Raw genomic sequence first — 115,343 nt, 5'->3', positions numbered from 1 at the left:
AAACTGATTGCTTCGGAACTTCGAGATATCCCTAATAAAACGAGAGTCAAGGTTGAGGACCAGTGGAAGCACATCTACTCGTTCCAGATTCCTGAATGGGATGAGCTGGAGGCGAAGGACCATCTGCGCAAGCATCTGGAATGGATTTTGGCCGAACTGGAGAAGGGTCATTATCGCGATGACAGCGGGCAGGAAGTGAAATCCACGGTTCGGAAAGAGATCGAGAAATGGCTGGATACGAAGCAGCTTTTGCATATTGTTTTGCAAGATCGCCCGATGAAAGTATCGTGCCGCAAAGTAACCAATGAGAATAACGTAACGAAAGCTTCGTTCTCCTGGGAACAGTCTAATAACTGGTCAGGCGGAGAGAAATGGAGCAAGAATATGACCTTATTCTTGGGTCTGCTCAATTATGTCGCAGAAAAACGTCAGCATATTCAAGCGAATATGAAGCGACATCGCACCGTTATCTTGGATAATCCGTTCGGGAAAGCTTCCAGTGATCATGTCCTCAGTCCTGTCTTTTTTATTGCTGAGCAGCTTGGCTTCCAAATCATCGCTCTTACCGCCCATGCGGAAGGAAAGTTCTTGAAAGATTATTTCCCTGTTGTCTTTAGCTGCAGGCTTAGACAAGCTGCCAATGGCAGCAAGCTGGTCATGACCAAGGAAAAGGAAATTAATCAGGCGTATTTCCGCGATCACGCGCCGATTGCTTTGGAACGGCTAGGGAACCTGAAACAGATGGAATTGTTCATTTAATAGTTGCTGGCAACAAGGCGAAACAGGCTTTGTTGTCAGCAATTTTTTTATATTATAAAATAGTAATGATAATCATTATCACCTATGCTATAATGTCAAAGGAATTAACGCATAGCGGAAGGAGATTTTGTTCATGAGTTTACCAACGGGAGTAACCGATACTCCACGTCCCAAGCTGCGAAGTCGGCCGCTTGTAGCTACGATTATTTTGTTTGGCGGCTTAGCGGCTTTGCTGCTTGGACTTGCTGTATCTGTATCGGTAGGAGCTGCAGATATCAAGCTGTCTACAGTGTGGAATGCCGTGTTTCATTTTAATCCTGAATTAACGCAACATCAGATTATTCAGGAGTTGCGCATGCCGCGTGCCTTGGCTGGAGCGCTGGTTGGCATTGGTTTTGCCATTTCCGGGGCGATTATGCAAGGAATGACGCGCAATCCGCTCGCAGATCCTGGCTTGTTGGGGATCAATGCGGGATCTGGTTTTGTTCTCGCCTTCTGCTTTGCCTTTTACCCAGGATTACCTTTTCACTACTTAATCTTATTCTCCTTTATTGGCGCTGCCGTCGGTACAGGACTTGTATATGGAATCAGCTCTATTTCCAAAGGTGGCCTGACTCCGGTACGCTTGGCATTAGCCGGCGCCGCAGTTAGCGCGCTGCTGCTTGCGCTGAGCGAAGGTATAGCGATCTATTTTCATATCTCGCAGGATTTGGCGTTCTGGTATGCCGGAGGCGTAGCAGGAACGAAGTGGATGCAAATCAATATTATCTGGCCATGGATTCTCGGAGGTGTGATCGGGGCTATTGTGATTGCGCGTTCGATAACCGTGTTAAGCCTTGGTGATGAAATTGCTGCTAGTCTAGGGCAGCGTACGAAATGGGTGAAATTAGCGGGCATGCTGCTATCGCTTGTGCTTGCTGGTGCATCTGTTTCCGCAGTAGGGGCTATCGGTTTCGTTGGCTTGGTAATTCCGCATATGGCACGCGCGCTAGTAGGTGTTGATTATCGCTGGATTATCCCCTGCTCAGCTGTGCTCGGGGCGCTGCTCATGGTGCTAGCCGATATTGGTGCCCGAATGATCAATCCACCATTTGAAACTCCGATCGGCGCTTTGATTGCGTTGATTGGCGTGCCATTCTTCCTTTATTTGGCACGCAAGGAAAGGAGGGAGCTATAATGTCCTCTCTTGTCAGTGTCTCCACCCGCAAACGCGCGGTTAGGGCGTATACGATGATCAGTCTTTTGTCAGCAGCGATTATCGTTGCTTTTATTCTTAGTATGAATACAGGATATATTCGGTTATCGCCAAGCGATGTTATTCATACCTTATTTGGTCAGGGTACGAATAAGCAAGAGCTGATTCTCTTCGAATTCCGCTTGCCGCGCATTATTATTTCCGTGCTGGTAGGTGCCGGCCTGGCTTTGTCCGGAGCCATTCTCCAGGGGCTTTCACGCAACGCGTTGGCTGACCCCGGGATTCTGGGAATCAATGCCGGAGCAGGACTTGCTGTTGTGTTGTTTATTTCGTTCTATCCTACGAATATGGCTGCACCCGTTTTTATGATGCCATTGCTTGCAATGTTGGGAGCAGGAATTGCTGCAGCCATTATTTATAGTCTCTCCTATAAAAAAGGCGTTGGCATATCGCCAACCCGGCTAATTCTCGTCGGTATCGCCGTTGCCGCAGGCATCAGCGCGGCGATGATTGTTCTTACGATTCGGATGAATCCGCAAAACTACCAGTTCGTAGCTGTATGGCTAGCTGGAAGTATATGGGGGACGAACTGGAAGTTTGTGATGGCCTTGCTGCCATGGCTGATCCTCTTTATCCCATTCGTCATGTATAAGGCCAAAACGCTGAACGTGCTTCAGTTGGGGGATCAAGTTGCAAGTGGACTCGGTACGCCAATCGAAAAAGAGAGATTAAGCTTGCTTGTTGCCGCTGTTGCTCTTGCGGGAGCTTGTGTGGCGGTGGGGGGAGGCATCGGCTTCGTCGGCTTGATCGGTCCTCACCTTGCCAAACAGTTGGTTGGCCCCAAGAATCAATTCTTGCTGCCGGCCTCGATGCTGGCAGGAGGACTACTGCTCATCGTAGCAGATACCCTTGCGCGTTGGATTCTGCAGCCGACGGAGATTCCGACAGGTATCGTTGTTGCTGTTATTGGTGCTCCTTATTTCTTATACTTACTTGCGAAATCCAAAGCATAATAGAAAGCAGCTTCGAACTTAACCTAGATAGGAGGTTTGAAAATGAGTACAGATATACAGTCAATCATAGCTGAACAGTTTGGTGTTACGACAGAACTTCATCCTAAGCCGCTGTTTACCATCGCGGGCAATCTCCTTGCAACGGAGATTGGCATGCAGGAATTGCTGCGTGCGTATACCCCGCTGATGAAGGCGCTAGAACCAGCGGCTGCCGGAGCTTATTTTATCGGCAGACTTGGCGCTTTGAATGGCGCTATGCAGTACATGGTGTCTCATGATACGCTGCTCGATTTGTCACCGGAGCTATGGACTCTGCAAATCTTCCAACATGACAAGGGTTATATTGAATTTAGATTTGTGCTAAGTGAAATTCGACTGCTTGCAGGACCATCGGAGGGACAGCGCGGCGCATGGCGTGAGGAAAGGTTGACCCATTGGTACGATATGCATATCAGGCCCATTATTGAAGCGACCTCGGTTGCTGCGGCGATCGATATTACACACCTGTGGAAATTATTTCCTACGCGACTGCGTTACCAGATTGATCATTGGAAGGAAGAGACCGCTTCGGAGGCGCTATTACAGCGCTATGAGGAGGACTGGACGTTCGTTTCCAAGGAACTGAGCGGTCAAGCTTTCCGGAGAAACCGTAATCCCTTCGATGTGAAGTTCATTATGATTGATTATCCGGGAACACCTGGGGAACCTGATAAGCAGATACGAATGAAGTCTGCATGTTGTATGTATTACCGCACGGAAGGCGGCAATTATTGCTATACATGCCCGCGAATGAAGCCGGTAGAGCGCGATGAACGCAAGGAACTGCTGCGGGAGAAATTCGCGAAAGAAGCAGCAGTGAAAGCAGCTGCGAATTAGCTGCCCGGTGCTTGATGCATAACTCAAAAAATCTGCCTAACGTCTCTGAATCCTTCAGAACGGTAGGCAGATTTTTTGAGTTTCAGTTTTTCTTAGAGCGAGCTATTCGGTGGATTCGTATCTGGCCAGAGCCCTTTGCGCCGAATCCAGCATACGACGCTGCAGATGTTCGCTTTCTACAACGCGAACCCGTATACCCAAGAAACGAAGCTTGCTCAGCACATATTCGGCTTCATTGTTCATAAAAGTGAGCCGAATTGTATACGTTTCTCGTTGTTCATCATAATCAACTTGCTTCTCGAAGCAAGAAAAAGCATAGAGAATCCGCGATAGCTCGCGATTATAAGTCTGGACAACTTCGATCTTGGCGTGGGTCTGACGTTTTTGCAGCAGCCGTTCGATGTCCGCTCCAATTTGTCGAACGCGTTCAGGCGAGATGACCAAAGCATGAATGGCATCAATCTTATTAAGCTTCGTGCTCATCATAGCGCGATGCCTCATATGGAACCAGAGCAAGTACCATTCTCTTTTCACAAGCGAGTATTCAAGCTTATAGGGAAAAGCCATTTCATTATGGAAAATGCGCTCATCTTTGACTTTGTAGCTAAGTTGAATGGCGCTTTGCTTGGCGATGAATCGACGCAAAGCCCTGAGCTGGGGATGATACACGTGTTTCTCCCGACTGCGGGCTTTCTCAAGGAAGGCTTCTGACAAGTCCAATGTCTGCTCCCCGCTCAAAGCAGATTGCAGCTTATCAAGGGTTACCGGAGTGAACGCAAGGGACGCCGAAGGATGGTTCAGCATCGTTTTCAACCAGATTCTTTCTTGAGAGGTTATCATGAAGGTGCCGGAATTCTCCAGCCGCATCATCATTTGATAGTTAAATATTTTCTCGAACAGATTCATAATACGCGCTAAGCTCCTTCCATTCGGCCATCATTTCTTTGCGAAAAAGAGAAGGCTCCAGCACTTCACAGCTCGATCCAAAACTTCGAATCCAAGGCTTGATTTCCAGTGTTCCATTGACCATGATTTCGAAAATAAACCAATCCTCGGTCTCTTCCGTAATCACTCCCCATTGTCCTTGAAGAAGAACGCGATCCTTAATGAAATCTGCCGGACCTTGGTTCGGCTTGAAAAACTTTGCTTTTACGCGAACCGCGCGTCCGGTATCGATGACCCAACTATGGGCGATGAGACCTTCCAATTCGCTGCGCTTTTGCTCAAAAAAATCGGCATCTACCGCCTCGCCCAGTTCGAGTTGTGTCATGCCTTCCATCCTGAACTTCTTGATGCCTTGACGAGAGTCATGGGTGAGCAGGTACCATCTGCCGTACTGGTGATCATAGACAATCTTAATCGGCAGGGTCATCTGAGACTTGCCTTCCATTTCGCGTTCAAATAAGGGGTTCGTATTTTTGGAGGAATAAGATTGCCCGTTTTTGGGTGAAAAATAGAAGAAAGAAACTTTACGCCGCTGATGAATGGCCGACAGCAGCATCGCAAGATGCGCTTCATCCAAAATACGTGAATGATAATGATATTTATAGAGAAAAGGCTCGATTGACGTTAACTCCGCTGAAGTTCGATTCATTTGCTTTTTTAAGCCGTCGCGCAGCAAATAGCCTTGGACGGAGGGCACTTGCGTATTGGACATAACATCCACGTAATCGTAGAGATCGACAAGTTCATCGAAGGTTAAACCCTGGGTGACATCATTATCGATCCGATAACGGGAAGGGCGTGGTCCAGGAACTTTTTTAATAACACCAACGTCCTCCAAATACTTCAAATCGTTGCGAATGGTTTTCTCATCAGGAAGCGAAGAATCGGCGTGCGTATCTTGGCAGCAGGCATCCAAAAGCTCCATGGCCGTGAGCGGGTCACTTGTCAGAGCAGCGAGCAGGGTGGATATACGCTGACTTTCCGACTCTTTCAATGACTTTGCTCGAAACAAGAACAACAGCATCGGGTCTGTGGAATCAAAATAACTGTAGCGCAGCATCTCGGTGAATTCTTTGCGCTCTTCATCGGGGAGATGCTGGTGCATGGCAGCTACGACTTCTTTCAGGCGACGCAATGTTTTATCAAAGGTATGGACGGAAATGCCCAGCCGCTCAGCGAATTGTTGACGATTATACGCGCCGCTCGTGAGTACCAGCATGCGCAGAAACTGAATTTCTTTATCAAAGCTTTCCTTAGCCAATGTAATCCCTCGCTCTTCCTAACAACCTTATCCTATTGTAACAGCGGGATGTTCGGGAGAAAATGGAAACTTTGTGCGGGTCGTCATACATTCACCATGTTCGTAACGTGCAAAATAAGCGAAGATAGGGTCATAAGAACAATGGAGGTAACCTAATGGACATGAAAACAATAACGCATGGCAACAATCACTACGAAATGAATCTGGAACATGGCGACTTGCATGTATTTGCGAATACGGAAGTGTTTCAATCTTTTGAACAGAAAGTATTCGAGATGGCGGATAACAATCTGCGAATCCCGCGTAATAAACATATGAGCTACACGCCTGACGCCCACGTTGGGATTGGGACATGTATTGGAACAACGGCTGTTTGGAGCATGAAAGATGGTTTCGTCTCCCCCTCCATAGTTGGTGTGGATATTGGCTGCGGCATGCGTGTGCATACAACACCTTTGCACAAAACAGACATCCAAGACAAAGGAGTCCGCAGGGCCCTGATTAGAGCTATTGAACAATATGTGCCAACGAATGAACGGACTAATACGAACTACTCAGATATTGATATCATGCAAGTCGTTCAACTTGGCTTGAAAGGGCTCCCCGATAAATATGTCCCTAACGAACAATGGTTGACGCATGTGGAGGAATCTACCTTCAAATTTGATCACGCGTATTTGGAAAATCTGCCTCCCAAAATTAGAAAGTATGCCCATGGTCAGCTTGGCACGCTGGGTGGCGGGAATCATTTTATTGAAATTCAATATTTGGAAATTGCGGAAAAGCAGCAAGAATTGGCTGCGAAATGGGGGTTGTTCGACGGTCAAGTCGTGGTGATGATCCATTCTGGATCCCGCGCATGGGGGGCTAACCTGGGGCAAGAATTCACGAAGGTATTCCGGGAAGTTATGCAAAGCTGGGGCATTGAAAACCCGGATAGAAATCTGTTGTATGCCCCTATCGTGAGTCAGGAAGGGCAAACCTATCTGAATTTGATGTATTCGGCTTTGAATTTTGCAGTAAGCAACCGACATATGATTGCTTATGGTGTTCGTGAAGCGTTCCGGGACGTCTTTGGTGGAGATCTGGAGATGCCAGTCCTCTATGATCTTATGCATAACTATGCGCTAAAAGAGTTTCACCGGAACGAGCCGATGCTTGTTCATCGGAAGGGGGCGACAAGAGCGCTGCCGCCTGGGCATTTCCTGAATACGGCCGTTTACAAAGAAACGGGCCATCCTGCGCTGATCCCAGGTTCGATGGGAACTTCCTCCTATATTATGGTTGGGAGAGACGAGGGAGTGAAGAACTTCTATTCCATTTGTCACGGTGCAGGCCGGGCTAGATCGAGGAAAGCAACGAAGGAGCTTGTTACTGTCGATCAGTTCGCTCAGTCGATGAAAGTAGGGACCGAAGATGAGATTCTAGTGAATCATCGTTCCTTACAGACCATTTTGGATGAATGTCCGCAAGCTTATAAGGATGTCGATCAAATTATTGATAGTGTGGTGGGTGCTGCTTTGGCGGATGTAGTGGCGACTTGCAAACCGATGATTGCGATTAAGGGAGTTTAGACAACAACCCGATAACATTTTTTTATAAGAATGATCACTATAATTAATCTTTCCGCCGCAAGCGGATTGACAGCTGCAAGGTTTGGCTCGTATGATGATTGTAAATGAATGGAAAGGAGGCCGACGATATGATTCGCAATCAAATTTCTATCAATACCCTGACAATTGAAAAGCAATTCTTACCATCGGTCTCAACCGGACGATTGACGAATACGTAGGTGCGCGCAGCGGGTGCCTCGTTTAAATTTTGTGATCTTAAAGCCGTAGACGATTTTGGTCTATGGCTTTTTTGTTTATCAAACAAAAGGAAGGGGTGAGTCCCATGACATTGACTAGAAAACAAATCGATAGTGAGCTTAAACGGATTGAGCTGGAGGAAGGAGTGCGAATCCTCTATGCCTGTGAATCAGGCAGCAGAGCTTGGGGATTTCCCTCCAAGGATAGCGATTACGATGTCAGGTTTATTTATATCAGGCCGACCGACTGGTATTTATCTATATTTGAAAAACGAGATGTGATCGAGTACCCGATCAGCGATATGCTCGATATCAACGGGTGGGATTTGAAAAAAGCGCTCAATTTGTTTCGCAAATCGAACCCGCCGCTAATGGAATGGCTGCAGTCGCCAATCCCCTATCTTGAGCAGTACGGTGTGACAGAGCGAATTCGCCAACTGCTGCCCCTAACGTTCTCCCCAAGATCCAGTATGTACCATTACTTGCATATGGCCAAAGGGAACTTTCGCGAATATTTGCAAGGTGAGTATGTGAAAATCAAAAAGTACTTTTATGTGCTTCGCCCTGTGTTAGCCTGCGGGTGGATTGAGGAGCGCGGCAGCATGCCGCCGATGGCATTTGAACAATTAGTTCAGGACATGGTGCCAGACTCGCTTTTAAAACAAGAAATAATGACACTGCTGACGCGCAAAAAGGCTGGGATCGAACTTGATCTGGAGCCGAAGATCACGGTGATCAACGAATTTTTAGAACGACAAATTGCTTATTACGAAGAAACTGCCAAACAGATCGCAGTCGCTGGAGAACAACAGGATGCTGCTTTAGATATCTTATTCCGAGACGCGTTGAAGGAGGTTTGGGGTTCATAGAGAGGGTTAAATATATGAAAGAATATATGCAGAAAGTCCAGCTCCCATCAGGTGTTGTGCATGTTTATGCAGGGCCGGAGTTATTTGGAGCATTGGATTATCAAGTATTTCAAATGGCCAACAATAATTTGCAGATTCCGAATCAAGTCTATATGAGTTATACGCCTGATGTGCATGTGGGTGTCGGTACTTGCATTGGCACGACAGCCGTGTGGCGATCAGAAGATGGGTATGTGTCGCCATCGATTGTGGGCAGCGATATTGGCTGCGGGATGCGGGTTCATCTGACGAATCTGCACAAGGATGAATTGAAAGATGTGAAGCTGCGCCGCAAACTGGTCAAAACGATTGAGAAATATTTGCCTGTGGACGATCAGGCGCGCGGACATTTCTCGGATATTCGTGTGGAACATATTGTGACGAAGGGGCTGCATGGATTGCCTAAGAAATACATCCCTGATAGCTACACGCCACGTAAATCGACATCTCTGACACATGTAGAGAGCAGCAGGTTTCACATAGATGAGAATGTATTGAATCGTTTTCCGGACGCTGTCTGGCATCGTTCGCACCGGCAGCTGGGGACATTGGGCGGCGGCAACCATTTCGCCGAGATTCAAGCGATTGAGATTGCCGAGGAGAACCGGGAGGTGGCGGAAGCGTGGGGATTGTTTGACGGCCAAGTGGTCGTCATGATTCACTCAGGTTCTCGCGCCTGGGGCGGTTCAGTGAATCAAACCTGCAGCAGCGATATGCAAAGAGTGATGCGCCAGAACGAGCTCGGGACGGCGGACCCTAAACTGCTGTTTGCGCCGTTGGAGCATCCTGCTGCTCAAAACTATGTGAATCTCATGTATTCAGCGCTGAATTATGCGGTAGTCAATCGTCATCTGATTGCCTATGCGATTCGGGAGGCGGGCAAAGATCTGTTTGGCTCCAAGTTTGAAATGACGACACTGTACGACCTGATGCATAACTATGCATGGGAAGAGGAGCATGGCGGTCAGTCGTATTTTGTCCATCGCAAAGGGGCGACGAGAGCGCTCCCGGCGGGGCACCCGGACAACCCGCAGCCCTATATGGCGACAGGCCATCCTGCGCTGATTCCCGGTTCCATGGGAACGGCTTCCTACCTGATGGTAGGGGCGCAAGGCGGGCAAGCAAACTTCCACTCCATTTGCCACGGAGCCGGACGCATCCGTTCGCGCAGCGCGACGAAGAGGGTGGTCACGTTGAATGAATTTGCCTCGTCCATGCGAGTGGGAACCGATGAGGAGATTGTCGTGAATCAGAAGTCATTGGAAGCCATTCTCGATGAATCTCCGCAAGCTTATAAGGATGTAGATCAAATTATAGAGAGTGTTGTTGGGGCTGGCCTGGCCGAAGTGGTGGCGAAGTGCAAGCCGATGGCGACGGTAAAAGGTGCAAAATGAGTCCAAAACAGCATATAAGAATTATCGACAAAAATGAGGCGGCGGTTGCCGCTCCTTCCACAACCGCAAACGGTTCATTAACAGCTTACAGGGACTACGCTTACGTGTTGGAACGAATCCAATTTGTCCTGGGAGATCGATATGGGAAGCACTTTGAGCCCTATATTAGCGATGATGGCAAAGAAGAATACTGGGAAATACTGGAGCAGGATGTGAGGTCAGGCAGCCAAGACGTACAGGTAGTGACCAAAATTTTCGATCACATGGAGTCACGCGCATTCGGGATGAATGGGGAATATGAAAGCTCAACTTATCGGATGTTTCCGACACTGCGAAATAACGTTTTTGCGTATCCGGCATGGGGAATCGCGTTGGCAAGAGTGCCTATCTTTCGTCCGCATGGCATCGGTATCGAGGATTTCGTTTTTGCTGTGAATGATGACAGTTTGCAGTTGTTTCTGGAGCATTCACGGCAGCGTCGAAGAGATTTGGATGGCAGACAAGTCACTGTATTCACGGATGGAGACAATGGCATGGAGAAAGAATTGATGCCGATTACCCGTATGGTGGATCGGGTGGACGTTATCATGAAGGACGAAGTGAAAACGGATATTTTTCGCTCTATTGATCAGTTTTTTATGGAGGATCGCGCTTTTTTCAAAGAATATGACCTTCCTTACAAAAGAGGGATCTTATTATATGGCAAGCCGGGAAATGGGAAAACGACGCTGGTCAAGTCGATCGCGGGCAGCGTGAAAGCGCCGGTTGCCTACTGGCAAATTACAGAACACACCTGCAGTGAATCGATTCAGGCCGTGTTTCAAGCGGCTGCTGGTATGGCGCCTATGATTCTCGTTATTGAAGATATTGATGCAATGCCGCAGCGAGTTAGATCGCATTTCTTGAACATTTTGGATGGCGCGACCTCCAAGGAAGGGATCTTTCTTATTGGGACGACGAATTATCCGGAACAAATCGATCCAGCTTTGATGAATAGAGCAGGACGTTTCGACCGTGCGTATGAAATAAAGCTTCCTGACGAATCGCTAAGACACATATACCTGGAGAAAAAAGGGATAGGCAAGCTTCTGAATGAGGAGTTGATTCGCTTGACGGCGAAGCAGACAGAAGGGTTTACATTTGCTCAGTTGAATGAATTGTATGTCTCTGCTGCTCTTCAGTACCATTATGAACAAAGTGTAAATATCGAGAAGCTGGTAAAAACAATGAAGTCTGATCTTCATAAAGGGCAAGCGATGTCCTGGATGCAGACGGATTCTGAGATTCGAGTTGGGTTCTTGGTAGATGAAATATAATAATTTAGGAAGTGTTAACCTTGTTGGATGAGAAAAAATATACAAAATTAAGTAAATTTATGAGTAAAATATTACGGCATGCACCGGAGGAATTCGGGCTTAGTCTCGATCCTGTTGATGGTTCTTGTGCGACGGACGATTTATTGAACGTGCTTCGTATACAAACGAAATGGTCGGAGATTACGCGAACTGATGTGGAAGAGGTTGTAGCGCGATGTGAAAAGCAGCGCTTTGAGATTCGTGGTGATCGTATACGAGCCCGATACGGGCATAGCCACGACAAAGTCAGCTATCCCGCTGCTGTGCCTCCTAAGGTTCTTTACCATGGCACGAATGTGAAGGCGGCGCCTCTCATTCTAAATCAAGGACTGCGCCCCATGCAGCGGCAATATGTTCATTTGTCGGAAGGGCTTCATTTTGCAACGCTTGCGGGAGAACGACGGGGGGAACTAGTCATCCTGGCCATTGATACAGAGGCGGCTTCCCGCTCGGGGGTTGAATTCTATTACGCGGGCAACGAAGTTTGGCTTGCAGATCACGTTCCTGCGAAATTTTGTCGGCAGGATGAATTTGCGAAAGAGGTGAAAGCAGATGAATGAACCGCTTATTGATATTGGCGTTAATCTAATGCACCGCTCATTTGATCAGGATCGGGATACCGTAGTCGCAAGCGCGATTGAAGCGGGAGTATCACCGCTGATTCTCACGGGAACGAGTGTAAGAAACAGTGAGAGCGCCTCGCGCTATGCCGAACAATTTCCGGGGAAATTATTTGCAACGGCCGGTATCCATCCTCACGACACTCGCCACTGCACGGACGCAGGCCTGCATAAGCTGCGGGGGCTGGCGAAGCTGCCGCATGTTGTTGCGATTGGGGAATGCGGTTTGGATTATAACCGGGATTTCTCGCCGCGTGATGTGCAGCGCAAATGGTTTGAAGAGCAGATTAAACTTGCTTGCGAGCTGCAGATGCCGCTGTTTCTGCATGAGCGAGAGGCACATGTGGATTTTGTTCGTCTTTTGAAGCCGTATATAGGGTCTATGAACAAGGCGGTTGTCCATTGTTTCACAGGTACGATGCAAGAGCTTCAGACGTATGTGCAGCTGGGATTTTATATCGGAATTACCGGCTGGATCTGTGATGAGCGCAGAGGCAAACATCTGCGGGAGTTAGTTAAGCGAGTTCCGCTGGATCGGCTCATGTTGGAGACAGATGCGCCCTTTCTGACACCGCGTGATCTCAAGGTGAAGCCGCAAGATGGACGCAATGAGCCGCGCTTCCTGCCCCACATTGCAGCTGCGGTGGCTGCATGCTTGGGCAAATCGGTCCAGGAAGTGGCGGAAGGGACGACTCAGACAACGAAAGATTTTTTTGGAATTTCTAATTAATCATATCCCTATGGATTTCAATCTCCTACATAATGAGTAGGTATTTGAAGTCAATAGGGATTTTATTTTGCGCTTCTAATTGAAGCAGAATTGCCATATCCTTGAAAAGGAAATTCATGGACTGCGTGGAAACTAAATGTATGACCGAATGTTTAGCCAAATCAATAACTAAATGTATAACCAAATGATGAGGAGTACAAGATGGATCACTTAACGGAATCGTATGTCGATAGTTTGGCGCTTAATAGCAGTGCAATTAAGAATGGCAAGGATTTGGTGAAGAAAAACAGCTTCCCGCTGCTTTGTCAGTCGGAGGACAAGTCCCTTATTTTTGGAGCGTGCAAAGGTAGTGGAAAAGAGCCCTATCAATGCTCTGTGGATATATCCAAAGAAGCAAATCCGGTTTTCCGCTGCACGTGTCCCAGCAGGCAGTTTCCGTGTAAGCATAATTTAGGCTTGATGTACGCTTTTACGTCAGGCAAGACATTTGTGACCGCGCCTGTTCCGCAGGATATTGTTGATAAAAGAGAAAAGGCGGAGAAGCGCGAAGAGAAGAAAAAGGAGTCTCCCGACCCTGCTGCGCCAGCGGTTAAGCGCAAAACGAATAAATCAGCACTATTGAAGAAAATAACCGCTCAGCTTGAAGGTATCAGTATCGCCGAAAAGCTCATCCTGCAAATGGTTCAGTCCGGAATTGGAAGTCTGGACAATAAGGCTTTGCAGACGGCGCAAGAACAAGCCAAACAACTCGGGAATTATTATATTCCGGGCATTCAGACGGCGATTCGCTTGCTGCTTCTGCAGTTCCGTGAAGAGGAAGATCGGGAAGCCATGTACGGAAAAGTCATAGAACAGCTTACTACGCTGCAAGCGTTGCTTAAGAAAAGCAACGAATATCTGACTAGCCGATTGGACAATCCGGATCAGCCGATGGACACGAATTCGACATTGGAGGAATGGATTGGCCATGCCTGGCAAATTGCCGAGTTGAGAGAATACGGCCGCGTACGCAGTGAAGCTGAATTGCTGCAGTTGTCATTCAGATCCTACACGGACAAGGCGAGAGGGGAGTTCGTGGATGAAGGCTATTGGGCGGACCTTGGAAACGGGAAACTGCACCTAACCCGCAACTATCGCCCATTCCGCGCTGCCAAATACATACGTGAAGATGACTCTGTCTTCCGGATTGTTCAGGCAGGGGAGCTGGCTGAATATCCTGGCGAACTGAATACACGGGTGCGTTGGGAGGAATCGGCATTCAGAGAAGTGACGAGCTCAGATTTGCAGCGTATCCGTGAAGCGGCTCAATCCTCATTCCCAGAGGTGATTAAGCAAGTTAAGAATCAAATTAAAAACCCTTTGTCAGACAAACACCCTGTCGTACTTTTGCCTTTTACCGGCATTCAAAGAACAGATACTTCCTACGTTTTGGTGGATGCACAAGGCAAACAGCTTCCTCTGGCTGACATTCCCTATCTTAGTGAGCCTACGACACATTTGCTTTCATTGTTAAACAAAACGTTCCTGAATAATCAGGTTATGCTGGTTATGTTCGAGCAAGATTGGCAGCAAAACAAGCTGGTAGCGCAGCCTTTAAGTGTGATTACAGCAGATGAAATTATACGCTTACTTTATTGAATGATGGAATTAGGAGACGAACCTTATGAGTATAGATCTATTGTTTGAATTGCAGCAAGACGTGCGACGATTGTTTATTGCTGGCAGCGGAATGGCTTCGGGGGATTTGCGCTTGCAAAAAGTGCTCCCGCAATTGCAAAAGCTGGGAGAGTCAGCGCCTGTATTCAATCGAATGGCGCAGGCTGTCAGTCAAGTGCTGGAGGCAGAGACAAGCGGATCAGCGACAAAGCTCCTTGAGCTTGGAACTCTGCTGAGTTCAGTGCTCTACACACAGGGGAAAACAGAAACGAAAGAGACTCTGCTGCCTGTTGAGGGATCGGATACAAAGCTTAAGACGTTGATTCCGTACCGCAAGCTGCAGCCATTCATTGAAGCTTTGACGCAGAAAGGTCAAGGGAGAATGGAACAGCTCCGTCAAGGATACGAGGAGGAATTATTCCGTGATTTCCGCGTGATACCTGCCGTGGTTTCGGCTTTGGATGATAGCTATGCAGAAATCCCTGATTTTCTCCAGATGAAGGTGCTTCCAGCAATAGGCGTAGAGGCTCTGCCGGCACTTCAACAACAGCTTAAGCTGGGTGGAGGGAAAGGGGACGCTCGAAGGTTGGAGCTTATCCATGGTCTGCAGCCTGCTTCTAGCTTAGATCTCTTGCTTCAAGCCGCTGCAAATGGTTCTACAGAAGTCCGTTCTGCAGCGATTGAGCTGCTGGGAGACTATACCGAACAAGAAGAATTTCTATTGGAACAGGCAGAAGACAAGAAGAAAGATATACGCAGAGCCGCTTTGATGGCCTTATCGCGTTTGGGAACAGAGCAGGCTATTGCCCGTTTGTACCAAGCGCTCAGCTCCAAAGATCAAGACATAGCCATTGAGCCTATTCAATTATGCAAGGCGAATGCGCTGACGATCAGCATTATAGCACATGCTGAAGGTTTGCTGGAGCAAATCAAGATGTACCACCAAGTCGAGCCAAATACCCAACAACTGATGGCTGATATCAGGAGCCTACAGGGGAAACGGGTGCCAGAGGTTGTTGAGTTCCTGGAGAAATTGCTGAGTACTCCTGAGTTTATTATTGCTGAAACAGAACGCGTGCAGGAAGCCGCTGTGCAGTTATTGCTTGATTTGGATTTGCCGGAAGCTGATCACTTCGCGGTTACCCTTCATGAGGCTTACAATCGTAAATTTATTGCTTACAGCTTTCGGGCAGCTGTCAAGATTTCACCTCCGGAAGATGTGTATGAACGCTTCTGCCATGATCTTAAGGATAAAAAGCAGTTACCGGCTAAGGAGCTTCTGCGTGTACTGGATGAGTTGACACCTTCGATGTATCATTTCATTCATTATTCTTCGACTGATTTGACGGATTCTGTTCAATGGGATCCAAGGTGGGGGCATCTGCTCGTAAAGTTAGATGAAGAGGAGCTTGTCTGCCGGTTTGCGCAAGAGCCTGATCCAAAAATAATCGATTATTTGGTCAAAAAATGCCAAGATCGTCAAAATTTCAATCTCAATAAAACGACGCATACCCTCTTGGTCCTCTTTAACCATCGTTATCCGGATGCGCCAGAGCTGTTGATGACTATTTTGGAAAAAGGCGGAACTAAGCAGTTCTATTATCTGGACCGTGTTCAGCTTGCGCTGCTCCATATGCTGCCTAGGCCTTATGCCGGCAGATTGCGGCAATTTGCAGAGGGATTATCGTATCAAGGCATGAAGACGCAGCTGCTTGAAATTGCAGAATCGATTGAAGCAAAGCCCGAGCAGCAAGAAATATCAGATCAGGAAGAGAAAGGACAGGGATTATGGGGATGGATCAAAAGCAAGATGTTGTAAGATTGCCTGCGGAGCGGTTGTATGCGGAGGAACTTGAAGCTTTGAAGAAATTAGATCAGGATGCTAAGCCGGCGGGATGGCAGCTGTCTCCTAAGGCAGTGCTGACGTTCTTAACGGGTGGACAAATCAAAGGAGTAACCATTACACCTAAATATATAGGTAATAAGCGCTTGGTCGAAATGGCAATAGCGACTTTGTTGACAGACAGAGCCCTGATGCTAATCGGGGAACCGGGGACAGCGAAATCGTGGCTCTCTGAGAATTTAACGGCAGCTATCCATGGGGATTCAGGCAAAGTTATTCAAGGAACCGCAGGCACCAGTGAGGAGCAAATTCGTTACTCATGGAACTATGCGATGCTGCTCGCGCAAGGGCCTTCTGATCAAGCTATTATCAAAAGCCCGATTTTCCGTGCTATGGAAACCGGCGGCATTGCTCGGTTCGAAGAAATCTCTCGTTGTGCATCTGAGGTTCAAGATGCGTTAATTTCGATTCTCTCGGAGAAAACGATCTCGATTCCAGAGCTGGCCAGAGAAGTATCCGCAGTCCGCGGTTTCTCCATTATTGCCACGGCCAACACGCGAGATCGCGGTGTGAACGATATGTCGGCTGCCTTGAAGCGGCGCTTCAATATCATTGTATTGCCTTCGCCTTCGGATATCGAGACGGAAGTGGAGATTGTACGCAAGCGTGTCAGCGAGATTTCGGCGAGCTATCAGCTGCGGGCTTCGCTTCCTGAAGAGGATGCTGTACGCAAAGTGGTCACGATCTTCCGCGAATTGCGAAGCGGGATGACGCTTGACGGCAAAGAGAAGGTGAAGGGAACGAGCGGTGTCATATCGACGGCTGAAGCGATCTCTTTACTGACGGGCAGCATGGCACTTGCCGGCAGTTTTGGCAGCGGCCAGATCAGTGACGAAGATATTGCAGCCGGTTTGCAGGGAGCGATTGTGAAAGATGAAGAGAAAGATCGCCTTGTGTGGAAGGAATATTTGGAAAATGTGATGAAAAAGCGGGGATCGACATGGAGAAATCTGTATTTCGCGTGCTCGGAGATGAACAAGTAGGAGCTTCCCCAGGCGTTCATGTTTTTGGAATACGACATTTGTCTCCAACAGGCGCCTATCAACTGCTTGCTTTCTTGGATGAAGTGAAGCCTACAGCAGTTCTGGTAGAAGGTCCGAGCGATGCGTCGGCGTTTATCGCGGATTTAACCTCGTCAGGCGTTGTGCCGCCTATTGCCATTCTGGCCTACACAGACCAGCTGCCAGTTCGGACGCTGCTGTATCCCTATGCGGAATATTCGCCGGAATATCAGGCGTTTCAGTGGGCTAGTCGCCATGGCGCCCAAGCTCTTTTCATCGATTTGCCTACCGACCATGCGCTGGCTTTATATGAGAAGCGCAAGCGAATCCCGCTATCGGAAGAAGACGGCAATACGGATGATGATTTTCAAGCTTATATCCGTGGACAGAACACGATCTATCAGCAGCTTGCTGACTATGCGGATGAACCCGACTATGAGGCCTATTGGGAAAGACATTTTGAACATAATTTGCAAAAAGGGGCTTATCGCTCTAGTATTTATCAATTCTCGCTTCAAATGAGGGAACTTTCCGCACGGCAAGAATGGGAATATGCGCCGCAGGAAGCTGCTTATAATGAGATTCGAGAAGCTTATATGCGGCGGAAAATTCAAGAAACAATACAGGCAGGCCATTCGCCTGAACAGATTGTTGTCGTCACTGGCGCGCATCATGCCTCTGCGCTGGATATGCGATTGCCGATGCTGACCGATCAAGAGCTTAAAGGGCTGCCCAAAACAACAACCAAGCTCACATTGATGCCCTATTCGTACTACAAGCTATCCTCGCATTCCGGCTACGGCGCTGGGAATCAGGCGCCTGCTTATTATGAGATGTTCTGGCAATGCTTGCGGCAAGGTGATCTGGACAGACTGCCTTCCTTGTACTTTTCTCAACTAGCCGTACATTTGCGGGAACATGGTACTTTTCGTTCTACGGCGTCGCTCATTGAAGGCGTAAGGCTGGCCCAGGCGCTTGCAGCTATGCACGACGGCAATCAGCCAACGTGGAGAGATCTGCGGGACGCGGCTGCGGTTTGCCTTGGCCATGGGGAGTTATCGACCATAGCGGAAGCACTGGCTAGAACGGATATCGGCACGGCTATCGGCCGATTGCCGGAAGGCGTCAGTCAGACGCCGATCCAGGATGATTTGAACAGGGAGCTTAAACGGCTCAAGCTGGAGAAATATAAGTCAACGGTTGCTGCAACCCTTGAATTGGATTTACGTGAAAACCGGAGGGTCAAATCGGAGGAAGCGGCCTTTGTTGATTTAAAAAGATCCGTCCTCTTGCATCGCCTGGAGCTGCTGGGTATCCCATTTGCGAAGAAGCAAAGAGTCAGCCAGGATTCCGCATCTTGGGCGGAGCATTGGGTGTTAAGATGGACGCCGGAAGCGGAGATTCAGGTTGTGGAAACGACCTTGAAGGGAGAGACCATCGAACTGGCTGCCGCTTTCGTTTTGAAGGAGCAGCTTGACGCTTGTGCCGATATTGCCGGGGCTTCGCGCATCATTCGAAATGCTTGCGACTGTGCGCTGCTGGACCTGATGGAGCAGGCTAAAGCCGTGCTGCAAGGGCTTGCTGTGGAAACGGGCAACTTCGAGCAAGTCGCTGCGTCGGCTTATGAGCTGGGGGTGTTGATCCGATATGGGTCTATTCGCAGAATGGAGACGGATACGTTAATCCCGCTTCTTCAGCAATTGTTTCTGCGAGGAACGCTGCTGCTTATTCAGGCAGCAGGCTGCAACGATGATGCCGCACAGGGGATGGTGAAAGCTATTCAATCGCTGCATACCATTGCGCAGGATCATTTCGAGGTTGTTGATGATGAACTGTGGATGAAGAAATTGCAAGAACTGGCATCACGGGATGATCGGAATGCGAAGCTGTCTGGATTTGCCTTTGCTATTATGCTAGAGCGCAATGAAATCGCCAATGATCAGATTGCCCAGGAGGTCTCTCGCCGTCTATCTCCGGGGATACCTGCCGATCTGGGAGCGGGCTGGTTCGAGGGCATCTCGATGCGCAATCGATATGGACTTCTCTCGCGCGTATCGTTGTGGCAGCATCTGGATACCTATATCAGTTCATTGGAGCCGGAGGCCTTTCATCGCTCGCTCGTGTTTCTGCGCCGTGCTTTTGGGCTGTTCGAACCCCGGGAAAAGGCCGCTGTTGCGGAAATGATGGGGGATATTTGGGGCATGGGGGCGGATACGATCGGCGCTGCGCTGCAGCAGCCGCTAAGTGAAGAAGAGAAGGAGAAGTTGGATGAACTCAACGACTTTGATTTTGGGGATTTGTAGCCTATGACAACAATAGATCAGGAGCAGTTGAAACGTTGGCGCTTAATCCTTGGGGCAGCTTCTGAAGAGAAGCTGCAGTCTTATGGTGCTGGAGGCAGCATGCTGGACCCGGAATCTGTGCTCATGGATGAGGCCCTCGCCGCAATCTATGATGGTACCGCTAGTGGCTATATCGATGACGGAGCGCCTAGCTCCGGCAATTCCCGCAAAGCGGGTTTGGGGCCTTCTGCCCCCAAGCTGGCGAAGTGGTTGGGCGATATTCGAAGCTTTTTCCCGCCGGATGTGGTTTCTGTCATTCAGTCCGACGCCATTGAGCGCAAAGGCTTGACGCAGCTGCTCTTCGAACCGGAGCTGCTCGCTCAAGTGAAGCCCGATATTCAGATGGTAGCCACGCTGATGGCGCTCAAAGGCAAGATACCAGAGAAGACGAAGGAAACGGCTAGACAATTGGTCAAAGCAGTGGTGGATGAGATTGTAAAGCGGCTTTCTGAAGATTTGCGACGTGCCGTAACGGGCGCCTTGAACCGCAGACAGCACTCGCCACTGCCATCGGCTACCGGATTAGACTGGAACACAACCATTCGCAAGAACCTCAAGCACTATGACAAACAGCGGAACCTGTTGCTGCCGGAGAAGGTTTATTTCTTTGATCGGGCGCGGCGCAGCAAGGAGTGGACAGTAATCTTGGATATCGACCAAAGTGGCTCGATGGCGGGCTCTGTCATCTACGCCTCGATCATTGGCTCTATTTTTGCCAGTATGCCATCTTTGGAAACGCGCGTAGTTGCTTTTGACACGGAGGTAGTAGATTTAAGCGAGCAGTGCGCCAATGACCCCGTCGATATGCTGTTTGGGATACAGCTTGGCGGTGGAACGGATATTAACAAGTCCATTGCGTACTGTGAGACTTTTGTGACGGAGCCCAAGAAAACTTTGTTCATACTGGTTTCCGATTTATATGAAGGCGGCAACCGGACAGAAATGATTCAGCGATTAGTGGATATGCATGAAGCAGGTGTGAAAACTCTTTGTTTACTGGCCTTGTCCGACCAAGGCGTACCTTCCTATGATGATGCGGTTGCCAAAAAGCTGGCCCAATACGGCATTCCATGCTTCGGCTGCTCGCCGGATAGACTTCCGGAATTGATGGAGGGCGCTTTGAAAGGGCTTGATCTTGCAGCGCTTGCGGAGAAAGTAAAGCATACAGGTAATTAGATTAGTTGGGAGGCTTGATTTCGTAGTATAATGTTCCTAATGACAAGTGGAGGAACTCAAATGACTTTAATTAAACAAATGCAAGCACCTGACGAATTTGTCGGTTTTTATCTGATCAAAGAGCTGGAAGTAAAGCAAACGAACACGACCCCCGCCAAGGATTTCATGGATATCGTACTCTGTGATGCGAGCGGGCAAATTTCTGCGAAAATGTGGGATGTCAGCGCGGCCGACAAAGAAACCTTTTTCCCTATGACACTGGTGAAGGTGCAAGGCATTATTCAGACCTACCGCGATAAGCTGCAGGTGAAAATTGGCCGGTTGCGCAAGGCGCTGCCCGAAGATGGCATCCAGATGACGGATTTCATCCGTTCAGCGCCGATTAGCCCCGTTGATCTTATTCATACGATAAATCAAGTGTTGGAAAGCATTGCGAATCCGGCGATCAAGTCGATCGTTTCGTTCTGCGTGACCAAGGTGGCGGACAAATTAAATCATTATCCGGCTGCCAAGACGCATCATCATGCTTATTTCGCGGGACTTGCTTATCATATTGTTCGCATGCTCGAAATTGGCGAGTTTATTTGCAAGCAGCGTCCTTTCCTCAATGCGGATCTGATTAAAGCGGGCATCATTCTGCATGATATTGCTAAGCCGGAAGAAATGATTGCACAGCTCGGTATCGTCAGTGATTACTCTTTGCAAGGGAAGCTGCTTGGTCACATCTCGATGGCCTCGAACTGGATTACTGAAGCGGCGATACACGAAGGCATCGATCTTCAATCTGATGTGGTCATCGGTCTTCAGCATATTGTGTTGTCCCACCATAATTTGCCGGAGTGGGGAAGCCCGGTACTGCCGCAACTTCCGGAAGCCGTTGCTCTGCACTACATTGATTCTATGGACGCGAAGCTGCAAATGGTAGAAGATACGCTGCTAACGACACCGGAAACGGAAGCATGGACGCCGATGATTCGCGGACTTGAGAATAAGGCGATATATCGCTTGAACTTATAATTAGACTATTGAAAAAACTGCGTGAGCCAGTAGGCTTGCGCAGTTTTTTTGAGTTTATATGTTTGGGAGTGAACGCGGAGTTATTCCAGCTGCTTCGAGCGAAGAAAAGGGAACTACAGTCCGCTATTTTGGCGAAAAATGGAATTATCGCGGGGGTGAGCATTCCTGTAGATGCTAATATTTTGGTTTTGCAAAAAACAAGCACCCTCTGTACATTAAGATCATGTCACCGGCCAGTGACTAACATGATCTAATAACAGGAGAGTGCTCACTATGAAGTTTAAACAAAGACATTCGGAAAATCAACGGATCGAACGAATTACCACGAATCATCTTATCGTTGGTGTAGATATTGCCAAAGAAAAACACGTTGCTCGGGCTGTCAACTTCCGTGGGATCGAAATCGGACGACCTATTTCGTTTGAAAACGGAAGAGAGGGTTTCGAAAAATTATTTCGCTGGATTCAAAATTTACTAGCCCAAAAAAATCTCACTTCGTTCCTCATTGGACTCGAACCAACGGGGCACTACTGGTTTAATCTTACTGACTGGCTAACGCAAAACAACCATGAAGTCGTTCTGGTCAATCCCTTAACCACGTATAGAAACAAAGAGAATCGAGACAACAGTCAGTCCAAAAACGACTTCAAAGATGCTTTGGTTATCGCAGATGCGGTCTGTCGGGGATTTTACTTTCCTTATTATCAGCATGGGGACGTTTACCAGCGCATACGTATGGTCATGAATGACCGGGAATACTGGGTGAACCAGCAAACAAGCCTAAAAAACCGCATCTTCCGCTTACTTGACATCCACTTTCCCGAGTACTGCCGTGTTTTTGAGGACTGGACAACCGTCCGTTCCCTGGCCTCACTCAAGATCTTTCCGTTGCCGGCAGACGTAAGACTATTAACGCCGCTGGAGATGGTATCTTTATGGAGAGAAAAAGGCGGAATGAAGCGAGCTGGAGATGGTATCTTTATGGAGAGAAAAAGGCGGAATGAAGCGAGCTGGGGGTAGAACCGGCATGGAGATTGCTACCAGACTCATCGCAGCAGCCCGCAATTCCGTCGGCAGTAAAGTAGGGTACGTGGAAGCGCGAAATGATCTGAAAAGGCTTCTTGAGGACTATGAGCGCTTGGCTGAACGACTGCGAGAGTTCGAACAAGAGCTGGAAGGGCTGCTTGAACCACTACCGGAGGTCCCCTTACTACGGAGTCTGAAGGGTTTGAGCACGTTGATGATCTCGGCATTGTTGGCAGGGTGCGGGGACCTAAGCAAGTATGCGCACGGTCAACAAATCCTCTCGCAAGCCGGGATGAACCTCGTGAATCAGAGTTCAGGCAAGCATCAAGGTAAAGTGACCCTTTCAAAACGTGGAAGGCCCCAATTGCGAAAATATTTGTATTTAGCGGTACTCACACTTGTCAACAATCATCCGAGTTTTCAGCAGTGGCATATCCACAATGTACAGGTCATGAAGATGAAAAAGCACCGCTCTATTTTTAAATTAATCGGTAAATTAGCACGTATAATCATCGGTATGGTAAAACGGCAAGAAGAATTCAAATCGGACATGGAGCAGCAGCAAGCTGCTTAGTTTATCCTGGTCATTGTTTATTGTGCTCCGCTGGAGTGTCAGAAAGTTGAAGGAAGCAACGCTTTTTAACTAGGGGCGTATGTTGGCCCATTCGTAGGATCACGCATGACGAAAAGCACGGAAGTACCGAGTAGTAGTTCCCAAAGGGCACAGACCCGTTACTAGAGCATCTCGGCCTCCACCTCTTGGACAGGTATAACGAAGGAATGTAAGGGCTGCGACCCGTTGAGTCATGGGAGGGTAAACCACCAAGAGACCGTGGAATCAAACGTGCATATATGGGAAAATGAGGAATTAATAGCACATCCTCTATTCCCGTATGCCCTCTTGATGATTTTAGAGAAACAGCTCCCTTATCTTCTAGAGAACCCTGCTTCAAGAATGTTGTATTCCTACGAATGGGCGAGTATATGTAAGAAAAACGCTAAGAACAGAGGGAGGGAACTACAGTCCGCTATTTTGCTGTTTGATGGGAAAATCAGCGTTTTTCGAGGAAATAAGACCCTGTAGTTCCGCTAGGACCCTCGCATCCCTGCTATTTGCCTAAATAGCGTACTCTAGTTCCCTTAATCGGTTTTGCCGCTAAGAAGAGGCTCATCTCTCTGGGCGGCGAAGCCGTTTTTTTTGTTCTGTTCTGTTATCCACCAACCCCGGTCCAAATGTCAAAGTTCCAACCCGGTTCCTTGTTTAAAGCGTTTAATTACGACTTGTGTGTTGACGCGTACAACCCCTTTTAATTTATAGATGTTTTGATAGAGAAAATCTTCCAGAGCAGCATCATCTTTCAGTAAAGCGTGCATGTGCAAGGAGCTGGAGCCTGTCATTTGATAGATACTGATGACATTGGCATCCTCCGAAAGTGCATTTCCAACTTCTTCGGCAAACCGCGGCTCCACTTCCACTTCGAAGAAGGCGCTGACCACTTTTCCTAATTTTGTCGCGTTCAAGCGAATCGTAAAGTTCTCGATCACATCCTGTTCGATCAGGTTTTCAACTCTCTTTTGGATGGCGACGCGGGATAAATTAAGGGTTTCCCCAATTTTGGCATAAGACATTCGCCCATTTTCATGCAGTAGTCTAATGATTTCTTGATCGACTTGATCGAGGTGAGGGAGGTCTAACATGGGCATGACTCCTTTGTATGTGAAAAATATATACAGTTGCAAGCAATATCCTTGATTTAGATAAAAAAAAGTATTTCAACGCTGAGAATGAAAGAATTGTTAACCAAAACATCTATTTTCTGTTAAAACGGATACTTATTCTTGGATTTCAATTTACAGATAGAGTTGACTGAAAATTCGAACAGACCTATAATCGTGTAAATAAACATAACATAATAAAACGTATTTTTAAACTGTGTTACGTTTTATGACATTTATGTATTGGGGGAATGGTTGTATGGCGGGCAAACTCATATATAACGGGACGATATTAACCATGAATGCCACCAATCAGATTTTCAAACCCGGTTACGTGTATATGGAACATGACATGATTATGGAAGTCGGGGAATGGCAGGCAGACGGAAGTCTGGATCATCTGATAGCGAAGTCCTCTTTCACCTACAATGCGGCTGGCAAAGTGGTTATTCCGGGTATCATCAATGGTCACACGCATTTGTTTCAAACGTTCATGAGAGGCGTCTCGGATCACTCTCCGCTGGCACAGTGGCTGAAAGAGATAATTTGGCCGATGAGCTTGGCAATGGAACCGGAGGATTTCTATTTAGCCGCCTTAATCGGATGCATTGAAAATTTAAAATCAGGCGCTACCTATATGATGGACCATCATTATATTCATACGTATCCAGAGAATGACGCAAGTGTCCTGCGGGCGATGGTCGATTCGGGTATTCGAGGGCATTTGGCGCGCGGAGGCTCTGATCTTGCCGGCGAAGTACGATTGCGCGAAACGGAAGAGCAAATTTTCGCCAGCACGGATCGCTTGTTGGATGAGTGGGATGGCGCAGCTTCCGGCCGGATCCGGATTGCCCTCGGACCGCTGAATTTATACGGATGTTCACGAGGGTATCTGGAGAAGGCGGCGGTTTTTAGCCGAGAGCGGAATTTGATTTCACACGTGCATGTTGCCGAGACAAGCGAACAGATTGACACGACGTTGGCCCGCTATGGGCTGCGTAATCTGGAGCTGCTCAATGAGGTTGGCTTGCTTGGCAACCAAACGCAAGTTGTACATGGAGTTTGGCTGGATGATCGCGAACTGGCCTTGATTCGTGACCGTCAAGCATCGGTTATTCATTGCCCGGTTTCAAATATGTACTTGGCCTCCGGTGTGGCAAGGGTGCCTGAAATGCTGGAAATGGGCATTAATGTGGCCTTGGGCACGGATGGCCCTGGCAGCAACAATTGCCAAGACAATCTGGAGGTGCTCAAGTTCACAGCCTGCTTGCACAAAGTCAATGAACTGGATGCTACGCTGCTGCCGCCGATGGATGTTCTGCGGATGGCGACAGTGAATGGCGCCAAGGCTGTAGGGCGGAGCGATGATTTGGGCAGTCTGGAGCCTGGCAAGAAAGCGGATCTCGTGACGGTTGATATGATGAAGGCGCACATTAGCCCTGTGCATCGTGCCTCTTCGGCTCTTGTTTATAATGCCAATGGCAATGATGTTGACTTGGTCGTCGTCGGCGGGCAAGTTGTCGTAGAACATGGGAAAAGCACTTGGATCGATGAGCAGGAGATTTTACAGCGAGCACAAGCAAGGGTAGATCATCTGCGCAGCAAGCTGGCAGGGCAGTATCCTATTTTCGCCAATACCCAATAATATAATTGATACATGGAGGATGATTCGTATGGCATTAGAGCGTCTGCATGATCCGGTTCTTGAAAATGATTGGCACGCCGTATATTTGGCATCTGAACTGAAAGAACAACCTGTGGGAGTTATTATTCTCGGTGAACGAGTTGCGATCTACCGGTCCAGCCAAGGTGTTCATGCGATGCAAGATCTCTGCGTTCACCGTGGGGCTATGCTCTCGAAGGGATGGGTCAAGGATGACACGCTGGTCTGTCCTTATCACGGGTGGCAGTATGATTCATCGGGTCAATGTGTTTGTATTCCTGCACAGCCCAAGGGGGAGAAAATTCCGGCCAGAGCCAAAGCGCAAGTGTTTGCCTGCGAGGAGAAGTACGGCTTCGTTTGGGTATGTATAGGTGAGCCAGCGGCACCTTTGCCTCATTTCGAAGAGTTTGCTAATCCTCTCTATCGTCCATTGCCCTGTGGTCCTTACAAAGTGGCTGCTGCAGGAACGAGAGTGATCGAAAATTTCACCGATTTCGCTCATTTAATGTTCGTGCATCAGAATCTGCTTGGACACCCGGATTATGCAGAGCTGCCTGATTTTGAAGTCGTGAAAGAGAAAGAACGGATCTATATCGAGCAAATTCCTATCTTTCAGCCTGTTGCGCATTCGGGCTCGGACAAAAGTGAGGGTACGACTTATGTATATAGGAAGGAAGTTTATCGTCCCTTATCGGCTCGCTTGTCCAAAGCGGATCCAAGCAATGGTCAAACGTTGTGGATTATGCTGACAGTACTGCCTGTGGCTGCTGAGGAATGCGTGGTGTTCATGATGGTATCCCGCAACTATGCCTATGAGGTAGATGATGCGAATTTCATTCATTTCCAGGATATTGTTTTCGATCAAGATGCCAAAGTTATTGAGACGCAGAAGCCGGAATTGCTTCCTCTTGATCTTCAGGTTGAGCTTAATCATAAAGTGGATCGTTTCTCCATTGCGTATCGACGTTGGTTGAGAGAACTTGGCGTTAAAGTAGGAACTATATGAGTAATGTTCGTTTTTTGTGTAAATATAATGTAAATAAATTCTATTGACCTTGGAAATGTAATGAAAAGACGTACTATTTATTGTGAGAAAATACAAAACGTAAGTATTCGCGTTGACGCATAGGCATTGTAAATTCTATATTTGTCTAAAGGTTGGTAAGAGCTTTTGTATAGAAAACCAAATATGGAGGGGAAGTTTAAAATGAAACCATTCAAACTTACGAGTCAGCTTGTCGCGAAACGCCCGGTCGTAATGTCTCTCAGCTTAATTATGATGACAAGTATGCTAGCCGCATGCGGCAGCACAAGTACACCGGTTTCAACGTCATCCCAAGCTCCCGCTTCACCATCAGGAGCGACGACTTCCGCATCTCCGGCAGCAACAACGGCTGCATCAACAGCGCCCAAAGCTGCAGTGCCGGCTACTGTTGTCCTAAACTGGTTCGCAGAACCGGAACACGGCGGAAACTTTGCAGCTTCGGCCAAAGGGTATTACAAAGAAGCCGGCTTCGACATGACGCTTATGCCAGGTGGTCCATCGGTTTCATCTACACAAATTGTTGCATCCGGCAAGGCGCAATTCGGTATGGCAAATGGCGATGATATCTTGGTTGCCAGACAAGAGGGTATTCCGATTGTCGCAATCGCAACGTCGATGCAGAAGAGCCCGCAAGCATTGTTTTACCATAAAGATTCTGGGATCAAAGATTTCTCCGATCTGAATGGACACAAGGTCTATGTCGCCTCGACAGCCAGCTTCTGGCAGTTCATGAAGAAGAAATATAAATTAGACAGCGCCCAAGAAATGAAATATACAGGTCAATTAGTCAATTTCGTCAGTGATAAAAATGCCCTCACACAAGGATATGTAACAAGCGAGCCATTCACGTTGGAACAACAAAAAGTCGAATTCGGCACGCTGCTTAATGCAGATTCCGGCTATAACATCTATGCGGGTGTGTACTTCACAACCGAGAAAATGATTGCCGAGCACCCAGACCAAGTCAAAGCTTTCGTTGAAGCTACCGTTAAGGGCTGGGATTATTACAAAGATCACTCCGAAGAAATCAATCCCAGCATTAAAGAAAAGAATCCGGACATGGGCTTGGATATGATGAAATACAGCGCGACCAAAGAAATGGACTTCGTATTTGGCGGTGACGCAGCGACCATGGGCACGGGCATTATGACCAAAGAGCGTTGGTCTGAAGTACAGAAACAGCTAGTGGATGTAGGTATACTGAAAAGCGCAGAGAGCATTGATAAAGTGTTCACAACACAATTCCTACCGAAAAAATAAAGGAAACCCAGGAGGTGGCAGCATTGGCTTCTATGAAGAATTTGGATTTGGTAAACGTTCGATTACCTATGGAAGATGAAGGCTGCCTGTATCGCTTAACGATTCGAAATGGCCGCTTTACACAGATTCTGAAGCAAGAAGCTGATGCTGCTCAGCCTGCTAAAGTGTCATTGGAACAATGGAAGACCTTAGAGACCAGGGACCATTTAGACGAATCAGGCATTGTGATCCTGGATCTTGAGGGGAAAATAATGCTGCCTGGTTTTGTGGATGCCCATATGCATCTGGACAAATCGTTTTCCTTAACGACTGTAGAGAATCAAAGCGGCACTTTGGAAGAAGCCGTACGCAATTATTCCATCGCGTCGCCTTCCTTCAGCAAAGAAGTAATAAAATCAAGAATTATGCGTTCCTCCTTGCAGGCTTTGTCTTATGGCACAACCCATATTCGAACGCATCTGGATTTTAATCTGAGGGTTTCTCGCCAAGTGGCTTTGCGAACCATTGAAGCTGCGCTTGAAGCCAAAGAAGCTTTGGCACCTTATGTCACTTTGCAATTATTTCCGATGTGCCCATACAATTTCATGGCTCTGGATGTTGATGCGGTGGAGGAAGCTTTGAGGATGGGTGTGGATGGCATTGGCGGTGCGCCGCATCTGTCCTTATCCCCTAAGGAAGATATTGATTATATGTTCAAATTAGCTCAGAAATACGACGTGCCGATCGATCTACATTGTGATGAAACGGATAATCCGGCGATGCGAACGATTGAACATATTTCTGGCAAAACGAAGTCAGAGGGATACTCCGGAAGAGTGACCGTAGATCATCTATGCGCACTGGCTTCAATGACGGATGTGGACGCACATGGCATTATTGAACGAATGGCGGATGCAGGACTTAAAGCAGTATCCTTGCCAGCGGTGAATCTGTACTTGCAAGGCAGGCACGATAGCTTTCCCGTACGTCGGGGAGTGACCAGATTGAAGGAGATTTGGGAAGCTGGGATACCCATCGCCGTGGCTTCAGACAATATTCATGATCCTTTTCACCCGTTTGGCAGAGGTGATTTGATACAAATAGCTCTGATTGGCTCCTATGCAGCTCATATGGGGAGACCGGCTGATCTGCGCACATTGCTCCGTATGATTACGGATGTTCCCGCCGAGGTGCTGGGGCTCCGAACGTATAAGATTGAGCCTGGCAACGAAGCGAATTTTGTTGTCGTCGACGCCAATACGCCAGAGGAACTTTTCACCATGCAGCCTGAACGCCGCTGGATATACAGTCAAGGAAGTTGGGTACGCATGGCGGCCAGTAAAGCAGAATGGAACCATCCAACATTAGCTCATTTCTGGAAAGAGGCAAGTGAGAACGTCTCGTTCCGCACGCCGGCATTCGCGAAAGGGTGAGGTTTGAAATATGGCGAATCTATTGGTCATTTATTACAGCGCATTCGGCCATGTCTACCAAATGGCACAGGCAGTTGCGGATGGAGCCAGCCAATTCGGGACCCATGAAGTGAAAATCGTTCGAATTCCCGAGATGGTTGCGGAGCAAAATCGGGTGATTCAGCAAGATAAACAGCGTTCACAGGTTGGGGATGAGAAGCAGGCAAGCACGAAGGTGTTATCCCATCAATTCCGATTAACGGATCGTTACAGCAAATATGAAGCTACGCTAGAATTGCAGCAAGATATCCCAATTGCTACGAATGACGATCTACGCTGGGCGGACGGCATTCTGTGGGGGTTTCCAACGTATTATGGAACGATGCCTGCGCAAGTGAAGCTATTTCTTGAAATGGCCGGAGATCTGTGTATCGAAGGTGCTTTGGAAGGAAAACCGACTGGGATATTTAATAGTACAGCTTCGATTCACACAGGCCACGAAGCAGCAATTTTGACATCCATGGTACCGCTGTTTCATTTTGGTATGATTTTCGTTGGACTGCCGTATTCCGAGAATCCAGAGTATTTAACAGCCGATGCCATTGGGTGTTCCCCTTATGGGGCTTCTACATTGGCAGGGCCTGACAGCTCGTTATCACCAGACCCGAGGGAACTATTGATGGCTGCTAGGTTAGGCGAAAGAGTTGCTGATGTAGCTGCTGCTTTACAGATGTTCCAGACGCAGAAATAGGATCGCAAGGAACGTTACTTTGAAAGTTTAAGATCCACCCTTCACTCATGAGGCGGGATCTTTTTTCATACGAAGGATGTGCATACCCTGCACACAGAGGGAGGTAGTCAGCATGGCATACAGTCGTTATACAGGAAAAGCATGGGATCGCCACTTTTTTCCGCGCTTAAGCACAATGGAGGTTGCTGACGTTCCTAAGGAAGATGCGCTTATCGTGCTGCCGGTTGGCGCTGTGGAACAACATGGACCTCATATGCCTGTCTTTACAGATACATTGATTTCCGAAGTGCTCTTAACGGAAGCTTTCGAGCAACTGCCTGATGAAGCGAATATTTGGCTGCTGCCAGCGATACCATATGGGAAAAGCACCGAACATCTTGGCCATGCAGGCACGATCACGCTGTCGGCAACGACTTTAATGGCTGTCGTGATGGACATTGCCAAAAGCCTCAGCAAGAGCGGGTTTCACAAATTAGTGCTTGTAAACACGCACGGAGGCAACACGGATTTATTGAATATGATGGGCAGGGAAATCCGCATTGAAACTGGCTTGGCTGTTTTCCGATTAGATCCAGGCGGACTTGGTGGTGCGGATGAATGGCTGACACCGCTTGAGAAGCAGGCTGGTATACATGCCGGGGACATGGAAACCTCATTGGTGATGTCAGCAATGCCGCATTGGGTGCATATGGAAGCAGCGCCTACGGAATATCCGAATTATCCGGAGTCGCGCTATTTGGCGCTGCGCAGTCGTGCATTTGCATGGGTGATGAATGACCTGTCCGCATCGGGCATTTCGGGCGATGCCACACAGGCAACAATCGCCAAGGGTCAAGCCATGACGAGGAATTATGGGGCAATGATTGCGGAAGCACTGCTGGAATTCCAGACTTTTGAGATGAAAACATTAAGGATTGACCGATAGCAGCAATTACGACCTGTTTCAACCAAATCACTTGATTGGGAGATGAAGCTAATGGCTATGAACTCTTCGCAGCTCCTCATACCAGGCATGGATGCCTCCGATGCCAAATTCGTTACGATGGCCAACCTGTCCAAGACGTATCCGAACGGAACAATAGCTCTGCAAGATGTGAATTTAACGATCAAGGAAGGCGAGTTCCTCTGTTTCGTGGGTCCGTCCGGCTGCGGCAAGTCAACGATTTTCAAAATGATTACAGGCTTGGCTAAGCCGAGCAAAGGGACGTTGGATGTGTTTGGCACAACCCCCAAAGAAGCGCGCAAGCAAAGCGACATTGCCTTCGTTTTCCAAGATCATACCTTGCTGCCGTGGTCAACAGTTGAGGCCAATGTGAAATTGCCGCTAGAATTGCGGGGAGTTGACAAGAAGACGCAGCAGAAGGAAGCGGAGCGTGTGCTGGAGCTTGTCGGTTTGAAAGATTATATGAAGGTACTGCCTCGAGAACTCTCAGGCGGCATGAAAATGCGGGTATCCATCGCCCGGGCGCTAATCTCACGGCCTAAGCTGCTGCTCATGGATGAGCCATTCGGCGCTTTGGATGAGATTACACGACAAACGCTCCAAATGGAGCTGCTGAGCATTTGGCAGCAGGACAAATCCATGACGGTATTGTTCGTTACACATAATGTATTCGAATCTGTCTTTCTATCCACCAGTGTTGTCGTCATGACACCACGCCCGGGCAAAATATCAGCGACAATCGATATCCCCGTCCCTTTTCCAAGAGATGAAAGCTATCGCACAACGACGCAGTTCAGCGATTTGGTGAGAGATGTTAATGCGGCGCTCGAACATTAATGCGTGATACGAGAGGAGGAACAGATTATGGCTATGTCGATAAGTTGGGAGCAAGAGATCCAAGATCAGTTCAGCGAAGAGATCATCCATATGGATCAAGCCACAAGAGAGAAGCTTTCCAAGGATTATTACTGGTATTCCCCTGTTCTTAATCGGCAATTGGGGCATATCAAAGCAGCAGATGCTATTGTGACACCCCGCAATGAGACGGAAGTGGCTGAGATTCTGGCTTTTGGCTATCGGCATGACATTCCCGTCACGGTACGCGGTGCTGGCACAGGCAATTATGGTCAGGCTGTCCCGTTGCAAGGCGGTATTGTCCTTGATTTAAGCCGGATGGACGACATTGTGGAAATTGGACCTGGCTTTGCCCGTTTACAGTGCGGGGTGAGATTAGGTGTCATTGATAAAAAGGCGCGCGAAGCGGGTCAAGAAATTCGCATTTATCCAAGCACCTATGTGAAGGCGACGGTTGGAGGCTTTGTAAGCGGTGGTTCCGGCGGCATCGGATCGATCACGCATGGGAATCTATGGGATGGCAATGTACTGGAAGCCGTCATTTATACGATGGAAGAAACGCCTCAGCGTCTGGTTGTTTCTGGTCCTGACTTGTTTAACTATATTCATAATTATGGAACAACAGGCATTTTGACCGAGGTCACCATTCCGTTATCCCCTCGAACCGAGTGGGCGCAGGCGATTGCGCAATTCGACACCTTGGAGCAAGCGATGCTTTTTGGGGAGGAACTGGCGCAAGAAACAGCTGTGCTGAAAAGGCTTGTGGCCCCAATGGAATGGCCAATCCCATCTTATTTTGTACCTTTCGCGAAAGTGATTCAAACGGGGAAAGCAGCTGTCATGCTGGAGTTTGCGGAGATTAGCTTGCCGCTTGTGGAGCAGTTGGCGAGCCGCTTTGGCGGTCACATTGGCCACTTCATTGCAGCAAATCACTATCGCAAAACGATTGGCGTATCCGATTTCACATGGAACCATACGACATTATGGGCAATGAAAACCGATGCCTCAATGACTTATCTGCAAGCTGGCTTTAAGCTGGAGAGCTATATGGAACAAATCAGAGAACTGAAAGCCAAATTCGGCGATGAAGTGTATCTGCATTTCGAATGGGTGCGAAGTGGTGGCTTGCTTACGCCTACAGCACTTCCGGTCGTTCGCTTCCAGAGTGAAGAGCGATTATATGAGATTATTTCCTATTGCGAATCCATTGGTGTCCGAATATTCGATCCCCATACGTGGGTGCTGGACCATGGCGGACGCGGAGAAGTTAATAGCATGGAGCTTAAGAAACGAGTGAATGATCCTAGAGGTCTGCTCAATCCAGGCAAAATTATCGTTGAAATGTAAGTAAAGGGGGACATGAAAATGGCCGTAGATTCCAAATACCTGCAAATCCTGCCCGATGAAATATTCCCTGCTCGCGAGCGCATAGCTTGGACTAAGCGGCTTGAAGACGGAGTGCCGCCTAGCCTCCGATTGCTGCTGCTTTTCAAACATTTACTGCCGCCACTTGTTGCCTTCGTTGTGTTCATTGGCGGGTGGGAACTTATTGCCTATATAATGAAGGCGCCCGTTTATCTCGTGCCTAAACCGTCCGATATTCTGGCGGCAGCGGTTGAGAATAAATATGCATTATGGGTGTCCGTCAGGACGACCACATTGGAAGCTGTTCTTGGATTCTTCCTGAGTATTATCTTAGGCGTTGCCGGAGCGATTCTTCTGGCCAGCTCCAAATGGATTGAGAAGAGCGTGTACCCCTATGCCATCATTCTACAAACGATTCCGATTGTTGCAATCGCGCCTTTGATCGTCATCTGGTTTGATGCCGGTGTCAATGCGATCGTGATTATTACGTTTTTGATCGGATTTTTCCCGATGCTTTCGAATACCCTAATTGGTCTGAACTCCACGGATCAGAATATGAGCAACTTGTTCTATTTATACAATGCCAATTCGTTTCAAACCATGTGGAAGCTGCGTATTCCAGCTGCTCTGCCATACATTGTTGCGGGGTTGAAAATTTCCTGTACCTTATCTGTTGTCGGAGCTATTGTTGGGGAATATATTGCTGGAATTGGAGGCGGACAAGGCGGCCTTGGCTATGCCATCACGTATGCGGCTGCCCGTTTGAAAACTCCCTATTTATTTGCCTGCGGACTTTCGGCTTCTGCACTTGGGATTTGTTTCTTCTTGCTCGTAAACGGATTTGCCAAATGGATGCTCAGCTCATGGCATGAATCCGAAATGAAGAAGGACAATTAATTAGGCGCGAAGCGAAGGAGGTGAGGGAACTGCTGGATCTTGTTTTTCGTCAAATACGGCTGTTGGATGACTCCGAACATCAAGTGCCGATGGATATTGGAATAAAAGATGGCGCAATTGCCATGATAGGCAAGTTCGACGAGCGAGGAGAGCGGGAAATCGATAGCACCGGGCATCTGGTGCTTCCTCCGTTTGTAGAGTCCCATATTCATCTGGACACGGTCTTAACAGCAGGTGAACCGGCATGGAATGAGAGCGGCACGCTGTTTGAGGGTATTCGGCTTTGGCAGAAGCGCAAAGAGACCTTGACGTATGAGGATGTGATGAGCCGAGCCGAGCAAGTGCTGCAGTTGCAGCTGGCGGCAGGAATCCTTCACGTACGGACGCAAGCGGACATCTCGGATCCGGATCTGACCGCCCTTCATGCTCTTCTTGCCTTGCGCGAGCGCGTCAAGTCCTACATGAATTTGCAGGTTATCGCGTTCCCGCAAGACGGACTTAGGGCCTGCCCGGACAATGTGCAGCGCCTTGAACAAGCGCTCAAGCTTGGCGCCGATGGCATTGGAGCCATTCCGCATCTGGAGCCTACGCGCGAGGAAGGTTTAGCTTCGCTTGAGATTTGCTTTGCCATGGCGCAGAAGTATGGATGTTTCGTTCACGTGTTTTGTGACGAGATCGATGACGCGCACTCTACCTTCCTGGAGAGTACGGCCCATCTAGCGATTCGCACCGGACTTCGTGAACGTGTAACGGTGGCGCATGCGAGTGCTTCAGCTTATTATGGTGAAGCGTATTTTCACAAAGTGCTTGGCTTGCTGGCTCGTTCAGGTGTGAATGTGGTCTGCTGTCCACTTATTAATAGTGCCATGCAGGGCCGGTTTGACGGGTACCCCAAAGGCCGAGGCATTACTCGGATCAAGGAGTTATGGTCAGCAGGCGTTAATGTCAGCATTGCGCATGATGATATCCGGACGCCCTTTTATCCGATGGGGACAGGAAGTGTGCTGCAAGCTGCGCATATGGCGGCTCATCTAGCTCATATGATGGGACGCGATGAGGTCGCTGAGCTGGTCCGCATGATTACTACTCGCGGAGCGAAGACGCTGCAGCTTGAGGATTATGGCCTGCAAGTGGGGAATCGGGCCAATTTCATAGTGCTGCCAGGCAGAGATGCCATGGATTTAGTTAGCAACCAGCCGAGCTGCCGCTATGTGGTTAGCCAAGGCCGCATCGTGGCGGAAACATGGCCTGCGAGGAGTCAACTTTATACACCAATATAATGTAGATTAATGTTTTGGATTTGGGGTGAGCGAAGCTTACCCCGATTTTTTGTTTGAGTGACTCCTTCGCCAAGTTTGTACTGTGGGAACCCCACCATGAAGGCAGGAAATAAGCCTAACCAACGCCAAGCCCAAGCCCAAGCCCAAGCCCAAGCCCAAGTCCAAGCCCAAGCCCAAGCCCAAGCCCAACCCATCCGCATCCCTAGTAACAAATTGTAATGAACACCGCCGCAGGTCGCGAGGTGTCCCAGAAGTCAATGACTCCTGAGTCAGGCCACCTTACGAACTCAACACCCCTTATTTGATCAAAATCGTCCATTTTGAAAATCTAATGAATTCCCGACGCGTTATATCATGAAAATGATCACCATTCCGCCTGTAAGCTACTCGATAACGCCAATTCAGTTCATTAGGTTTTCAAAGTAGCCATTTTCTTGTCAATAAGCATCATCCAGTCCGTTAGAATGATAGATTGATTAGGCCGCGGCTCGGCAGGTCGGCGACTTGGTTTTCGGTTGGCTTTTACGAACTCAACACCCCTTATTTGATCAAAATCGACCATTTTGAAAATCTAACGAATTCCCGACGCGTTATATCATGAAAATGATCACCATCCCACCTGCAAGCTACTCGATAACGCCTATTCAGTTCATTAGGTTTTCAAAGTAGCCATTTTCTTGTCAATAAGCATCATCCAGTTCGTTAGAATGATAGATTGATTAGGCCGCGGCTCGGCAGGTCGGCGACTTGGTTTTCGGTTGGCTTTTACGAACTCAACAACCCTTATTTGATCAAAATCGACCATTTTGAAAATCTAATGAATTCCCGACGCGTTATATCATGAAAATGATCGCCATTCCACCTGAAAGCTACTCGATAACGTCAATTCAGTTCATTAGGTTTTCAAAGTAGCCATTTTCTTGTCAATAAGCATCATCCAGTTCGTTAGAATGACAGATTGATTAGGCTGCGGCTCGGCAGGTCGGCGACTTGGTTTTCGGTTGGCTTTTACGAACTCAACACCCCTTATTTGATCAAAATCGACCATTTTGAAAATCTAACGAATTCCCGACGCGTTATATCATGAAAATGATCACCATCCCACCTGCAAGCTACTCGATAACGCCTATTCAGTTCATTAGGTTTTCAAAGTAGCCATTTTCTTGTCAATAAGCATCATCCAGTTCGTTAGAATGATAGATTGATTAGGCCGCGGCTCGGCAGGTCGGCGACTTGGTTTTCGGTTGGCTTTTACGAACTCAACAACCCTTATTTGATCAAAATCGACCATTTTGAAAATCTAATGAATTCCCGACGCGTTATATCATGAAAATGATCGCCATTCCACCTGAAAGCTACTCGATAACGTCAATTCAGTTCATTAGGTTTTCAAAGTAGCCATTTTCTTGTCAATAAGCATCATCCAGTTCGTTAGAATGACAGATTGATTAGGCTGCGGCTCGGCAGGTCGGCGACTTGGTTTTCGGTTGGCTTTTACGAACTCAACACCCCTTATTTGATCAAAATCGACCATTTTGAAAATCTAACGAATTCCCGACGCGTTATATCATGAAAATGATCGCCATTCCGCCTGAAAGCTACTCGATAACGCCTATTCAGTTCATTAGGTTTTCAAAGTAGCCATTTTCTTGTCAATAAGCATCATCCAGTTCGTTAGGATGATAGATTGATTAGGCTGCGACTCGGCAGATCGGCGGCTTGGCTTTTACGAACTCAACACCCCTTATTTGATCAAAATCGTCCATTTTGAAAATCTAACGAATTCCCGACGCGTTATATCATGAAAATGATCACCATTCCACCTGTAAGCTACTCGATAACGCCTATTCAGTTCATTAGGTTTTCAAAGTAGCCATTTTCTTGTCAATAAGCATCATCCAGTTCGTTAGAATGACAGATTTGATTAGACCGCGGCTCGGCGGCTTGGCTTTCATTCCAATCATCTCACAAATTTATTATTGATATTTAGGCTTGATTTTAAATGTTTACAGGTAGATAAGCAGGAAAGCATCGAACCCCGTCGAAATAATGTTTATGTAAATTACTGTAAGATGTTATCGGGGAAGGTGTTTGAATGAACCACTTGTATCAAATGCTTTGGAAATGGTTGCTGATTGCAATAATCAGTATCGGATTCGCGGCTCCTCATGCTTATGCGGATCAGCCTCAGGAAGCGCTAACGATTCCAGAGTGGAGTATTATGTGGGGTGACCCACCTGGAGGACTGGAAGGTGTAAGTAAGGCTCCCGCCGATGAATGGATTCACGTTAAAAACGGAAAATCATCTCCTGATAGCCCGGAAGCCGTCAATACAACTTGGATTCGATTTAAACTTCCATCCCCAATTCCTCAAGACTATGGCATATATATTGAAGGGATTCATACGCAAGACCTCTGGGTGTATATAGGAGATCGTTTAGTACGAGAAAGCAAGTATAATTTTCCATACGATGCACAAAGAACTTTATTTCCAATTAGCAGTGAAGATGGTGGAAAAACCGTTTATTTAAAGATGGAGACATCGATGTATCGCTTAGGTATCCATTCTGAGATTAAGTTGGATAACTATGTTGCTCTAACACGTTCCTTTGTCCTTCAAGACTTGCAGGATATTATTCTGGGAAGTGCCTTTATTTTAATGGCAATTATTATGCTGATTGGTTCTCTGTTTCTCAAAAAAGTTCAGCTTACAAGCTGGATTAATATCAGTGTACTTAATTTAGCGATGGGCATTATTTTTATTACCTATTCTCCGTTCATCTATGCCAACTTCACAAGGTATGGTGCTGTATCTTCTGCTCTTTTTGATATATCACTCGCAATTTTTTTACCAGCACTTACCTATTATTTTGAAAAAATATTTGATGATGGAAAAAATAGACTAATTCGCGGGTTTAGGAAGTTTCAGGTTTTATACTCAATTTTTTTAATACTGTTTATGTTTATAAATCTAATCAACAGCTACACATTTAACAAAACCTACTTTTTCTTCTCAGTTACGATTTTAGGACTTGTTATGGTCTTCCAATTTATTTTAATTATTGGCTTATCGGTTAAACTTGTCTTAAAAGGAAACAAGGAAGCTGTTATTTTTTCAGTTGGGTTTGCCTTGTTGGCTTTGATGAGCACGCTAGATTTAATTTATTTCTATGCGAGTTCGCAACAGTATCAATTTTCTTTGTGGAAGTGGGGAGTTGTAGGGTTTATTATTGCCCTTATCGTCATATTAGGCAGGCGTTTTGCTATTAATCAAGAACATATGATCAATTATTCCAAAGAACTTGAGTTTTACAATCATCAGCTTCAGCTCTCTGAAAAAATGGAAATCATCAGTGCCTTAGCCGCTTCAGTTGCCCATGAGGTCAGGAATCCGCTTCAGGTAACCAGAGGATTCTTACAGCTCGTTGCAGCCAGAACGGATGATAAAAACAAAGAATACATGGGAATCGCCATAGAAGAATTAGATAGAGCTTCCGTTATCATTACGGATTTCCTGACATTTGCCAAGCCACAACTGGATGAACTTGTCGATTTAAATGTTTTCAAAGAGATTAGCGAGATTGAAGGTATAATTGTGCCACTAGCCACTTTACACGGTGGAAGAATAACCGTAAGTATTCCTAATGATCTGCATATCCGTGGAAACGCTTCGAAATTAAAACAAGTATTGATAAATATTATTAAAAATAGTATTGAAGCCTTTCAGGTTGATGGTCAAATACATATTTGGGCGTATGAGAAGCAGGGAGAGGTTTATATTCATATTAAGGATAACGGAGAGGGGATTGAGCCTGCGCAATTGGTTAAATTAGGTGAGCCATATTATTCAACGAAAACAAAGGGGACAGGACTTGGATTAATGATTACATTTCGAATCATTGAGGCCATGCAGGGACAAATTAAATTTCAAAGTCAAAGGTATATAGGGACAGAGGTCATCATCTGTTTTCCCTCCATCTCCGCAAAATAAAAAGAGGTGCTGCGCTAAACAAAGCGCAGCACCTCTTTTTATTTATTTTACCAGTTACTTTCAATACCATTGGAAGCTACTAATACCTTAGCAGGATTCGTAGGAATGACGAGAACAAATTCCGTTGAAGTTTCTTCGACCGCTTTAATTTTGATATCATCGGGGAGTGTAATGTTAAAGGCTTGTTTCAGAGCGGCTTTGGGGTTCGTGATAAGCTGGTTCTTAAATGCTTCATCTTCCCAAGCTTTTTGAATAATTTGCGCCTTCAGAACTTCATTGGATGACATTGATAACCACTCCTAATCAATTGGGTATTTTTACCTGCAAATTTATTATAGCATGAATATTCTGAATAATCTATCAATTATTTCTGCTTTCCGACAAAAAATAGTAGAATCCCCCTGAAGCTAACTTTTTCCGCTTTTCTTTGATCTCTTGTTCGACAATTTGAATGTTAGTCACTAACGACTTATGAAAACTAATCATTTGGGGTAGGGAGGATTGGAGATTGAATAAGTCCTCATGATGGGCTGCGGCAATTTGTCCATATGTCTCTAAGAAATCTCGGACAAATAGTTGATCCTTAACTGTTTCAGCCGTAATGATGCTATCCGCCGGAAGCTGCATACGCTTTCGCATCGAAGCTAACAAACAATTGTAAGAGCCCTCTTCGATGTCTTCCTCCCAATCAGCCCAATCATCCAACATTTGCAGGGTCACCAATACTTGTTCCACGGCTTCCGTTACAGCAGGAATGAGAGCAGCTTGTTGGCTGAGCAGTAATGCCGCTGTGCTGGCATTTTTGACCGGGCTAGCTTTCTTGGCGATCTTATTCCGATCGGTATGGAAGTAATCGGATGTCTGCTCATTGGAGACAGCTTCCGACCACTCCAGTATGTAGGTTTCATAATATCGCCAGAACGGAGAGCTGGATGGGAACATGTCTCGATAGATTGCTGAGAACTGAGTATGAAATAAATTGGCAAGCGGCAGCTTGTCCTTGTGCTCTCCCTTGGCAGAATCCATGATATCATCCTGAATGAAATAATAAAGCATGATAAACACATTAGCGAGAGAGAGCTTCTGGATCTCAGTCGCAGGCAAGTTACAGGCGTCTTTCATCCAATAGGGGAGCAAGTAGCAGATATAATTCTTGGTTGTGCCTTCTTTGCTGGCATCGAATTTAGCCAAATAGGCCAGTCCCAGTAGGTTGAGAGGTGCTGGAAACGTGCTTACGATTTGATTTGCTTCTGCAAATACGTCATCTAGCTCCTGCTTATGCGCGTTCAACCAGTCCATAGGTCAATTCCCCCTCAAATGGTATATTCTTGAAACTAGACTAGCACGAATTCCCCAAGGATACAATTCCTATTTTTCCTCGCCAGAACCAGACGGATATTCACACTTGTTCATGGAAGTTCAGATTGTTCATATGTCATTCCACAAATTCGTTCACTTATCGCAAGAGGCTTCACTATGCGCTTAGTGTGAGTCCGATTATGATCTTCTCAAGACATATCGCTTGAGGGGGATCGCTTCAACCATGATTAAACGACGAGGTTTTATTTATGGAAAAATCTCGGGTACAGCATGGTCATTTATTTGGCGGCCATTACAGGCATTAGTGAAGAATATTATGAAGCTGCCAAGATTGATGGGGCTAATATATTTCAGCGCGTCTGGCATATCACGGTTCCCATGCTCAAGCCGACCTTTGTCGTTCTGCTCCTCTTTTCACTGGGAAGTATTAATGAAAGGCCAATTCGATTTATTTTACTAATTAATTGGGAATAATGGTATTCTTTTTAACGCGACTAACTATTCAGATTGACAGTACGCGATTTTTTATATACATTTGAAGCAAATCGATTGTTCACAATATGAGTGTGAAAGGAAACGAATGTGATGAGCAGCAGTGAGTTTTTAAAATTGGAAAATCAGCTGTGCTTTAGTTTATATGCCAGCTCTAGAGCGATCACTCGAATGTACCGTCCGTTTCTTGAGGATCTTGGGATTACGTATCCGCAGTACTTGGTACTGCTTGTTCTTTGGGATCAAAAGGAAAGTACAGTGAAAGAGCTGAGCGAGAAGCTGGATCTGGATTCTGGCACGCTAACGCCGATGCTTAAACGGATGGAAGCGCAGCAGTTGGTGCAAAGACAAAGATCGGTCCAGGACGAACGGGTCGTGAATATTCAAATTACGGAAGCGGGTCTTGCGCTGTATGAGAAGGCGCTATGCATCCCGCAAACACTGCTTTCTTCCAGCGGACTGTCACCGGAAGAAATCTTCAATTTCAATGAACAGTTGAAGAACATCATAAACAGCGTAAACGCATTTAAATAAGGAGCGATTCCTCCATGCCGAGACTTATAATCAGAGGCTTGACCGTTGAACAAGTATGCCAGATAAGTGTAAGCCTAGTCGATCAATTAGCCTTGATTTGCGCATGCAGCCGAGAGGATTTTACATTGGAGTGCGTCCAGCACCCAGCCATCTTTGACGGTCAAATCGTGCCAACATATCCCTTCATCGAGGTGGCTTGGTTTGAAAGAGGCGAGCAAGTTCGCGAGCAGGTTGCTGTTGCGTTAACGAGCCATGTGCATGGATTGGGTATTCCAGAAGTTGAGGTAGCTTTCATAACCTATAGCCAAGATGCTTATTTCAACAATGGCATTTCATTTAAGTGAGGACCTGCAATGAATTATTTCTTCTATATCTTGGTGAATAATATCGTTCCCATCAGCATTATGATTGCCATTGGCGCGGCGATGTACCGTGCCTTTCAAATTGACATTAAGACGCTCTCCAAGCTTAACTTTTATGTATTCTCGCCTGCATTAGTGTTTGTGAAGCTATATGAGTCCGAAATGAACCTGCATGTGCTGATGCAGATTCTGTTGTTTTTTGTGCTTTTCTTCAGTCTTCTTTTCGCGTTGATTGAGGTCTACATTCGGCTGAAAAAGATGCACCGCGGCATGCGCATTGCCATGCGCAATAGTGTGATTTTCTACAACAGCGCCAACTACGCCTTACCGCTCAATCAAACCGTTTTCGGCGGGAATGCGTATACGTTATCGATTCAGATCGTCATTATGATTATGCAGACGCTGATCCCCAACACCTATGGCATCTACACCTTAAACGCACATAAATCAACCTGGAAAGCGACACTGCGTACGATTCTGTCCCTACCCGTGATTTATGCTATACCCGTTGCGCTTCTGCTGCGCTATTTTCATTTGCCTGTCCCGCAATCCATTGATATTCCTTTGAATTACATTTCCAATGCCTTCATGGCGACGGCGCTTCTAACTTTAGGGGTTCAACTCGGCGGCATGAAATGGGAATTCCACTTCTCGCATGTGCTTGTTTCCAACATTCTGAGGCTTGCCGCCGGACCGCTGCTTGGTTTTCTTGTGGTTTGGATACTAGGGATCGAAGGTCTTACGGCCAAGGCATTGATTCTCTCCTGTGCGGTGCCTACCTCGCTGAGCAGTGTGCTTCTCGCCATTGAATATGAGAATGAACCTGAATTTTCTTCACAGGCTGTGTTTACCTCCACGTTGTTTAGTATGTTTACCATCCCTGTCGTCATCTATTTGTTAGGTTTTATGTGAACATTCTGGGGAATCCTGAAACTAGCAGGAGTTTCGACATTTTTCGGCGAACACATTACATGATTGTTTTATTACTAAATTAAGGGGGTATTTACAAATGCGTTACCAATTCTGCCAGTATGTGACCATCGTAGACATGAATGAAGAAATTTTGTCCGAAGTATTGTTTGAACATGGGGTATTTGAATCCAATGCGTTGTCTATTGGCTCATCCGTGGTCATCTACCAGCTAGGACTTAAACAATTCGATGTCGTCTATGATAAAAGAGAAGGTAAAACCGTTCGCAGTAAAGTCGTAGATATTGAGATCAATCTAATCACACAGCCAACGGAAACTCGAGTCTACATAGAACCTGTTCGATTGATCGTAGGTCAACATGATATAGGTGAAGTCGAATGAAACTTTTTTTATTGCTGGGCAGCCTGAATGCCTTTCTTTCAGTTGCTCTAGGTGCATTCGGCGCGCATTCGTTGAAACAAAAGCTGACGCCAGACAAGCTGGACGTATTCCAAACCGGTGTTCATTATCACATGATTCATGCGATCGCGCTAATCCTGATTGCTTTACTGTCGGATAAGCTAGTGAACAGCAGCTCTTTGGTCCATGCATCGGGTTGGGCTATTTTTATCGGTATTATCCTGTTCTCGGGCAGCCTGTATGCCTTGAGCATAACAGGTCTCAAAATTTTCGGTCCTATTACCCCGCTTGGCGGCCTAAGCTTTCTGGTAGGCTGGGTCTTACTGGCTGTTGCTGCGTTCAAACAATAAGAGAAGAGTCGGGACTATCCGACTCTTTTTCTTCGATTTGTGCCTTCTTAGCAGGAAAAAGCACGTAACGTGTAGAAAGTACTGAGCGACGGATACTCATTCTTCCTTAATTGAAAGGATGTAGCGCATGGCTAATTTCAAGGGGAACCATTCAGGATCGGGTAAGCCAAGAACTTCGGAATCTAAGCTACTCTCAAGCCATGAGCTATTTCATCATTCATTTGATTGTGCGGAAATGGCAATGTCCATTGTCAATTTGGATGGCAAGCTGCACATGGTAAATTCATCGTTATGCCAGTTATTCGGGTATGCGAAGGAAGCGTTGATCGGAGTAAATGTACAGACATTATTCGATATGGATGATGTGGAAGTCGATGCTCAGTACTGGGAGCAAATCTTTCTTCAAGAGCGCCAATCATTTCAAGTGGAAAAACGTTTTATTCATCAGGACGGTTCAGTCATATGGGGCAGTCTATCGGTTTCCTTGGTTCACGATGATGAAGCTACTCCGATTTGTCTAATGATCCAAATTCAAGATATTTCTGAACGGAAACGTTACGAACGCAAGCTAGAGATGAGCAAATGCTGCTATGAATCCCTCGTTACATATAATCCTGATATGATCTTTATGCTGGATGAGCTGGGAAATCTCGTTGAGGCCAATCCTGCTGTGGAAGCGATCTCTGGGTATTCAGAACGGGAACTCAAGGGAAAATCCATCCATTTTTTGATTGTTCCTGCGTATTTGCCACAGCTCAAGGAACTGTTTGAGCAAGCGAAGCTAGGTGTCACTGGCAGTTCAGAAGCGCAGATTCTTCATAAACATGGTCACACGATGATGATTGAAATTAACTTTGTACCTAGAATGGATCAGGAACATGTGAGTGGCATCTATCTCATTGCCAAGGATGTAACCAAACGCAATCAGAATGAAGCCATGATTGACGAGTTGCATAACAAAAATCAACTCATTCTAAATGCTGTCTCCGATGGGATCTTCGGGATTGACGAGCATTTAGGAACTATTTTCTGGAACCAGGCTGCCGAAAGGTTGACGGGGTACACCTATGAGGATATGTTGGGGAAGAATCCTTATCATATTTTGACGCAATCAAGTGGGGGAGAAGCCTTATATCGCACGATTCGTGAAGGCGTCTATGATTGTGATGCGAATGAGATTTTCTACAAAAAAAATGGCGATTCATTCCCAGTTGAATATATGACTTCACCTATTTATGATGACAATCAAATCATCGGTGTTGTTCTGACCTTCAAAAACATAGCGGAGCGGCAGCATACGGAAGAAATGCTTCGCAGATCCGAGAAGCTCTCAGTTGTGGGACAAATTGCCGCAGGCGTTGCGCATGAAATTCGAAATCCGTTGACCTCGCTCAAGGGTTTCACGCAATTTCTGCAGCAAGGCGCTGCAAACAAAAAAGAATATTATGAGATTATGATGGCTGAATTAAATCGTATTGAATTGATTATTACTGAAATGCTGGTCTTGGCTAAGCCGCAATTGGTGCGTTACCAGCATAAGAGCCTTGAAAGCATTATTCAAAGCGTCATAACCTTGCTCGAAACGCAGGCGATCATGAGCAATATTCAATTCGACGTTGTCATGGAACATCAGCTGCCGCTTATTCATTGTGAAGAGAATCAGTTGAAGCAATCATTTATTAATTTGATCAAAAATGCCATGGAAGCGATGCCTGATGGGGGACAAATTGATATTCACCTGTTTTTGGCGGATGAGAAAGCCATACGAGTCATACTCAAAGACAGAGGAATAGGGATAACGGAAGAAGTACTTGCCAGACTTGGAGAGCCATTCTACACTACCAAAGAAAAAGGGACCGGGCTTGGCATCATGACATCATCCAAAATTATCGAAGATCATCATGGCCAATTCGTCGTGAAGAGTAAAGTGGGAGAAGGAACAGTTGTCAGTGTGACGCTTCCTATCACCTAGAGTGAGCAGTAAGAGGAGGCTAATTTTTGTGAAAAACCGGCTCTATATTGGCGGATATATGTTACTTGTCATATTCGTTAGCCTTTACGTAAAGCCGTATGCTGCGTGGATTTGTGTACTTGCTTCCCTGTTGCTGCTGTTTGTACTGTTGCGAAAAAGGGGAAGTACTCATACATTCATAAATGGAATGCCACAGGATCATGCTTATCTGAATGTTCTCGATTCCTTATTTGAACACAATCCGAATGCGATCGGTATTTTTGATCAAGAGGGTAAATTCATCCGCATTAATTTGGCCGCAGAAACGATTCTCGGATATGCCGTGTCGGAACTGCTGGATCAACCTTTTATCAGCTTTGTCACACAAGAACAGTGTGAGTCCACCTGGATTCAGTTGGAGCGTGTGAAAACAGGTACGCCGGTTACATTTGAAACAGCTGTGCTGCACAAGAGCGGCTATCGTGTTGATTTGAATGTAACAGCAGTTCCTGTCGATTTGAAGCCTAACGCCAAAGGGAATATATTGATTTGCCAGGACATCACAGAACGTAAGCGCGGCGATGAGCAAGTCCGCTATATGGCCTATTATGATGATATGACGGGGCTGCCGAATCGCCGGATGTTCAGAGATCGTCTGAATGAACGGCTAAGCGTCACCAAGCCGCTAGGGCAAAAGGTCGCAGTTTTCTATTTGGACATTGACGGCTTCAAACTCGTGAATGACAGTTTCGGGCACGATTACGGCAACATGCTGCTGCTTCAATTAGCTGAACGTTTCACGCGAGTTGTCACCGAGAATGATTACTTGGCCCGGACGGAAGGCGATGAATTTGCCTTCTTCTACACGAACGTTGCGAATCCGAATGATGCCATTGCTGTAATTGCCGAAATCAACCGGGTACTGGAAAAACCGTTCCTTCTTGAGCAATATGAGCTGCATATTACAGCAAGTATCGGAATCGCCATCTCCTCCGAGGATACCGAGAATGTAGAAGATGCGGATATGCTTATGAAATATGCGGATATCGCCTTAGCCAGAGCGAAGGAGAAAGGCCGCAATGATTTCCAAATCTTCAACACCGATATGAAATCGGTCTCCATCAACCGGCTTAAGCTCGAAAATGAGCTGCGTAAAGCGCTTGCCGGGGATGAGTTTATTTTATTCTACCAACCGCAGGTCGATATTGAAACAGGCCGTATCGTTGGCGTAGAAGCCTTGATTCGTTGGAACCATCCGGAACGAGGCCTCGTTTCACCGAATCAGTTCATTCCTTTTGCTGAAGAATCCGGACTCATCGTACCGATTGGCGAATGGGTGCTGCGAGCTGCCTGCAAGCAAAACAAAGCATGGCAAAAAGAGGGCTATCCGATGATGCCGATATCCGTGAATTTGTCTATGCGGCAGTTTTTTCAACATAATCTCAAAGGGAAAATTCGTCATGTTTTAGAGCAAACGGGGCTGGAACCGCAATATCTGGAGCTTGAGATTACCGAAAGCATGACCATGGATGTTGACCACGCCATTCAATCCTTGCTGGAGCTCAAAGAGCTGGGTGTCAATGTCAGCATCGATGATTTCGGAACAGGCTATAGTTCGCTCTATTACCTCAAAAAATTCCCGATCGATAAACTCAAAATTGATCGCTCCTTCGTGCGGGACATCATGGTAGATCCCAATGATGCGGCAATCGTTGCCACGATCATCGCCATGACGCATCACTTGAACTTAAAAGTGATTGCTGAAGGCGTAGAGACCGAAGAGCAGCTGAACTTCTTGCATCAGAACCGCTGCAATGAAGTGCAAGGCTACTGGTTTAGTCCTCCTGTTAGCGCTGCTGATCTCGAAAACATGCTTAAACATGGCATGACTACCGCATAAAAAGAGGGTGTTCCTTGAACGTTCAAGGACACCCTCTTCTTTATTAAAAAGCGACATAATCGTCGATTTCGTTTAATTTGAACAAATACACCTTTTTTTCATCCACGTGATACACCGTTACATTTTGATTGCTGTTGTCATAATTCAAGATCCGGCAGGGGAGGTTGAGCTTAATCCCTTGTGCTTTGATGACCGTCAAACGAATCAACGTATTATTGGCTTTGTAGCCTTCCAACTGATTGATGATATCTTCAGCAGCTTCGTGGTTGGCCGCTATTTTGGCGGCAGCTGCAGGGGCTGTTTTTGGTGTTTCTACTGCCTTTTTACCTGTATGTGGCGGAGGCTCGCTCTCTTTTTTGGTGTTTAATGCAATCAATTTACCTAGTTCGATGCCTTTAACAATATTGTAATCTTTCACAGTATCGACGTTCAGCAGACGAAGCAGCTTTTCCATGGCAAGGCCATTCGTGGCATCTTCAATCAGAATCTCAACTGTGAACAAGTGTCCATTCGGACTTGTATTTATTTTTCCCTGACTCATATGGCCTCCTTGCGGCAAAAAAATGCTCGTATTCTAACTATATCATGATATTCTACCCAAATATAGCTTGCTTTTCGCAGGGTTTCGGAAAAAATGTTGGAGAGATGGGTGGTTTGGGGTTTGGTTATATGACCAAGGACGACCAACCCAAACCTTTTTTACACCGAACTAGCAGGGGGCGCATATACTACCGTAAGACTGCGAAGAGGAGCTGTGCAGAGCATGATGCGCGTAGAACCCATTCTCCTTGAAGGACATACAGCCATTGCCATAGAGGTAAAGCTGCCCAAAACAACACTGCTGGTTATAACGACGGATAAAGGCTATATCATGTGCGGGGCTCTTGATGTCGGGCTGCTCAATGAACGCTTGCGAGACAGAAACATTGTGGCAGCAAGAGCGACAGGTGTCCGCACGATTGAAGAGCTGCTGGATGCACCGCTGGAATCGGTAACCTATACGGCTGAGGACTTGGGTATTGTAGCCGGTATGACGGGTAGAGAAGCTATTTTGAAAATGATGTAGCGGGTTGGCTTTGCGAATAGGATAGGTTGACGTCGGGATCAGAGATCTCGGCGTTTTTGGTTTTTGGGTGAGCGAATCGGCGGAAATAAGCACTTCTAGTTTGCCTGTTAATCGAAAAGTGCGGTGACCTTAAGCGATTCAGACAAAAGTTTCCTCGCTTTTTGTGCACATTCATAAAAATATGCAGACGGAGCAATTTCCTGTATTTTCCGGCCGAAAATACGGGGGATGGGCGTTGTTATTTTATTGACCAAGTGTTAAAATATGATTCGTCCAATACATAGCATGGGGGGAAGTATGATGAAAAAATTAATGATGATTGTTTTGGCTGTCGGATTAGCCGCAACATTAGCGGGTTGTGGCTCCAAGGATAGTGGCGGCACGAAGTATAAATTTGCGACAGATGCAGCTTACGCGCCGATGGAATATATGGATAAAGACAAGATGACCGGTTTCGATATCGATTTTCTAGCCGAAGTGATGAAGGAAGCTGGCCTTTCCTACGATGTGACGAACACAGGTTGGGACACGATGCTGACAAGTGTGAAACAAGGGAAAGAATATCAAGGCGGAATTTCCAGCGTTTCCATTACAGATGAGCGGAAGCAATCTTATGATTATTCCATTCCTTATTTTGAATCGAAGAATATGATTCTTGTCAAAGAAGGCAGCCCGATCAAAAACGCGACAGACTTGAAAGACAAGAAAGTGGCTGTGCAAATTTCTACAACGGCAGATACGCTGATGACGAAAATCCTGGGTGAAACGAATAAATCGTTGAAACGTCTGGACAATAACACGCTGGCACTGCTTGAGCTTGAGAACAACGGTGTAGACGCGGTAGTTGCGGACATTGCGATCGTTCGTGAATATATCAAAAATAATCCGAATAAGAAATTAGTTTCGATTGCAGATCCTACGAATTTTGAATCCGAATACTACGGTATTCTGCTGCCAAAGGGCAGTGAGCTGAAAGCTAAGATTGATCCGGCGATTAAAAAGGTGATCGAGAACGGTGCCTACACGAAAGTGTACAAAAAATGGTTCGGTCAAGACCCGGACACGAAGAAATTACTTGAACAAAAATAATACGGTCAACAGCATGCGTGACTTCAACCTTACGCATGCTGTTGTTCTGTTACTGGCATAATAACCAAGGAAAGGAAGTGTATAATGGATTTTCGGTTTGATATCATTCTCGATTACTTGCCGTTGTTGATGAAGGGTACGCTTTGGACGATAGGAATTTCCATACTGTCCATTTTAATGGGGTCCGTTTTGGGGCTTGCGGTTGGTTTAGGCAAAATGTCGCCCCGCGGCTATTTGCGCTGGCCAGCGAGCATGTATGTTAACTTTTTCCGTGGTACACCCTTGCTTGTTCAAATCTTGCTTGTTCACTTCGGTGTTGTCCCATTATTTTTAGGCACGACCAATGCAATCATTGCTTCTATTGTTGCTTTATCTTTGAATTCAGCTGGCTATATGGCGGAAATTTTCCGGGCGGGCATTCAGTCGATTGACAAAGGACAGACGGAGGCGGCGCATTCGCTTGGCATGACGCATTTCCAGACGATGAAATCGGTCATTTTACCGCAAGCGATCAAGCGGATGATTCCTCCTTTTGGCAATGAGTTCATCGTGTTGATCAAAGATTCTTCCTTGTTCGCGGTCATTGCCGCACCGGAATTGATGTATTGGTCCAATGCCATGCGCAGCCAATATTTTAAAGTGTGGGAGCCTTATCTCACGGCAGCGCTTATTTATTTCATTCTCACTTACTCGCTAAGCAAGCTGCTTAGTTATATTGAAAGGAGAGTGTAGTGAAATGGCAGCGATGATCGAAGTTAAAAATTTAAAGAAATCTTTCGGCGAAAATGTCGTCCTAAAAGATATTAGTGCTGAAATACAGAACCAAGAGGTTCTTGTAGTAATTGGACCTTCGGGATCAGGGAAATCAACGTTTCTACGATGTTTGAATCTGTTGGAGCCGCCGGATAGCGGTCATATTTTGATCGAAGGCAAAGATATTATGGACCCGCTGAACAAAATCAATGAGATTCGCATGGAGCTCGGCATGGTGTTCCAGCGCTTTCATTTGTTCCCGCATATGAAAGTCATCGATAATATCACATTAGCACCGATGCAAGTGAGAAAATGGCCAGAGGATAAAGCGCGCAAGAAAGCTTTGGAACTGCTGGACAAAGTAGGTTTGGCGGATAAAGCGAATGCGCTGCCAGACTCGCTGTCAGGTGGTCAAGCGCAGCGTGTAGCGATTGCGCGCGCACTCGCGATGGAGCCTAAGATTATGTTGTTCGATGAACCTACATCCGCGCTTGATCCAGAAATGGTCGGCGAAGTGCTCGGCGTGATGAAGCAGCTTGCCAAAGAAGGGATGACCATGGTCGTGGTTACCCATGAAATGGGCTTCGCCCGCGAGGTTGGCGACCGGGTTATGTTTATGGAACAAGGCGTGATTGTCGAGGTGGGCAAACCGGCTCAAATCTTTGAGAATGCCCAGCAGGAGCGAACGAAATCATTTTTGTCTAAAGTATTGTAGGGATTTTCTGAATAACGACTTCTAATCGTTTAGCAAAAGGGCTGTCTCTAAGGTTGCAAGACCTTGAAGACAGCCCTTCGCTGCCTCACAAATAACAGTCTTCAGGGGCTCATATATGCACGAAAGATGCCCCTTTTCCACGAATAGGAGTCTTTGGAGCTTTGGAGACTCTTAGCGTAAGTGAAATACACAAAAACTCCCCCACAGGAAGCAATAAGGGTCTTCAGGAGCTCTTATATGCACGAAAATTGCTCCTTTTACACGAATAGAAGTCTTTGGAGACTCTTATCTGGCGGGAAAAACGAGCCGCACTTCTAAGTTGGTAATAACAGCATAAGGAGCAGCCAAGAGGATCTATCTACTTTTGGTTGTTCCTTTTTTTTGTATCTTTTTAACAAATAATAGCTTTATAATGAGGGTAATGATCATATTACGGATATAGGTGATTCATGCCCTCGCTATTTTCAAATTTGTTTAATCGTTTCCAACTTCGTGTGTTTCTGTACTTGCTGATGGTGATGCTAGTGCCTTTTTTACTTATGATTTATGTCTTGAATCATCAATTTTCTGTCTTTAATGAAAACGCATTCAAGAAGACTGTGGATCAAAAGCACGATCAGATGCTAAAGAACATGACGCAGGAGCTTCGCTTTACGGCAGAAAGCACGCATCGCAGCGCCATTGATTTCGGGATTATCCGCTATGCGAAGCTTGCGAACTCCGCGCTTAATGCTAAGGAAGTCACTGAGCTGAGCGACTATGCGAATAGCTTGCTTTCTCATCAATTGGAGCAAAACCATTTTGCCGAACAGGTCTGTTTAACGATCTATACGACAAACCGAACCGTTTGTGCTCAAAGCTCAGAAGGAAAAGAAGCGCTGGCGACGCTTGTCCAAGGTCAAGGTCCCTACCAACGGTTTGAGCCGCTGGGAACAGGGAGCAATAAGTTTAATGGATATATGCTGACCTATACGGAGCAAGTTCTGGATAAGCCTGGTATGCAGGAGCTTGGGAAAGTAACACTTTGGTTCAATATGAGCAAGCTGTGGCAAGAATTGTTGGTGCAAACACCTGTTCAAGCCTATGTTCTTTTGGATCAACAACAGCGAGTCATATACCGCAATAATGTGGGGAACGGGAACACCGGGGACGAAATTCTTTGGGGGAGGCAGCGCGAGACGGACAACTGGAGTTCCAAGCAGCTAACCGTTCATTCGTTTAAACAGGTTGATTGGCAGGAAGGGAGCAAGTGGGAATCTGATTACGAAGCCCCGATCCCTTCGCAGCTCATTCCCTATTATCACACATGGATTATCGGCGTAGTCGCGTTCCTGATATTGCTATGTTTAAGCAGTTCGCTGCTTTTCAGCAACTATGTAACGAAGCCTTTGCAAATGCTGAAATGGCTGATGAACAGGGCTGAACGTGGCGATCTGAGAGCCTACTGGACAGCCAAAAGCTCAAGTGAATGGACGCAGCTGGGTCAAAGCTACAATCAGATGCTGAATCGTTTGGAAGATTTGATTAAACAGGTGAAACGGGAAGAATCTCTGAAAAAAGAAGCGGAGATGGAAGCTCTGCATTATCAGTTGAACCCGCATTTTCTCTATAATACGCTGAATACGATTAAATGGGTGGCGAAGATTCATAAAACGCCGCAGATTTCCGAAGTCGTCAGCGCACTGGTTCGCTTGCTGCAAGCAAGCTTAGGGAAAAAAGGCGAGTTTATTACACTTCGTGAAGAAATTAGTCTGATGCAGGATTATTTGGAAATCCAGAAATTTCGTTATGGCGACCGAATTCAGGTGGTTACGGATGTGAATGAGTTAACCCGCAATTGTTTGGTTCCAAGGATGCTGCTGCAGCCGCTCGTGGAGAATGCGATTATTCATGGTATTGAACCAGCGAAGCGAGAAGGCATAATTACGATTCGGACTTGGTTGGATCGTGACCTCTTATTTTGCCAAGTCGAAGATAATGGGATTGGGATGCAGGTGGAAGAAGGCGGCTCGGGTTGGGGAGTTATCAGCTCCCAAGAGGAAGCTTCAACGGGCAAAATGCTGAGGGAACGCATGAGTGGCGTAGGGATTACACATATTCGCGAGAAAATTAAGCTCTACTATGGGCCACAGTTCAAAATGCATATAGGCAGCAAGCCGGGAGAGGGAACAACGATACGCATGTCGCTTCCGATCCATCAAGACGAGGAGTGAGAATGAGATGAATGTGCTTATAGTCGATGACGAACCGATCATTCGTCTTGGTTTGCGAACGCTGGTGGATTGGGAAGCCAATGGATTCACTTATGCCGGTGATGCTGAGGATGGTTTGGAAGCTTGTGAGCTTGTCGAGCGATTAGACATCGATATTGTCATTACAGACTTGATCATGCCGCGAATGGATGGATTGGCCTTCATTCGTAAGATCAAAGACAGAGCCAAACCGATTAGTACGGTCGTACTGAGCTGTATGGACGATTTCACCTATGTCAAAGAGGCGATGAAACTCGGGGCCAAGGACTACATTCTGAAGCCGACGATGGAGCCAGAATCTCTGCTTGAGATTCTCACGAGCGTTCGGCTGGAACTGGAGCAGCACCGCCTGGAGCTGAGCGACAGGCAGGAGAGACAGCAGGCGCTGGAATCAAGCAAGCTGATGCAGCTTTCGTTGAGGCTGCGCCAGTATGTGCAGACCGGACAAGGCGGCGAGCCTGCGCTCGAGGCCGCCTTGTTCGAAACCAGCAGCCTGGTCAGTCTGCTGCTGCATACCGGGTCCAGCGAGGCTGACGCCGACTGGCGCTGGACCGGCTGCCTGGCGGCGCTGCCGCTGGCCGCCGGCAGTGTGCTGCTGCTCGTGCCAGCAGCTGCGGAAGTGCCTGACGACGCCGACAGCGTCGTCTATGCGGCGGCCGCGGCGCTCGAGCGCGCCGCGATCGTCCGGCTGCCGCAGGCGCCGGACTGGTTCATCGGAGCCGGCGTCGTCCTTCGCCGGCTCGCGCAAGTGAAGCCCGCCGCGGCGCAGCACGCGCGGCAGCTCCAAGAGCGATTCTACAGCGCGAGCTGGAATCGCATCGTGCAACCTGTGCCGGAGTCCAAGATCCGGCACAACCCTGCGCTGCCGTATGACATCCGCAGCGATCTATTGCGCTGTATCGCGCACGATAACAGCGAAGGGTATGTGCATCAGGCGGAAGCGCTCTGCCGCAGATTAAAGGAGCAGCGCCCGGAGAAGGATAAAGTGGTTTCCTTTATCCAGGAGCTGCTTGCGCTTGCAGCCGGTTACGCGCGCGAGCGCGGCCACGCAGAGATCGAACGTTATGAAGAAACATTCGTATATAGTCAAGCACTCCAAGCTTGCAGCCGATTCGAGCAAGTAAGGGAGCTGCTGCTGCAAGCGATGAGCCGTCTGATGGAGAATCGGCCGCCTTTGGCAAATGAGCCAAGATTACGCTCGCATAACACGTTTATCCGCAAAGTATTGACGTATATGATGGATAATTATGCTTCCCCGATCAGTACTTCAGATATGGCCGATCACGTCCGCCTAAGCCGCAGCTACTTGAGTGATTTATACAGCAAAGAGATGGGGGAATCGCTCAGTGAAACGTTGACGCGGATCCGTATGGAGGAGGCCAAACGCAGGCTGCGCACTGGGGAAATGAAAATCTATGAAGTCGCGGATGCGGTCGGCTTTCCCGATGCCAAAACATTTGCCAAAACGTTTAAACGAATCGTCGGTTGTTCGCCCAAAGAATTTGAAAAACCTATATAGCGATCTAACAAATAGACACCATTTCCAACATGGACTGTCTATTTTTTTGTAAAAAAAAGGGTTACAGTTAGATGGTTACATCAATACGCTGATGAACGAGGTGCTGACTTTGAAAGCGATGGAAGAGCAAGTGCCGATGGTGCAAGCCATTGGGGTTACGCGTGTTTTTGGCAAAGGAACGGGTGCCGTGCATGCCTTGCGAGGAGCTCATTTAAGCATCCCCAGGGGCAGGCTTGTCGCTTTGCGGGGGAGATCCGGATCGGGGAAAACAACGCTTCTCAATATATTGGGAGCCTTAGACCACCCTTCAGAAGGGGCAGTTTATTTGGAAGGGATGGAAATCAGCAGTTTATCGGAGTCCAAGCGGAATGAAGTCAGACGGAAGCAGATCGGACTGATTTTTCAATCCTTTGCTTTGGTTCCCTATATGTCTGCCTACGAAAATGTAGAATTTGGCTTGCGCATATCAGGGGTTCATCCCAATGAATATCGGGCGCTTGCTGAGGAAGCGTTAGATTTCGTTGGTTTGAAACCCCGAATGAAACATCGCCCCTACGAGCTGTCAGGGGGAGAGCAGCAGCGGGTTGCGATTGCCAGGGCTATTGCGCATAAACCGAAGCTGATTTTGGCAGATGAGCCCACAGCGGAACTGGACAGCCGGATGGGTCTGCAGGTTCTTAAATTGTTCAAGGATTTGGTGCAAGAGGGCATGACGATTATCATGACTACCCATGACCTTGCGATTATGGAAATCGTAGATGAAGTATATGCATTGGAGGATGGGACCATTGTCGATGAAGGCTAATAAAGTGATTTCAGGGCTTGTCTTGCTGACAGGTATTGTCAGTATACTTGCGGGCTGTTCCTTGCTGCCAGTAGAGGAGGAGGCGTTGAAGCCGCCTTTGGTCAAGCCGGTCAAAGAGAACTTTGAACTCTATGAGGTGAAGAAAAGTACGATTGTCAAAAAAGCCAGCTTAGTCGGCACCTTCAAATCCAGACAAACAACGAACTATTTTTTCAAAGAGTCTGGTCATCGGATTGCTGCCATGCGCGTTAAACTTGGCGATGCCATTCAACCTGGCGATGTTCTGGTCGAACTGGAAAAAGGAGATTTGGAGACGCGGATTGCTTTGCAACGATTAAATCTGGAGAAAGCGCAGATTGCGAGCTCGCAGATTCAACAGACGGAACCGGACAGAGCTTATGATATTCGGCTAAAAAAGATCGATGTGGAGGCTGCACAGCTGCAATTGAATGCGCTGCAAGATCAACTGGAGAAGACGAAATTAATCGCCTCGTCAGCTGGTATCGTGACTTATATTACGGATGCGCAGCAGGGGAGTGTGGTCGATGCTTTCAGCACGCTAGTAATCCTCTCCGACCCAAGCAAGCTGCAATTAGCTTATGAATCTTCGGACAGCGGATCACTTACAGGGATAGAAGTCGGGATGAATGTAGACGTCAAAATCGGCTCCGAGGAGAAAATGATTCAAGGCAAAGTCTTGCAAACGCCTTCAAGTGCGCCGCTTACAGACAATAAGGCAGCAGCAGAGAGGAATGCCAAGACGCTTATCGTCAGTGTTCCTGAAGGAACGGAAGGGGTTAAGTTTGGCAACTCCGGCGACATGACCATTGTGCTTGAGAAGCGCGAGAATGTAATTGTTATTCCCCGCACAGGCCTTCGCAGTTACTTGGGACGGGATTACGTGCAAGTGCTGGATGGCGAAAGCCGCAAGGAAATCGATGTGGAGAAAGGTCTTGTGACGCCGACAGAGATTGAAATTCGCACAGGCCTCAAAGAAGGTCAGAATGTTATTTTGAACAACTAACACTCTCTAGGAGGATTGCAATGGCTTTATTTCTGATGATTCTCCGCAAAATGGTCAAGAACCGTTGGCTGGAGCTAAGTCTCTTGATCGGACTCATTATTTCTGTCGCGCTCGCGAGTTCCATGCCGATTTATACGCATGCTATTTTGCAGCGCATGTTGATTAAGGATCTGGAAGTTCTCCAGACCGATTCCAATCAGTTCCCGAGCCAATTGTATGCCTACGGGTATTTAACTAGTCCTCCTGAGAAAGAAGAGGGAGATAACCGATTATTGACGGAGATGGATGCTTTTCTGGCTGAGCAGAGCAAGCAATTTGGATTGCCAATTAGGCTTTCCTCTCAGACAAGAAGCACATTGACGTTCGAGTTAACACCAAGTGATCCGAGTAAAATAGATCCCAAGGTAAAGCGTGCAGCAGAGCTCACGGCCATGTCTGATTTGGAAAAACATATCCGCATTGTGGATGGTGTCGCGCCTGCATCTGAGCCCGTTAATGGTGTTTATGAGGCTTGGGTATTCCCTGAGCTTTTGACCCAATTGAAAATTGTGCTCGGCAATGAATTTACGATCGTCAATAAAGATTTGAAACAGACGATCCGCATCAAGCCGGTTGCCGTGATTGATCGCTCGGATTATGCGGATTTGTATTGGACGAATCATTTGAATGATTTGCGTACGAAATTTTTCATTCCGTATTCACTGTTTGAGAAAGATTTCATAACGACCCCTACGTTCAAGAATTTATTTACCTACTGGAACTATGTACTGGATTATCATCAATTGAAATTGGAAGGTTTAGACACTTATATCCAGACGAATGAACGAATAGAGAATGTTTTAAACAGTCATTTCAGCTCCTACACACTCAAGAATCCGGCTATTGCGACGTTGAAATTGTATGGGGAGAAAGAGAAAAAGCTGAGGACTATGCTGTGGTCGCTGAATGTGCCTGTGAGTATCTTATTGGCTTTCTACTTATTCATGGTTGCCAATCTTATTACGGATCGACAGAAAACGGAGATTGCCGTCCTGCGCAGCAGAGGCGCTAGCCGTATTCAAATTTTAATTGGCTATGTGGTGGAAGGGATGCTGTTAGGGGGTATTGCTCTGCTGGTTGGCCCCTTTCTCGGACTTCAATTAACCCAAATATTAGGAGCCTCCAACGGTTTTCTGGAATTTGTCCAACGTGCCTCCATGGAAGTTAAATTGAATAAAGAAGCCTATCAGTACGCAATTTTTGCTGTCATTGCCTCGGTCTGCATGACGCTTGTACCCGCTGTATTAGCCACTCGTGCGACAATTGTCGGCCATAAACAAACGCTGGCAAGGAAGAACAAGCTCTCTTTTGTGCATAAAACGTTTCTAGATGTCATTCTTTTGGCTGTATCCCTCTATTTATTGCAGAGCTTCCATCGCCGCATGAGTGATTTGGTTGCGCTTGGCCTGGATTCCATGGATATGAAAGTAGATCCGCTGTTGTTCCTTGTTCCGGCCTTATTCATTTTTGCTATGGGATTGTTCCTTCTGCGCGTCTATCCGTGGGTCATTCAGTTGATTTACCTGATTGGTCGAAAATGGTGGCCGCCCTATCTCTATTCAACACTGCTGCAGGTGGGCAGATCGACAACGCAATATCAATTCATTATGCTGTTCATCATCATGACGCTGGCAACAGGATTATTCAGTGCCAGTGCAGCCCGCACTATGAATAAGAATGTAGAAGAGAAAATTCGCTACAAAAATGGGGCTGATATTGTGCTCCAATCCCGCTGGGAGAATGATGCTCCGCCACCGCAGTCTGGGTCGTCAAGCGGCTTCGAAGCATCGGAGAAATCGACGCAGCCGCTGGTCAAGAAGCGGGTTCAATTTACCGAGCCGCCGTTTTTGCCATATACCCAATTGGCCGGTGTTGAAGCTGCAGCGCGGGTATTTACGAAGAAAGACGCTTTCTTATCGCTGGGTAAAGTGTCAGACAAAACGGTGATTATGGGCATAGATACGGACGATTTTGGTCGTACGGCTTGGATGCGCGATCAACTGCTGGATCACCATATCAATGAATATTTGAACCTGCTGGCAACCAATTCGAAGGCGGTGCTCATTTCCAAGTCGATTGCCGATGAAATGGGCGCAAAGGTGGGGGATGTGGTGCGAATCGCTTGGGATGGGATGGAGGGTGCAACCTGTATCGTCTATGGCATCATTGATTACTGGCCGAGTTGGAATCCCAATCCCATTCTGACGGCAGAGTCGAGTGCGGGGAGCAGCACGGCTTCCAGTTCGAGCAAGCAAGTCAAAGCGAACGCTCCTAAGCTGGTCATCGGCCACCTCGCCTACATTCAAAATAATATGGCTGTAGAGCCCTATGATGTGTGGATCAAGCTGAAACCGGAGACGACAAGCCAAGCTTTATATGACGACTTGGCGCTCAAGCATATTCCTATTGTGAATCTAGTGGATACCAAACAAGGGCTCGTTCGTTCCAAAAAAGATCCATTTCAGTTGGCTGTCAATGGCGTGATGACGCTCGGCTTTTTGATTGCAATAGGGATTAGTTTTATCGGCTTTCTGTTGTATTGGGTGCTTTCCTTGGCAGGACGCATCTTGCAGTTTGGCGTCCTTCGGGCGATGGGTATTTCGTTCGGCCAACTCATTGGCATGCTGATTGCGGAACAGCTTCTGACCTCAGGCGCTGCGGTCCTCATTGGGATGATTACTGGTACCACGGCAAGCCGCTTATATGTGCCCTTATTCCAATTGACCTTTGACTCGTCGAGTCAAGTGCCGCCTTTCCAAGTAAGCTTTGATCCGAATGATCAATGGCATCTGTATGTCATCGTCTTGGTGATGATCGGCATAGGGTTGCTGCTGCTTGGGACGATGCTGTCCCGAATCAAGATTCATCAAGCTGTTAAGCTTGGGGAGGATTAACTATGATTCACTGCGAGAATTTAGTTAAAATATATAAGGCTGCGGACATTGAAGTTGTTGCTCTGCAAGGACTTGACCTCCATATCGAGGAGGGGGAACTGATGGCGATTATCGGCAACAGCGGCAGCGGCAAATCGACGCTTCTCAATATGCTCGGGGGTCTTGATCGGCCTTCAGCAGGCAATCTGCATGTGGATGGAAAAGATTTATTGAAATTCAAGGAATCCGATCTGGTGACCTATAAAAGAGAAACGGTTGGCTTCGTCTGGCAAAATAATGCGCGAAATCTGATTCCGTATTTAACCGCATTGGAAAATGTGGAATTGCCGATTTTGCTGCAGGGCAGGCGCAAACGCCACCGAGCTATGGATTTGCTGGATGCCGTTGGGCTTGGCCACCGAAGGAATAACAGGCTGAATCAGCTTTCGGGCGGCGAACAGCAGCGCGTCGCTATTGCTATTGCGCTTGCTAATCAGCCAAGGCTGCTGCTTGCCGATGAACCGACGGGCTCCGTGGATACGAAGATGGCGAATCAAATTTTGGATCTCTTCCGGGAATTGAACCGCAGCTTCGGTTTGACGGTGGTCATCGTTACGCACGATCCGCTCCTGGCGAAGAAGGTGGATAGGGTCGTGGCGATCCGTGACGGCAAAACGTCTTCCGAAATTCTGCGGCGTAAAACGTACCAAGAAGAATTGCTCGAAATGGAGATGGGCATCTTCGCCGCCGAAGAGGAATCGCATGTGGAATATGCGGTGGTCGATAAAGCGGGCAGGCTGCAAATTCCGGCCAATTTCCTTGAATCCATCGGGGCTTCCGGCACGAACAAAGTGCGTGTTGCTGTGGAGGATGGGCGAATTGTGCTGTTGCCCCCAGATAAAATGTGATAACACAACGAACCCTTCCGGCATGGTGGGAAGCCCGCAGCGCAAATTTACCGCCTTCTGTCTATATCATTACCAACCTCGCGTGTAAGGGACAGGAGGTTTGAGCTCAGTATGCAATCGACTGGCAGCCGTCCGCACCCAATAAGGCTCTCGCAGCAGCACACGACCGAGGAAGATGAGGTCTGCTCTACCGCTTTGCAAAATCTCCTCAGCTTGCTCTGGCTCGGTGATGAAACCGACGGCTCCAGTGGGAATATTGGCTTTGGTTCGGATTTGTTCAGCGAAGGGTACTTGATAACCCGGGTACGTCTTGGGAACTACGGGGAATGTACCGCCGGAGCTGGCATCAATGAGGTCGACTCCGAGTTCTTTCAGCTTCCCAGCGAAATATACATGATCTTCCGGCGTAAGTCCGCCATCCAAGTATTCATGTGCTGAGATTCGCACAAACAAAGGTCCGTCCCAGCGTTGTTTGACAGCGATAATCACCTCTTGCAAGAAGCGGAAACGTCCGTCTCGCTCTCCGCCGTATTCATCGTTTCTAAGGTTAATGAGCGGTGACAGGAATTCGTTGATCAAATAGCCATGTGCGCCATGGATCTCAATAACATCAAAGCCAGCTTGTTTGGCTCGGTAGGCTGCATCCGCGAAAGCTCTAATCGTTTCTTGGATTTGTGGAAGCGTAGCTTCATCCGGTGTTTTGAAAGTCTCCGAGAAAGGGATCGCAGAGGGGGCGATGATCGGCGTTTCGAGTACGGCTTTTCGGCCTGCATGGGCAAGTTGAATACCGATATGCGAGCCTTGACTGTGAACCGAATCAACGACTCGCTTCAATCCTTCGATATGGTTGTCGTGCCAAATTCCGAGATCCTGTGGAGAGATGCGGCCCTGTGCGGTGACGGCGGTGGCTTCCACGATAATAAGCCCCACCTGCCCGACAGCCCGTGTCGCATAATGGATATGATGCCAATCTTTCACTTCGCCCGTATCATCAGACGCATACATGCACATGGGCGACATGACAATGCGATTTTTGAATGTAACCTGCTTAATGGTGTAAGAATCGAACAGCATGAGAGCACTTCCTATCTAAAAGGATGTAGAAATATAGGTCAATGTGATATATTGACTAGGACTAGATTTTTCCATTAAAATAATTGTATACTATTCCAGTAGGAATTATCAAGTATGGAGAAACTAAACCACTATCTTACTATTTATCCTAGGAGGCATGTTCAATGTCAGGTTCAGAACGCCAGTACTTACCGGAAACACTCGCGATTCATGCAGGTCAAGTGGTTGATCCAACAACTAATTCTAGGGCTGTCCCGATTTATCAAACGACATCCTATGTGTTCAATGACACGGACCATGCGGCAAATTTATTTGCCCTCAAAGAATTTGGCAATATTTATACGCGTATTATGAATCCTACGACAGACGTATTTGAGAAGCGTATCGCTGCACTCGAAGGCGCGCCTGCTGCGCTTGCTGTTGCTTCCGGTCAAGCTGCGATTACTTTTTCCATCTTGAACATTGCTGAAGTTGGTGATGAGATCGTTGCGGCTTCTTCTTTGTACGGCGGTACTTATAACTTATTTTCCAATACATTGCCTAAACTGGGGATTACGGTGAAATTCGTGGATCCAAGCAATCCAGAAAATTTCCGCGGGGCAATTACTGATAAAACGAAAGCAATTTATGCAGAGTCCATCGGTAATCCAAAAGGGGATATTCTTGATATTAAGGCAGTTGCAGCGATTGCCCACGAAAATGCCATACCTTTAATCATTGACAACACGTTCCCAAGTCCCTATTTGCTTAAACCGATTGAGCATGGCGCGGATATAGTTGTTCACTCTGCAACGAAATTCATTGGCGGTCATGGCACTACAATTGGCGGCGTCATCGTGGACGCAGGTAAATTTGATTGGGCTGCAAGCGGTAAATTCCCTGGTTTGACGAAGCCGGATCCAAGCTATAATGGCGTTGTTTATACAGACGCAGTAGGTCCTATTGCTTACATTATCAAAGCGCGCGTGCAATTGCTTCGTGATTTGGGTGCATCTTTGTCTCCGCAAAGCGCATTCTTGTTGCTGCAAGGGTTGGAAACATTGCACCTTCGTATGGAGCGTCACAGCTCGAATGCCCTCAAAGTTGCGCAGTACCTCGAATCTCATGAGAATGTGGAATGGGTTAGCTATGCAGGCCTAGAAAGTCATCCGTCCTATAAGCTTGCAAAGGAGTACTTGCCCAAAGGTCAAGGCGCTATTCTTAGCTTCGGGATCAAAGGCGGCGTTGAAGCAGGCAAGAAGCTGATTCATTCCGTTGAATTGTTCTCTCATCTTGCGAATGTCGGGGATTCCAAGTCTTTGATTATTCATCCTGCCAGCACAACGCATTCCCAGTTGAATGAACAGGAACAAGTGTCTGCCGGTGTTTCACCAGGACTTATTCGTCTATCTGTTGGAACAGAAGCGATTGAAGATATTATTTATGATCTGGGGCAAGCGATTGCGGCAAGCCAAGCGTAAACTTGTAACCGCACATCATAACGCATAAAATATATGAAGGCTGCGATTTAGGCGCAAAACCTATTTCGCAGTCTTTTTGTTTTTTTAAATCAGGGATTTTCGCATCGGTTGCAACTTTTGACCCGGAGTTAAAGTCTATTTCATGAGAAATTTGTTGAACGTTGAGGAGGCTCTTATTTACATGAACACTAAAATGACCTATTCGCTGACCTTATTTGTGGCGTTATCCATAGTAACAGGCTGCAGCAGCAAGTCGGAATCGACGCCAACGCTTAGTCCAGCAGCCAGTCCAACTACACAGGCTACCGCTACAGCAACGTCAAGTAGTCCAAGTCCATCAGCAACGACAGCTGCATCTGCAACACCTAAGGCAACACCCAAAGCAACAGCTGGTGCAGTCGTTCCGCCGACTGCTTCGCCTGCGCCGTCCAAGAACGGGGACATTCAAGTCGTAGCCAAGCCGGAAAGTGTAACCGTACTGGTCAATAAGATGAACTCGCTGCCCTCCAGCTATGAGCCGACGGATTTGGTCTACCCGGATATTCCTTTTATTTTCGCAGAGAAAATAGAAAAACGGAAAATGCGCAGTTCCGCAGCTAAAGCGATTGAGAAGCTTGTGGCAGGTGCCGAGAAAGATGGCATCCATTTGGCTGGTGTGTCTGCTTACCGGTCTTATGCAACGCAGAAGTCGGTCTTTCAGCGTTATGTCTTGAAAGATGGCGAAGAGAAAGCCAAAACTTACAGTGCGGTTCCGGGAACAAGCGAGCATGAAACGGGACTGGCTATTGATGTCACAGGCAGCGATGGCAAGTGTGCGGCTGAAGATTGCTTTGGCGGGACCAAGGAAGCGAACTGGCTGGAGAAGCACGCGGCAGAGTATGGGTTTATTATCCGCTATCCCAAGGGCAAGTCAGCCATTACAGGCTATCAATATGAGCCTTGGCACATTCGCTATGTGGGCGTAGATGTTTCTAAGGACATCGAGGCTAAGAAGGTGACAATGGAAGAATACTATAATGCAGTGCCAGTTTCGAAATAGAGTTTGGGTGTCGTTATTTTGCACCCTGATTTGTCGTTAATTCGAAATTTATCAAGCTGCTTTGTCATGTTACAATATTCCCAAGTCACTTATTTGGAGGGTAACATGATAAAAGTAGCAATGTTAAGTTTTTGGCACGTACACGCAGGGGATTATGCTAAACAGGTTACCGAGCATGCCGATACGGAAATCGTCGCTATTTGGGATGAGTTGCCGGCTAGAGGGCAGCAAGAAGCTGAGAAGCGCGGCGTTGCTTTCTATGCAGATTTAGCTGAATTGCTGGCCAATCCAGAGATTGATGGTGTTGTCGTGGATACGCCAACAAATCTGCATCGCGAAGTTATCGTTGCTGCTGCGAAGGCGGGTAAACATATATTCACAGAGAAAGTGATTGCGCCTACTGTGCAGGAAGTCAATGAAATTTTGGCTGCTGTGGATGAAGCTGGTGTCACCTTAACGGTTTCGCTGCCTCGTTTGAACGCTGCAACTACACTTGCTATTCAAGAAGTTGTGGAGAAAGAATTGCTCGGTACACTTACATTAGTTCGTACACGCTTGTCGCACAATGGCGGGATTTCGACGAATGCGAATCCGCATGGCTGGCTGCCAGAGCATTTCTACAATGCCGAGCAATGCGGCGGCGGAGCGCTGATTGATCTAGGTTGTCATCCGATGTATTTGACACGTTTGCTGCTTGGTTTGCCTGAAGCTGTAAGCGCTTCTTATGGGTATGTAACAGGCCGAGAAGTGGAAGATAACGCGGTTGCAACGCTGCAATATGCGAACGGTGCTTTGGGGATAGTAGAAGCAGGATTTGTTAACGCTTTTTCACCATTTGTAATTGAAGTTCACGGAACCGACGGCAGCCTGCTGTACTCCGAACATGACGGGAAAATTTGGCTGCGTACCAATAAGCTCGAAGAAGCAAGCCAGCAATGGACGGCATATGAGAACTGGCCGCAGGCCCAAGTCTCGGCTTTTGACCAATGGGTAGCCCATATTCAAAGTGGGACCAAAGCTACAACCAATATTCAGCTTGCTGCTGATTTAACGAAATTAATGGAGGCTGCGAACCAATCTGTTGCAACCAAACAGCAGGTTCGTCTTGATTCCTTAACCCAGTAGCAGCTGTCCATTAGGAAGGATGGTCACGGATGAGTCAGCCCTTTTATTTTGAACCCATGCTCGAAAATCCGATGGCTTTGGATCGTTTGGATTTAAGCTTTCGGTGGGGCTCCTATGGTCTTCGAGTTTTGCGCTGCCACCTGACATCCTTCTCTGCGGGCACTATTATCGATTTCCACCAGCACTCCGAATACGAAATTCACTATATCCCTTACGGCAAAGGCAGCGTGATTCTGGATGACGTTACACATGTCTTGCAGGAGGGTATGCTGTACGTGACAGGTCCTGGTGTCATTCATCGTCAAGAAGCCGATAAGGGCGAGGAGATGGGCGAACTCTGCCTGCATGTGGATATTGTTAAGTTGACGGATGGAAATGATCAGGGAACGCGTTCAGATGTCTGGGGAGAAGCTTGGGAAATTGCTGAAGCCGATGCCTGTATCAAGCAGCTCAGCGAGCTGCCCCATATTCCTGCGCTTGACCGTCAGGAAGCGATGAAATGCTTTCTGGTTGCCTATGAAGCCTTGCGCAGTAATCAGCTAGGGCAATACACCATAATTAAGCAATCCATTGTACAAATGCTGCTAAGGACAGTAGGCGCTTATAAAGCGGATCCCCACGGATTAAATCTGCCTGCCCGTGATATGAAAAGCTATCGCTATCAGCTGGCTGTTCAGTTTATAGAGGATAACTATCACCGACCGTTAACGTTGGAAGGAGTTGCCGACCGGGTGCAAATCAGCTCAAGGCAGCTGCAGCGGATCTTCAAGGAGCAGGCAAACCTCTCCTTCAGCGAGTACTTAGAACAAGTGCGTTTGAAACATGTCTGCAATGAGCTGCTCCAAACGTCGCTAACGCTTGAAAAGATAGCCGAGAGCAATGGCTTCGCCTCCAGCAATTATCTGCACTATGTGTTCAAAAAAGCGCATGGCGTAACCCCGAACCGTTATCGGGATCAAGGATTGCACCAGAGATAAGAGAAGGCAGTTCCCCGTAGGATTTACGAGGGGACTGCCTTTTTTGGCAATTTTATTGGCGTCCACCACAGACTTCTTTGCTTTGGAGGCTTTGGGCCTCCAAGGGCATCTAATGAACTGTATGATGCTTATAGACGGGAAAATGGCTGCTTTGGAGATGTAATGAACGGAGTTGGCGCTACCCGGCACTTTTTTGGTCGAATGGTGATCATTTGCTGGGAATAGCGCATCTGGCATTCATTAGATTTTCAGAATGAGCGATTTTAGCCAAATAAAGGGTGTTGAGTTCGTAAGGAGGCTTGTCAAGGTTTGTTGAATGGGTGACCTAGCGGCAGGCTAGGTTTTTTCGCTTTTGGAGGCTTTTATAAGGCGGACAGCTATGGAGGTAGAAAGAATGATTTTTCACTGGTTTGGATACAATGTATGCAGCTTGCTATGATATACTAATTGTAAAGACTGGAGTGTGATCACATGGAATTGCTCGACGCGCGGAATGACTTTATTTTCAAAAAAATATTTGGCAGTGAAAATAACAAGGATGTGCTGTTGGCTTTTCTTAATAGCACGTTCCTAGAAGCAGGCGAACCTCCTCTTACTGAAATTACGTTATTGAATCCGTATACGGACAAAGAGGACCCGACGGAAAAACAGTCAATCCTAGATATTAAAGCCAGAACAACAGAAGGTAAACTGATTAATATAGAGATGCAATTGTTCAACCCCTACAATATGGAGAAGCGTACGCTGTTCTATTGGAGCGAAATGTACTACCATCAGATCAAAAAAGGTGAAAACTATAATTTATTGAAAAAATGTGTCACCATCAACATTTTGAATTATTCCTGTTTGCCCAATGATCGATACCATAGTATTTTCCATCTGCGAGAAGATGTTACTGGTATTCCTTTGAACGATGATATCGAAGTACATGTTATCGAATTGACGAAGTTAGAGGATCATGCCGTTTCCATGACAGGCGGTCTGGTAAACTGGCTATTGTTTCTGCAGGGGGTCGATCAACCAAACTGGGAGGCGTTAACCGTGAATGAACCGATGTTGAAAAAAGCAATGACCACGTTGGAATTTCTGAGTCAGGATAGGGCGACACGCATGGCGTACAATGCTCGTATGAAATATTTGAGCGATGAGGTTTCCCGCACTGAAGGAGCATGGGCGGAAGGAAAAGCTAGAGGGGAAGCGGAAGGGAAGGCAGATATGGCCCGCGATCTTTTTGCCCTTGGCGTAGATATCTCCGTGATTGCCAAAGCTTCCGGCCTTTCTGAAGAAGAAATCAAAAAAATAGTGAGTCACTGATGGATCGACGGTTAAACAAAAAGAGTAGGCCCATGCAATTGCGCATGGGCCTACTGGATTTAGATCTGAAAGTTATAATCGAGTTCCTCGAAGCCGGAATTATTCGAAAAGCTTGCGCAAGTTCTCGCTATAGGGAGCTTGCACGATTCCTTTTTCCGTGATAATCGCAGTCACGTATTCATTAGGTGTTACGTCGAAGGCAGGATTATATACCTTCACGCCTTTGGGCGCTGTACGTTTGCCGAAGCCTTGTGTAATCTCATCTTCGTGGCGTTCCTCAATCGGAATATCTCCGCCAGTTGGCGTATTGAGATCGATCGTGGACAGCGGACTCGCCACGTAGAAAGGGATGCCGTGCGCCTTAGCCAACACGGCCACACTGTAGGTGCCGATTTTGTTGGCAACGTCACCGTTGGCAGCAACGCGGTCTGTTCCAACGATGACCGCTTGGATCCAGCCCTTCGACATGACCGCTCCGGCCATGTTGTCGCAGATCAGCGTCACGTCGACGCCGGCTTGCTGCAGTTCAAAGGCCGTTAGCCGCGCGCCTTGCAGCACGGGCCGAGTCTCATCGGCGAACACTTTGATGTTCATGCCTTGTTCCTTAGCCAAGTAGAACGGCGCTAGCGCCGTGCCGTACTTGGCTGTTGCCAAACCGCCGGCGTTGCAGTGCGTCAGCACGCCGAAGCCATCTTCGAACAGCGTCAACGCATGTTCGCCGATAAGGCGGTTCGTCTCCTCGTCCTCCGCTTGAATCTTCTGCGCTTCGCCCAGGAGCGCTTCCTTGAAAGCAGCCGGGCTAACGCCCGCGGCTGCCAAGCTAACCGCATGCGCTCTGATGCGATCGAGCGCCCAGAACAAGTTCACGGCTGTCGGACGGGACGTCGCCAGATAATCCGCTTGCTTCTGGACTTCCGCCAAAAGTCCGTTGGCCTCGGCATCCAGCTCGCGGATGCCGAGATACACCCCGTACGCGGCGGCGATCCCGATCGCAGGTGCGCCGCGAACCTTCAAGTGCTGAATCGCTTCCCACACTTGCGTGGCTGTGTCCAGCGGCAAATATACGATCTCTTCCGGCAGCAATCGTTGATCAAGAAGATCAAGCTGTTGTCCATTCCAACGCAAGGACTGCAAAGCGCCTTGGATCTCAGTTGTTAAGTTCTCATTAGTTATGTTCTCAGTTGTTAAGTTCTCATTAGTTAAGTCATTAGTCGAGTTGTTAGCGTTTGTCATAGGGCAAATCCTCTTTCTGCAGCTGCTTCTTTGGTCGCGATGGCAATAAGCTCATCGATGGATGTGATTTGACGATTGGTGCGAATGTAGGAAGTACCGATCGCAAGTGCTAATCGTTGAGCACGCTCTCTTGCGGCAGCATCTTCAATTTTATCAATATCAGCAACATGCGCAAGTCCGACGATGCGGCGGACCATTTTGGCGCCGGTGAAACCGACCGTATCTTTGAGCAGCTCAGCCAAGAAATAATCTTGATATCCGGCAGCTTGGAAAACACGATCTACGCCATGCTGATTCCAAAGTGCGCGGAAATTGGCTTCGAAATGCGTCCATACGTCTTTAACCGTTTGCAATAGGTAGGCGCGATAGGCGGTACGGTTTTCGCTCGTTGTGCTCCAGCCCTCTTGCCCCGCGAAATTAAGAATGAGGTTTGCTAATACCGCGCCGATGTCGAATCCCATTGGGCCATAGTAAGCAAACTCAGGATCAATGACTTTTGTCGAATCAGGTTTAATAAAAATACTGCCTGTATGCAGATCGCCATGTAGAAGCGCTTGAGCACTGGTCAAAAATTTGTTGCGGAGAATGGCTACTTCAAAGTGCAAGTTTTTATCAGCCCAGAGCTGTTCAACAGCATCGCGAATTGGAGCTTCGAAGCTGTTCGTTTCGGCATCGCGGTAAGGATCATCGAAAATCAAATCCTCGGTTATTTTGCAAAGCTCAGGATTGATGAATCGACCTTGCTGGATTTTCTTTTCTTGCTGGTTTTTGCCCAAATCGGAAGTGAAGAATAGGGTGTTGGCCAGGAAACGTCCGATATGTTCAGCAAAAAGCGGATATTGGTTGCCTTCAATCAACCCTTTACGCATAATCACGTGATCGCTTAAATCTTCCATGACCGTTAACGCAAGATCAGCATCATAGGCATAAACATGCGGTACGAGATCAGGATTCAATGCTTCTTCAATGATAAGCGCTTCGCTTTCTATACGCGCACGGTCCAGCGTCAGCGGCCAGGATTCACCAACAACTTTGGCATAAGGGAGAGCTTGCTTCAAAATAATACTTTTCCCGGTCGCAGTTTCAGATATGCGAAAAACGAGGTTTAAATTGCCGTCACCAATTTCATGGCTTGCGAGATCGGAATCTGCTTGGAACAAATTCGGGATTTGACGTGCATATTCAATAGCTTGAATTTCCGATAAAGGATGATAAGTGGACATATCGAAAGCCTCCTATGAGTCAGTGGAATTAATTCCAACTAAATTACTCTGTATTATTCATCTTTCCCTAGTATAAGACAAATTGTTGCTGCTTGAAATACTAACTTCTTAAATGTTGCACAATCTACATAAAATAACGGTCTCTTACGTAAATTAACGTGTACAAGCATGTGATTTAAGACAACTTAGGAGGCTACGATCATGACGACGACTTTAACACAAACGATTCCGGCTGTTCTGAATAGGCAAATTGCCAATTGGGGCTTGCTGTTTGTGAAACTGCACCATTTCCATTGGTATGTAAAAGGCAACCAATTTTTTACGCTGCATGTTAAATTTGAGGAGCTGTATAATGAAGCTGCTCTCCATGTGGACGAGCTGGCTGAACGTTTGCTTTCTATTGGTGGAAAGCCAGCGGCAACCATGAAGGCTTACATCGAATTATCCTCTTTGAAAGAAGCTTTAGGAAATGAAACGGCCACTAAAATGGTCGAGGCTATCATTGAAGATTTTACAATTCTTACTCAAGAATTGAAAGCCGGGATGCAAGCTTGTGAAGAAGTTCAGGACGAGACCACTTCAGACATGCTGCTGGCCATCCAAACCTCTTTGGAAAAGCATCGTTGGATGCTGCAATCTTTCCTCGGCTAGCGGCAAATTTACAAAATCTTTAATCGGTGCAAACATGAGATTGATAAATGGTGGCTATACTGAGAGCAAAACAGTCCGGAGGATCTCATCGTGATGAAATTTCTGAACGTCCTGCTTGTTCTTGCTGCTTGCTGCTTTCTTCTTATGATCGCCTTTGCCGCGGATTCGCCAAGCGATATGACAGATCCGAATCCGATGAAACAGAATCAAGAACAGTTTGCCCGCATGCAGCCGACCTATTATGCGGAGAATGCTAAATAGAAAAGGCAAAGGGATGACCCCTATCGGTTCATCCCTTTGTGCTGTTCTTAGGCGCTTTTTTGGCGCCAGTTTGTTTTGCTTCCCAAAATTCCTTATAATAAATGGATTAATGAGGAGAACGAGGAGTTGGCGTCATGGGGAATCCAAAGGCTCTTAAGGAATGGGCTTCAGCAGTTCAAGCACTCGAAAATGGACAACAAATCTTCATTATGCGTAAAGGAGGTATTGTTGAGGAGACGAGAGATTTTCAAGTCGAATCGAATGATTTCTTTCTCTATCCGACTTATGAGCACCAGAGAAGGGAATTGTTGAAAGAAATGTATCGCGGTGTCATCGACGAAACCTTAGCGGGCTGGAGCGCTGATGATGCTCAGGTGAAGATCAGCACCTTTGCCACGATGGTCGAAGATATTGAAATCAGTGATCAAGAGCAGTTGAATAAATTGTTTCCTTTTCACATCTGGACGGAGAATTTCACGGAAGAAAGACTGAAGTGGAAGCGCAAGAACCCTCTACATATCATGCTGTTGCGAGTGTATAAATTGGAACAGTCTTTGGAGATTCCAATCGAACAAGCCTATTTAGGCTGCAAGTCATGGATCGAGATTCCGGCAGATGTGATGGGAAATGTTTCTATGACGCCAATTTTGAGCGATGAGGAGTTTGTGCGGCAAGTTGCGGAAATTAAACGTGCTTTGTTGTCATAAAAAAGCAGCATTTTCTGAAAATGCTTGCCTTTTTCACCCAACTGCCCTTTCTTGATTTGTCATAGTAAGTTATAATAGAATTATTCTAATGAGAATCAGTGATAATCAGTCATGTCGGTTGTCATTCATGCTAGTACATTTAAACATTATGGAGGCTTAAAGAAATGGCGAATTCATCAACATTTACAATAGACGGTCTTAAAGCGAACGTCGAAGGAAAGGAAATTTTGAAAGGTCTTAGTTTGGAAATCAAAGGCGGAGAAATTCATGCCATCATGGGACCTAACGGTACTGGTAAAAGTACATTGGCTTCCGCATTGATGGGGCATCCGAAATATGAAGTAACTGAGGGCAGCGTTACTCTAGACGGTGAAGATGTTCTCGAAATGGCTGTTGACGAAAGAGCGCGCGCAGGATTGTTCCTGGCTATGCAATATCCAAGTGAAATCACGGGCGTTACCAACGCTGACTTCTTGCGCAGCGCAATGAATGTTCGTCGTGGTGAAGGCAATGAAATTTCTTTGATCAAGTTCATTCGCCAAATGGAAGCGAAGATGAAACAACTTGAGATGAACCCTGAGTTCATGCACCGTTATTTGAACGAAGGCTTCTCCGGCGGTGAAAAGAAACGTAACGAAATTCTGCAAATGCTGTTGCTTGAGCCGAAATTCGTCATCTTAGACGAAATTGACTCCGGTCTTGATATCGATGCTTTGCGTATCGTAGCTGAAGGCGTGAACGCAATGCGCAGTGAAGATCGCGGTTTCTTGATCATTACGCATTACCAACGTTTGCTTAATTACGTTAAACCTGATTTTGTACATGTTATGATGCAAGGTCGCATCGTAAAATCCGGTGGTCCTGAGCTTGCAGAGCGTCTGGAAGCGGAAGGTTACGACTGGATCAAAGAAGAACTCGGCATCGTGGATGAAACCGTTGGTCAAGACACGGAAGAATTCAAAGTTCCTATGAACACGCCAGGACCGAAGTACTAAAGGAGGAGAGACTTTGGTCTATGACCAAAGGTCCATATATTAGGAGGAATACCATGAGTACTCAAACAACACTTTCCATAGATTCGAGCGCTGTCATCGAGCTCTCCCGCAGCAAGCAAGAGCCGGAGTGGATGACTGCCCTTCGTACAGAAGGGTTAACGCTAGCGAATTCTTTGGAATTACCTGCACTAGAGAAAACGAGAATTGATCGTTGGAGCATTTCCTCTTACGGTTCCTATAAAACGCAAGCCCCATTGGCTTCTATTGATGCACTGCCGGAAGCAGCCAAAGGTTTAGCAAATGCAGATAACTTGATCGTTCAGCGCAATTCAGGGATTGTTTACAACCAAGTCTCTGAGGAGTTGAAAAAGCAAGGCGTGATTTTCACGGATCTGGAAACGGCGATTCGCGATCATGCTGATCTTGTGAAGCCTTACTTCATGAAAGCGATCGAAGCGAACGAAAATCAACTGACAGCTCTGCATGCAGCTCTTTGGAACGGTGGTATTTTCATCTATGTTCCCAAAGAAGTCCGTGTAGATATTCCGCTTCAAGCGTTGTTTGTTACTGATGATGCAGAAGCTACATTTGCACCGCATGTCCTGATTGTGGCTGAGCAGTTTAGTTCAGTAACGTATGTAGATAACTATGTTTCTGCACTATCCGGAGCTCCGCTCGTGCAAAACGGCGTCGTCGAGATCTTCCTAAAACCGGGTGCGCGAGTGAATTACGCATCTATTCATAATTTGGAAGAATCCGTAACGGATCTGACTTACCGTCGTGCTATTATCGACAATGATGCCAGTATGCAGTGGGTTGTTGGCGAAATGAATTACGGAAATACATTGTCCGATACAACATCGATTCTCAAAGGCAAAGGTTCTGATTCCGATGCCAAAGTGATCTGTGTAGGTACACAAGAGCAAAAGCTGAACCTGACAACACGCGCTGTTCATTGGGGGAAAGCTTCGACAAGTGATATGATTACTCGTGCCGTTATGAGAGATGGCGCAACAGCGATCATCAACGGGATTACCAAGATCGAAAAAGGCGCAACAGGCTGTAACGGTCAACAAACAGAGAAAGTGCTAATGCTCAGTCCCAAAGCACGTGGCGACGCTAACCCGATCCTGTTGATTGATGAAGATGATGTAAAAGCAGGTCACGCCGCGAGCGTTGGTCAAGTGAATGCAGAGCAAGTTCACTACTTGATGTCCCGTGGTATTACCAAAGAAGAAGCTCAACGCTTAATTATTTACGGATTCTTGGCACCTGTTGTATCCGTTATTCCAATTAAAAGCGTTGAAGAACAGCTGCAAAGCTTAGTGGAGAGGAAGCTGGGACAATGAAACCTGCTGAGATACGTGAACTTTTTCCCATTCTCAAACAAGAAGTGAACGGTCATCCTCTGGTGTACTTGGACAGCGCGGCAACTTCCCAGAAGCCAATTCAGGTCATTGAGGCACTGAAGCACTACTATGAGTGGGACAATGCGAACGTTCACCGCGGGGTTCATACACTAGGTTCTCGTGCTACAGATGCTTATGAAGGGGCTAGAGCGAAGGTTGCTAAGTTCATCGGAGCATCCAGTGAGCAAGAGATTATTTTCACTAGAGGCACAACAACGGCTATTAACATTGTGGCGAGCAGTTATGCGAAATCGGTATTGCGTGAAGGCGATGAAATCGTCCTCACGCCGATGGAGCATCACAGCAACCTAATCCCTTGGCAGCAAGCTGCCAAGGCAACAGGAGCCGTTCTCAAATATATTCCTTTACAGCCTGACGGTACGATTTTGCTGAGTGACGTTGAAAATGTAATTACAGACCGTACGAAGATCGTATCGATCGTATATGTTTCCAATGTTCTTGGTGTCATTAATCCGGTCAAGGAAATCGCCCAGATTGCCCACAAACATGGCGCGAAGATCATGGTTGACGGCGCGCAGAGCACACCTCACATGAAAGTGGATGTGCAGGATCTCGATTGTGATTTCTACGGACTTTCCGGTCATAAAATGTGTGGCCCTACCGGAATCGGGGCATTGTATGGGAAGAAAGATTTGCTTGAAAACATGGAGCCTGTGGAGTTCGGCGGCGAGATGATCGATCATGTTGATCTGTATGAATCGACATGGAAAGAGCTGCCTTGGAAATTCGAGGGTGGAACACCGATCATCGCGGGGGCTGTCGGTCTTGGCGCGGCGATCGATTTCCTGCAAGAAGTCGGCATGGACAACATTTTCAAGCACGATATGGAACTCACGAATTACGCAATGGACCGCATGGCTCAGATTGAAGATTTGACCATTTATGGACCATTGAAGAACCGTGCCGGACTCGTAACCTTCAATCTCGGGGATGTACATCCTCATGATGTAGCCACGGTTCTGGATGCGGAGGGAGTTGCCATCCGCGCCGGTCACCACTGTGCACAGCCTTTGATGAGATGGTTGGAAGTAAGCAGTACAGCTCGAGCAAGCTTCTACCTCTATAATACCGAAGATGATATTGACCGTCTTGTGATGGCCTTACAAAAAACAAAGGAGTACTTCGGCCATGCAATTGGATGATTTATACCGTAGAGTGATTATGGATCACTATAAAACACCGCGCAACCGTGGGAAGTTTGAGTCAGGCGAAGCCGTTACGATTGATCTGAACAATCCAACATGCGGTGATAAAATTTCACTGCAAATGCAGGTGGAAGAGGGCATCGTGAAAGCGGCCAAATTCACAGGCGAAGGCTGTTCGATCAGCTTATCCTCAGCATCTATGATGACGGATGCGGTCAAAGGCAAGACGATCGAAGAAGCACTGAAGATGGCTGAAAATTTTTCTGGCCTGATGAAGGGCGAATCCGTGGAATTTGAATATGAAGATATAGAGGCTTTATCTGGGGTAAATAAATTCCCGGCGCGGATTAAATGTGCAACACTAGCATGGAATGCGCTCCGCAAAGGTATCGAACAGTCCCAAAAGACGGATAACTAACGCGCAAGCGATAAATAAGCAGTTGATTAAGCCATACAATAGCACTAAGGAGGAATGAATCATGGCAAAACAAATGCCGGATCTCGAGGATTATAAATATGGTTTTAGAGATGAGCACAAATCGATTTTCCAATCGGGTAAAGGCTTAACTCGTGAAATCGTCGAAGAAATCTCCCGTATTAAAGGCGAACCAGAATGGATGCTGGAGTTCCGTCTGAAATCATTGGAGCAGTTCTTCAAAATGCCAATGCCGCGTTGGGGCGGCAACATGGATGATCTTGATTTTGACGATATCCAGTACTACGTAAGACCTTCTGAGAAGCAAGGTAAAACGTGGGAAGAAGTTCCAACAGAAATCAAAGAAACGTTCGACAAGCTGGGGATTCCAGAAGCAGAACAAAAGTTCCTTGCAGGTGTTTCAGCGCAATACGAATCCGAAGTTGTTTATCACAGCATGCAAAAGGAACTCGAAGACCAAGGCGTTATCTTCACAGATACGGATACAGCGCTTCGTGAATATCCAGAGCTGTTCAGACAATATTTCGGAACGATTATTCCACCAAGTGATAACAAATTCGCTGCGTTGAATAGTGCGGTTTGGTCCGGTGGTTCTTTCATTTACGTGCCAAAAGGCGTGAAATGTGAAGTTCCATTGCAAGCTTATTTCCGTATCAACTCCGAGAACATGGGTCAATTCGAGCGTACATTGATCATTACCGACGAAGAAAGCTTCGTGCATTATGTAGAGGGCTGTACAGCTCCGATCTACAGCACGAACTCCCTTCACAGCGCGGTTGTTGAGATCGTTTGTCTCAAAAACTCCCGTGCTCGTTACACAACCATCCAAAACTGGGCACCTAACATCTACAACCTCGTTACCAAACGCGCAGTTGCAGAAGAAGGAGCTACAATGGAATGGGTTGATGGCAACATCGGTTCCAAGCTGACAATGAAATATCCGGCAGTTGTGCTTAAAGGCCGCGGCGCTAAAGGGATGGTTCTTTCCATCGCTGTAGCAGGCAAAGGCCAGCACCAAGATGCAGGCGCCAAAATGACGCATCTGGCTCCGGATACAACATCAACGATCGTTTCCAAATCGATTTCCAAGCATGGCGGTAAAGTAACGTACCGCGGTCTGGCATCCTTTGGACGCAATTCCCAAGGTTCCAAAGCAAACATCAAATGTGACACGTTGATTCTCGATAACGAGTCGACGTCGGATACAATTCCATACAATGAAATCATGAACGACAACATCACGTTGGAGCATGAAGCAACAGTATCCAAGGTTTCTGAGGATCAATTGTTCTACCTTATGAGCCGTGGTTTGACTGAAGCTGAAGCAACGCAAATGATCGTTATGGGCTTCATTGAGCCTTTCACCAAAGAGCTTCCAATGGAATATGCCGTTGAGATGAATCGTCTCATCAAATTCGAAATGGAAGGCAGTATCGGTTAACCGATCTGTTTATCAAAAAGCGTGCCCGAGGAAATCGGGCACGCTTTTTTCAATGGCTGCTGATAAACCGCGAAGTTGGCTGAAATAAGATCATCATCTAGCTTATGCGCGGAGATAAGGGAACTACAGTACGCTAATATAGCCAAAAGTGTCATTATCGCGGGGGCGAGGGAACTACAGGGCGCTATTTTGCTGTTTGCTGGGAAATTCAGCGCTTTTTGTGGAAGTAAGACCCTGTAGTTCCGCTATTGCCCTCGAATCCGTACTATTTGCCAAAATAGCGTCCTACAGTTCCCTTAACAGGATTCATCGAGGCTGCTCATCTCTCTGCGCGGCGGAGCCATTTTAATTATTAAGTCGTTTGCGGTTTTGGGAAGCTAATGAATGAATTGCGACATAGAAAGGTTGAAGATTAAATTTTTTGCCAAACTCAAATTTATAAGTGGCTGTTTTGGCGTCGTTGGCTTTGTAATACGGAGAGGTGATGTAGTGGATCGTTAATTCACTGTCATCAAACCCTGTACCGGCCGTTTCCATCGTCACTTCATAGATAGAATCAAGGTCAATGGATGCAATTCTTGTTTTCTTGCCTGTGACCCCTTGATGATCAATAAGGATGATTCTTTCGTCCGTCACAATAAAGGAGTCACGAACCAATTTAAAACCTGTAGTCACCTTCTCACCTGGCATCAGATAAATGCCATACTGTCTTGTTAGTTCCTCGATAGAAACCTCTGAGAAATTGCCTAATAGTCCATTCAAAAAACCAGCCATTGCGATCACTCCTCCTTTTAATACTACACCCACTATTCGACATATAGAAGGAATTCCCTTCTTCTTCCATCCGCCTCAAGACCGAGAGATATGCCTACTGCAGACGGTTTTGTGAATCTGGGGTTATTGCTATACTTAAAGCAAAGAAATACCTGGGAAACAGGTTGAGAAGCGAGGGTGCAAGTTATGAATAGCAAGAACTGGTTTAATGGGATGTGGGAGAGCCGAGGCTGGAATCAGCGGGAGATCGATTACCAGTGGCCTTCTCCTTCTTTTCCGGTGATTAATGTTCGATCAGGCGGCATGGGTGGTGGGCGGAAGCGAGTAGCCATAGGGGTTATTGCTGTTGGCGATATTGCTATCGGACTAGTTTCAATTGGTGCTGTCAGTATCGGTGTGTTTTCATTGGGGGCCGTTGCTATCTCTTGGCTGCTGTCGCTGGGAGCGGTTGCGATGTCCAGCTATTTGGCCGGGGGAGCCGTAGCGATATCGAATTGGTTGTCTGTGGGAGCTGTAGCTGTTGGAGATTTGGCATTAGGCGCAGTAGCTATAGGTCGAACGGCCATTGGGGCTGTAGGTATCGGAGAGAGTGCATACGGGGTAGTTGTGATTGGGATACACGGGCTTGGCTTGATCCCGATTACGGTCGACGCGGTCAAGTGGGTAGCCGGACTATTTAAATCCAATTAATACAATCATATACGCTAAAAATACTGGGAACATGCTCCACGGAAGTATGTCTATATTTGATGCATATTTATATGCTGCTTTTCTCACTCTATTAAGGATCATAAATGCGTTCTTAAAGGAGAAGAGTAGGTATGTGGAAAAGGCTCAAAGTAGCGGCAATAGGTAGCATGGTCGTCATGATGGCGACTACGACAGCTTGTGGGAGCAATCATGTGAGCCCCAATAACACGGTTCCCCCCCTTAATTCACCGACTCAATCAGGTACGGGCAATCCAACAGCCCAGAGCTTATCGCAACCGGGTGGCAGTGTGAACAGATTAGGTAATAACGATGCTGTAATCCCAATTAAAGTGATTAACAATGTCAATTATGTTGATGCTCGTGAACTCATCCAAACGCTTAAATTCCAGTCAGATTTGGATGCAGCCAGCCAAAAGCTTTTGATCGGCGATAATGATGCAAACTACGAATTGCAATTGAACTCAACGAAAGCGAAGAAAGACGGATACGACATTAAGGTCAGCCAGCCTTTTGTCAAAGAAGGGGATGCTGCTTACTTGCCAGTTTCCTCGCTGGCCGATTTATTTCAAGATGACATGTCGTATGAAGTGAGCGGCAATCAGGTGAAAATTCATCCATCTCCACTCGCCCCGATTGCCAATGAAGATGCAGATGACCCGCGGGGCAATTCGCCGGAACTTGCTTTCGGAGAGGATCCTGACGATCCTTTCAAAGGAGAGGGAAAGGGCGTGCACCCCGCTTCGAAGAATGTACAAAGTGAAGACGAGCTCCAAGTATGGTCACCTTCTGGGCAAGAGGAAGTAAGACCTGTGCTCAAAAATGTTGATATCAATGGAATGATCAATAAAGGCAAGCAATATATGGGCGTAAAATATAAGTTCGGTACCGGTCCCTATCCACAAACAGGGAAATTCGACTGCTCCACATTTACGCAGTATGTATATGGGAAGTATGGCGTTAAGCTCCAGCGGCTTGCCCGCCAACAAGCAGCGGAAGGTACATTAATAAGCCGAAAATCCTTGCGAAAAGGCGATTTGATGTTCTTCTATGTGCCAGGCCGATTCAAGAGCAACAAGACGGTTGGACATGTAGGGATTTACATTGGAAATATGCAGATGCTGCATGCATCACCGGAACCCAAAGATGGCGTTCAAATCTCAAGTATCGATAAAGCCTATTGGAAAGCAACCTTTCTTAAGGCGAAACGTTTTGTATATTAACATACAAGAGGCTGTCTCCAAAGGGTGAAAACCTGAGGAGCAGCTTCTTTGCTATGTTAGCGTTAGATTTTTTGAATGCACCATTTTGATCAAATAGAGGTTATTGAGTTCGTAAGGGTACGCAGCTCAGGGTCCAAAGGCTTTTTGAGGCGTCCCTTTTTATTATTTTACTGTCATAATGAAACAAATCGGTTGCTCCTGCGTTTTACTTAGTATGTAGTTATGGTTAAAGGAGGAACAATCGGATGACTATTACGCTCTACGAAAAATTGGTGGACGGACAGCTTCAGAAAATCAGTGATCGTCCTTGGGATGATAAATTAGTTCAAGCGTTAAATGCAGCTAATTTCGTGCTGGTTGGGGGCAAGGAATATGAAATGATTGAAGGCAGGTTGAATTTGGATTTGAATGTGTTTGAAATTTTACTCGTGACGGTTAGTTTAGATGGGGGCGTGGATCGGCCGTGAAACGACCGCTTAAAGTCCTTTCCGCGTCATTAAGCCTGTTCATTGCTGGTCATCTCTTACTGCTTCCGGCACATGCCGCGGAGTCCCCTAACCCCAATACGGGGGCAGCGAAGCTGGTGGAATGGTCTTCAGATGAGGTGAAATCCTATTTTGATCCATCGACGGATTGGAACATTCCTTTACTGTCTGCTAAGCCAGCTGCTACTCCAACACCCACGGGCACTGGTGGGACGGTTGGCAGTACTGCTCCCGTAATCGTGAATCAAGTTAGTGGCGGAAGTGGTTTTGGTTGGGATGATCTGTTGCTTTATGGCTTGATTATCAATAGCGTAAGTCCTTATTCTTCAAGCAGTTGGGGAAATAATCACCGTTCTTATTATTATCGTTCCAATACACCTTATGTGACCAAAACGTATCAACCGAGCACCTTCTCCAATCGCTCCACGACGAAAACACCGACAACTTCAAGTGGTACGGGGACTTTTACAACGAATAAATCTTCAACTAGCAAGACGGGATCGACGGGCACCTCCGGAACGGCTGCTGGGTCTAAGTCGCCTACGGGTGCGGTTTCAGGAACGACGGGTACGGCAGGAACTACGGGAGCTGCGACAGGGAATACGGGGTCATCGGGGACAACAGGGACAACAGGAACATCAGGAACAACAGGAACAACAGGAACAACGACAGGGAAGTCAGGAGCGACTGAGTCAACAGGAACTACAGGAACAACGACAGGGAAGACAGGTTCATCAGGCACTTTAGGATCGGTCAGCAACTCCGGAACATCCAGTTCCAAATCAACATCAACGTCATCCGGCAGCATAGGCGGCAAATCAAGCGGCTTCAGCTCCTCATCCGGCTCCTCGTCCTCAGGGGGTTAGTTCAGTGGTTTTTGAAGTGAGGGGCACACCGTCCCCAGAGAGAGAAGCAAGAGTTCGCCAGCTGGCAGAGTTGGGTTTTACGTGGGCTGATTTGGAAGAAGAGACATACTGGATTGATCAGCTCGTGATGATGGAACGAAAATCATACGATGAATTAATTCATGCCGCTGAGCATCTATGGCGTGTGTTTGATAAAGCAGTTCGGTATGTCATAGGAAATCGCGATTACTATGAACAATTATCGATTCCCGAAGTTCTCTGGGATGGGTTGGATCGATTAGAACTTAACGTGGAAGGATTCATCAGCCGCTATGCGCGGTTTGATTTTACGGTGAATCAAGAAGGCCAAATTAAATTGCTGGAGCTCAATGCGGATACACCAACTGGCTATGTGGAAGCCGCGATAGCCACACCGTGGTTATGTCAAGAGCAAGGCTTCGACTCGCCGAATGAAGCGATGAGGGATTTGATCCGAGCTGCTTGGGAAATGGAAGCGCCTGATCACGCGGCTTGCATTGCATATGGCAAGCATGTGGAAGATACAGGGACCCTGGATGCCTTGGTTGCTCATAGCGGAAGACAGATAACATGCGTGGACTGTCTTGACCTATGGATTGATGAAGGGGTTGTTAAAGTTGGCAAGGATCAAATCATAACGAAAATGTTTGCGCTTTATCCCAAGGAATGGATGGGGGTCGATGAAGGCGGTGAGGCGTTCTCTTATGCGATTGAAGAGCGATTCATCGAATTATTCAATCCTCTGCATGCGGTAATTATGCAATCTAAAGGGCTGCAGGCTTTCATATGGGGCTTGCACGAGGAGCATTCGGCTTATTTCACAGAGGAGGAGCATCGTTCCATACAAACGTATATGCTGCCTACCTACACAGCACCAAAGCTCAAAGGAGACTATGTATCCAAGTCGATGTTCGGCAGGGAGGGCGGCTCTGTAGAGCTTTATGACGCTCAAGGAGACATTGAAGTCAAAGATGAAGTAGGCTTTGACACAAGTGTGTTCTTTCGTCGCGTGTATCAAGAGCGTGCTGACTTGCCTGAACTCACTTTCGCCCACGGGAAGAGGCATCTGCTAACAGGACTTTTCGTTCTGAATGGAACGCCCTGTGGGCTTTTAGGAAGAGCAGGTGGCATTATTACAGGAAATTCGAGTCAATTTGTAGCGATTGGAGTGAAAGCAACTTGAAAAAAAGACGAATTTGGATTTTGATCGTCGTCTTCATCGTACTTATTCTAATCATTCGTGCATGCAGTGTAGCTTCTAATAAGACACCATCCGTGCTCAGCAAGGGAACATCGGGAAATGCAGCAACCGTAAGCGGTGCGAGTGGGGAAGTGCCTTGGGATTATCAGGTCCAGCAAGCGAAGGTAGGAGATCTGTTGGATGGCGATATGGTGCTGCTGCCGAACAATGAACGGATTTCCAATGATCAAAGTTTTGCAACGGGAGATCAAATTTGGGTGCTTACTTATATGCAAGCGACCATGAAAACAGATAGCCAAGGGAAGAATGATGTGACGTTGTCACAGTGGAAACCGATCAAGACGTTCAAGACCAAGGAAGAAGCAGATAAGGATCTGGCTGAGCTGAAAGTGGAGATCAAAACAGATGTGAAGTTAATTGGTGTGTATAAAACGGAGTTGGAGGGCAAATTTCGTTATTTCGCGGTGGCCGAAATGCCAACAGGACAGAAAGTGAAGCAGCCTATTCCAGAGGAACGCTACCAGAGCTTTAAAGATAAAAAGGAAGTGCCAGTTGTTTTGGAAGAAGTTCATGATTTCAGCAATTATGATCAATCGATGGCGAAATTTCGGGGGTGGGCGGAATGATAGTTTTGAACGTTGTGATCAGTTTATTCGTGATAGTGCTTCTCCAATTTGGAGGTATGTATATATTTAGTTTAATGACGCCTTATCGAGATATGGAGGAGATCAACAAGGGGAATGTCGCTGTTGGCCTTGCCATGGGCGGGAAGTTTGTTGCGACCGGGATCATATTAGGGATTGCTGCTTATACGAATTCGTCAATTTGGCATATGAGCATGTGGTTCGCTGTGGGGTATGTTTGTTTAGTAGCAACGTACTGGGTTTTTGATTGGTTGACGCCGGGCGTGAAGCTGTCGGATCAATTAAAAGAGGGGAATGTGGCGGTTGGCACCCTGCTGGCTGCGGTCTACATTGGCATTGCTATCGCAGTCAGCAGTTTGATTATTTAATCGCTGAGGTTCACTATTAAATCGCAATTTGTGTTATTTCGATATCCTGCAGCTGGGACAGATCTAAGAATTCATTGTTAATGTTAATGAGCGGTCGGAAGAAATCGGAAGGATTGGTCATAACAATCCTTCCGATACGTCCATCGCTCAAAGACACCTTTTTGCCGATAAAATTGGGAATCATGTTGCGGATAAACACTTGGGTAATCTTGGGGTCAAGCTGCCCGAAGCTCATTCGGTGAAGTTCTTTGAGCACGATAAGCAGATCGCGTTTCTCCTGGTATACGCGTTTGCAGATCATGGCGCTGTAGACGTCCGCAACGGCAATAATCAGAGAAAATGAATGGATTTCCGTACTTTTTTTGCGCATTGGATACCCAGAGCCATCCATGCGTTCATGATGTTGAAGCGCGACAAGGGCGAGTGTGTTGTCCTTCATCGAGCTTTTAATGATTTCATAGCCGTAAATGGTATGTTTCTGGATTTCATTGTACTCATCATTGGTTAATTTGGCAGGCTTATTCAGGATATCCGGGTCGATTTTGCATTTGCCGATATCATGCAGATAGCCTGCTTTTCCTATGTAAAGGGCATCTTTTTCGCTTTTGTTCATCCATTTAGCAATATAGTAGGAAAGCATCCCGACTTGAACACTGTGCTGGTAGGTGTAATCGTCTTGACTAGTTAAAGAAAGCAGCAAAGAAACAACGTCTTTCTCTTCCTGAAAACTATCGATAAGCGGATTGAAAGCGGATTCCACTAAGTCGTTGTCAATAGATCCGCCTGTGCTGACAGAATTGAAAATATCTTTGATGGCTGTGATCGAGTTCTGGAAATTCAATAATTGCGATTCGTTGGCTTGCCGATTTGGAATCTCGCTATGCTCTGTCAGATCTAGCCCATTCGCTCTGGGCTCGATATCGACATAATCTACATTGTGACGATTGAGCATATGAATATCACTTGCATCCAAAACCGTTCCGGCTGAAAGCAGATGAAGTCCTACCGTATTGTAGGAATCAGAAAGCAGTTTATCACCGACGATTAATTGCAAGACGTGTATACGCATAGAAGTTCCTCTCCTAGTCCTAATATCAGTAGGTATTTGGTATTAATACTACATCCCAATATAACGGCTGTAAAGACTTTTGGCCTGAATTAAATCATCCGTTCCCTGAATCAGAACACGGCCTCCCGGGAAAATGATCAGCTGCAAATCAGGAGCGGCATGGAACTTCAATAGAAAGCGGTTTTTCTCAACGGGTCCTAGCGGTTTCAAGCGTTCTTCCCAATATTCAAGCGGCTTGGTGGAGGGAACAACGGGATGGATTTGAACGGAATTTCGTCCGCATAAGGATTGGATCGTGTCGCTTTCTATGCTAGCTTCCAAGTAGTCATATTGCTTCATAGCGCAAGCTGGACAGTCTGGTTTCTTAGCACTATCTACACGGATGGCGGATTGCTGATTAAACCATAGGTCCCATTGCTGCATTTTGAGATTCAACTGTTCTTGGGCGCCTACAAGCAGTTTAAGAGCTTCGGTTGCTTGATGGGAAGCAACGATATGAATGATTCCGCCGATCACACCGGCTGTATCGCAAGTTTCTGTCGTACCTGCTGCGGGAACTTGTGTGAATAAGCAGCGCAAGCATGGCGTTTGCCCAGGAATAATTGTCAAAGAGACACCTCTGGAAGCGACGGCACCGCCATAGATCCAAGGTATCCCCAGCTTGATACTGACATCATTAATAAGGAAGCGTACCGAGAAGTTATCTGTTCCGTCCAGGATGACATCTACATCGCTTAACAATTCTTCCGCGTTCGTAGCGTTAAGATCAGTGACATGAGGTTCAATGCGAACCAGAGAATTAACAAGCTCGAGCCGTCTTGCAGCAGCTATGGCTTTGGGCGTTGTTGTGTTGGCGTCCTCTTCATCATAGAGCATTTGTCTTTGTAAATTGCTGGTATCTACGAAGTCGCGGTCAATTAAACGCACGTATCCAACTCCTGCACGTACCATATGATTGGCAAGTACCGTCCCAAGCGCCCCCATGCCTACGATAGCGATCCGGCTATTCACCAGCTTGCGCTGTCCTTCCGTACCGATAGGGGAGAAAAGAATTTGTCGGGAATACCGAGAATCTACTTTATCGTTCTGTTCGCTATGTAAATGTGTGTCCACGCGGGATCATCTCCACTCTTATTATTCGGATAATGGCGTCTCAAGCGGGTTCCAAGGGCCAGTTTGACTGCCTTTCCATTCGGAACCGTCTTCCCAAATTTCTTTTTTCCAAATAGGTACGATTTGTTTTAACCGTTCAATCGCATAACGGCTGATTTCATAACAATCTGCTCGGTGCGGAGAAGATACCGCTATGACTACGCTGGCTTCAGCAATTGCTACCTTGCCCAAACGATGGGTGATAGCGCACAGCGTGCCTGGCCATTTGGCATCGACTTCTCGGCCGATGGTTTCCATTGTTTTCAAGGCCATGGGCGTGTAGGCTTCATATTCCAAGAGGACCGTACGCTGTCCATAAGTCATTTCCCGGGTTGTGCCGATGAAGGCAAGGGAAGCTCCGTGATTGGGGTGGTTGACTTTGGCTGTCACAGCAGCAACATCAATCGGTTCGTGTGTAATTTCATATAAGACGGGCTGTCCGCCTGAAACAGGTGGAATGAGAGCCAGTTCATCGGAGGCTGTGACTCTTTCATGGTCGCCTGCATAGGCTTGATTTCTGGCGAAAAAGCAAGATTTCAGTTGTTCGGCAGCTGCGGGATAGTGGGCGGCGATCTGGGCTTTAAGGTCTTGAATAGCAATATGTTCTTCCTGAATTTCTATGAGTAGGACAGAAGTCCCGAACAGGTCAACCAGACCTGCGAATAATTGGATATGTAAGTTCATGGGTCTACTCCTAATAGCTTATAGGGTCGCAATCCCTTACAGCATACCATATTTTCTTCTGAAAATGGTATAATGGGTCAATCCCTTAGCGGGGCAAAGCCAGACAAGAAGGACGAAGGGGGAAAGTAATTTCATGTCATCGGAAACGTACATACGCGTGTCAGACACACATATAGCAGCAGAAACAATGACCGTCTCAGAGATGGTTAAGCTAGCGGGGCAGACGATTGCCTTGGAAGATCGCGTGCCGAATGTTCAAGGGAATGCCTTTGATCTGAAAGACTGGTATCGCAGCTGGAAAAGCGTGCGCAACCAAGAGTCTGCTGAGCCTACGCATGTAAAAGTGGAAGCCGTAGATGAGTTTCAAGCGCTGATGCCCTGGGCAGAGCTGGATAAGGCATTATTCCTATACGCCCAAGCGGGTGAGCCGCTCAAAAAAGGGTACCCCATTCGCCTTTATGTCCCCGACGGCAGCAGCGAATGTCTGAATGTCAAAAGCATCGTCAGCATTTGGTTTCTTCATGATCCTTCGCTAAGCGCAGAAGCGACCTATGGGTTTAAGAATAAAGTGACCGTCGATGAATTGAAAATTAGGAAGTGAGCTGTATTGTGGCCGCATAAGATTAGACAGGGGTGGATCTGGCTAAAACCTGGGAAGAGAGGTGAATGGTCTGTCAGAGCACTTGCAACGACTCGTTATTCTGCATACGAATGATCTTCATAGTCATTTTGAACAAATGCCCAAAATCAGCGCGTATTTTGATCGTGTACGCCGCTTATGGTCGGCTGATCAGGTGCTGACGCTGGATATCGGTGATCATATGGACCGGATGCGTCCTGAGACAGAAGGGACGAATGCGATTGCCAATCTGGAAATCATGAATGCAACTGGCTATGAGGCCATGGTGATCGGCAATAATGAGGGACTGACGTTTACACCTGATTTATTAAGTGCGGTTGTCCAAAGACATGCTGCATTCCCGGTTATCGGCAGTAATATTATCGATATGGCAACGGGTCAAACGCCGGAATGGATGCAGGCTTCGCTTATTCTAGCGAAATCCGGGCTTCAGATTGGGTTGATTGGCGTCACGGCGGCGTATCAAACCTATTATGAGCTGCTCGGCTGGCAGGTGACAGACCCGCTTGAGGCGGTAGAAGCCCAAATTCGGCTTCTGCGCCCTCAGGTGGACATCTTGATTGTGATGTCCCACTTGGGGTTGAGGACGGACCAGCGGATGGCTGAGGAGCTGCAAGGCATCGATGTGATCCTGGGCGGACATACACATCATGTTCTGGAGGAGCCGCTGCTGCTCAGCGGCACCTATATTTGCGCGGCCGGCAAGTTCGGACAATATGCCGGCCATCTGGAACTTGCCTACGATGCGGAGGAGCGCCGCATCGTAGAGCTGACCGGCCGCGTCGTCCCGATGACGGACGCGAGCGAAGAAGACAGCAGCGTGACGGCGCTGCTGGAGTATTACCGCATCGCCAGCGCAGCGGCGCTGGACGAAGAAGTGGCGCAGCTGCGGCAGCCGCTGCGCCTGGATTGGTACGGCGAATCCCCGCTCGGCAACTTGCTTGCCGCAGGGATTCGCCGCTGGACCAGCGCCGAGATCGGGCTGGTCAACAGCGGCCAGCTCCTTCAGGGGCTGAAGGAGGGCCGGCTCACCCGCGGCAGATTGCTGGAAATCTGCCCAGGGCCGATCAACCCCTGCCGCTTCCTGCTCAGCGGGGCTGATCTCCTGCAAGCGCTCGAAGAGTCGCAGCTTGACGAGTTCATGGAGAAGCCGATTCGCGGCTTAGGCTTCCGGGGCGAGGTGCTGGGCGTGCTGAATGTAGACGGATTAACCGTCTGCGTGGACAGCTCCCGAGCACCCTATGAACGCGTTCTCGCCGTTCACGTGGGCGATGAACCGCTTGATCTCAACCGTGACTATATCGTCGGCACGATTGATATGTTTACGTTCGGCTCTGGCTATCTATCGCTCAGCCGCGGCAAGGAAGTGGCGTACATGCTGCCGGAATTTATTCGCGATGTGCTAGCTGTCGAGCTGCGTAACGAGGATGCGATTGCCAGCAGCCATTTTGCCAGATTTACAGATCGGAAAGCATGTACAGTGAGCGAAATAGACTAGCTTGGCAGGTTTTTTGCCGGAAAAGTTGTCAGAATCACCAAGTTGCAAGTAGAATAGATAATTGGACAGGCCTTATTCATTCAACTCTCACCAAATAGGGGGAAACCATGCACACTATTTTTGAAGCGATTATCATCGGGATCGTAGAAGGATTGACCGAGTTTTTACCGGTGTCTTCTACAGGGCATATGATTCTAGCGCAAAGCTTGCTCAACACACAAAATGATGAAGTGATGAAAACCTTTGATTTTGTTATTCAGCTTGGAGCCATTATGGCTGTCGTGATCATTTACTGGAAACGTATTTTATCGTTATTTGGCTTGGTAAAAAGAAAGAGTCAAAGCAGAACCGGCAAGAAGCTGAACTTGCTGCATATTCTGATCGGCATTATTCCAGCGGGCATTATCGGCGTCTTGTTTAACGATATTGTCGACGAGAAGTTGTTTAACACAACCACTGTCCTGATTGGTTTGATCTTGGGCGGTATCCTGCTTATCATTGCGGAGAAGAAAAAAGAGCAGCCCAGCACGGCAGTTTTGGATGACTTGACGTATCGTCAAGCTTTCTTCATTGGCTTATGGCAGCTGGTATCCATCTGGCCTGGATTCTCGCGATCGGGTTCTACGATTGCCGGGGGCATGCTGTCAGGTGTAAGTCGTGCAGCAGCAGCTGATTTTACATTTATTATGGCGATTCCGATTATGTTTGGCGCATCCGGTGTCTATTTTCTGAAAAACTATGATGCGCTCTCTTCCAATGATTTTGCCTTCTTCGCGGTCGGTTTTATCGTGGCATTCATCGTAGCGCTGTTGGCAGTCGTTTCTTTTATCAAGTTTGTGCAAAATATGAAATTAACGTATTTTGCTTACTATCGATTCGCTGTTGCTATCATTTTCGGACTTTATATGTTCTTAAAGTAACTTTAATTTAATCTTTTAGCGAACCGCGTCGAATGATGCGGTTTTTTGTGTTGAACTTTTTTGTGAAATCTATTACATTTAGATAGAAAATAACGCTCAGCTAGCGGGGGTCCTTAAATGCTGTTAATGCCGATCAACATGTGTCATCCTGGAATGAGGCTGGCCAAGAATATTTACAACGACGATGGTATGGTGTTGTTGGCCGTTAACGTGGAGCTAACTCAGAGACTAATTGATCGGCTTTTTTCATATGGCATCGATTATATCTATATTGAAGACTCGAGAACGGACGACGTCATTCAAGAAGATGTTATCCAGGACGAGACTCGAACCAGAGCTGTGATTGAAATTCGAAATACGTTCAAGAAAGTCATGGAAGACTCGAATAAGCGCGGGGCTGTTAACTACTATGATATCGGACGTAACTTCCGTGATGTAATGAACATGATTATTGATGACTTGAGCGCTCATGAGGGTGCGATGGTAATGCTCAATAATATGAATATTAAAGATAACTATCTGTTTCAACATTCCGTGAATGTTAGTATTTACGCGATTATGCTGGGAATTAGTTATGGCTACAGCCGCGAAAATCTGGAAACACTTGGATTAGGGGCTTTATTGCATGATATCGGCAAGACCAAGGTCCCTCTCGGTATCTTGCGCAAGCCATCCCAGTTGACGACAGAAGAATTTAATGAAATGAAGAATCACACCCACTATGGCTTCCAAATTCTAAAAGACGAACCGAATATTCCGCTGCTATCGGCGCATTGTGCGCTTCAGCATCACGAACGTGTGAACGGAAGCGGATACCCTCGAGGTCTTCATGGATCGGATATTAACGAATTTGCCAAATGGATTGGACTTGTGGATTCGTATGATGCGATGACGACAACGAGGGTCTATCGAAGACCGCTCCTGCCTCATGAAGCCATGGAGCAGTTATTTGCGGGTTCAGGCACGATGTATGATCAAAGCCAGATTGCGCTGTTTCGCGACAAAATTGCCATTTATCCTTTGGGAATCACCGTAAGGCTGAATACAGGGGAATACGGCATTGTGTCCAAACTTAATATGGCTGTGCCGCATAGACCGGTCGTACGCGTCTTGCAGAATGAAGCGGGGACTGTGTTGAAAGATCCCTACGAAATTGATCTATCGACGAAACTTTCCATCTTAATTTCAGAAATTGGGGAGATTAAAGTGGACGATTTGGATGCTGATTCGCATATACCTACACTCCTTTGAGATACAATAGAGATAACAAATTTGAAGAACCTGGGATCCCAGGTTCTTTTTGCAGATATGGGGGATGCTTGTGAGAGAAACAATGGTCAAAGGGAATTTCTGGAAGTGGGGATTTGCCATGCATCGATTCCGGTGGCTCGTCCTTGGAATCTGTGTGGTGCTGCTGCTCAGTTTCGCTGTATTTGCGAGAGCAACGCCGGGGATGTTGAAGGATAACGGTTTTACGCCCAAAGGAAGTGAGTCCGATCGGGGCTTCATCCAACTGCGTGATGATCTTGGCGTTCCGCTGACGATGTTGAATTTGGTTTATCAAGGCGAGGGACTGGACATGACGTCCAAAGACCAACAGCAGACGATTATGGAATCGCTAAGTGAACTCAAGAAGCTTCCTTATGTGGAAAGTGTGAAATTCGTTGCAACAGCGCGAAATGAAGGGTACAGCGATGTTCAAGCAGTTACGGTTTCGCTGAAGCTGGATACAGATCCTGCTCTGGAGAAGTATCCGGAGCTCAAGCAAGCGGTTCATTCGCCTCCGGGCATGAAGGTTTACGTAACGGGCGGCCCAGCTATTCTGCATGATATGCAAGAAGCAAGCAAACACGATATTGCCAAATCAGAAGCCATTGGTCTGCCTATTGCCTTGATTGTTTTATTATTTGTTTTTGGCACCCTGGTAGCGGCAGTGCTGCCTATGATCGTGGGGATCATGAGTGTAACCTTAACACTAGGGATTACCTATTTTATTGCGCAGCATCAATCCTTATCGAACTTTCTTCCCAATATGGTGACGATGCTGGGGCTTGCTGTCGGCATTGACTATGCCTTGTTCCTGGTCAGTCGGTTTCGGGAAGAACTCAAGGTGCAGAACAGTGTCGCAGAGGCTGTGGCGATGACATGTCAGACGGCGGGGAAATCGATTTTCTTCTCTGGCATTGCCGTGTTGATTGGGTTAATTGGCATGTTGTTCGTTGATTTAACCTTTTTCCGCTCGTTATGCTTGGGCGGCGTCATTGTTGTCTCGATCTCAGTCATTGTAGCCAATACAATGCTATTGTCTTTGCTCGGGATCTTGGGTCATCGGATCAATTTGCTGCAAGTAGTTCCTAAGCGATTCCGCAAGCAGGAGACATCCCGCTTCTGGGAGCGGATTGCCTATACGGTCATGAGACGTCCGGTCCTGTTGGTTGTTCTTGTAGGGGGAGCGCTGCTCTATACGATGACTCCGATCGGACATATGAAACTAAGTGTACCGAATGCAGAAGTGCTGCCTCCTGCTTATGAATCCCGCTATGGCTCTGATCTGATGAAAGCAGCCTATGATCCGAGGATGATGGGTCCTATCCAAATCGTCGTCCGGACGGAGGCAGAGGTATGGGATGAGGCCTCTATTGGGCTCATTCGAACGTATAGCGACAAGGTTAAAGCGATTTCCGGGGTCAAAGAAGTTCAAAGTTACTTAACTTCACTTGGGCAGCATACGGATGCCCAGTTAGCAGAAATGCTTAAGAATACGACGGCAAAATCGCAGCTGGAAGACAATAAGCTGGCCAAAGGGCATACGGCTCTGCTTGTTGTTGTTCCAGAGAAAGCTACGGACGATCCTTCCACGGATGGTCTGGTGCGCGAGCTTCGCGGCTTGTCGATAAGCGGGCTGGATATCGCGGTGACAGGCGGCCCTGCGTACCGCTTGGATATCATCGACCGCATTCAGAAGGAAATTCCGGTCGTGCTTATTTTCGTCATGGGCGTTACCTATTTCGTGCTGTTGTTTGCTTTCCGCTCCGTGCTGCTGCCGTTGAAAGCCGTGTTGATGAACATGCTAAGTCTTGGCGCAAGCCTTGGAATTGTTGTGCTCGTGTTTCAACAGGGGTATATGGCAGATATGCTGCATATTACATCGATCGGCTACGTCAGCGCTACGCTGCCTGTTATTATATTCTGCGTGGTCTTCGGTATCTCGATGGACTACGAAGTTTTCTTGATTTCACGGATTATGGAGGAATATGAAGAGAGTGGCGATAATGATAAAAGTACAGCAGCCGGGCTGAGGAAAACGGGGAGCCTCATTACGAGCGCCGCGTTCATTCTGGTTGTTGTTGTGGGTTCTTTCATTTTCACTGACATCGAAATTATGAAGGCGCTCGGGCTTGGCTTAGGTCTGGCGGTTCTCATTGATGCCACGATTGTTCGTGTGATGCTGGTTCCTGCTCTGATGAAGCTGCTTGGGGATGCCAACTGGTGGGCGCCCAAGTGGCTGCGAATTAAATCGCATAAGGCCGCTGAGAAGCGCTAATTGAAGCATACGGTCCTTGTGGCCGTTTTCTTTTTTTTCAATCATAAGTTACAATAAAGGGCATAGGTATAGGCATGATAGGAACATTTTGCAAGTGAATAGGAAATGATAGGTCAGGTGTAAACAGCATGAATATGAATGGAACACACTCCATCTTACCGGAGTTAACCCCCTCTTACGACCCTTGGGATCCGATTCGGTCTTATCGGAAATATGGGAAGCATGTATTAACCAGCATAGAATTGACAATAACAAATTTGTGCAATATGCGTTGCGAACATTGTGCAGTAGGGGATTCACTAACGATGACGGAGGGACCTCACATTCCCTTGTCGGTCATTTTGAATAAGCTTGATCAGGTTGAGCATCTGGAGACTATCAGTTTGACGGGGGGAGAGCCCTCCTATCATATCAAGATTGTCAAAGACTATATGCTGCCAATCCTGAAATATGCGCGTGAGCGAGGCATTCGCACACAAATCAACTCGAATTTAACGCTGGATCTTGAGCGTTATGAACTGCTGGCTCCTTACCTCGATGTCATGCACATCTCATTCAATTACCTGAATGCAGATGACTTCCACCAGGTGGGCTTCGTGAACGCCCAGCGCACAGTTGGCCTAGATACGGCGACGCGGATGTATGAACGCATGGTCAATAATACGATTGCGCTCAGCAAGGGCGGACTGTACGTGTCAGCTGAATCGATGATTAATACGCGAACGCATGAGAAGCTGCCGCAGATTCATAAGTTAATCGATGAAATGGGCTGCAAACGTCATGAAGTACATCCGATGTATGCCAGCTCGTTTGCTGCCCATCTGCCCATGGTTTCTCTGGACGAGTTAAGAGCAAGTATCCATGGATTGCTCGACAGCCGCAATCGTGACATGTGGATGCTGTTCGGTACTTTGCCCTTCTTTGCCTGCAATGAGTTGGAAGCCGACCGGTTGTTGGTCAAGAGGCTGCGCGAAGAGCCGAATGTAACGGTCCGCAATGATCCCGATGGCCGCAACCGATTGAATATCAGCACATTTACAGGTGAGGTGTTCGTCACGGATTTTGCCAACGAACCGCCTTTGGGCAGCATTCACCAAGATGAGCTGGATACGATTTTTGCCCGTTGGGAAAGCAATCCATTAAATCAGCGTGTCAACTGTTTCTGTACGGCAGCCTCCTGCTGCGGACCTAATCTGTTGGTAGCGGACTCGTACTACAAGACGGTTGATTTCAAGAAGCGCCAAGCACTTATCTAACGTCATTGACTCTGAAGGAGATATTCGCTCTTGCCACATACTTCCTTTGATTTTGGATCCATTGTGTTTAATCTGGTTTTGGTCATTATCCTAGTCTTATTGAATGGTTTCTTCGTTGCTGCCGAATTTGCGCTTGTGAAAGTGCGGCATTCCCGTATCCAGCAGCTAGTGAATGAGGGCAGCGGCAAAGCTAAATATGCCAGCAAGGTGACATCTCAGTTGGATACCTATTTGTCAGCCACGCAATTGGGGATAACCCTGGCTTCACTAGGCCTAGGCTGGGTAGGTGAGCCAGCTATTGCGGATCTGATCATGGAGCCTCTTTTTCACGCATTAGGGATAGGGACGTCCGTCTACACGGGGGCTTTATCTTTCATTGTTTCCTTCGGCTTCATTACGTTTCTACATATTGTACTTGGCGAACTGGCTCCCAAGTCCTTCGCTATTCAGAAAGCCGAACTAACCTCGCTCTGGCTCTCTGCGCCGCTGCTTTATTTCTACAAGATCTTCCGGCCAATTATCTGGCTTCTGAATGGAGCAGCCAATAAATTATTGTCTCTGTTAGGGGTAGAGCCTGCGAGTGAGCACGAAGCGGCTCATACGGAGGAGGAAATCCGAATTCTGATGGATGAGAGTGTGAAGAGCGGACATATTGATCAGGATGAAATGGTGCTGTTCGATAATATATTCGAGTTCTCGGAACGAATTGCCCGGGAAGTTATGCTGCCGCGGACCGATATGGATTGCTTATTCCTGGAAATGAGTTTTATTGAGAACCTGCATATCGTCCATATGACCAAACATACGCGTTATCCCGTAGCGACGCAGGACAAAGACACGATTGTCGGTTTCGTACATATTGTTGATTTATTAACGGCTGATCCGGATGAGGAACAGGAGATCAAAAATTTCATTCGACCTATTCTCAACGTGCCGGAATCGATGGAAGTTAGTCGCGTATTGAAACTAATGCAGAAAAAGCACTCCCAACTGGCTATCGTTGTTGATGAGTACGGGGGCACAGCGGGACTTCTCACTCTGGAGGACATCATGGAGGAAATCGTCGGAGAACTGCACGATGAGTTCGATATTGACGAACGCCCGGGTGTTGAGGTGAAGGAGAAATACACATCGGTTGATGGTCGTGTATTGATTGAAGATTTGAACGACATGCTTGATCTGGAAATTGAAGATGAAGATGTAGATTCTATTGGCGGATGGTTGTTTAAGAAGCTTGAAGGCGCTCCAGTAAAGGGGAAAACCGTCTCATTTGGCAATCATGTTTTTGAAATTTCGGAAGTCGATCGCTTGCGAATTGTACGCATCCATATTACGAAAACGAATCAAGTTAAACCGGGAAATGAATAAGCGGAGGAATCCCTATGTCGCCTAAGACAACCATAATTATGGTGATTGGCTTACTGTTGCTTTACGGATTGTTTACCATAGGGCTTCCCTTTTTACTTGCGCTTGTGACAGCTATTTTCTTGGATCCATTAACGATTCTCCTGATGCGTGCCATCAAAGTGAATCGGTTTATTGCGGCCACGATGATCAGCACCTTATTTACACTGCTGACACTGACGTTATTTTATTTCATTGGATTGAATGTCGTTACTGAGGTTATTGATCTCGGTCGTAAAGCGCCCAATTACATGGAAGAGGTGAATAAGTATGTAGACCAGGCTGTTCTGAGAACACAGGTCTTCTACGATTCCTTGTCGCCTGAAATGGCTGCGCAGGTACAAAGCTGGGTGGAAAGCAGCACACAAACCTTAACAGGTGCGTTAACGGATGCGCTAACAGGCCTCTCGGGTTTCTTCCTCAATATGGCGGGCAAAATTCCGAACCTGTTCATGCTGCTGATCGTGTATGTGATCGCTTTGTATTTATTTATGTACAGCATTCCCAAGCTGAAAATTGCCTTCCTCTCCATGTTCGAAGAAAAGACCAAAGAGAAGATGGAGCATGTGCTCGTTTATTTGCGCGAAGCTATTTTTGGATTTATTCGCGCTCAGCTCATTATGGCGGCGTTAACGTATTTGGTGACTTTCATGGGATTACTTTTGTTGAATGCAGAGTACCCGCTGGCGATTTCGCTTCTCGTCATGGTGATGGAGTTTGTGCCTGTGGTGGGAACGGGGCTCGTCTTTATCCCCTGGTTGTTGTATCAACTGCTGGTTGGGCATACAGGAATGGGTGTGGGCTTGTTAATTCTCTTCCTTGTTCTGACCATATTCCGGCGAATTGTAGAGCCTAAGGTGCTTAGTGATGCCGTTGGCATCAACGCGCTTGCCGCTTTGATCAGTTTATATCTAGGCTTTGAGCTGCTCGGGATAACGGGGCTGTTTCTGGGACCGCTGGTTGTTATTATTTATCAAGCCATGCGCAAAGCAGGATTATTGAAATTAAATATTAAGCTGGACTGATGGGCAAGAAGAAGTGCTTGGCAGGACCCTATTTATAGGAAAAGACCTATTTTGCAGTATACATTCTGCTAGAGATCAACTACATTTAAATAACAACCAAAGGACTGGTGTAAGCCAGTCTTTTCCGTTTTATTTGCCAGAATTGAAGCTGCCTTAAGCGAATATTGTCTCTTTCAGCCGGGATAAAGGAGAGAATAACCAGCATGAATATTAGATTGCTCTTTGGAGCAAAGGCTTATTTTATAAAAATGGTGCTATGGATCAGTATGGCCATCTTGATTCTTGTTGTTGTGCTGTCCACGGTTGTGTATATCAATTCGCAAAATCTTTTGGTCAAAAATGAATACGCAGCCAATCAAAAGATACTTTATCAGGTCAAGTACAATATGGACTTCATGGATCAAACGATTAGCAACCTGAGCAAATTTCTTTATTTGAATAGCGATGTAACCGCTGTCATGTATGCGAAGCAAGAGAACATGGTGGACGTGGCATACCGATTGAATAAAATCGTTAGTTCTGTAACCTCAGCAAACCCGTATATTCACTCAATCAGTATATATAATCGAAATTTGGATCAATCTTACAGTACAGGCTCCCCGCTGTTTTTTAAAGATCAGATGCTCTACGATTTTATTAATTCGAATAAAGCGCTGCCGAAGCTAAAACCCATTTTTCGGGATATCAAAAAGCTGGTCAATGGAAAAACAGATCCCGAACATGTGTTTTCATATTTCGTATACGAGACTTTGATCAATGATGCAAAGCCGGATGGTGTCGTCGTCATCAATGTGAAACCGGAGTGGCTGCTTGAAAATATTAAACAAATCAATATGATTGATAAGCGCAAGGGAGATAATGTATTTATTCTGGACCAGTATGGTGAGTACTTGGATGATGGAACTAATGATCGTGAGATCATGTCGTGGATGAAGAGCGACTTCATGCTCTATAAAACAGCTCATCCTCAAGCTGAACCGGATGGTTTTTTTCAGAGCAAGCACAACGGAATTCAATATTTGGTGACGTTCACGAATCTGGACAGCGCCGGGATGACACTGCTCAAAATGCAGCCTGTTCTTGAAATTTATAAGTATATTAACAGTTTAAAAACGAGTATTATCTTCATCACGATCATTTTTCTTGTCATGGCCATTGTCATGTCCATTGGCATCTCCCAGAAAATTTATCGACCGCTAGGAAAGCTAGTGAATTCCATTATGTTGGATCGGGTGCGCCGATTAAATAAAGACGAAGTCGTGGATGAGATCTCTTATTTGAATACGGTATATCAACAATCGATGGAAAAGCTCGACCACTTTGATAAGGAAAAATATCAATATAAAGATGTGATGAAGCATTATTGGTTAAGCAGACTGCTCACGGAGAGCTTCTCGATTGGCGGCTCCGAATTAGAAACTATTTTTCAAGACATGAGGTTTTCTATTTCTTTGGACGGTTCCTATGTCATCTGTTTATTGAAAATAGATAACTACAAGGAATTTCAGCAAACGTTCCAAGCCAAAGATAAAGATACCATTCGTTTTGCTTTAATTAACATTGCTTCAGAGATTGTGGCAAGAGAGTACCCTAACGAAGGACTCGATATGAAAGATGATCATGTGGTATTGATTGTTAGCCTCCCAGAGGAAGATGATCAGTTTCCTAGGCGAATCGTTTCTCTCATGGAAGAAGCCCAAGAGAACGTTTCACGGCTTTTCAAAGTATCCTTCACCGCTTCTATCAGCGATAAGGCAAATCATAGGAAGACATTGCACAGTTTGTATAACAAGGCGCTCGATCAGTCGATGTATCGCTTATTGCTTGGGCATTCTTCTGTTATCACGCACGAGACTGTGAAGAAGCATGTTGAAAGCAAAAAAACGGGGTATGCCAGAAATCTGGAGGAAACGTTTCTAGAAACCATCAAGTCAAGAAACGCTGGGGCGTTGGAGGAGGTTTTGGCTCATATTTTTGCTGAGATTAGCACGCTCAACTATCACAACGCCTTAGTCTCTATCATCAGACTAGTGGATGCTGGGATCGAGACGCTGGAAGAAATGAAAGTGACGACTTCACCGTCTCTGCACATTTCCTCCATCAGCCGCAATATTTTGGAGAAAGAAACCATTGTCGAAATTCATCGGATCATTGTGGCCGCACTTCATGATTCGTTGCAACAAGGCCAAGGGGAAACTACGAATTCATTGAATTACTTTGTGGTAGATGCAGTTACTGAATATATTCATAACCATTATCAGGATCCTTCCTTGAGTTTGACTTCGATCGCTTCCATCATGAAGCTGTCCACAAGAAATTTAAGCAAAATATATAAAGAAGCTACACAGATATCGATTCCTGATTGCATCAACGAGTTTCGATTGGCCAAAGCAGCAGAACTGCTCATCCATGAAGATCTAAGCGTGTATGAAGTTGTTGAAAAGGTTGGGATCCTCAATGAAACTTATTTCTTCAGCATGTTCAAAAAGAAATATAAGGTAACGCCCAAGGAATATGCCATTCGAAGGAATATGAATAATTTAAACAATAAGGGATAAAAGGCAATCGAGTATTTCACATCAGTTGATATTCCGCAACGGATAAGCTGGCATAATCGCCTACCTGATCTCCCAAGCCAGAAGGAACGACACGGCAGACCTGCAGGGCAAGAGGGAGCGCCTCCCTTTGAAGTTCCTGCCAGGCATAAGCCTCAAGCAGGCTGCGTTGTCTCGCATAAATACTCCCAATGACGATCAGCTCTGGGTTCAGGATGTCGACGAGTACAGATAGTCCTCTCCCAAGCTGTACAGCCGCGGTATGGAAAATCTGCAAAGCAGAATCGTCTCCTGCATGGGCAGCCTCAGATATCTTCTGCGCTGTGATCCAGTCCAGTTGCGACTCCGATAAGCAATAGCCAGGAGGTTGGCCAAGTGCCAGTGCCTCCATGGCTTTCTGTCTTCCCAATTGGACAATGCCGCCTCCGCTGCAGAAGCCTTCAAAAGAGCCTGATTTGCCGTAACCGACAGGTCCTGTTGGCTCCAGCCTCATATGACCAATTTCACCAGCCATATCATTCGTTCCGGCGTACAGCTTGCCATCTAGAATAAGACCAGCCCCCATGCCCGTGCCGAAAGTAAGGAATATCATGTTGCGGGTTCCTACGCCAGCCCCATATCGCCATTCGGCCAATGCACAAGCGTTGGCATCGTTCTGCAAGCCGGTGGGAACACCGAATCGTTCCTGGATAGGAGCTATCAAATTGATGTGATCCCACCCTGGCAAATTCGGTGGCGAAAGGATGAAACCGCGCTTGCTGTCCAAGGGTCCACCGCAGCTGATGCCAATCGCTGCGAGTGAACCGCCTTGTTCTACCAATAATTTCTCTAGGACATTCATAATTTCAGCGATGGCCTGAAGAGGTTCCTTGGGCGTAGGAAACTGAACTTTCCCTAGCAGGGCAATACCCGTAGGAGCAAGCCTTCTGCCGAGAGTCACCGCACACTTGGTTCCTCCAATATCGATGCCAGCGAGCAGTGTCATCATCCGAAAAACTCCCTTTCCAGCAATAAGCATAGGGAATGATAAATAGGCAGGTGACGTTCCTGAATATCCGGCGTACTGTCCCATGGCACTGTGATGGTTACATCGCATAACTTCTTAAGCTGGCCTCCGTGTTTCCCAGTTAAGCCGATGGTAGACATACCTATAGCTTTGGCGGTCTGCACAGCACGAAGGACATTCGCTGAATTTCCGGAAGTCGTGAGCGCCACAAGCACATCCCCCTTTTTCCCATACCCATACACTTGTTGTGCAAAAATCATTTCCGGTTCTACATCATTGGCATACGCTGTAAGCAAAGCTGAATGATTGGCTAGTGAGATGGCGGGCAATGCCTGCTGTAGACGATCGGCGATGTAGCCCCCGTCCAATTGATCCCATTGTTGCACCAAAGAACCCCGAAAGGATAACGGAACAGGCCGTTTGGACAGGAAGCCTTTCATAAGCTCGCCGACAATATGATCGCAATCGGCGGCACTTCCCCCGTTGCCGCAGAGCAGCATTTTACCCGCGGAATGGAACGTATTCGCACATAGCTGGAAAGCCTTGAGAAGGTCAGATGTACAGACTTCCAAATCTGGATAACGTTCTGTAAGCTGCTGCATGTGAGTTTCTAATATCCTTATATCCATCCTGTAAATTCCCCCTATCGACCGATCTCATCGGCCCGAAAATCGTTCGAAAGCGCAGCAATTTGCGGCAGCCAACCTTGGTAATCCGCCAAAGCGAATGCCGGAAAGCCAAGCAGATAGTGATTCCCATAGGTGATGCCATCCATAGTCCATTGGATAAGAAACAACCGTTTCTGCGAATGAGAAATAGGAATTTTGCCAAGCTCGGCATTTTCATTGGCTGCCACATGAAAACGGCCCTCCAAGAGAGTTTCCTGCGAATCCGCATCCCAAAGGCGATAAGTGCCCGTTGCCGCTTCTCTGGAATCGTTTCCTGCTGCTACACGCACGTGCCAGTTAGAGGGTTCGTCGACCATGATGCAAACAGGCTGCTGAACTCTGCGGATATAGTGAAAGGCAAGCTTGGCGCCATAGTAGTAATCTACGACAGCATCGGAGAACTGCGGCCATCCGTCGATCATGTTCCACCAGAGAATCCCGGTTTTGCGCCACTTCTTGAGCCGAGTCATCTCGATGAAAAATTTCTTGGCCTCTTCTTGGGAAATTTGTGAAGCCAGTATGAAATTCTCCAAAGAGTCAGGAATGGTTCCGAACAATTCTTTAATTTGATTTGCCATTAACTGAATCCGTGTCGCGTTAGGTCCTTGTGAGCCGCTAACTTCTGTGGCATGCGCGACCCATTGCTCGTTGTTGCTGTCGAAGGGCCAGAGCTGCTCGTCATCAATAAACTTTCTCATCGAAGATAAATTAGGACAGCCATGATAGCCAATTTCACTGATGAAATGGTCGGCGCTCGTTTGATAATAGGAGCTTTTATAATAATCGCGTGGGCCCCAGAGATGCCGTTCAGGCGCCATATTCATATTCCCGGCTCGGATAACGTCTGGAGACAGATAGGGAGAACTAGGCAGATACGCCCGGTGTGGATCATACTGCTGAATGATATCCGGCAGCAGCTTCCGGGTAATCCCATTGACGGAGGGATCAGGCAAGCCATACCACTGATAAGCCTCATCACATTCGTTATCACCGCACCATAAGACAAGCGAGGCATGATTGCGCAGCTTCTTGACCACGGATGAAGCTTCAAGTCTCATGGCTTCGAAGAATTCGGGCGTCTGCGGATAGACGGCGCATGCCATCGCGAAATCCTGCCAAACCATCAATCCATGCTGATCGCAGAAATCAAAAAAAGCATGGTCTTCGTAAACATTCCCTCCCCAGCAGCGGATCATGTTGCAGCCCGTTTCACAGAACAGTTGAAGCGCGGTCTCGTAACGGCTGGCATCCCGGCTGTGGAACACATCCATCGGCACCCAGTTCGATCCTTTGCACATGATTGGCGTGTGGTTGACTTGGAATAGAAATTCCCCGCCTGCTTCGGAGGTGGTCGTCTCTGTGCGAATGAGCTGCGCCTGTCTAATGCCAATTCTTTCCGTCCGCGAAGCCAGTACGCGTCCTTGATGGAGCAGCTCGGTTGTGACTTCGTACAGCTGAGCTTCCCCGTATCCACTAGGCCACCAAAGGCGGGGATTATCCACGGATATGGTTAAGGTGCCCAGATTGAACAATACAGGCTTGCTGATCTGAAACTTTGATTCGCCCGACGATCCCGTTATCCTTAGCTCCAAGCCATCATAAAAAAACTTGGGATCTGTGGCTACTCTGAAAAATAACCCAATCTGCGCGTTCGAAAAGTCCTTTTCTACGGAAATCGTATGAAAATAAAGATCGGTCAAGGCGTGATCCTGGATGACGTTCAACGCAACGGATCGCCAGATGCCTGCCGATACGGCTCGCGGCATGATGTCCCAACCGAAGCTGTGCGCAGCTTTTCTTACGAATAGTTGTTCACCATTGGTAATTGGACCGTAACAAATGGTATCTGTACTTCGCTTCATGGCTTCTACAATTGGTGAACACAACCTTACAAACAGTTTGTTTGGACGATCGAATAGGAGGGAATGCGTTGTTTCAAGATGAACCTCAATAAACATATTGTCGCTGGAGCCGAGCTTATCTCCATTAAGCCAATAGGTGGCAAAGCAGTCTACACCCTGAAAAACGAATTCCGTGCGCAAACCTTTCATATCCGGCGGTGCGGAGAATTCCAGACTGTACCACCATTCATAATGTTCCAACGGGCGAAGCTCGTTGATATGAGTGCCATGAAAGGGCTCAGGCAGCCGTCCGCTGCTGACCAAATCCAGCTCAACATTGCCTGGAACTGCTGCCTGAATGGCAGGTATAGGCAAGCTGCTCAAATCATCGGGATGATGGATAGGCCATTGATCTTGAGGGAAATAAACAAGCTGCCACTGGCCGTTCAGGCACAGGGTATCGATCATATAAAAACCTCCTCGTAACGATGGGGACTTACGAACCCATTGTACAAGGAGGTTGATGATTAAACTTGTCTTATGTTCAGAAACATAGCACGATTTTCGGTTTTTATTTGGCGTGACGGGCTGCTTTCGGGGACAGCCCGTATTTGCTTTTAAAACAACGAATGAAATAAGACAACGAATTAAAGCCGGAAGCCAGCCCAATTTCAGTCATCGGTAAACTGGAATTAAGCAGCAGCCTATGGGCAAATTGAAGCCTCTTCTCTTGCAAATACATTTGAAACGATTGACCGATGACTTTGCTGAATTTTTCACTGAAATAGTTGGGACTCCATGGAGTGAGCGCCGCAGCTTGCTGGAGAGTTATCGGTTCACGAAAATGATAATCGATATAATGCAGCGCTTTGCGAAGTTGAGTCCATTCAGGGACATCTACTCTCGGATGTTTGAATAAAGCTTTGGGATCCGTGGGACAAGACCGCAGGATATCGACCAGCATTCTGTTCAATGTTGCCCGAATGGCTTGATTCTTGCCAATCCGCGATTCGGCGCATTCAGCTAATAATCGCTGGCATTCCAATTCGATGCCAGCCAGAAGTGTATCCTCACAGCGGATAGATATCCGATTGGGTTGTTGAAAAAGAAACAGGCGCAGCTCTTCATCAAGCCACTCCTCGGTAAATTTCAGATTAATTAGTCGAAGAGGAAATCTTGGCTCCGGAATAATGGTGTGGAAGTCAACAGGTGTCAGAAGGTAAATCGCGCCAGGGGCGAGAGGGGAGGATTCCCCGTTCAAAATTTGTGTGCCCCGGCCGTCCAAAATAATCTCCATCTCAAAAAATTCATGCCCATGCAAATCATGAACACGGTGTACCTCATACTCGGAGATGCTGAAATGAAAGGATGGAGTGAGAAATTCATCAATCATATAGCGATAAGGCAAGGGCAGTTTCCTCATTTCCTGACGCTCCTTCCCATTTCTACAATAGTTTTAGTATACAATATCAGGCGATCTTTCGTGGAGGGGGCTGCATGATAATCACTGCCGAATGCGCAGTCAATAGAAATTTGCCTGGAATGCAGTCGATTCCTTCGCTGAAAAAGCAGTCTTGGGAGCCGTTTTTGAAGGAAAATACCTATAATGCAATATACTTTGCCGGATTCATGGCCTAGTGTTGAGGTATGGCAAGATTTTAGAAACGAGGTTATGAGATGGCAACGAATTATTATGAGCTTAACCGCCATATTCCCCTCTACGATCGTGCTGACTTGGTCGTAATAGGAGGCGGGCCATCGGGTGTTGCGGCAGCGATAGCTGGCGCCCGTTGCGGGAAAAAGGTGATCCTTCTTGAACATACGGCACAGCTCGGAGGAATGGGAACGATTGGAAATGTAAGCATTTTCATGAAAGTTGGCAATTGTACAGGTATATATAGGGAAATCATTGCTGAATTTGCTGCTGCACATCTGCCAAACGGGCATGAAGAAGGGTTAGAGCATCAGTTCAGTCCTTTTCGCTTGCGCTATTATTTAAATCAAAAGCTGGAACGCGAAAATGTCAAAGTATGCTACCACACGAGCTTTGTTTCATCGATTATTGTCGATAAACAGATGAAGGCTGTTATTATCAATTCCCGTGAAGGGTTGCGGGCGGTTGAAGGAGCGGTGTTCCTCGATTGTACCGGAGATGCTCGTGTAGCCATAGAATCTGGAGCTTCCTACACGTCGGGGAGGGAATCTGATGGGATGACTCAGCCCATGACCCTTATGTTCATGATGCAAAATACAGGAGAACCTGTAAAACCTTATTTGCCTGAAGGCTGCTATTACTATGACAAGCCGGAGGACCTGCCCCAGGGTCGCCACTTATATTGGGAACGAATGGGCGATGGTACGCTGCTCGTTAACATGAGCCGGGTGAAAGGCAATGGCGCCAAAATCGAAGATATTAATTATGCGGAGAAGGAATGTCTGAAGCAGGCTTTTTCCATCGCTCATTATTTGCAGCGCAATGGCTTTGAGAATTACGCGATATCTCATGTTGCATCGCAAACTGGGGTTAGAGAAACGAATCAACTGGTAGGTTTGTATACGTTGACGGAAGACGACCTAACGGCCGGTCGCCGTTTCACCGATGTGGTCGCGCAAACGAACTACGAGATCGATATCCATAGTCCGGATGGTTCGAAAGTTACTGATGAGCGGCATATTGATGGATACGATATCCCCTATCGTTGCCTGGTGCCTGTCAGCGTCGAGGGGCTGCTAGTAGCGGGCCGGGCCATTTCGGCTACCCATGTGGCGATGTCATCCATGCGTATTCAAGCCACTTGCTATGCGCTTGGTCAAGCAGCGGGAGTAGCTGCTGCTATCTCGATAGACAGCAATTGCCAACTCAGGGATGTCTCGATCGATAGGCTTCACGAAGAACTAAGGAAACAAGGCGTTCATTTTGTTCAACGCCCGAGCTGATTCTTCACGATGCTCTTTCATGGGGGAATGGTACCCTCCTATATTCTCATGGTGAAATGGCTGGGACTCAGAAACAATGTTCTGGCGCTCATATTGCCTTATCTGATTAGCGGCTGGTTTGTGCTTCTGATGAAAGGTTTCCTGCAAACGATACCAGAAGCGATTATTGAGTCAGCGAAAATGGACGGTGCAGGCGAGTTAAGAATTTTTGCCCAAATTGTTCTGCAAATATCAAAGCCCGCACTGGCTACCTTGGGTCTGTTCTTCGCACTCCAATACTGGAATGATTGGTGGCTGACCTTGCTGTATATGGATCAAGATCATTTAATGAAGCTGCAATATTTGCTTATTCGCGTTCTGAAGAATATGGAGTACTTGAATTCGTCGGAAGCTATACAGTATGGTCTCGTTAAACCAGGCACACAGGTTCCATCATTAAGTGCACGTATGGCTATGTGTGGCTATGTGTATTTTGGCAGCAGGACCCATGCTTCTCGTTTTTCCGCTGTTTCAGAAATATTTTGTGCAAGGATTGACGGTAGGTTCTGTAAAAGGTTAAATAAATCCAGGTGCAGGTTACCTGCTCTGTATCTCTCAATTATTGAGGAAAGATCATATAAGGGAGGCCATCCAAGTGAAAGGTCAAAAAGCCAAAGCTGCAAAATGGATTGGATCAGGAACATCTGTCTTACTGGCGACAACAATTGTTATTAGTGGCTGCAGCACGAACGAGAAAACAAAAGAAAGCGCAAGTCCGATTGCAAGTACGGGGGCAAGTACGAGTCAGACCAAAGATTTCGTTGATATTAGCTGGTTCATGCCAAAGCCGATCGACAATTTAAAGGATCAGGAAGCGGTTGAGGCGGTAGCAAACAAGCTCATTAAGGAAAAATTGAATGCCAATGTACACTTTAACATGATTGACAACGCGGGCTGGGAAGATAAGATCAAGCTGAAGTCAGCGGCTGGCGAGCCCTACGATCTCGTATTTACCTCCAATACGTTAAATAATTTGAATGGCAATGTGCAGAAAGGCGCCTTCATGCCGCTTGACGATTTATTGCAGAAGTATGGTCAGAATATCCTCAAAAAAGTTGATCCGCGCGCATGGAAAGCCGTCACCTACAAAGGGAAGATTATGGCGATTCCCGCTCAGACACCGTATAGCCCGGCGAGTGCCTATGTATTTAAAAAAGATTTAGTTGAGAAATATAAATTCGATTATAAAAGTGTCAAGAGTCTTAGTGATCTGGAGCCATTCCTGGAAACAATTAAGAAAAATGAACCGAATATGATTCCAGTCATTGCAACGGCTAATGGAGCTACTTCCGGAGTAGGATTACCCGATTATACATCTGTAGTAGCTGGCATCTCTTTTAGTGAAAAAGACGGTACCTTCATCAAAACGCTTGATATTCAGCAAAATTATGAAAATTATAGAATTATGAATGATTTCTATAAAAAGGGCTACATAGCCAAAGATGCCGCGATCAAAACGGATTATCTGGCTGAAGCCAAATCAGGGAAATATGCTGTGCTTCGCGACTCCGGAGGTTATACGGAAGACGGGTCGAAATCGACAAGCACATATGGCTTCCCAACCGTTGAAACATTCAGTTCACAGCCAACCATTTCAACCAGTTCCATGACAGCAGCTGCGACAGCGATCAGTGCAACATCCAAGAATCCGGAAAGAGCCATGATGCTGCTAGATTACATTTGGAGCGACAAGTACTTATTGAATACACTAGCGTACGGGGTTGAAGGTAAAAACTATACGGTGAAATCAGGTACCGTCAAAGACGATAATCCAACGATAGAAGCCAAAAGCGGTGCTGAACAAACATGGGCAATTTGGCATAACTGGCTTGGGCCGCTTTGGGATCAATGGGATTCAAACTGGAATTCAACGAAAGCGTTGGAAGCAATGAAAAAGACGAACGATAACGGCAAGGCTTCTCGTCTGCTCGGATTTATTTTCAATACGGAGCCGGTCAAATCGGAGATTGCGCAGATCAACGCCGTCAATAAAGAGGTGAATCCAATCTTCACGACGGGTTCCATGCCGGATTACCCGAAATATGTTGAGGATACGAAGAAAAAACTGGTGGATGCAGGAATTGATAAAGTTATGAGTGAGATCCAGAAGCAATATGATGCTTGGAAGGCAGGAAATTAACTAACAACATAAAACAATGACGCTGCTGACTATAGCAGCGTCATTGTTGTCAAGAAGCTACTCCAATAGGAAAGGGATTTTAGTGATGATTAATAAGATCTTAGGGACGATCGTTTTCTGTCTAGCGTGACAATAAGGCGCTGAAGGTGCTCACGCAGAAAATTTTGAATGTCAATACACGCGCTTGGCCCCCATAAATTTGGGTCCCCAATATGAATTCATCAAAGCTTGCGGATAAATCCCCGCCGACCGGGTGGCGGATAAGAACTGACCGTCACCCATGTAGTAGCCTACATGATCGATAACCCCCGGCGTAGCAATAGCGAAAAACACTAAATCGCCTGGCTGCAAAGTGCTTGTGCTGATAGAAGTGCCGCTATCGAATAGCGCCTTAGAGGTTGTCCGTGTCGCTGGGATGCCATGCTTCTGGAATAAGTAGTAAATAAAGCCGGAGCAATCAAATCCTTGCGGCGTAGCGCCGCCCCAAAGATAAGGAACACGCAGATATGTAAGCGCATCCGCCATTAGGGTGCGTTTCGTCAATGCATGGGAAACACTGGTGTTCGTTACGGCGTCAACCATACCTGTCTGCGGGAGACTGTAAGCTTTCTGGTAGTCTTTTACCGCTTGTGTCGTTATCGTGCCAAAGTAACCGGTAGCTGTCGGGTATGTAAAGAACCCAAGCGTTTTTAAATTTTGTTGAAGCTCCGCAACAGAGGAACTTGTCATACCTTGCGCAAGCATGGTGCTGGATGTACCTGCAGCAGTTGCAGCGGAAACAGGCGAGATGGGGATTACACTGCTTAAAGATACTGTCAAGAGCATAGCGGCAGTTGCGAAAACCAGCTTGGATCTAATCATCGTCGTTCCCTCCTGTTGGTAGTCTTGGTGTCATTTCGTGAACTTTTCTTATTTTAACAATGAATCGTTGAATCAGACTAGATGGAAATCTTGGAAATCCAGTGATTTTGACCAAGTCCTCCTGCATATAACGAGCATATAGGCTTATGCCGCTGCGCCTGTTGAATGTTGTGTCGTTCATGAAAAGAGGAGGAGACGCATGTACTCGCAATTCAAAAGCTACTACCCTTACATCAGTCCCTTTGATCCTTGTCCACCGATTCGAGTGAAATTCTATAACACGCCGCCCCAGTTGTATATCCATTTTCAACCACCAGGCTTGCCGCAGTACAGCCCTTATGAGGCGTTGAAAAGAGGTACCCTCTGGCCCTCATTATTCGGCCCCTATGAAGCCAAAGATGTCGAAGGAGAGCGATAACGATGAGTCAGCCCGTGCTGCCAGAGTCGTACTACAGACAGTTGCATGATTTGCAAGCTGTTGATTTTGTACTTGTGGAGTTGACCTTGTATTTGGACACCCACCCTGATGATTTAGCTGCTCTGCAGCAGTATAATCAATTCGCCCAAAAAAGAATGCACCTTGCGAATGAGTTTGAATTGGCTTTCGGACCCCTCATGCCATTCGGGCATGCCTACAGCAAACATCCCTGGCAGTGGGTGAATACTCCCTGGCCTTGGCAAGTCTGAGAAGGAGGAACGCGCATGTGGATCTATGAGAAAAAGCTGCAGTATCCGGTCAGAGTCAGCAAATGCGACCCGCGAATGGCCAAACTCCTGCTTGAACAGTATGGAGGGGCTGACGGAGAACTTGCCGCAGCATTGCGTTACTTGAATCAGCGTTATACGATTCCGGATAAAGTTGTGGGCTTATTGACGGATATTGGAACGGAGGAATTCGCTCATCTCGAGATGATTGCTACGATGGTCTATAAGCTGACTAAGGATGCGACGATAGATATGCTGAAAGCTGCTGGCTTGGATGATCACTATGTGAGCCACGACAGGGCGCTCTTCTATCAGAACGCATCGGGGGTTCCATGGACAGCTGCCTACATACAAGCGAAGGGAGACCCGATAGCTGATCTCTATGAGGATATCGCGGCCGAGGAGAAAGCGAGAGCGACGTATCAATGGTTGATTGATCTGACAGATGATGTCGATTTGCAGGACAGTCTGAAATTTCTCCGGGAGCGGGAGATCGTGCACTCCCTGCGGTTCCGGGAAGCGGTGGAGATTTTGAAGGATGACCGGGAGGCGCAGAAGGTGTTCTGAACGGGGAGATGCAAGTCGAGCGAGTTTGAGTGGATTGATTGGATTGGATTGGAGCGAGTGGATTCGATTGATTGGATTGGATTAGAGCGAGTGGATTCGATTGATTGGATGCGATTCAGTTCATTTCGATTCGAGTTCTAACGAACTGTATTGTGCTTATTGGCCCGAAAACGGCTTCGTTTTCAATCTAATGAACTGAAGAGGCGTTATCGCACCGTTTAAGCATGAAATGCTCATCTATTTATTGAAATAACGCATCTGAAGTTCGTAATAATTTTGAACAGAGGTATTTTGATCAAATAAGGGTTTCTGAGTTCGTAAGGCGTAACCAGTACTAGGATGGGGTTCATCCGTTCCTGGCCGCAAACAAGCCCAAAAATTCCTTCAATGCAATCCCTGTAACAGCCAGACCGCTTGAAGAAGGGACGAATTTGCTGAAGGTGAGCTCCTGTTTTTGCTGGGAGATGTAATCCGTTGGATAAGGAATAACCGCCATTTTGAGTTTCTGAAACTGCTTCACAGACCTCGCCATATGGAAGGCAGAAGTGATGAGAACAGGCTGTTTCCAGCCATTCTTGGTGAGAAGGGCAAGCGTATGCTGGGCATTCTCTTCGGTATTGCGACTGGTGTCATCCATGTATATCGCTGTTTCGGGAATACCAAGCGCGAGCAGATGCCGTTTGGCAATCTGAGATTCATTGCCTGTGTCGCTGAATACCTGACCGCCGGAGAGGAGGATGGGCAGCTTCGTGCTTCGATAAAGCTCGGCAACGGTGAGTACACGAGCAGCTGTGTTGGCTGTTAGGTAGCCTTCTCCATGCGTAAGCGGGTCAGCCGTGTCTAAGGTTGCCCCTCCTGTCAGCATCACCAGGACATCGCCTGAAACCTGCGCTGGAGGTGAGTATCTGCTCTCTATGCTATTTAGCAAAGCATTGCTGAAGGAAGGCATGGAACATACTGCAAGCAGCACCGCGGCCAGCCCGACGAGAAGAGTACTGATGTACTCTTTTTTCTGTTGCAGCCAGATAGCGATACAGAGCAGGAGCAGAATAATGATTCCCGGCGGGAAAATCAAGGTATAAGCGATTTTAATAAGATAGAGCATTGGCGTATCATATCCTTCCTGAGAAAGCATGGGGCTGTGGCATACAAATCATTAACGTTGTTCGACATTCAGTCAGTGATTCCTGCCTTTTTACAATAGCTCCATGAGGGACTGCTGCAAAAAGAGGCTGCTCACCAGGTGTTAACCTGATGAGGCAGCCTCTTATCTAATAAGCATCAACCACGGATTTCATTGCCGCGAATCCAAACCTGCTCCAGCGCGAGCTCCGGGCTGACGAGTACTAAGTCAGCCTGCTTGCCTAGCGCGATCGAGCCGTGCGTCGCCTCGAGCTTCAGCAGCCGCGCCGGGTTGCCGCTCGCGAAGCGGCTCGCGTCTGCGACGCTGACACCGACCTCGCGCACCATAAACCGGAGCGCCTCGATCATCGTCAGCGTGCTGCCGGCGAGCGCGCCGCCTTCCGTCAGCCGGGCAACGCCCGCCTGTACGGTGACGGCTTGCCCGCCCAGCTCGTACTCGCCGTCGCCGAGCCCGGCGGCGGACATCGCGTCCGTGATCAGCAGCAAGCCATGCGGCTGCTTCACCATAGCCAGCAGGCGAATCGCTGCTGGGTGCACGTGATGGCCATCGGCGATGACCTCGCCGCTGATGCGGGTGTCGGTGAGCACCGCACCGACTGTGCCAGGCTCGCGATGATGCAGCGGCTTCATCGCGTTGTAGGTGTGCACCGCATGCGAGAGCCCCGCGCCAACCGCCGCCTGAATCTCGGCGTAGGTGGCGTCCGTGTGGCCGCAGGCGGCAACGATGCCGTGATCGCGCAACCACGCGATCATCGCAAGGCCCCCCTCGCGTTCGGGGGCCAAGGTCAACTGCTTGACGAGCTGCGGATAACGCTCGTTCCAGTCTTCGAGCCATGGAAGCTGAGGCGTCACCATGAGCTTGGGATCCTGTGCGCCTGCCCACTTAGGCGAGATGAAAGGGCCTTCCATATGCACACCCAGCAGTTGGGCATAGGGCATAGGTTGCTGCATATAAGCGTGGACTTCACCAAGTACGCGGTCGATGTCTTCACGCAGGGCAGTCATTGTTGTAGCAAGCATTCCCGTTGTCCCGTTAAGCGCATGAAAACGCGTGATGATCGCTAATGTTTCTGGATCAGCATCCATGAAATCAGCGCCGTATCCGCCATGCACGTGAACATCGATGAAGCCAGGCAGCAGCCAACTGCCGCGAGCATCAAGAAGCGTGGCGTCAGGGGCTGCTGAAGTTTGATCCCAAGACGACATCTCGCCGATAGCAGCAATTACGCCACCTTGGATATGCAGATATCCGTCTTCAATAGTGCCTTGTTCGGTTACGATCTTGGCTCCCGTGATGACGAATGAACTCATTCGAACAACCTCCCAGCCTCGGCATCAAGAAGCACGACAAGGTGCGGGTGTGTTTGCAGAAGCGTTGCAGGAATTTCAGTCGTAATCGGACCTGTCAGAGCGCGATGAACGATTTCTGCTTTGTCAGCGCCGCGAACGATCAAGAGAATTGTTTTGGCTTTGAGAATCGTACCGACCCCCATGGTTAAAGCATGAGTTGGCACTTCGTCAATCGTATTGAAATAACGAGCATTGGCTTCGCGCGTTTCTGTTTTCAACTCCACGCGGTGAGTTCCGCTGACCAAGGAATGGTCGGGTTCATTGAATCCGATATGCCCATTATGGCCTAGACCGAGAATTTGCAAATCAATTTGTTTTGCTTCATCCAGAAGCTCATTATAACGAGTGCATTCAGCTTCTAGATCAGCAGCATTACCATTAGGAATGTGTGCTTGTGAAGCTGGCAGGTCAATATGGTTAAACAAGTGCTGCTGCATATAAGCATGATAGCTCTCGGAATGATCAACCGGTAAGCCAACGTATTCATCGAGGTTGAACGTAGTGACGCTTTTGAAGCTTACACGCCCTTTATCATAGGACTTCACGAGTTCCTCATAAATACCGACTGGTGTTCCGCCTGTGGCTAGGCCAAGAACGGATCTAGGCTGCATCTGGACAAGGGAAGTGATAATGCCCGCTCCGGCCTCGTTTAATTCTTGTTGATTTTGAAAAATATGAAGATTCATGATGGTATTCCTCACTTTCATGGACAAGTTATCAATGGAATTGTGATCAAAAAAATAGAGTATAGCTGAATTCTGAAACTATTTTGCTTAAAAATATCATTTTTCAATCGAATTATACACATTTCAATCATAACTGAAATTTATCGCTACGGCAACAGGCTTTTTGCCAAATATGAACATTGACTTACATGGGTATGTTTGCCATTCTTATCTAAGATCATTACTTTTTTTAGAATATTTTCGGAATTCCTAACGGAGAAGGAGCTAGAGCGATGACAATTCAGAGAAAACAACCAGAAGCTATGCTTTTTGACTTGGACGGGACGTTGTTTCAAACCGAAACACTTCTTCTGCCTGCTTATCATGCGACATTCGATGAACTTCGGGCCAAAGGCTTGTTTACAGGAGAAACGCCGCCGGAAGAACGGATCCTGGGAGCGCTTGGCATGCTGCTTGAACAGATTTGGCAGCGGGTCATGCCGGAAGCTTCTATAGAAGCGCGTAACGAAGCCGATAAGCTGCTGCTGAATTATCAGATGAATGGCTTGCACGAAGGTCAGGGCGATTTATATGAAGGCGTTGCCGAAACGCTGCAAGCTTTGCATGACCGAGGGATTCGCTTATTTGTGGCGAGCAACGGGCTGGAAGACTATGTGAGAAATGTGATTGCCGCTAAAGGACTGGGGCACTTGTTTGAAGGGTTGTACAGTGCGGGGCAATATCAAACGAAATCGAAAGTCGATTTAGTTCAAATCCTGCTTGAAACCCATCAAATCCAATCGGCTTGGATGGTAGGTGATCGTTCCTCGGATGTGGAAGCAGGACTTCGCAATCATTTAACCGTTGCGGCTTGCGATTATGCAGGATTCCGGGAATCCGGGGAGCTTGAAGGGGCGCATATTCGAATCCGCAGCTTCGCGGAGCTGCTTGAATATCTGTAAATTGCGATTGCAGTAGCAAACAGTTGGAGATGGGCATACACTGTTATCACATTGATAGATAAGGTGCTGATCAGAATGCCTTCTTTTGTAGGAATATTCAACATTATTAGAAATGAAGGAAATCTGGTAAATGGAGATACGTTCATCATTGCTCCGACTAGCGCATCCAAAACCAATTCCGGCGGCGGGGGCGGAATCACCGGCGATTTCGCGGTATCAACGACCCTTTTTAGCGCAACGGTTACGTTCGATCCCGACGGCATAGAAGCAGGAGCGAACAAAATAGCCACAGGAACGTAAGTCCTGATTGCCAATGAGATCGATACTTGCTCGCAAGAAGAGCGAATGTGTCGGTCTTTTTTTGTTTGTTTAAAAGGAAGGAAAAGGCTTGACGCTGATTGTTTGAATCCGTATTATATAATATATGAACAAGTGCTCATGTATTCATGTGTTGAATGAGCAGGAATATTTTGCAGGATAACACTCCA

General features: G+C 47.0%; 104 protein-coding genes and 1 pseudogene (1 of these 105 cut by a window edge). 84 read left to right on the top strand and 21 right to left on the bottom strand.

All coding sequences use genetic code 11. The features are described 5' to 3' along the window. The 4 genes from LOZ80_RS22875 to LOZ80_RS22860 form a co-directional block, all read left to right on the top strand. Positions 1-759, top strand: the end of a protein-coding gene (locus LOZ80_RS22875; protein WP_238166863.1) for a coiled-coil domain-containing protein. 3,672 nt of this gene lie to the left of the window's left edge; 759 of the gene's 4,431 nt are visible here — the last part of the coding sequence; the start codon falls outside the window, past its left edge; it ends in the stop codon at positions 757-759. A 133-nt stretch (positions 760-892) separates the two neighbouring features. After that, on the top strand, positions 893-1,936 hold the full coding sequence (locus LOZ80_RS22870; RefSeq protein WP_238166862.1) for a FecCD family ABC transporter permease: 1,044 nt from the start codon (positions 893-895) through the stop codon (positions 1,934-1,936). Positions 1,937-1,989: 53 nt separating this feature from the next. Further along, on the top strand, positions 1,990-2,967 hold the full coding sequence (locus LOZ80_RS22865; protein ID WP_443147079.1) for a FecCD family ABC transporter permease: 978 nt from the start codon (positions 1,990-1,992) through the stop codon (positions 2,965-2,967). 42 nt (positions 2,968-3,009) lie between these two features. After that, positions 3,010-3,843 (top strand): (2Fe-2S)-binding protein, encoded by an 834-nt coding sequence (locus tag LOZ80_RS22860; RefSeq protein ID WP_238166860.1) that lies wholly within the window; start codon positions 3,010-3,012, stop codon positions 3,841-3,843. Positions 3,844-3,945: 102 nt separating this feature from the next. On the opposite strand, the gene LOZ80_RS22855 is transcribed toward LOZ80_RS22860, so the two are convergent. Both LOZ80_RS22855 and LOZ80_RS22850 read right to left on the bottom strand, forming a co-directional pair. Next, positions 3,946-4,749, bottom strand: a complete 804-nt coding sequence (locus tag LOZ80_RS22855; RefSeq protein WP_238166859.1) for a WYL domain-containing protein — start codon at positions 4,747-4,749, stop codon at positions 3,946-3,948. Next, entirely contained in the window at positions 4,724-6,049 is a 1,326-nt protein-coding gene (locus tag LOZ80_RS22850; RefSeq protein WP_238166858.1) for a helix-turn-helix transcriptional regulator, read from the bottom strand. Before LOZ80_RS22850 ends, LOZ80_RS22855 begins: the two co-directional genes overlap by 26 nt. Positions 6,050-6,210: 161 nt before the next feature. On the opposite strand from LOZ80_RS22850, the gene LOZ80_RS22845 reads away from it, so the two are divergent. The 14 genes from LOZ80_RS22845 (at position 6,211) to LOZ80_RS22780 (ending at position 23,561) form a co-directional block, all read left to right on the top strand. Beyond that, entirely contained in the window at positions 6,211-7,623 is a 1,413-nt protein-coding gene (locus tag LOZ80_RS22845; RefSeq protein WP_238173082.1) for an RtcB family protein, read from the top strand. A 322-nt stretch (positions 7,624-7,945) separates the two neighbouring features. Further along, positions 7,946-8,728, top strand: coding sequence for a nucleotidyltransferase domain-containing protein (locus LOZ80_RS22840; protein ID WP_238166857.1), 783 nt, complete (start codon positions 7,946-7,948; stop codon positions 8,726-8,728). A gap of 14 nt (positions 8,729-8,742) precedes the next feature. After that, a complete protein-coding gene (locus LOZ80_RS22835) occupies positions 8,743-10,161 on the top strand; it encodes an RtcB family protein (RefSeq protein WP_238166856.1) in 1,419 nt (472 codons plus the stop codon). Further along, complete coding sequence (locus LOZ80_RS22830) at positions 10,158-11,477, top strand: AAA family ATPase (protein ID WP_238166855.1); 1,320 nt, start codon at positions 10,158-10,160, stop codon at positions 11,475-11,477. Before LOZ80_RS22835 ends, LOZ80_RS22830 begins: the two co-directional genes overlap by 4 nt. Before the next feature lie 20 nt (positions 11,478-11,497). Next, positions 11,498-12,076, top strand: a complete 579-nt coding sequence (locus tag LOZ80_RS22825) for an RNA 2'-phosphotransferase (RefSeq protein ID WP_283214684.1) — start codon at positions 11,498-11,500, stop codon at positions 12,074-12,076. Next, a complete protein-coding gene (locus LOZ80_RS22820) occupies positions 12,069-12,866 on the top strand; it encodes a TatD family hydrolase (RefSeq protein WP_238166853.1) in 798 nt (265 codons plus the stop codon). Before LOZ80_RS22825 ends, LOZ80_RS22820 begins: the two co-directional genes overlap by 8 nt. A 201-nt stretch (positions 12,867-13,067) precedes the next feature. Then, a complete protein-coding gene (locus LOZ80_RS22815; RefSeq protein WP_238166852.1) occupies positions 13,068-14,504 on the top strand; it encodes an SWIM zinc finger family protein in 1,437 nt (478 codons plus the stop codon). 25 nt (positions 14,505-14,529) lie between these two features. Next, complete coding sequence (locus tag LOZ80_RS22810) at positions 14,530-16,341, top strand: HEAT repeat domain-containing protein (RefSeq protein ID WP_238166851.1); 1,812 nt, start codon at positions 14,530-14,532, stop codon at positions 16,339-16,341. Next, complete coding sequence (locus LOZ80_RS22805; protein ID WP_238166850.1) at positions 16,317-17,408, top strand: ATP-binding protein; 1,092 nt, start codon at positions 16,317-16,319, stop codon at positions 17,406-17,408. The genes LOZ80_RS22810 and LOZ80_RS22805 overlap by 25 nt, the downstream gene beginning before the upstream one ends. Further along, entirely contained in the window at positions 17,366-19,729 is a 2,364-nt protein-coding gene (locus LOZ80_RS22800; RefSeq protein ID WP_238166849.1) for a DUF5682 family protein, read from the top strand. Before LOZ80_RS22805 ends, LOZ80_RS22800 begins: the two co-directional genes overlap by 43 nt. Before the next feature lie 3 nt (positions 19,730-19,732). Next, on the top strand, positions 19,733-20,944 hold the full coding sequence (locus tag LOZ80_RS22795; protein WP_238166848.1) for a VWA domain-containing protein: 1,212 nt from the start codon (positions 19,733-19,735) through the stop codon (positions 20,942-20,944). Between the two features lie 60 nt (positions 20,945-21,004). Further along, complete coding sequence (locus tag LOZ80_RS22790) at positions 21,005-21,961, top strand: 3'-5' exoribonuclease YhaM family protein (RefSeq protein WP_238166847.1); 957 nt, start codon at positions 21,005-21,007, stop codon at positions 21,959-21,961. A 273-nt stretch (positions 21,962-22,234) separates the two neighbouring features. Beyond that, entirely contained in the window at positions 22,235-22,981 is a 747-nt protein-coding gene (locus LOZ80_RS22785; protein WP_238166846.1) for an IS110 family transposase, read from the top strand. 7 nt (positions 22,982-22,988) lie between these two features. After that, a complete protein-coding gene (locus LOZ80_RS22780) occupies positions 22,989-23,561 on the top strand; it encodes a transposase (RefSeq protein ID WP_238166845.1) in 573 nt (190 codons plus the stop codon). Positions 23,562-24,223: 662 nt separating this feature from the next. On the opposite strand, the gene LOZ80_RS22775 is transcribed toward LOZ80_RS22780, so the two are convergent. Continuing rightward, complete coding sequence (locus tag LOZ80_RS22775; protein WP_238166844.1) at positions 24,224-24,685, bottom strand: Lrp/AsnC family transcriptional regulator; 462 nt, start codon at positions 24,683-24,685, stop codon at positions 24,224-24,226. 277 nt (positions 24,686-24,962) lie between these two features. Here LOZ80_RS22775 and LOZ80_RS22770 point away from each other — a divergent pair, with 277 nt between their 5' ends. The 11 genes from LOZ80_RS22770 to LOZ80_RS22720 all read left to right on the top strand — a co-directional run bounded on the left by LOZ80_RS22770 (position 24,963) and on the right by LOZ80_RS22720 (position 40,144). Next, entirely contained in the window at positions 24,963-26,348 is a 1,386-nt protein-coding gene (locus tag LOZ80_RS22770; protein ID WP_238166843.1) for an amidohydrolase family protein, read from the top strand. A gap of 28 nt (positions 26,349-26,376) precedes the next feature. Continuing rightward, positions 26,377-27,372, top strand: coding sequence for an aromatic ring-hydroxylating dioxygenase subunit alpha (locus LOZ80_RS22765; protein WP_238166842.1), 996 nt, complete (start codon positions 26,377-26,379; stop codon positions 27,370-27,372). 201 nt (positions 27,373-27,573) lie between these two features. Beyond that, positions 27,574-28,671, top strand: a complete 1,098-nt coding sequence (locus LOZ80_RS22760; RefSeq protein ID WP_238166841.1) for an ABC transporter substrate-binding protein — start codon at positions 27,574-27,576, stop codon at positions 28,669-28,671. A gap of 32 nt (positions 28,672-28,703) precedes the next feature. Next, complete coding sequence (locus LOZ80_RS22755) at positions 28,704-30,083, top strand: amidohydrolase family protein (protein ID WP_238173081.1); 1,380 nt, start codon at positions 28,704-28,706, stop codon at positions 30,081-30,083. 10 nt (positions 30,084-30,093) lie between these two features. Next, the gene (locus LOZ80_RS22750; RefSeq protein ID WP_238166840.1) at positions 30,094-30,813 is read left to right on the top strand and encodes an NAD(P)H-dependent oxidoreductase; all 720 of its coding nucleotides are present in this window, start codon (positions 30,094-30,096) and stop codon (positions 30,811-30,813) included. Positions 30,814-30,925: 112 nt separating this feature from the next. Next, the gene (locus LOZ80_RS22745) at positions 30,926-31,738 is read left to right on the top strand and encodes a creatininase family protein (protein WP_238166839.1); all 813 of its coding nucleotides are present in this window, start codon (positions 30,926-30,928) and stop codon (positions 31,736-31,738) included. A 57-nt stretch (positions 31,739-31,795) separates the two neighbouring features. Continuing rightward, positions 31,796-32,593, top strand: coding sequence for an ABC transporter ATP-binding protein (locus LOZ80_RS22740; RefSeq protein WP_443147078.1), 798 nt, complete (start codon positions 31,796-31,798; stop codon positions 32,591-32,593). A gap of 27 nt (positions 32,594-32,620) precedes the next feature. Next, complete coding sequence (locus LOZ80_RS22735) at positions 32,621-33,958, top strand: FAD-binding oxidoreductase (RefSeq protein WP_238166837.1); 1,338 nt, start codon at positions 32,621-32,623, stop codon at positions 33,956-33,958. Positions 33,959-33,976: 18 nt separating this feature from the next. Then, positions 33,977-34,873, top strand: a complete 897-nt coding sequence (locus LOZ80_RS22730) for an ABC transporter permease (RefSeq protein WP_189007210.1) — start codon at positions 33,977-33,979, stop codon at positions 34,871-34,873. Positions 34,874-34,893: 20 nt separating this feature from the next. After that, positions 34,894-36,153, top strand: a complete 1,260-nt coding sequence (locus LOZ80_RS22725; protein ID WP_238166836.1) for an amidohydrolase family protein — start codon at positions 34,894-34,896, stop codon at positions 36,151-36,153. Between the two features lie 2,095 nt (positions 36,154-38,248). Next, a complete protein-coding gene (locus LOZ80_RS22720) occupies positions 38,249-40,144 on the top strand; it encodes a sensor histidine kinase (protein WP_238166835.1) in 1,896 nt (631 codons plus the stop codon). Between the two features lie 47 nt (positions 40,145-40,191). Here LOZ80_RS22720 and LOZ80_RS22715 read toward each other — a convergent pair whose 3' ends face one another. Both LOZ80_RS22715 and LOZ80_RS22710 read right to left on the bottom strand, forming a co-directional pair. After that, the gene (locus tag LOZ80_RS22715; protein ID WP_238166834.1) at positions 40,192-40,431 is read right to left on the bottom strand and encodes an NHLP leader peptide family RiPP precursor; all 240 of its coding nucleotides are present in this window, start codon (positions 40,429-40,431) and stop codon (positions 40,192-40,194) included. A gap of 73 nt (positions 40,432-40,504) precedes the next feature. Continuing rightward, the gene (locus tag LOZ80_RS22710; RefSeq protein ID WP_238166833.1) at positions 40,505-41,443 is read right to left on the bottom strand and encodes a hypothetical protein; all 939 of its coding nucleotides are present in this window, start codon (positions 41,441-41,443) and stop codon (positions 40,505-40,507) included. 261 nt (positions 41,444-41,704) lie between these two features. Between LOZ80_RS22710 and LOZ80_RS22705 the strand changes: the two are divergent. The 8 genes and pseudogenes from LOZ80_RS22705 to LOZ80_RS22670 all read left to right on the top strand — a co-directional run. Continuing rightward, positions 41,705-41,921: pseudogene (locus LOZ80_RS22705) on the top strand (ABC transporter permease subunit); the annotation flags it as partial. 128 nt (positions 41,922-42,049) lie between these two features. Continuing rightward, entirely contained in the window at positions 42,050-42,490 is a 441-nt protein-coding gene (locus LOZ80_RS22700; protein ID WP_283214683.1) for a MarR family winged helix-turn-helix transcriptional regulator, read from the top strand. A gap of 14 nt (positions 42,491-42,504) precedes the next feature. Next, positions 42,505-42,834: a DUF1904 family protein gene (locus tag LOZ80_RS22695; protein WP_238166831.1), complete on the top strand. Its 330-nt coding sequence runs from the start codon at positions 42,505-42,507 to the stop codon at positions 42,832-42,834. 9 nt (positions 42,835-42,843) lie between these two features. Then, a complete protein-coding gene (locus LOZ80_RS22690; protein WP_238166830.1) occupies positions 42,844-43,764 on the top strand; it encodes an AEC family transporter in 921 nt (306 codons plus the stop codon). A 97-nt stretch (positions 43,765-43,861) separates the two neighbouring features. After that, positions 43,862-44,164 (top strand): hypothetical protein, encoded by a 303-nt coding sequence (locus tag LOZ80_RS22685; RefSeq protein ID WP_189007235.1) that lies wholly within the window; start codon positions 43,862-43,864, stop codon positions 44,162-44,164. Continuing rightward, positions 44,161-44,532 (top strand): DUF423 domain-containing protein, encoded by a 372-nt coding sequence (locus LOZ80_RS22680; protein ID WP_238166829.1) that lies wholly within the window; start codon positions 44,161-44,163, stop codon positions 44,530-44,532. Before LOZ80_RS22685 ends, LOZ80_RS22680 begins: the two co-directional genes overlap by 4 nt. Before the next feature lie 127 nt (positions 44,533-44,659). Further along, positions 44,660-46,504, top strand: a complete 1,845-nt coding sequence (locus LOZ80_RS22675; RefSeq protein ID WP_238166828.1) for a PAS domain S-box protein — start codon at positions 44,660-44,662, stop codon at positions 46,502-46,504. A gap of 28 nt (positions 46,505-46,532) precedes the next feature. After that, a complete protein-coding gene (locus LOZ80_RS22670; RefSeq protein WP_238166827.1) occupies positions 46,533-48,383 on the top strand; it encodes a sensor domain-containing protein in 1,851 nt (616 codons plus the stop codon). Between the two features lie 43 nt (positions 48,384-48,426). On the opposite strand, the gene LOZ80_RS22665 is transcribed toward LOZ80_RS22670, so the two are convergent. After that, a complete protein-coding gene (locus LOZ80_RS22665; protein WP_238166826.1) occupies positions 48,427-48,924 on the bottom strand; it encodes a hypothetical protein in 498 nt (165 codons plus the stop codon). Between the two features lie 222 nt (positions 48,925-49,146). Here LOZ80_RS22665 and LOZ80_RS22660 point away from each other — a divergent pair, with 222 nt between their 5' ends. The 10 genes from LOZ80_RS22660 (at position 49,147) to LOZ80_RS22615 (ending at position 61,426) form a co-directional block, all read left to right on the top strand. Continuing rightward, complete coding sequence (locus tag LOZ80_RS22660) at positions 49,147-49,449, top strand: YunC family protein (RefSeq protein WP_189007250.1); 303 nt, start codon at positions 49,147-49,149, stop codon at positions 49,447-49,449. 297 nt (positions 49,450-49,746) lie between these two features. After that, positions 49,747-50,538, top strand: a complete 792-nt coding sequence (locus LOZ80_RS22655) for a basic amino acid ABC transporter substrate-binding protein (RefSeq protein WP_189007252.1) — start codon at positions 49,747-49,749, stop codon at positions 50,536-50,538. Between the two features lie 84 nt (positions 50,539-50,622). Continuing rightward, a complete protein-coding gene (locus tag LOZ80_RS22650) occupies positions 50,623-51,270 on the top strand; it encodes an amino acid ABC transporter permease (protein ID WP_238166825.1) in 648 nt (215 codons plus the stop codon). 13 nt (positions 51,271-51,283) lie between these two features. Further along, the gene (locus LOZ80_RS22645; protein ID WP_238173080.1) at positions 51,284-52,006 is read left to right on the top strand and encodes an amino acid ABC transporter ATP-binding protein; all 723 of its coding nucleotides are present in this window, start codon (positions 51,284-51,286) and stop codon (positions 52,004-52,006) included. 449 nt (positions 52,007-52,455) lie between these two features. Next, the gene (locus LOZ80_RS22640; protein WP_238166824.1) at positions 52,456-54,219 is read left to right on the top strand and encodes a sensor histidine kinase; all 1,764 of its coding nucleotides are present in this window, start codon (positions 52,456-52,458) and stop codon (positions 54,217-54,219) included. A gap of 7 nt (positions 54,220-54,226) precedes the next feature. Next, a complete protein-coding gene (locus LOZ80_RS22635) occupies positions 54,227-55,777 on the top strand; it encodes a response regulator (protein ID WP_238166823.1) in 1,551 nt (516 codons plus the stop codon). Between the two features lie 118 nt (positions 55,778-55,895). After that, complete coding sequence (locus LOZ80_RS22630) at positions 55,896-56,582, top strand: ABC transporter ATP-binding protein (protein WP_238173079.1); 687 nt, start codon at positions 55,896-55,898, stop codon at positions 56,580-56,582. Next, complete coding sequence (locus tag LOZ80_RS22625) at positions 56,572-57,606, top strand: efflux RND transporter periplasmic adaptor subunit (RefSeq protein ID WP_238166822.1); 1,035 nt, start codon at positions 56,572-56,574, stop codon at positions 57,604-57,606. The genes LOZ80_RS22630 and LOZ80_RS22625 overlap by 11 nt, the downstream gene beginning before the upstream one ends. A gap of 20 nt (positions 57,607-57,626) precedes the next feature. Next, positions 57,627-60,539 (top strand): ABC transporter permease, encoded by a 2,913-nt coding sequence (locus LOZ80_RS22620; RefSeq protein WP_238166821.1) that lies wholly within the window; start codon positions 57,627-57,629, stop codon positions 60,537-60,539. 2 nt (positions 60,540-60,541) lie between these two features. Then, the gene (locus LOZ80_RS22615) at positions 60,542-61,426 is read left to right on the top strand and encodes an ABC transporter ATP-binding protein (RefSeq protein WP_238166820.1); all 885 of its coding nucleotides are present in this window, start codon (positions 60,542-60,544) and stop codon (positions 61,424-61,426) included. Positions 61,427-61,495: 69 nt separating this feature from the next. Here LOZ80_RS22615 and namA read toward each other — a convergent pair whose 3' ends face one another. Next, positions 61,496-62,500, bottom strand: coding sequence for an NADPH dehydrogenase NamA (namA, locus tag LOZ80_RS22610; RefSeq protein ID WP_238166819.1), 1,005 nt, complete (start codon positions 62,498-62,500; stop codon positions 61,496-61,498). A gap of 164 nt (positions 62,501-62,664) precedes the next feature. On the opposite strand from namA, the gene LOZ80_RS22605 reads away from it, so the two are divergent. The 5 genes from LOZ80_RS22605 (at position 62,665) to LOZ80_RS22585 (ending at position 68,415) form a co-directional block, all read left to right on the top strand. Further along, a complete protein-coding gene (locus tag LOZ80_RS22605; RefSeq protein ID WP_238166818.1) occupies positions 62,665-63,960 on the top strand; it encodes a homocysteine synthase in 1,296 nt (431 codons plus the stop codon). A gap of 181 nt (positions 63,961-64,141) precedes the next feature. Further along, entirely contained in the window at positions 64,142-64,999 is an 858-nt protein-coding gene (locus tag LOZ80_RS22600) for a M15 family metallopeptidase (RefSeq protein WP_238166817.1), read from the top strand. Between the two features lie 105 nt (positions 65,000-65,104). After that, a complete protein-coding gene (locus LOZ80_RS22595) occupies positions 65,105-66,124 on the top strand; it encodes a Gfo/Idh/MocA family protein (RefSeq protein ID WP_238166816.1) in 1,020 nt (339 codons plus the stop codon). Between the two features lie 29 nt (positions 66,125-66,153). Then, complete coding sequence (locus LOZ80_RS22590; protein ID WP_238166815.1) at positions 66,154-67,101, top strand: helix-turn-helix domain-containing protein; 948 nt, start codon at positions 66,154-66,156, stop codon at positions 67,099-67,101. 471 nt (positions 67,102-67,572) lie between these two features. Continuing rightward, positions 67,573-68,415 (top strand): Rpn family recombination-promoting nuclease/putative transposase, encoded by an 843-nt coding sequence (locus LOZ80_RS22585; protein WP_238166814.1) that lies wholly within the window; start codon positions 67,573-67,575, stop codon positions 68,413-68,415. Positions 68,416-68,514: 99 nt separating this feature from the next. Here LOZ80_RS22585 and mtnA read toward each other — a convergent pair whose 3' ends face one another. Both mtnA and mtnK read right to left on the bottom strand, forming a co-directional pair. Then, on the bottom strand, positions 68,515-69,648 hold the full coding sequence (gene mtnA / locus LOZ80_RS22580) for an S-methyl-5-thioribose-1-phosphate isomerase (RefSeq protein ID WP_238166813.1): 1,134 nt from the start codon (positions 69,646-69,648) through the stop codon (positions 68,515-68,517). Beyond that, positions 69,645-70,871: an S-methyl-5-thioribose kinase gene (gene mtnK / locus LOZ80_RS22575; RefSeq protein ID WP_238166812.1), complete on the bottom strand. Its 1,227-nt coding sequence runs from the start codon at positions 70,869-70,871 to the stop codon at positions 69,645-69,647. The genes mtnA and mtnK overlap by 4 nt, the downstream gene beginning before the upstream one ends. A 201-nt stretch (positions 70,872-71,072) precedes the next feature. On the opposite strand from mtnK, the gene LOZ80_RS22570 reads away from it, so the two are divergent. From LOZ80_RS22570 to sufB, 8 genes are all read left to right on the top strand, one after another. Next, positions 71,073-71,522, top strand: a complete 450-nt coding sequence (locus LOZ80_RS22570; RefSeq protein WP_238166811.1) for a Dps family protein — start codon at positions 71,073-71,075, stop codon at positions 71,520-71,522. A 90-nt stretch (positions 71,523-71,612) separates the two neighbouring features. Continuing rightward, positions 71,613-71,783 carry a hypothetical protein gene (locus tag LOZ80_RS22565; RefSeq protein ID WP_189007299.1) on the top strand — a complete coding sequence of 57 codons (171 nt, stop codon included), beginning with the start codon at positions 71,613-71,615 and terminating at the stop codon, positions 71,781-71,783. 134 nt (positions 71,784-71,917) lie between these two features. Continuing rightward, positions 71,918-72,490 (top strand): DUF1802 family protein, encoded by a 573-nt coding sequence (locus LOZ80_RS22560; RefSeq protein ID WP_238166810.1) that lies wholly within the window; start codon positions 71,918-71,920, stop codon positions 72,488-72,490. A 164-nt stretch (positions 72,491-72,654) separates the two neighbouring features. Next, the gene (gene sufC, locus LOZ80_RS22555) at positions 72,655-73,485 is read left to right on the top strand and encodes a Fe-S cluster assembly ATPase SufC (RefSeq protein ID WP_029194394.1); all 831 of its coding nucleotides are present in this window, start codon (positions 72,655-72,657) and stop codon (positions 73,483-73,485) included. A gap of 53 nt (positions 73,486-73,538) precedes the next feature. Continuing rightward, entirely contained in the window at positions 73,539-74,834 is a 1,296-nt protein-coding gene (gene sufD, locus LOZ80_RS22550) for a Fe-S cluster assembly protein SufD (protein ID WP_189007304.1), read from the top strand. Further along, entirely contained in the window at positions 74,831-76,057 is a 1,227-nt protein-coding gene (locus LOZ80_RS22545) for a cysteine desulfurase (protein WP_238166809.1), read from the top strand. The genes sufD and LOZ80_RS22545 overlap by 4 nt, the downstream gene beginning before the upstream one ends. Then, positions 76,044-76,478 carry a Fe-S cluster assembly sulfur transfer protein SufU gene (sufU, locus tag LOZ80_RS22540; protein ID WP_189007332.1) on the top strand — a complete coding sequence of 145 codons (435 nt, stop codon included), beginning with the start codon at positions 76,044-76,046 and terminating at the stop codon, positions 76,476-76,478. The genes LOZ80_RS22545 and sufU overlap by 14 nt, the downstream gene beginning before the upstream one ends. A gap of 61 nt (positions 76,479-76,539) precedes the next feature. Then, positions 76,540-77,937: a Fe-S cluster assembly protein SufB gene (gene sufB / locus LOZ80_RS22535; protein ID WP_056834494.1), complete on the top strand. Its 1,398-nt coding sequence runs from the start codon at positions 76,540-76,542 to the stop codon at positions 77,935-77,937. Between the two features lie 345 nt (positions 77,938-78,282). Here the strand turns inward: sufB and LOZ80_RS22530 are convergent, their stop codons facing one another. After that, the gene (locus tag LOZ80_RS22530) at positions 78,283-78,711 is read right to left on the bottom strand and encodes a PH domain-containing protein (protein WP_238166808.1); all 429 of its coding nucleotides are present in this window, start codon (positions 78,709-78,711) and stop codon (positions 78,283-78,285) included. Positions 78,712-78,897: 186 nt separating this feature from the next. On the opposite strand from LOZ80_RS22530, the gene LOZ80_RS22525 reads away from it, so the two are divergent. From LOZ80_RS22525 to LOZ80_RS22495, 7 genes are all read left to right on the top strand, one after another. Then, the gene (locus tag LOZ80_RS22525) at positions 78,898-79,401 is read left to right on the top strand and encodes a hypothetical protein (protein WP_238166807.1); all 504 of its coding nucleotides are present in this window, start codon (positions 78,898-78,900) and stop codon (positions 79,399-79,401) included. Between the two features lie 131 nt (positions 79,402-79,532). Then, entirely contained in the window at positions 79,533-80,642 is a 1,110-nt protein-coding gene (locus LOZ80_RS22520) for a C40 family peptidase (protein WP_238166806.1), read from the top strand. Positions 80,643-80,887: 245 nt separating this feature from the next. After that, a complete protein-coding gene (locus LOZ80_RS22515) occupies positions 80,888-81,109 on the top strand; it encodes a hypothetical protein (protein WP_238166805.1) in 222 nt (73 codons plus the stop codon). Beyond that, positions 81,106-81,993, top strand: a complete 888-nt coding sequence (locus LOZ80_RS22510) for a hypothetical protein (protein WP_238166804.1) — start codon at positions 81,106-81,108, stop codon at positions 81,991-81,993. The genes LOZ80_RS22515 and LOZ80_RS22510 overlap by 4 nt, the downstream gene beginning before the upstream one ends. Positions 81,994-81,997: 4 nt before the next feature. Next, on the top strand, positions 81,998-83,194 hold the full coding sequence (locus LOZ80_RS22505) for a glutathionylspermidine synthase family protein (RefSeq protein ID WP_238166803.1): 1,197 nt from the start codon (positions 81,998-82,000) through the stop codon (positions 83,192-83,194). Continuing rightward, positions 83,191-83,838, top strand: a complete 648-nt coding sequence (locus LOZ80_RS22500; RefSeq protein WP_238166802.1) for a hypothetical protein — start codon at positions 83,191-83,193, stop codon at positions 83,836-83,838. The genes LOZ80_RS22505 and LOZ80_RS22500 overlap by 4 nt, the downstream gene beginning before the upstream one ends. Beyond that, entirely contained in the window at positions 83,835-84,224 is a 390-nt protein-coding gene (locus LOZ80_RS22495; RefSeq protein WP_238166801.1) for a DUF350 domain-containing protein, read from the top strand. Before LOZ80_RS22500 ends, LOZ80_RS22495 begins: the two co-directional genes overlap by 4 nt. A 16-nt stretch (positions 84,225-84,240) precedes the next feature. On the opposite strand, the gene LOZ80_RS22490 is transcribed toward LOZ80_RS22495, so the two are convergent. From LOZ80_RS22490 to LOZ80_RS39195, 3 genes are read right to left on the bottom strand one after another with little or no spacing between them, the layout of a single operon-like run. Next, positions 84,241-85,293, bottom strand: coding sequence for an HD-GYP domain-containing protein (locus LOZ80_RS22490; protein WP_238166800.1), 1,053 nt, complete (start codon positions 85,291-85,293; stop codon positions 84,241-84,243). A gap of 48 nt (positions 85,294-85,341) precedes the next feature. Then, complete coding sequence (locus tag LOZ80_RS22485) at positions 85,342-86,406, bottom strand: ThiF family adenylyltransferase (RefSeq protein ID WP_238166799.1); 1,065 nt, start codon at positions 86,404-86,406, stop codon at positions 85,342-85,344. Positions 86,407-86,427: 21 nt separating this feature from the next. Beyond that, entirely contained in the window at positions 86,428-87,129 is a 702-nt protein-coding gene (locus tag LOZ80_RS39195) for a molybdenum cofactor biosynthesis protein MoaE (RefSeq protein WP_283214682.1), read from the bottom strand. Positions 87,130-87,262: 133 nt separating this feature from the next. Between LOZ80_RS39195 and LOZ80_RS22470 the strand changes: the two genes are divergently transcribed. The 9 genes from LOZ80_RS22470 (at position 87,263) to LOZ80_RS22430 (ending at position 99,974) form a co-directional block, all read left to right on the top strand. Next, entirely contained in the window at positions 87,263-87,730 is a 468-nt protein-coding gene (locus tag LOZ80_RS22470) for a molybdopterin-dependent oxidoreductase (protein ID WP_238166798.1), read from the top strand. A 61-nt stretch (positions 87,731-87,791) separates the two neighbouring features. Then, positions 87,792-89,267 carry a bifunctional metallophosphatase/5'-nucleotidase gene (locus LOZ80_RS22465; protein ID WP_337950971.1) on the top strand — a complete coding sequence of 492 codons (1,476 nt, stop codon included), beginning with the start codon at positions 87,792-87,794 and terminating at the stop codon, positions 89,265-89,267. A gap of 107 nt (positions 89,268-89,374) precedes the next feature. Next, positions 89,375-90,187: an undecaprenyl-diphosphate phosphatase gene (locus LOZ80_RS22460; protein WP_238166797.1), complete on the top strand. Its 813-nt coding sequence runs from the start codon at positions 89,375-89,377 to the stop codon at positions 90,185-90,187. A 117-nt stretch (positions 90,188-90,304) separates the two neighbouring features. Next, the gene (locus tag LOZ80_RS22455; RefSeq protein ID WP_238166796.1) at positions 90,305-91,438 is read left to right on the top strand and encodes an HD-GYP domain-containing protein; all 1,134 of its coding nucleotides are present in this window, start codon (positions 90,305-90,307) and stop codon (positions 91,436-91,438) included. Positions 91,439-91,508: 70 nt separating this feature from the next. Then, entirely contained in the window at positions 91,509-93,731 is a 2,223-nt protein-coding gene (locus LOZ80_RS22450; protein WP_238166795.1) for an MMPL family transporter, read from the top strand. A 128-nt stretch (positions 93,732-93,859) separates the two neighbouring features. Beyond that, on the top strand, positions 93,860-94,987 hold the full coding sequence (yfkAB, locus tag LOZ80_RS22445) for a radical SAM/CxCxxxxC motif protein YfkAB (protein WP_238166794.1): 1,128 nt from the start codon (positions 93,860-93,862) through the stop codon (positions 94,985-94,987). 30 nt (positions 94,988-95,017) lie between these two features. Continuing rightward, positions 95,018-96,355, top strand: coding sequence for a hemolysin family protein (locus LOZ80_RS22440; RefSeq protein WP_238166793.1), 1,338 nt, complete (start codon positions 95,018-95,020; stop codon positions 96,353-96,355). A gap of 14 nt (positions 96,356-96,369) precedes the next feature. Continuing rightward, positions 96,370-97,416, top strand: coding sequence for a sporulation integral membrane protein YtvI (gene ytvI, locus LOZ80_RS22435; protein ID WP_238166792.1), 1,047 nt, complete (start codon positions 96,370-96,372; stop codon positions 97,414-97,416). Between the two features lie 203 nt (positions 97,417-97,619). After that, on the top strand, positions 97,620-99,974 hold the full coding sequence (locus LOZ80_RS22430) for an AraC family transcriptional regulator (protein ID WP_238166791.1): 2,355 nt from the start codon (positions 97,620-97,622) through the stop codon (positions 99,972-99,974). Positions 99,975-99,990: 16 nt separating this feature from the next. Here LOZ80_RS22430 and LOZ80_RS22425 read toward each other — a convergent pair whose 3' ends face one another. The 4 genes from LOZ80_RS22425 to LOZ80_RS22410 form a co-directional block, all read right to left on the bottom strand. Then, positions 99,991-100,959 (bottom strand): ROK family protein, encoded by a 969-nt coding sequence (locus LOZ80_RS22425; protein ID WP_238166790.1) that lies wholly within the window; start codon positions 100,957-100,959, stop codon positions 99,991-99,993. After that, positions 100,956-101,606 (bottom strand): D-sedoheptulose-7-phosphate isomerase, encoded by a 651-nt coding sequence (locus LOZ80_RS22420; protein ID WP_238166789.1) that lies wholly within the window; start codon positions 101,604-101,606, stop codon positions 100,956-100,958. Before LOZ80_RS22420 ends, LOZ80_RS22425 begins: the two co-directional genes overlap by 4 nt. 14 nt (positions 101,607-101,620) lie before the next feature. Then, a complete protein-coding gene (locus LOZ80_RS22415; RefSeq protein WP_238166788.1) occupies positions 101,621-103,954 on the bottom strand; it encodes a glycoside hydrolase family 2 protein in 2,334 nt (777 codons plus the stop codon). A gap of 103 nt (positions 103,955-104,057) precedes the next feature. Continuing rightward, a complete protein-coding gene (locus tag LOZ80_RS22410; protein ID WP_238166787.1) occupies positions 104,058-104,909 on the bottom strand; it encodes an AraC family transcriptional regulator in 852 nt (283 codons plus the stop codon). A gap of 254 nt (positions 104,910-105,163) precedes the next feature. On the opposite strand from LOZ80_RS22410, the gene LOZ80_RS22405 reads away from it, so the two are divergent. Genes LOZ80_RS22405 through LOZ80_RS22395 form a run of 3 tightly spaced genes read left to right on the top strand, consistent with a single transcriptional unit; the run spans position 105,164 to position 108,602 of the window. Next, entirely contained in the window at positions 105,164-106,423 is a 1,260-nt protein-coding gene (locus tag LOZ80_RS22405; protein WP_238166786.1) for an FAD-dependent oxidoreductase, read from the top strand. Between the two features lie 27 nt (positions 106,424-106,450). Beyond that, positions 106,451-107,137 carry a carbohydrate ABC transporter permease gene (locus LOZ80_RS22400; protein ID WP_283214681.1) on the top strand — a complete coding sequence of 229 codons (687 nt, stop codon included), beginning with the start codon at positions 106,451-106,453 and terminating at the stop codon, positions 107,135-107,137. After that, positions 107,058-108,602, top strand: a complete 1,545-nt coding sequence (locus tag LOZ80_RS22395; RefSeq protein WP_238166785.1) for a DUF3502 domain-containing protein — start codon at positions 107,058-107,060, stop codon at positions 108,600-108,602. The genes LOZ80_RS22400 and LOZ80_RS22395 overlap by 80 nt, the downstream gene beginning before the upstream one ends. A gap of 171 nt (positions 108,603-108,773) precedes the next feature. Here LOZ80_RS22395 and LOZ80_RS22390 read toward each other — a convergent pair whose 3' ends face one another. Continuing rightward, positions 108,774-109,463, bottom strand: a complete 690-nt coding sequence (locus LOZ80_RS22390) for a C40 family peptidase (RefSeq protein ID WP_238166784.1) — start codon at positions 109,461-109,463, stop codon at positions 108,774-108,776. Between the two features lie 199 nt (positions 109,464-109,662). Between LOZ80_RS22390 and LOZ80_RS22385 the strand changes: the two genes are divergently transcribed. From LOZ80_RS22385 to LOZ80_RS22375, 3 genes are read left to right on the top strand one after another with little or no spacing between them, the layout of a single operon-like run. Next, complete coding sequence (locus LOZ80_RS22385; protein ID WP_238166783.1) at positions 109,663-109,881, top strand: spore coat associated protein CotJA; 219 nt, start codon at positions 109,663-109,665, stop codon at positions 109,879-109,881. Positions 109,882-109,883: 2 nt separating this feature from the next. Continuing rightward, the gene (locus tag LOZ80_RS22380; RefSeq protein WP_238166782.1) at positions 109,884-110,150 is read left to right on the top strand and encodes a spore coat protein CotJB; all 267 of its coding nucleotides are present in this window, start codon (positions 109,884-109,886) and stop codon (positions 110,148-110,150) included. Between the two features lie 15 nt (positions 110,151-110,165). After that, the gene (locus LOZ80_RS22375) at positions 110,166-110,735 is read left to right on the top strand and encodes a manganese catalase family protein (protein ID WP_238166781.1); all 570 of its coding nucleotides are present in this window, start codon (positions 110,166-110,168) and stop codon (positions 110,733-110,735) included. A 346-nt stretch (positions 110,736-111,081) separates the two neighbouring features. Here LOZ80_RS22375 and LOZ80_RS22370 read toward each other — a convergent pair whose 3' ends face one another. The 3 genes from LOZ80_RS22370 to nagB all read right to left on the bottom strand — a co-directional run bounded on the left by LOZ80_RS22370 (position 111,082) and on the right by nagB (position 113,914). Next, complete coding sequence (locus LOZ80_RS22370; protein ID WP_238166780.1) at positions 111,082-111,840, bottom strand: YdcF family protein; 759 nt, start codon at positions 111,838-111,840, stop codon at positions 111,082-111,084. Between the two features lie 176 nt (positions 111,841-112,016). Next, positions 112,017-113,189, bottom strand: coding sequence for an N-acetylglucosamine-6-phosphate deacetylase (nagA, locus tag LOZ80_RS22365; protein ID WP_238166779.1), 1,173 nt, complete (start codon positions 113,187-113,189; stop codon positions 112,017-112,019). Beyond that, positions 113,186-113,914 carry a glucosamine-6-phosphate deaminase gene (gene nagB, locus LOZ80_RS22360; protein ID WP_238166778.1) on the bottom strand — a complete coding sequence of 243 codons (729 nt, stop codon included), beginning with the start codon at positions 113,912-113,914 and terminating at the stop codon, positions 113,186-113,188. The genes nagA and nagB overlap by 4 nt, the downstream gene beginning before the upstream one ends. A gap of 272 nt (positions 113,915-114,186) precedes the next feature. Between nagB and LOZ80_RS22355 the strand changes: the two genes are divergently transcribed. Both LOZ80_RS22355 and LOZ80_RS22350 read left to right on the top strand, forming a co-directional pair. Next, positions 114,187-114,855, top strand: a complete 669-nt coding sequence (locus LOZ80_RS22355; RefSeq protein ID WP_238166777.1) for an HAD family hydrolase — start codon at positions 114,187-114,189, stop codon at positions 114,853-114,855. Between the two features lie 75 nt (positions 114,856-114,930). Beyond that, complete coding sequence (locus tag LOZ80_RS22350) at positions 114,931-115,155, top strand: spore germination protein (protein ID WP_238166776.1); 225 nt, start codon at positions 114,931-114,933, stop codon at positions 115,153-115,155. Positions 115,156-115,343 lie beyond the last annotated feature (188 nt).

It is taken from the genome of Paenibacillus sp. HWE-109 (assembly GCF_022163125.1).
Classification (GTDB): Bacteria; Bacillota; Bacilli; order Paenibacillales; family NBRC-103111; genus Paenibacillus_E.
The sequence above is the reverse complement of the archived record's forward strand: the minus strand, read 5'-3'. Positions and strand labels throughout refer to the sequence as shown.

Excerpts from the sequence above, each read along its gene's own strand:
- LOZ80_RS22695 (WP_238166831.1), top strand. The coding sequence starts at position 42,505 with ATGCCGAGACTTATAATCAGAGGCTTGACCGTTGAACAAGTATGCCAG.
- yfkAB (WP_238166794.1), top strand. The coding sequence starts at position 93,860 with ATGAATATGAATGGAACACACTCCATCTTACCGGAGTTAACCCCCTCT.
- LOZ80_RS39195 (WP_283214682.1), bottom strand. The coding sequence starts at position 87,129 with ATGAACTTACATATCCAATTATTCGCAGGTCTGGTTGACCTGTTCGGG.
- LOZ80_RS22740 (WP_443147078.1), top strand. The coding sequence starts at position 31,796 with ATGAACTCTTCGCAGCTCCTCATACCAGGCATGGATGCCTCCGATGCC.
- LOZ80_RS22495 (WP_238166801.1), top strand. The coding sequence starts at position 83,835 with ATGATAGTTTTGAACGTTGTGATCAGTTTATTCGTGATAGTGCTTCTC.
- sufC (WP_029194394.1), top strand. The coding sequence starts at position 72,655 with ATGGCGAATTCATCAACATTTACAATAGACGGTCTTAAAGCGAACGTC.
- LOZ80_RS22520 (WP_238166806.1), top strand. The coding sequence starts at position 79,533 with ATGTGGAAAAGGCTCAAAGTAGCGGCAATAGGTAGCATGGTCGTCATG.
- LOZ80_RS22640 (WP_238166824.1), top strand. The coding sequence starts at position 52,456 with ATGCCCTCGCTATTTTCAAATTTGTTTAATCGTTTCCAACTTCGTGTG.
- LOZ80_RS22760 (WP_238166841.1), top strand. The coding sequence starts at position 27,574 with ATGAAACCATTCAAACTTACGAGTCAGCTTGTCGCGAAACGCCCGGTC.
- LOZ80_RS22515 (WP_238166805.1), top strand. The coding sequence starts at position 80,888 with ATGACTATTACGCTCTACGAAAAATTGGTGGACGGACAGCTTCAGAAA.
- LOZ80_RS22400 (WP_283214681.1), top strand. The coding sequence starts at position 106,451 with ATGGTACCCTCCTATATTCTCATGGTGAAATGGCTGGGACTCAGAAAC.
- LOZ80_RS22685 (WP_189007235.1), top strand. The coding sequence starts at position 43,862 with ATGCGTTACCAATTCTGCCAGTATGTGACCATCGTAGACATGAATGAA.
- LOZ80_RS22470 (WP_238166798.1), top strand. The coding sequence starts at position 87,263 with ATGTCATCGGAAACGTACATACGCGTGTCAGACACACATATAGCAGCA.
- LOZ80_RS22585 (WP_238166814.1), top strand. The coding sequence starts at position 67,573 with ATGGAATTGCTCGACGCGCGGAATGACTTTATTTTCAAAAAAATATTT.
- mtnK (WP_238166812.1), bottom strand. The coding sequence starts at position 70,871 with ATGTCCACTTATCATCCTTTATCGGAAATTCAAGCTATTGAATATGCA.
- LOZ80_RS22870 (WP_238166862.1), top strand. The coding sequence starts at position 893 with ATGAGTTTACCAACGGGAGTAACCGATACTCCACGTCCCAAGCTGCGA.
- mtnA (WP_238166813.1), bottom strand. The coding sequence starts at position 69,648 with ATGACAAACGCTAACAACTCGACTAATGACTTAACTAATGAGAACTTA.
- LOZ80_RS22525 (WP_238166807.1), top strand. The coding sequence starts at position 78,898 with ATGAATAGCAAGAACTGGTTTAATGGGATGTGGGAGAGCCGAGGCTGG.
- LOZ80_RS22600 (WP_238166817.1), top strand. The coding sequence starts at position 64,142 with ATGAACACTAAAATGACCTATTCGCTGACCTTATTTGTGGCGTTATCC.
- LOZ80_RS22380 (WP_238166782.1), top strand. The coding sequence starts at position 109,884 with ATGAGTCAGCCCGTGCTGCCAGAGTCGTACTACAGACAGTTGCATGAT.
- LOZ80_RS22390 (WP_238166784.1), bottom strand. The coding sequence starts at position 109,463 with ATGATTAGATCCAAGCTGGTTTTCGCAACTGCCGCTATGCTCTTGACA.
- LOZ80_RS22715 (WP_238166834.1), bottom strand. The coding sequence starts at position 40,431 with ATGTCATCCAATGAAGTTCTGAAGGCGCAAATTATTCAAAAAGCTTGG.
- LOZ80_RS22775 (WP_238166844.1), bottom strand. The coding sequence starts at position 24,685 with ATGTTAGACCTCCCTCACCTCGATCAAGTCGATCAAGAAATCATTAGA.
- LOZ80_RS22375 (WP_238166781.1), top strand. The coding sequence starts at position 110,166 with ATGTGGATCTATGAGAAAAAGCTGCAGTATCCGGTCAGAGTCAGCAAA.
- LOZ80_RS22650 (WP_238166825.1), top strand. The coding sequence starts at position 50,623 with ATGGATTTTCGGTTTGATATCATTCTCGATTACTTGCCGTTGTTGATG.
- LOZ80_RS22625 (WP_238166822.1), top strand. The coding sequence starts at position 56,572 with ATGAAGGCTAATAAAGTGATTTCAGGGCTTGTCTTGCTGACAGGTATT.
- LOZ80_RS22460 (WP_238166797.1), top strand. The coding sequence starts at position 89,375 with ATGCACACTATTTTTGAAGCGATTATCATCGGGATCGTAGAAGGATTG.
- LOZ80_RS22595 (WP_238166816.1), top strand. The coding sequence starts at position 65,105 with ATGATAAAAGTAGCAATGTTAAGTTTTTGGCACGTACACGCAGGGGAT.
- LOZ80_RS22615 (WP_238166820.1), top strand. The coding sequence starts at position 60,542 with ATGATTCACTGCGAGAATTTAGTTAAAATATATAAGGCTGCGGACATT.
- LOZ80_RS22675 (WP_238166828.1), top strand. The coding sequence starts at position 44,660 with ATGGCTAATTTCAAGGGGAACCATTCAGGATCGGGTAAGCCAAGAACT.
- ytvI (WP_238166792.1), top strand. The coding sequence starts at position 96,370 with ATGTCGCCTAAGACAACCATAATTATGGTGATTGGCTTACTGTTGCTT.
- LOZ80_RS22795 (WP_238166848.1), top strand. The coding sequence starts at position 19,733 with ATGACAACAATAGATCAGGAGCAGTTGAAACGTTGGCGCTTAATCCTT.
- LOZ80_RS22805 (WP_238166850.1), top strand. The coding sequence starts at position 16,317 with ATGGATCAAAAGCAAGATGTTGTAAGATTGCCTGCGGAGCGGTTGTAT.
- LOZ80_RS22785 (WP_238166846.1), top strand. The coding sequence starts at position 22,235 with ATGAAGTTTAAACAAAGACATTCGGAAAATCAACGGATCGAACGAATT.
- LOZ80_RS22680 (WP_238166829.1), top strand. The coding sequence starts at position 44,161 with ATGAAACTTTTTTTATTGCTGGGCAGCCTGAATGCCTTTCTTTCAGTT.
- LOZ80_RS22750 (WP_238166840.1), top strand. The coding sequence starts at position 30,094 with ATGGCGAATCTATTGGTCATTTATTACAGCGCATTCGGCCATGTCTAC.
- sufB (WP_056834494.1), top strand. The coding sequence starts at position 76,540 with ATGGCAAAACAAATGCCGGATCTCGAGGATTATAAATATGGTTTTAGA.
- nagA (WP_238166779.1), bottom strand. The coding sequence starts at position 113,189 with ATGAGTTCATTCGTCATCACGGGAGCCAAGATCGTAACCGAACAAGGC.
- LOZ80_RS22665 (WP_238166826.1), bottom strand. The coding sequence starts at position 48,924 with ATGAGTCAGGGAAAAATAAATACAAGTCCGAATGGACACTTGTTCACA.
- LOZ80_RS22590 (WP_238166815.1), top strand. The coding sequence starts at position 66,154 with ATGAGTCAGCCCTTTTATTTTGAACCCATGCTCGAAAATCCGATGGCT.
- LOZ80_RS22845 (WP_238173082.1), top strand. The coding sequence starts at position 6,211 with ATGAAAACAATAACGCATGGCAACAATCACTACGAAATGAATCTGGAA.
- LOZ80_RS22490 (WP_238166800.1), bottom strand. The coding sequence starts at position 85,293 with ATGCGTATACACGTCTTGCAATTAATCGTCGGTGATAAACTGCTTTCT.
- LOZ80_RS22645 (WP_238173080.1), top strand. The coding sequence starts at position 51,284 with ATGATCGAAGTTAAAAATTTAAAGAAATCTTTCGGCGAAAATGTCGTC.
- LOZ80_RS22620 (WP_238166821.1), top strand. The coding sequence starts at position 57,627 with ATGGCTTTATTTCTGATGATTCTCCGCAAAATGGTCAAGAACCGTTGG.
- LOZ80_RS22755 (WP_238173081.1), top strand. The coding sequence starts at position 28,704 with ATGAAGAATTTGGATTTGGTAAACGTTCGATTACCTATGGAAGATGAA.
- nagB (WP_238166778.1), bottom strand. The coding sequence starts at position 113,914 with ATGAATCTTCATATTTTTCAAAATCAACAAGAATTAAACGAGGCCGGA.
- LOZ80_RS22430 (WP_238166791.1), top strand. The coding sequence starts at position 97,620 with ATGAATATTAGATTGCTCTTTGGAGCAAAGGCTTATTTTATAAAAATG.
- LOZ80_RS22385 (WP_238166783.1), top strand. The coding sequence starts at position 109,663 with ATGTACTCGCAATTCAAAAGCTACTACCCTTACATCAGTCCCTTTGAT.
- LOZ80_RS22415 (WP_238166788.1), bottom strand. The coding sequence starts at position 103,954 with ATGATCGATACCCTGTGCCTGAACGGCCAGTGGCAGCTTGTTTATTTC.
- LOZ80_RS22560 (WP_238166810.1), top strand. The coding sequence starts at position 71,918 with ATGGGGAATCCAAAGGCTCTTAAGGAATGGGCTTCAGCAGTTCAAGCA.
- LOZ80_RS22820 (WP_238166853.1), top strand. The coding sequence starts at position 12,069 with ATGAATGAACCGCTTATTGATATTGGCGTTAATCTAATGCACCGCTCA.
- LOZ80_RS22635 (WP_238166823.1), top strand. The coding sequence starts at position 54,227 with ATGAATGTGCTTATAGTCGATGACGAACCGATCATTCGTCTTGGTTTG.
- LOZ80_RS22790 (WP_238166847.1), top strand. The coding sequence starts at position 21,005 with ATGACTTTAATTAAACAAATGCAAGCACCTGACGAATTTGTCGGTTTT.
- LOZ80_RS22720 (WP_238166835.1), top strand. The coding sequence starts at position 38,249 with ATGAACCACTTGTATCAAATGCTTTGGAAATGGTTGCTGATTGCAATA.
- LOZ80_RS22710 (WP_238166833.1), bottom strand. The coding sequence starts at position 41,443 with ATGGACTGGTTGAACGCGCATAAGCAGGAGCTAGATGACGTATTTGCA.
- LOZ80_RS22410 (WP_238166787.1), bottom strand. The coding sequence starts at position 104,909 with ATGAGGAAACTGCCCTTGCCTTATCGCTATATGATTGATGAATTTCTC.
- LOZ80_RS22660 (WP_189007250.1), top strand. The coding sequence starts at position 49,147 with ATGATGCGCGTAGAACCCATTCTCCTTGAAGGACATACAGCCATTGCC.
- LOZ80_RS22545 (WP_238166809.1), top strand. The coding sequence starts at position 74,831 with ATGAAACCTGCTGAGATACGTGAACTTTTTCCCATTCTCAAACAAGAA.
- LOZ80_RS22735 (WP_238166837.1), top strand. The coding sequence starts at position 32,621 with ATGGCTATGTCGATAAGTTGGGAGCAAGAGATCCAAGATCAGTTCAGC.
- LOZ80_RS22370 (WP_238166780.1), bottom strand. The coding sequence starts at position 111,840 with ATGCTCTATCTTATTAAAATCGCTTATACCTTGATTTTCCCGCCGGGA.
- LOZ80_RS22530 (WP_238166808.1), bottom strand. The coding sequence starts at position 78,711 with ATGGCTGGTTTTTTGAATGGACTATTAGGCAATTTCTCAGAGGTTTCT.
- LOZ80_RS22830 (WP_238166855.1), top strand. The coding sequence starts at position 10,158 with ATGAGTCCAAAACAGCATATAAGAATTATCGACAAAAATGAGGCGGCG.
- LOZ80_RS22780 (WP_238166845.1), top strand. The coding sequence starts at position 22,989 with ATGGAGATTGCTACCAGACTCATCGCAGCAGCCCGCAATTCCGTCGGC.
- LOZ80_RS22745 (WP_238166839.1), top strand. The coding sequence starts at position 30,926 with ATGGCATACAGTCGTTATACAGGAAAAGCATGGGATCGCCACTTTTTT.
- LOZ80_RS22815 (WP_238166852.1), top strand. The coding sequence starts at position 13,068 with ATGGATCACTTAACGGAATCGTATGTCGATAGTTTGGCGCTTAATAGC.
- LOZ80_RS22420 (WP_238166789.1), bottom strand. The coding sequence starts at position 101,606 with ATGGATATAAGGATATTAGAAACTCACATGCAGCAGCTTACAGAACGT.
- sufD (WP_189007304.1), top strand. The coding sequence starts at position 73,539 with ATGAGTACTCAAACAACACTTTCCATAGATTCGAGCGCTGTCATCGAG.
- LOZ80_RS22355 (WP_238166777.1), top strand. The coding sequence starts at position 114,187 with ATGACAATTCAGAGAAAACAACCAGAAGCTATGCTTTTTGACTTGGAC.
- LOZ80_RS22605 (WP_238166818.1), top strand. The coding sequence starts at position 62,665 with ATGTCAGGTTCAGAACGCCAGTACTTACCGGAAACACTCGCGATTCAT.
- LOZ80_RS22630 (WP_238173079.1), top strand. The coding sequence starts at position 55,896 with ATGGAAGAGCAAGTGCCGATGGTGCAAGCCATTGGGGTTACGCGTGTT.
- LOZ80_RS22700 (WP_283214683.1), top strand. The coding sequence starts at position 42,050 with ATGAGCAGCAGTGAGTTTTTAAAATTGGAAAATCAGCTGTGCTTTAGT.
- LOZ80_RS22835 (WP_238166856.1), top strand. The coding sequence starts at position 8,743 with ATGAAAGAATATATGCAGAAAGTCCAGCTCCCATCAGGTGTTGTGCAT.
- LOZ80_RS22570 (WP_238166811.1), top strand. The coding sequence starts at position 71,073 with ATGACGACGACTTTAACACAAACGATTCCGGCTGTTCTGAATAGGCAA.
- LOZ80_RS22865 (WP_443147079.1), top strand. The coding sequence starts at position 1,990 with ATGATCAGTCTTTTGTCAGCAGCGATTATCGTTGCTTTTATTCTTAGT.
- LOZ80_RS22655 (WP_189007252.1), top strand. The coding sequence starts at position 49,747 with ATGATGAAAAAATTAATGATGATTGTTTTGGCTGTCGGATTAGCCGCA.
- LOZ80_RS22860 (WP_238166860.1), top strand. The coding sequence starts at position 3,010 with ATGAGTACAGATATACAGTCAATCATAGCTGAACAGTTTGGTGTTACG.
- sufU (WP_189007332.1), top strand. The coding sequence starts at position 76,044 with ATGCAATTGGATGATTTATACCGTAGAGTGATTATGGATCACTATAAA.
- LOZ80_RS22800 (WP_238166849.1), top strand. The coding sequence starts at position 17,366 with ATGGAGAAATCTGTATTTCGCGTGCTCGGAGATGAACAAGTAGGAGCT.
- LOZ80_RS22405 (WP_238166786.1), top strand. The coding sequence starts at position 105,164 with ATGGCAACGAATTATTATGAGCTTAACCGCCATATTCCCCTCTACGAT.
- LOZ80_RS22770 (WP_238166843.1), top strand. The coding sequence starts at position 24,963 with ATGGCGGGCAAACTCATATATAACGGGACGATATTAACCATGAATGCC.
- LOZ80_RS22730 (WP_189007210.1), top strand. The coding sequence starts at position 33,977 with ATGGCCGTAGATTCCAAATACCTGCAAATCCTGCCCGATGAAATATTC.
- LOZ80_RS22425 (WP_238166790.1), bottom strand. The coding sequence starts at position 100,959 with ATGATGACACTGCTCGCTGGCATCGATATTGGAGGAACCAAGTGTGCG.
- namA (WP_238166819.1), bottom strand. The coding sequence starts at position 62,500 with ATGCTGTTCGATTCTTACACCATTAAGCAGGTTACATTCAAAAATCGC.
- LOZ80_RS22855 (WP_238166859.1), bottom strand. The coding sequence starts at position 4,749 with ATGAATCTGTTCGAGAAAATATTTAACTATCAAATGATGATGCGGCTG.
- LOZ80_RS22690 (WP_238166830.1), top strand. The coding sequence starts at position 42,844 with ATGAATTATTTCTTCTATATCTTGGTGAATAATATCGTTCCCATCAGC.
- LOZ80_RS22350 (WP_238166776.1), top strand. The coding sequence starts at position 114,931 with ATGCCTTCTTTTGTAGGAATATTCAACATTATTAGAAATGAAGGAAAT.
- LOZ80_RS22765 (WP_238166842.1), top strand. The coding sequence starts at position 26,377 with ATGGCATTAGAGCGTCTGCATGATCCGGTTCTTGAAAATGATTGGCAC.
- LOZ80_RS22840 (WP_238166857.1), top strand. The coding sequence starts at position 7,946 with ATGACATTGACTAGAAAACAAATCGATAGTGAGCTTAAACGGATTGAG.
- LOZ80_RS22810 (WP_238166851.1), top strand. The coding sequence starts at position 14,530 with ATGAGTATAGATCTATTGTTTGAATTGCAGCAAGACGTGCGACGATTG.
- LOZ80_RS22455 (WP_238166796.1), top strand. The coding sequence starts at position 90,305 with ATGCTGTTAATGCCGATCAACATGTGTCATCCTGGAATGAGGCTGGCC.